The organism is Actinokineospora enzanensis DSM 44649, from assembly GCF_000374445.1.
GTDB lineage: Bacteria > Actinomycetota > Actinomycetes > Mycobacteriales > Pseudonocardiaceae > Actinokineospora > Actinokineospora enzanensis.
The window spans coordinates 1-115,343 of record NZ_KB894417.1; the positions used below are offsets into that span (position 1 = coordinate 1).

The 115,343-nt window shown below is 70.9% G+C and carries 103 protein-coding genes and 1 pseudogene (1 of these 104 running past the window's edge); 51 read left to right on the plus strand and 53 right to left on the minus strand.

The window, feature by feature from the left end; translation table 11 throughout:
- Positions 1-679 precede the first annotated feature (679 nt).
- From C503_RS0118370 to C503_RS0118380, 3 genes are all read right to left on the minus strand, one after another.
- Complete coding sequence (locus C503_RS0118370; RefSeq protein WP_018683686.1) at positions 680-1,708, minus strand: hypothetical protein; 1,029 nt, start codon at positions 1,706-1,708, stop codon at positions 680-682.
- 82 nt (positions 1,709-1,790) lie between these two features.
- Positions 1,791-3,707: an RNA polymerase sigma factor gene (locus C503_RS0118375; RefSeq protein WP_018683687.1), complete on the minus strand. Its 1,917-nt coding sequence runs from the start codon at positions 3,705-3,707 to the stop codon at positions 1,791-1,793.
- On the minus strand, positions 3,708-4,037 hold the full coding sequence (locus tag C503_RS0118380) for a YciI family protein (protein WP_018683688.1): 330 nt from the start codon (positions 4,035-4,037) through the stop codon (positions 3,708-3,710). It lies immediately after the preceding gene.
- Between the two features lie 146 nt (positions 4,038-4,183).
- On the opposite strand from C503_RS0118380, the gene C503_RS0118385 reads away from it, so the two are divergent.
- The gene (locus tag C503_RS0118385) at positions 4,184-4,783 is read left to right on the plus strand and encodes a DUF998 domain-containing protein (RefSeq protein ID WP_018683689.1); all 600 of its coding nucleotides are present in this window, start codon (positions 4,184-4,186) and stop codon (positions 4,781-4,783) included.
- 132 nt (positions 4,784-4,915) lie between these two features.
- Here the strand turns inward: C503_RS0118385 and C503_RS0118390 are convergent, their stop codons facing one another.
- Both C503_RS0118390 and C503_RS0118395 read right to left on the minus strand, forming a co-directional pair.
- Complete coding sequence (locus C503_RS0118390) at positions 4,916-5,755, minus strand: helix-turn-helix domain-containing protein (protein ID WP_018683690.1); 840 nt, start codon at positions 5,753-5,755, stop codon at positions 4,916-4,918.
- A gap of 178 nt (positions 5,756-5,933) precedes the next feature.
- Complete coding sequence (locus tag C503_RS0118395; protein ID WP_033400777.1) at positions 5,934-7,154, minus strand: helix-turn-helix domain-containing protein; 1,221 nt, start codon at positions 7,152-7,154, stop codon at positions 5,934-5,936.
- Here C503_RS0118395 and C503_RS39865 point away from each other — a divergent pair.
- Positions 7,093-8,307 (plus strand): NsdA family TPR-like regulatory protein, encoded by a 1,215-nt coding sequence (locus C503_RS39865; RefSeq protein ID WP_483756925.1) that lies wholly within the window; start codon positions 7,093-7,095, stop codon positions 8,305-8,307. The two genes, C503_RS0118395 and C503_RS39865, sit on opposite strands and share 62 nt — an antisense overlap.
- Positions 8,308-8,309: 2 nt before the next feature.
- Here C503_RS39865 and C503_RS0118405 read toward each other — a convergent pair whose 3' ends face one another.
- Positions 8,310-9,044 (minus strand): SDR family NAD(P)-dependent oxidoreductase, encoded by a 735-nt coding sequence (locus C503_RS0118405; RefSeq protein WP_018683693.1) that lies wholly within the window; start codon positions 9,042-9,044, stop codon positions 8,310-8,312.
- An 89-nt stretch (positions 9,045-9,133) separates the two neighbouring features.
- Between C503_RS0118405 and C503_RS0118410 the strand changes: the two genes are divergently transcribed.
- The 7 genes from C503_RS0118410 (at position 9,134) to C503_RS0118440 (ending at position 17,430) form a co-directional block, all read left to right on the plus strand.
- The gene (locus C503_RS0118410) at positions 9,134-9,727 is read left to right on the plus strand and encodes a TetR/AcrR family transcriptional regulator (protein WP_018683694.1); all 594 of its coding nucleotides are present in this window, start codon (positions 9,134-9,136) and stop codon (positions 9,725-9,727) included.
- 256 nt (positions 9,728-9,983) lie between these two features.
- On the plus strand, positions 9,984-11,591 hold the full coding sequence (locus C503_RS0118415) for an ABC transporter substrate-binding protein (protein ID WP_018683695.1): 1,608 nt from the start codon (positions 9,984-9,986) through the stop codon (positions 11,589-11,591).
- Positions 11,588-12,526, plus strand: a complete 939-nt coding sequence (locus tag C503_RS0118420; protein WP_018683696.1) for an ABC transporter permease — start codon at positions 11,588-11,590, stop codon at positions 12,524-12,526. Before C503_RS0118415 ends, C503_RS0118420 begins: the two co-directional genes overlap by 4 nt.
- The gene (locus C503_RS0118425; RefSeq protein ID WP_018683697.1) at positions 12,519-13,355 is read left to right on the plus strand and encodes an ABC transporter permease; all 837 of its coding nucleotides are present in this window, start codon (positions 12,519-12,521) and stop codon (positions 13,353-13,355) included. The genes C503_RS0118420 and C503_RS0118425 overlap by 8 nt, the downstream gene beginning before the upstream one ends.
- Entirely contained in the window at positions 13,352-14,959 is a 1,608-nt protein-coding gene (locus C503_RS39870) for a dipeptide ABC transporter ATP-binding protein (protein WP_018683698.1), read from the plus strand. The genes C503_RS0118425 and C503_RS39870 overlap by 4 nt, the downstream gene beginning before the upstream one ends.
- A gap of 67 nt (positions 14,960-15,026) precedes the next feature.
- A complete protein-coding gene (locus tag C503_RS39875; RefSeq protein ID WP_018683699.1) occupies positions 15,027-15,887 on the plus strand; it encodes a helix-turn-helix domain-containing protein in 861 nt (286 codons plus the stop codon).
- 142 nt (positions 15,888-16,029) lie between these two features.
- Positions 16,030-17,430 carry an MFS transporter gene (locus C503_RS0118440; RefSeq protein WP_018683700.1) on the plus strand — a complete coding sequence of 467 codons (1,401 nt, stop codon included), beginning with the start codon at positions 16,030-16,032 and terminating at the stop codon, positions 17,428-17,430.
- 130 nt (positions 17,431-17,560) lie between these two features.
- Here C503_RS0118440 and C503_RS0118445 read toward each other — a convergent pair whose 3' ends face one another.
- On the minus strand, positions 17,561-17,764 hold the full coding sequence (locus tag C503_RS0118445; RefSeq protein ID WP_018683701.1) for a tautomerase family protein: 204 nt from the start codon (positions 17,762-17,764) through the stop codon (positions 17,561-17,563).
- 110 nt (positions 17,765-17,874) lie between these two features.
- Between C503_RS0118445 and C503_RS43415 the strand changes: the two genes are divergently transcribed.
- The 13 genes from C503_RS43415 to C503_RS39890 all read left to right on the plus strand — a co-directional run bounded on the left by C503_RS43415 (position 17,875) and on the right by C503_RS39890 (position 32,511).
- Positions 17,875-18,744 carry a helix-turn-helix transcriptional regulator gene (locus tag C503_RS43415; protein ID WP_018683702.1) on the plus strand — a complete coding sequence of 290 codons (870 nt, stop codon included), beginning with the start codon at positions 17,875-17,877 and terminating at the stop codon, positions 18,742-18,744.
- A gap of 633 nt (positions 18,745-19,377) precedes the next feature.
- The gene (locus C503_RS0118455; RefSeq protein WP_018683703.1) at positions 19,378-20,298 is read left to right on the plus strand and encodes a pseudouridine-5'-phosphate glycosidase; all 921 of its coding nucleotides are present in this window, start codon (positions 19,378-19,380) and stop codon (positions 20,296-20,298) included.
- Complete coding sequence (locus tag C503_RS0118460; protein ID WP_018683704.1) at positions 20,295-20,987, plus strand: HAD family hydrolase; 693 nt, start codon at positions 20,295-20,297, stop codon at positions 20,985-20,987. The genes C503_RS0118455 and C503_RS0118460 overlap by 4 nt, the downstream gene beginning before the upstream one ends.
- Before the next feature lie 33 nt (positions 20,988-21,020).
- Entirely contained in the window at positions 21,021-22,439 is a 1,419-nt protein-coding gene (locus C503_RS0118465) for an MFS transporter (protein WP_084477198.1), read from the plus strand.
- Between the two features lie 125 nt (positions 22,440-22,564).
- Positions 22,565-23,029, plus strand: a complete 465-nt coding sequence (locus tag C503_RS0118470; protein ID WP_018683706.1) for a VOC family protein — start codon at positions 22,565-22,567, stop codon at positions 23,027-23,029.
- The gene (locus C503_RS0118475; RefSeq protein WP_018683707.1) at positions 23,026-23,499 is read left to right on the plus strand and encodes a cupin domain-containing protein; all 474 of its coding nucleotides are present in this window, start codon (positions 23,026-23,028) and stop codon (positions 23,497-23,499) included. Before C503_RS0118470 ends, C503_RS0118475 begins: the two co-directional genes overlap by 4 nt.
- A gap of 23 nt (positions 23,500-23,522) precedes the next feature.
- Positions 23,523-24,656, plus strand: coding sequence for an acyltransferase family protein (locus C503_RS0118480; protein WP_018683708.1), 1,134 nt, complete (start codon positions 23,523-23,525; stop codon positions 24,654-24,656).
- 12 nt (positions 24,657-24,668) lie between these two features.
- Entirely contained in the window at positions 24,669-25,457 is a 789-nt protein-coding gene (locus tag C503_RS0118485; RefSeq protein WP_018683709.1) for a cupin domain-containing protein, read from the plus strand.
- A gap of 2 nt (positions 25,458-25,459) precedes the next feature.
- Complete coding sequence (gene asnB / locus C503_RS0118490) at positions 25,460-27,262, plus strand: asparagine synthase (glutamine-hydrolyzing) (RefSeq protein WP_018683710.1); 1,803 nt, start codon at positions 25,460-25,462, stop codon at positions 27,260-27,262.
- Positions 27,259-28,260 carry a PrpF domain-containing protein gene (locus C503_RS39885; RefSeq protein ID WP_018683711.1) on the plus strand — a complete coding sequence of 334 codons (1,002 nt, stop codon included), beginning with the start codon at positions 27,259-27,261 and terminating at the stop codon, positions 28,258-28,260. The genes asnB and C503_RS39885 overlap by 4 nt, the downstream gene beginning before the upstream one ends.
- Positions 28,239-29,336, plus strand: a complete 1,098-nt coding sequence (locus C503_RS0118500) for an acyl-CoA dehydrogenase family protein (protein WP_026316450.1) — start codon at positions 28,239-28,241, stop codon at positions 29,334-29,336. The genes C503_RS39885 and C503_RS0118500 overlap by 22 nt, the downstream gene beginning before the upstream one ends.
- On the plus strand, positions 29,327-30,676 hold the full coding sequence (locus C503_RS0118505) for a dihydroorotase (RefSeq protein WP_018683713.1): 1,350 nt from the start codon (positions 29,327-29,329) through the stop codon (positions 30,674-30,676). The genes C503_RS0118500 and C503_RS0118505 overlap by 10 nt, the downstream gene beginning before the upstream one ends.
- A 1,178-nt stretch (positions 30,677-31,854) precedes the next feature.
- Positions 31,855-32,511: a DUF1990 family protein gene (locus tag C503_RS39890; protein ID WP_245572520.1), complete on the plus strand. Its 657-nt coding sequence runs from the start codon at positions 31,855-31,857 to the stop codon at positions 32,509-32,511.
- Between the two features lie 145 nt (positions 32,512-32,656).
- On the opposite strand, the gene C503_RS0118515 is transcribed toward C503_RS39890, so the two are convergent.
- The 3 genes from C503_RS0118515 to C503_RS0118525 form a co-directional block, all read right to left on the minus strand.
- Positions 32,657-33,610 carry an acyl-CoA desaturase gene (locus C503_RS0118515; RefSeq protein ID WP_018683715.1) on the minus strand — a complete coding sequence of 318 codons (954 nt, stop codon included), beginning with the start codon at positions 33,608-33,610 and terminating at the stop codon, positions 32,657-32,659.
- Between the two features lie 80 nt (positions 33,611-33,690).
- On the minus strand, positions 33,691-34,074 hold the full coding sequence (locus tag C503_RS0118520; RefSeq protein ID WP_018683716.1) for a DUF6292 family protein: 384 nt from the start codon (positions 34,072-34,074) through the stop codon (positions 33,691-33,693).
- Positions 34,075-34,223: 149 nt separating this feature from the next.
- Entirely contained in the window at positions 34,224-34,427 is a 204-nt protein-coding gene (locus C503_RS0118525; protein WP_018683717.1) for a cold-shock protein, read from the minus strand.
- A 491-nt stretch (positions 34,428-34,918) separates the two neighbouring features.
- On the opposite strand from C503_RS0118525, the gene C503_RS39895 reads away from it, so the two are divergent.
- Positions 34,919-35,155 (plus strand): hypothetical protein, encoded by a 237-nt coding sequence (locus C503_RS39895; protein WP_018683718.1) that lies wholly within the window; start codon positions 34,919-34,921, stop codon positions 35,153-35,155.
- A 300-nt stretch (positions 35,156-35,455) separates the two neighbouring features.
- On the opposite strand, the gene C503_RS0118535 is transcribed toward C503_RS39895, so the two are convergent.
- Complete coding sequence (locus tag C503_RS0118535; RefSeq protein WP_018683719.1) at positions 35,456-37,795, minus strand: hypothetical protein; 2,340 nt, start codon at positions 37,793-37,795, stop codon at positions 35,456-35,458.
- 94 nt (positions 37,796-37,889) lie between these two features.
- Here C503_RS0118535 and C503_RS0118540 point away from each other — a divergent pair, with 94 nt between their 5' ends.
- Positions 37,890-38,072: a hypothetical protein gene (locus tag C503_RS0118540; protein WP_018683720.1), complete on the plus strand. Its 183-nt coding sequence runs from the start codon at positions 37,890-37,892 to the stop codon at positions 38,070-38,072.
- A gap of 124 nt (positions 38,073-38,196) precedes the next feature.
- Here the strand turns inward: C503_RS0118540 and C503_RS0118545 are convergent, their stop codons facing one another.
- The gene (locus C503_RS0118545; RefSeq protein WP_018683721.1) at positions 38,197-38,382 is read right to left on the minus strand and encodes a hypothetical protein; all 186 of its coding nucleotides are present in this window, start codon (positions 38,380-38,382) and stop codon (positions 38,197-38,199) included.
- 448 nt (positions 38,383-38,830) lie between these two features.
- Between C503_RS0118545 and C503_RS0118550 the strand changes: the two genes are divergently transcribed.
- Positions 38,831-39,991, plus strand: coding sequence for a Fic family protein (locus tag C503_RS0118550; RefSeq protein ID WP_018683722.1), 1,161 nt, complete (start codon positions 38,831-38,833; stop codon positions 39,989-39,991).
- Here C503_RS0118550 and C503_RS0118555 read toward each other — a convergent pair.
- A complete protein-coding gene (locus tag C503_RS0118555) occupies positions 39,937-41,322 on the minus strand; it encodes an MFS transporter (RefSeq protein ID WP_018683723.1) in 1,386 nt (461 codons plus the stop codon). The two genes, C503_RS0118550 and C503_RS0118555, sit on opposite strands and share 55 nt — an antisense overlap.
- A 248-nt stretch (positions 41,323-41,570) precedes the next feature.
- Here C503_RS0118555 and add point away from each other — a divergent pair, with 248 nt between their 5' ends.
- Positions 41,571-42,581 carry an adenosine deaminase gene (gene add / locus C503_RS0118565; protein WP_018683725.1) on the plus strand — a complete coding sequence of 337 codons (1,011 nt, stop codon included), beginning with the start codon at positions 41,571-41,573 and terminating at the stop codon, positions 42,579-42,581.
- Between the two features lie 319 nt (positions 42,582-42,900).
- On the opposite strand, the gene C503_RS0118570 is transcribed toward add, so the two are convergent.
- The 10 genes from C503_RS0118570 to C503_RS0118640 form a co-directional block, all read right to left on the minus strand.
- The gene (locus C503_RS0118570) at positions 42,901-43,881 is read right to left on the minus strand and encodes a tetratricopeptide repeat protein (protein WP_018683726.1); all 981 of its coding nucleotides are present in this window, start codon (positions 43,879-43,881) and stop codon (positions 42,901-42,903) included.
- Between the two features lie 159 nt (positions 43,882-44,040).
- Entirely contained in the window at positions 44,041-44,829 is a 789-nt protein-coding gene (locus C503_RS0118575; RefSeq protein ID WP_026316453.1) for a hypothetical protein, read from the minus strand.
- A gap of 85 nt (positions 44,830-44,914) precedes the next feature.
- On the minus strand, positions 44,915-45,367 hold the full coding sequence (locus C503_RS0118585) for a hypothetical protein (protein ID WP_018683728.1): 453 nt from the start codon (positions 45,365-45,367) through the stop codon (positions 44,915-44,917).
- A gap of 42 nt (positions 45,368-45,409) precedes the next feature.
- The gene (locus tag C503_RS0118590) at positions 45,410-45,892 is read right to left on the minus strand and encodes a hypothetical protein (RefSeq protein WP_018683729.1); all 483 of its coding nucleotides are present in this window, start codon (positions 45,890-45,892) and stop codon (positions 45,410-45,412) included.
- Positions 45,861-50,495 carry a DNA/RNA non-specific endonuclease gene (locus C503_RS46045; protein ID WP_156893318.1) on the minus strand — a complete coding sequence of 1,545 codons (4,635 nt, stop codon included), beginning with the start codon at positions 50,493-50,495 and terminating at the stop codon, positions 45,861-45,863. The genes C503_RS0118590 and C503_RS46045 overlap by 32 nt, the downstream gene beginning before the upstream one ends.
- Entirely contained in the window at positions 50,495-50,800 is a 306-nt protein-coding gene (locus C503_RS0118620; RefSeq protein ID WP_018683735.1) for a type VII secretion target, read from the minus strand. The genes C503_RS46045 and C503_RS0118620 overlap by 1 nt, the downstream gene beginning before the upstream one ends.
- A gap of 11 nt (positions 50,801-50,811) precedes the next feature.
- Positions 50,812-51,321, minus strand: a complete 510-nt coding sequence (locus C503_RS0118625; RefSeq protein ID WP_026316454.1) for a YbaB/EbfC family nucleoid-associated protein — start codon at positions 51,319-51,321, stop codon at positions 50,812-50,814.
- Between the two features lie 748 nt (positions 51,322-52,069).
- Positions 52,070-53,116, minus strand: coding sequence for an SDR family oxidoreductase (locus C503_RS0118630; protein ID WP_018683737.1), 1,047 nt, complete (start codon positions 53,114-53,116; stop codon positions 52,070-52,072).
- A gap of 78 nt (positions 53,117-53,194) precedes the next feature.
- On the minus strand, positions 53,195-53,767 hold the full coding sequence (locus tag C503_RS0118635) for a dihydrofolate reductase family protein (protein WP_018683738.1): 573 nt from the start codon (positions 53,765-53,767) through the stop codon (positions 53,195-53,197).
- A gap of 716 nt (positions 53,768-54,483) precedes the next feature.
- Positions 54,484-56,118 carry a methyl-accepting chemotaxis protein gene (locus C503_RS0118640; RefSeq protein WP_018683739.1) on the minus strand — a complete coding sequence of 545 codons (1,635 nt, stop codon included), beginning with the start codon at positions 56,116-56,118 and terminating at the stop codon, positions 54,484-54,486.
- 271 nt (positions 56,119-56,389) lie between these two features.
- On the opposite strand from C503_RS0118640, the gene C503_RS0118645 reads away from it, so the two are divergent.
- Both C503_RS0118645 and C503_RS0118650 read left to right on the plus strand, forming a co-directional pair.
- Positions 56,390-57,814, plus strand: coding sequence for a M20/M25/M40 family metallo-hydrolase (locus C503_RS0118645; protein ID WP_018683740.1), 1,425 nt, complete (start codon positions 56,390-56,392; stop codon positions 57,812-57,814).
- Between the two features lie 123 nt (positions 57,815-57,937).
- Positions 57,938-58,381: a hypothetical protein gene (locus tag C503_RS0118650; RefSeq protein WP_018683741.1), complete on the plus strand. Its 444-nt coding sequence runs from the start codon at positions 57,938-57,940 to the stop codon at positions 58,379-58,381.
- Positions 58,382-58,721: 340 nt separating this feature from the next.
- Here the strand turns inward: C503_RS0118650 and C503_RS0118655 are convergent, their stop codons facing one another.
- Positions 58,722-59,924: an MFS transporter gene (locus C503_RS0118655; protein ID WP_018683742.1), complete on the minus strand. Its 1,203-nt coding sequence runs from the start codon at positions 59,922-59,924 to the stop codon at positions 58,722-58,724.
- 153 nt (positions 59,925-60,077) lie between these two features.
- On the opposite strand from C503_RS0118655, the gene C503_RS0118660 reads away from it, so the two are divergent.
- Complete coding sequence (locus tag C503_RS0118660; protein ID WP_018683743.1) at positions 60,078-60,749, plus strand: ArsR/SmtB family transcription factor; 672 nt, start codon at positions 60,078-60,080, stop codon at positions 60,747-60,749.
- Here the strand turns inward: C503_RS0118660 and C503_RS0118665 are convergent.
- Together C503_RS0118665 and C503_RS0118670 are read right to left on the minus strand one after the other, a co-directional pair.
- Positions 60,721-61,188 (minus strand): pyridoxamine 5'-phosphate oxidase family protein, encoded by a 468-nt coding sequence (locus tag C503_RS0118665; protein WP_211222419.1) that lies wholly within the window; start codon positions 61,186-61,188, stop codon positions 60,721-60,723. The two genes, C503_RS0118660 and C503_RS0118665, sit on opposite strands and share 29 nt — an antisense overlap.
- A gap of 120 nt (positions 61,189-61,308) precedes the next feature.
- Positions 61,309-63,027: an alkaline phosphatase D family protein gene (locus tag C503_RS0118670; protein WP_018683745.1), complete on the minus strand. Its 1,719-nt coding sequence runs from the start codon at positions 63,025-63,027 to the stop codon at positions 61,309-61,311.
- Between the two features lie 95 nt (positions 63,028-63,122).
- Between C503_RS0118670 and C503_RS0118675 the strand changes: the two genes are divergently transcribed.
- Positions 63,123-63,917: an META domain-containing protein gene (locus tag C503_RS0118675; protein WP_018683746.1), complete on the plus strand. Its 795-nt coding sequence runs from the start codon at positions 63,123-63,125 to the stop codon at positions 63,915-63,917.
- Here C503_RS0118675 and C503_RS0118680 read toward each other — a convergent pair.
- The gene (locus C503_RS0118680) at positions 63,897-64,436 is read right to left on the minus strand and encodes a TetR/AcrR family transcriptional regulator (RefSeq protein WP_018683747.1); all 540 of its coding nucleotides are present in this window, start codon (positions 64,434-64,436) and stop codon (positions 63,897-63,899) included. The genes C503_RS0118675 and C503_RS0118680 overlap by 21 nt on opposite strands.
- 318 nt (positions 64,437-64,754) lie before the next feature.
- Between C503_RS0118680 and C503_RS39905 the strand changes: the two genes are divergently transcribed.
- From C503_RS39905 to C503_RS0118695, 3 genes are all read left to right on the plus strand, one after another.
- On the plus strand, positions 64,755-65,804 hold the full coding sequence (locus tag C503_RS39905; RefSeq protein ID WP_156893320.1) for an ankyrin repeat domain-containing protein: 1,050 nt from the start codon (positions 64,755-64,757) through the stop codon (positions 65,802-65,804).
- Positions 65,805-66,164: 360 nt separating this feature from the next.
- On the plus strand, positions 66,165-66,608 hold the full coding sequence (locus C503_RS0118690) for a nuclear transport factor 2 family protein (protein WP_018683749.1): 444 nt from the start codon (positions 66,165-66,167) through the stop codon (positions 66,606-66,608).
- Positions 66,609-66,665: 57 nt separating this feature from the next.
- A complete protein-coding gene (locus C503_RS0118695) occupies positions 66,666-67,280 on the plus strand; it encodes a DinB family protein (protein WP_018683750.1) in 615 nt (204 codons plus the stop codon).
- On the opposite strand, the gene C503_RS39910 is transcribed toward C503_RS0118695, so the two are convergent.
- Positions 67,277-67,576, minus strand: a complete 300-nt coding sequence (locus tag C503_RS39910) for a BON domain-containing protein (protein ID WP_018683751.1) — start codon at positions 67,574-67,576, stop codon at positions 67,277-67,279. The two genes, C503_RS0118695 and C503_RS39910, sit on opposite strands and share 4 nt — an antisense overlap.
- 213 nt (positions 67,577-67,789) lie before the next feature.
- Between C503_RS39910 and C503_RS0118705 the strand changes: the two genes are divergently transcribed.
- Both C503_RS0118705 and C503_RS0118710 read left to right on the plus strand, forming a co-directional pair.
- On the plus strand, positions 67,790-68,827 hold the full coding sequence (locus tag C503_RS0118705; RefSeq protein ID WP_018683752.1) for an Acg family FMN-binding oxidoreductase: 1,038 nt from the start codon (positions 67,790-67,792) through the stop codon (positions 68,825-68,827).
- 108 nt (positions 68,828-68,935) lie between these two features.
- Positions 68,936-69,574 carry a response regulator gene (locus C503_RS0118710; RefSeq protein ID WP_018683753.1) on the plus strand — a complete coding sequence of 213 codons (639 nt, stop codon included), beginning with the start codon at positions 68,936-68,938 and terminating at the stop codon, positions 69,572-69,574.
- 18 nt (positions 69,575-69,592) lie between these two features.
- Here the strand turns inward: C503_RS0118710 and C503_RS39915 are convergent, their stop codons facing one another.
- The 5 genes and pseudogenes from C503_RS39915 to C503_RS0118735 form a co-directional block, all read right to left on the minus strand.
- Positions 69,593-72,049: a caspase family protein gene (locus C503_RS39915; protein WP_033400773.1), complete on the minus strand. Its 2,457-nt coding sequence runs from the start codon at positions 72,047-72,049 to the stop codon at positions 69,593-69,595.
- Positions 72,046-72,183, minus strand: a complete 138-nt coding sequence (locus C503_RS46820; protein WP_211222420.1) for a hypothetical protein — start codon at positions 72,181-72,183, stop codon at positions 72,046-72,048. The genes C503_RS39915 and C503_RS46820 overlap by 4 nt, the downstream gene beginning before the upstream one ends.
- A gap of 170 nt (positions 72,184-72,353) precedes the next feature.
- The gene (locus C503_RS0118725; protein ID WP_018683755.1) at positions 72,354-74,039 is read right to left on the minus strand and encodes a sensor histidine kinase; all 1,686 of its coding nucleotides are present in this window, start codon (positions 74,037-74,039) and stop codon (positions 72,354-72,356) included.
- A 108-nt stretch (positions 74,040-74,147) separates the two neighbouring features.
- Positions 74,148-74,285, minus strand: a pseudogene (locus tag C503_RS46050) (universal stress protein); the annotation flags it as partial.
- A gap of 92 nt (positions 74,286-74,377) precedes the next feature.
- A complete protein-coding gene (locus tag C503_RS0118735; RefSeq protein ID WP_018683757.1) occupies positions 74,378-74,992 on the minus strand; it encodes a CBS domain-containing protein in 615 nt (204 codons plus the stop codon).
- 231 nt (positions 74,993-75,223) lie between these two features.
- Between C503_RS0118735 and C503_RS0118740 the strand changes: the two genes are divergently transcribed.
- Complete coding sequence (locus C503_RS0118740) at positions 75,224-75,877, plus strand: M15 family metallopeptidase (RefSeq protein WP_018683758.1); 654 nt, start codon at positions 75,224-75,226, stop codon at positions 75,875-75,877.
- 1 nt (position 75,878) lies between these two features.
- On the opposite strand, the gene C503_RS0118745 is transcribed toward C503_RS0118740, so the two are convergent.
- The 4 genes from C503_RS0118745 to C503_RS0118760 form a co-directional block, all read right to left on the minus strand.
- Complete coding sequence (locus C503_RS0118745; RefSeq protein ID WP_018683759.1) at positions 75,879-76,166, minus strand: DUF6191 domain-containing protein; 288 nt, start codon at positions 76,164-76,166, stop codon at positions 75,879-75,881.
- A gap of 214 nt (positions 76,167-76,380) precedes the next feature.
- Positions 76,381-78,138 carry an MFS transporter gene (locus tag C503_RS0118750; protein ID WP_018683760.1) on the minus strand — a complete coding sequence of 586 codons (1,758 nt, stop codon included), beginning with the start codon at positions 78,136-78,138 and terminating at the stop codon, positions 76,381-76,383.
- Between the two features lie 265 nt (positions 78,139-78,403).
- On the minus strand, positions 78,404-78,529 hold the full coding sequence (locus tag C503_RS48540) for a hypothetical protein (protein ID WP_281170517.1): 126 nt from the start codon (positions 78,527-78,529) through the stop codon (positions 78,404-78,406).
- Between the two features lie 208 nt (positions 78,530-78,737).
- Positions 78,738-79,622, minus strand: coding sequence for a LysR family transcriptional regulator (locus tag C503_RS0118760; protein ID WP_018683762.1), 885 nt, complete (start codon positions 79,620-79,622; stop codon positions 78,738-78,740).
- Between the two features lie 186 nt (positions 79,623-79,808).
- Here C503_RS0118760 and C503_RS39920 point away from each other — a divergent pair, with 186 nt between their 5' ends.
- The gene (locus tag C503_RS39920; protein ID WP_018683763.1) at positions 79,809-81,884 is read left to right on the plus strand and encodes a tetratricopeptide repeat protein; all 2,076 of its coding nucleotides are present in this window, start codon (positions 79,809-79,811) and stop codon (positions 81,882-81,884) included.
- Here the strand turns inward: C503_RS39920 and C503_RS0118770 are convergent.
- Both C503_RS0118770 and C503_RS0118775 read right to left on the minus strand, forming a co-directional pair.
- The gene (locus tag C503_RS0118770; protein ID WP_018683764.1) at positions 81,827-82,063 is read right to left on the minus strand and encodes a hypothetical protein; all 237 of its coding nucleotides are present in this window, start codon (positions 82,061-82,063) and stop codon (positions 81,827-81,829) included. The two genes, C503_RS39920 and C503_RS0118770, sit on opposite strands and share 58 nt — an antisense overlap.
- Entirely contained in the window at positions 82,057-83,265 is a 1,209-nt protein-coding gene (locus C503_RS0118775; RefSeq protein WP_018683765.1) for a hypothetical protein, read from the minus strand. Before C503_RS0118775 ends, C503_RS0118770 begins: the two co-directional genes overlap by 7 nt.
- A 283-nt stretch (positions 83,266-83,548) precedes the next feature.
- Between C503_RS0118775 and C503_RS0118780 the strand changes: the two genes are divergently transcribed.
- The gene (locus C503_RS0118780; RefSeq protein ID WP_026316458.1) at positions 83,549-86,473 is read left to right on the plus strand and encodes an AfsR/SARP family transcriptional regulator; all 2,925 of its coding nucleotides are present in this window, start codon (positions 83,549-83,551) and stop codon (positions 86,471-86,473) included.
- Between the two features lie 493 nt (positions 86,474-86,966).
- On the opposite strand, the gene C503_RS44705 is transcribed toward C503_RS0118780, so the two are convergent.
- The gene (locus C503_RS44705) at positions 86,967-87,512 is read right to left on the minus strand and encodes a helix-turn-helix domain-containing protein (RefSeq protein WP_342663393.1); all 546 of its coding nucleotides are present in this window, start codon (positions 87,510-87,512) and stop codon (positions 86,967-86,969) included.
- A gap of 283 nt (positions 87,513-87,795) precedes the next feature.
- Here C503_RS44705 and C503_RS0118785 point away from each other — a divergent pair, with 283 nt between their 5' ends.
- Genes C503_RS0118785 through C503_RS0118795 form a run of 3 tightly spaced genes read left to right on the plus strand, consistent with a single transcriptional unit; the run spans position 87,796 to position 91,341 of the window.
- Positions 87,796-89,481 carry an NAD(P)/FAD-dependent oxidoreductase gene (locus C503_RS0118785; RefSeq protein WP_018683767.1) on the plus strand — a complete coding sequence of 562 codons (1,686 nt, stop codon included), beginning with the start codon at positions 87,796-87,798 and terminating at the stop codon, positions 89,479-89,481.
- Positions 89,478-90,881: an ATP-binding protein gene (locus C503_RS0118790; protein ID WP_018683768.1), complete on the plus strand. Its 1,404-nt coding sequence runs from the start codon at positions 89,478-89,480 to the stop codon at positions 90,879-90,881. Before C503_RS0118785 ends, C503_RS0118790 begins: the two co-directional genes overlap by 4 nt.
- Positions 90,882-90,912: 31 nt before the next feature.
- Complete coding sequence (locus C503_RS0118795; protein ID WP_018683769.1) at positions 90,913-91,341, plus strand: MarR family winged helix-turn-helix transcriptional regulator; 429 nt, start codon at positions 90,913-90,915, stop codon at positions 91,339-91,341.
- Between the two features lie 81 nt (positions 91,342-91,422).
- On the opposite strand, the gene C503_RS0118800 is transcribed toward C503_RS0118795, so the two are convergent.
- The 4 genes from C503_RS0118800 to C503_RS0118815 form a co-directional block, all read right to left on the minus strand.
- Positions 91,423-92,424, minus strand: coding sequence for an acetamidase/formamidase family protein (locus tag C503_RS0118800; RefSeq protein WP_018683770.1), 1,002 nt, complete (start codon positions 92,422-92,424; stop codon positions 91,423-91,425).
- On the minus strand, positions 92,421-93,818 hold the full coding sequence (locus C503_RS0118805) for an APC family permease (protein ID WP_018683771.1): 1,398 nt from the start codon (positions 93,816-93,818) through the stop codon (positions 92,421-92,423). Before C503_RS0118805 ends, C503_RS0118800 begins: the two co-directional genes overlap by 4 nt.
- Positions 93,819-93,907: 89 nt before the next feature.
- Complete coding sequence (locus C503_RS0118810; RefSeq protein ID WP_018683772.1) at positions 93,908-94,396, minus strand: MarR family winged helix-turn-helix transcriptional regulator; 489 nt, start codon at positions 94,394-94,396, stop codon at positions 93,908-93,910.
- A 36-nt stretch (positions 94,397-94,432) separates the two neighbouring features.
- On the minus strand, positions 94,433-95,563 hold the full coding sequence (locus C503_RS0118815) for an ABC transporter substrate-binding protein (protein ID WP_018683773.1): 1,131 nt from the start codon (positions 95,561-95,563) through the stop codon (positions 94,433-94,435).
- A gap of 47 nt (positions 95,564-95,610) precedes the next feature.
- Here C503_RS0118815 and C503_RS0118820 point away from each other — a divergent pair, with 47 nt between their 5' ends.
- The 4 genes from C503_RS0118820 to C503_RS39925 all read left to right on the plus strand — a co-directional run bounded on the left by C503_RS0118820 (position 95,611) and on the right by C503_RS39925 (position 99,179).
- On the plus strand, positions 95,611-96,033 hold the full coding sequence (locus C503_RS0118820) for a MarR family winged helix-turn-helix transcriptional regulator (protein WP_018683774.1): 423 nt from the start codon (positions 95,611-95,613) through the stop codon (positions 96,031-96,033).
- Between the two features lie 100 nt (positions 96,034-96,133).
- Complete coding sequence (locus C503_RS0118825; RefSeq protein ID WP_018683775.1) at positions 96,134-96,916, plus strand: TetR/AcrR family transcriptional regulator; 783 nt, start codon at positions 96,134-96,136, stop codon at positions 96,914-96,916.
- Complete coding sequence (locus tag C503_RS0118830; protein ID WP_018683776.1) at positions 96,913-98,061, plus strand: FAD-dependent oxidoreductase; 1,149 nt, start codon at positions 96,913-96,915, stop codon at positions 98,059-98,061. Before C503_RS0118825 ends, C503_RS0118830 begins: the two co-directional genes overlap by 4 nt.
- 20 nt (positions 98,062-98,081) lie before the next feature.
- A complete protein-coding gene (locus tag C503_RS39925; protein WP_018683777.1) occupies positions 98,082-99,179 on the plus strand; it encodes an SDR family NAD(P)-dependent oxidoreductase in 1,098 nt (365 codons plus the stop codon).
- Between the two features lie 187 nt (positions 99,180-99,366).
- Here C503_RS39925 and C503_RS48545 read toward each other — a convergent pair whose 3' ends face one another.
- The gene (locus C503_RS48545; protein WP_018683778.1) at positions 99,367-99,495 is read right to left on the minus strand and encodes a hypothetical protein; all 129 of its coding nucleotides are present in this window, start codon (positions 99,493-99,495) and stop codon (positions 99,367-99,369) included.
- Positions 99,496-100,156: 661 nt separating this feature from the next.
- On the opposite strand from C503_RS48545, the gene C503_RS0118845 reads away from it, so the two are divergent.
- Positions 100,157-100,777, plus strand: coding sequence for a DUF11 domain-containing protein (locus tag C503_RS0118845; protein ID WP_018683779.1), 621 nt, complete (start codon positions 100,157-100,159; stop codon positions 100,775-100,777).
- Between the two features lie 349 nt (positions 100,778-101,126).
- Complete coding sequence (locus tag C503_RS39930; RefSeq protein WP_018683780.1) at positions 101,127-101,930, plus strand: glycosyltransferase family A protein; 804 nt, start codon at positions 101,127-101,129, stop codon at positions 101,928-101,930.
- A 161-nt stretch (positions 101,931-102,091) separates the two neighbouring features.
- Here C503_RS39930 and C503_RS0118855 read toward each other — a convergent pair whose 3' ends face one another.
- Entirely contained in the window at positions 102,092-102,532 is a 441-nt protein-coding gene (locus C503_RS0118855) for a PLP-dependent aminotransferase family protein (RefSeq protein WP_156893321.1), read from the minus strand.
- 307 nt (positions 102,533-102,839) lie between these two features.
- Here C503_RS0118855 and C503_RS0118865 point away from each other — a divergent pair, with 307 nt between their 5' ends.
- From C503_RS0118865 to C503_RS0118880, 4 genes are all read left to right on the plus strand, one after another.
- The gene (locus C503_RS0118865) at positions 102,840-103,628 is read left to right on the plus strand and encodes an ArsR/SmtB family transcription factor (protein ID WP_018683783.1); all 789 of its coding nucleotides are present in this window, start codon (positions 102,840-102,842) and stop codon (positions 103,626-103,628) included.
- 490 nt (positions 103,629-104,118) lie between these two features.
- A complete protein-coding gene (locus tag C503_RS48550; protein ID WP_018683784.1) occupies positions 104,119-104,748 on the plus strand; it encodes a hypothetical protein in 630 nt (209 codons plus the stop codon).
- Complete coding sequence (locus C503_RS39935) at positions 104,730-105,611, plus strand: S24/S26 family peptidase (protein WP_018683785.1); 882 nt, start codon at positions 104,730-104,732, stop codon at positions 105,609-105,611. Before C503_RS48550 ends, C503_RS39935 begins: the two co-directional genes overlap by 19 nt.
- Positions 105,608-106,444, plus strand: a complete 837-nt coding sequence (locus C503_RS0118880; RefSeq protein WP_018683786.1) for a LamG-like jellyroll fold domain-containing protein — start codon at positions 105,608-105,610, stop codon at positions 106,442-106,444. Before C503_RS39935 ends, C503_RS0118880 begins: the two co-directional genes overlap by 4 nt.
- A gap of 61 nt (positions 106,445-106,505) precedes the next feature.
- Here C503_RS0118880 and C503_RS0118885 read toward each other — a convergent pair whose 3' ends face one another.
- The 7 genes from C503_RS0118885 to C503_RS0118915 all read right to left on the minus strand — a co-directional run.
- Positions 106,506-108,101: a dipeptide ABC transporter ATP-binding protein gene (locus C503_RS0118885; protein ID WP_018683787.1), complete on the minus strand. Its 1,596-nt coding sequence runs from the start codon at positions 108,099-108,101 to the stop codon at positions 106,506-106,508.
- A gap of 219 nt (positions 108,102-108,320) precedes the next feature.
- Positions 108,321-108,599: a hypothetical protein gene (locus C503_RS0118890; RefSeq protein ID WP_156893322.1), complete on the minus strand. Its 279-nt coding sequence runs from the start codon at positions 108,597-108,599 to the stop codon at positions 108,321-108,323.
- A complete protein-coding gene (locus tag C503_RS0118895; protein ID WP_018683789.1) occupies positions 108,586-110,880 on the minus strand; it encodes an arylsulfatase in 2,295 nt (764 codons plus the stop codon). Before C503_RS0118895 ends, C503_RS0118890 begins: the two co-directional genes overlap by 14 nt.
- 17 nt (positions 110,881-110,897) lie before the next feature.
- Entirely contained in the window at positions 110,898-111,770 is an 873-nt protein-coding gene (locus C503_RS0118900) for an ABC transporter permease (protein ID WP_018683790.1), read from the minus strand.
- Positions 111,767-112,726: an ABC transporter permease gene (locus tag C503_RS0118905; protein ID WP_018683791.1), complete on the minus strand. Its 960-nt coding sequence runs from the start codon at positions 112,724-112,726 to the stop codon at positions 111,767-111,769. The genes C503_RS0118900 and C503_RS0118905 overlap by 4 nt, the downstream gene beginning before the upstream one ends.
- The gene (locus tag C503_RS0118910; RefSeq protein WP_026316460.1) at positions 112,723-114,291 is read right to left on the minus strand and encodes an ABC transporter substrate-binding protein; all 1,569 of its coding nucleotides are present in this window, start codon (positions 114,289-114,291) and stop codon (positions 112,723-112,725) included. Before C503_RS0118910 ends, C503_RS0118905 begins: the two co-directional genes overlap by 4 nt.
- Positions 114,288-115,343 carry the 3' portion of an ROK family transcriptional regulator gene (locus tag C503_RS0118915; RefSeq protein ID WP_018683793.1) on the minus strand. It continues 168 nt past the right edge of the window, so 1,056 of the gene's 1,224 nt are visible here — the last part of the coding sequence; its start codon lies off the right edge, out of view — the gene reads right to left on this strand; its stop codon occupies positions 114,288-114,290. Before C503_RS0118915 ends, C503_RS0118910 begins: the two co-directional genes overlap by 4 nt.

A 115,343-nucleotide genomic window follows, 5' to 3' on the forward strand; every position in this document is an offset into this window, starting at 1 on the left:
CGCCGCCGCGGCCAACGCCAGCAACGACCCCACCGGATACCGCACACCCCGCCGATCCCGCGGATCAGGCACCCGAGCCAGATAATCCCGCAGGTCAGCCACCCACTCCACACCCCGCCCCGGCACCACACCCAGGGCCAGACGATCGAACGCAGCAGGCATCAGGCAGGATTCCACCACGGGCACGGCTCTCCAACGATCATGCGACATCAGCAATCACATGATCAACGAGACCGTGCCCGACCCATACACCGGGCAACCGACTTTGCCGACCCCCTGCCGGGAGGGAGGGGGCGTGCCCTGGGGCGGCTCGCGCGGGGGAGAGATCGAATTCGCCGGGGCAGGGCGGGCCGCTGGTCGCGGAGGCTTGGCGTGGGTTGTCCACAAGGGGGCGAACTCGTCCACAGGGGCGACCGAGGGGTATTGACAGGGCGGCGTGATCGTTAATCTTCCTATGGGCCCGCCCCCGGGTGGGTGGGGGCGTGTTTTGCGGTGCGGGGATGGGCGGGAAAAGAGACCGGGGTCATTCGATTGTGTGAGTGGGATCGAGTTGTGCACAGGGCTGCGGAGTTGTCCACAGGCATGGACGGAAGGCGTCGACCGGGCGGCGGAATCGGTAGCGTCGGCGGGGTGGGGTGTTCGCGGCGAAAAACAGGGGGCGGGCGTGGACTGGTCGGGGTCAGCGGAGTGCGGCGATGAGGAGTACCGGGTTGACACCCGCAGCTTCGGCGAGGTCGCGGACTATCTGGGGCATGGGGACCAGTGGGTGGGTCTCGCGGGTCGGGGGCATGGCCTCGTCGCCGCCGAAGAGGGTCAACGGGGTGCTGGCGGGGCCCAAGTGATAGACGCGCCAGCGGGGGACGGTGGACTCGGCAATCGCGATCCGGGAGTCGGCCACCAGGATCACGGTGGACTTCTTGGCGTTGCGGGCGATGACGACGCACGGGGCGCCCGCGATCGTGGCGGCGCGGGCGGCGAAGCGGCGGGGGTTGCGGAACTCGCCGTCGACGACCCAGGCGCCGTCGTGACGTTCGGCGGGGATCTCGGCGTCGGTGAACTTCTCGCGCAGGAGCGCGTCGGGGTCGTCCTCCGCGGTCAGTGCCAGGTCGATCAGGGCGCGCAGCTCGCCGTCGCCGACGGTGCTGGCCTGGGGGTGGTGGGCGGTGTGGAAGCGGTCGACGAGAGCCGGGTCGGCGAGGGCGATCCGGTCGCGGGTGTCGCGCCAGACGTCGGCGGCGACGTGGTCGCGTTCCGCGACACCGTCGGGTTTGGTGTCCTGGCGCAGCAGGGCGACGCACAGGGCGCCCAGCGCGACCGCGAACTCGGTCACCGGACCGGGCAGGGCGGCGTACTCGTCGTCGGTCGGCAGCAGCACGGTCACCAGGGCCGCGAGCTCGGCGCGCCAGCTCTCGTCGCGTTCCCAGACGCCGTGCGCGAGGAGTTCGACGTAGAGGACGGTGACGAGGGTGCGCAGCTCCATCGGCTGCGGGTCGGCGACGACCGCGCGGCCCAGCTTGCCGGTGCGGCGCCGCCACGCGGCCGCGTCGGTCGGAGTCGGGATGGTCGTGCCGCGGTACACGAGGTCGGTCAGGCCGGGGCCGAGGGACGAGTCGGGTTCGGCCAGCGCGCGCAGCAGGTCGGTCTCGAACTGCCTGCCCAGGGTGTCGTCGGTGAACAGGAGCGCGGGATCAAGATCGGGCAGACGCATTCCCGCATCGTGTCCTCCCCGGGGCCCCGCTGTGCGGCATCAGTGAGGAACTCCACTCGAAGATGGGGCGTAGCTCGTACGCTCACGTCTCCCGCGGCCTCAGCTGTCGGAGCGTGTACCCGTTGGGGTGTAAGGCTTTGGTGGATTGTTTGAACAGATACTCAGCACGCTCGTAGGACAGACGGGTGTGACCTGTGTCGGGGCAGCGGTCGCGCGCGTTCGTGGAGCGGCGTTCGGTGACGAACACCGGACCGCGGGTGCGAGCGCCGAGGAGTGCGGGGAGCAAGCGGGCAGTCCCGGCACGCCAGGCAATCCACCCCGACCCGGTACGCGCGCGCCGGTCGTCCAGATCGAGGTCCTCGATATCCAGCGACAGCACTGCCCGGACAGGAGCGGCGGACTCACGCAACAGCAACCACAACACACGCTCGCGCACCGGCAGGTCGCGGTCGAACAGCGCGGCCAGCCGGTCGTCGGGGATGGACTCGGTGGGCGCGCCGGTCTCGGCAAGCCGGGGCAGGTCGTCGGCCAGGTGTGCGGCGTCCGCCCACAGCGCGAACATCCGCAACGCCGAGCGGTGCCGGTTCCAGGTCTTCGGCGAGGCGGTCCCCCACGCGGACCGGAACGCCCGGTGCACCTCCGCGGCCGTCATCGCCGACAGCGGGACCCGCTCCCCCACCGTGAGCCGCAACCGCCGCAGGGTCTGGCCGTACGAGCGGAGCGTGTCGGGCCCGAGGTCGTCGCGGGCGAGAAAGGCGTCCGCGGTCGCGCCGAGAGTCGGACCCGCGGTCTCGTCGGCGGCGAGGTCGTCCGCGCGGCGCAGCAGGAACGCGCGCTCAGCGGCGTTCACGGTCAGACCCGCGGCGCGTTCGAACTCACGGCGGGCATCGACCGTGCGTCCCAGCCGCACCAGAAGATCGCCGCGCACGCCCGGGAGCAGGTGGTACTCACGCAGCGCCGGATCGTCGGCCAGCGTGTCGACCAACGCCAGCCCCGCCGCGGGCCCGTGCGCCATGCCGACCGCGACGGCCTGGTTGAGCCGCACGACCGGCGTGGGCACCTGCCGCGCCAACGCCTCGTAGAGCGCGGCGATCTGCGCCCAGTCGGTGTCCTCGGCCCGGCTCGCCCGCGCATGGCACACCGCGATGGCGGCCTGCAGCACATACGGGCCGGGCGGGCCGCCGATCTCACGCGCCCGCAGCAACGCGGTGAAACCCCGCCGGATCAGCAGCGGATCCCACCGGCCCCGGTTCTGCTCGTGCAGCTGGACCGGCTCCCCCGACGGCCCGGTGCGCGCCGCCGAGCGGGAGGCCTGGATCTCCATCAACGCGACCAGCCCGTGCGCCTCGGCGGCGTCCGGCACGAGATCGGCGAGCAACCGCCCGAGCCGCAACGCCTCCAGGCACAGGCCGGGGCGCAGCAGGTCGTCGCCGGAGGTCGCCGAGTAGCCCTCGTTGAACACGAGGTAGACGACCTCCAGCACCGATGACAACCGCTCGGCCGGGTCCGCGGGCAGGTCGAACCCGACCCCGGCCAGCGCCCGCTTGGCGGCGGCGACCCGGCGCGCGATCACCGGCGGGTCGACCAGGAAGGCGCGGGCGATCTCCTCCACGGTGAGCCCACCCACGAGCCGCAGCGTCAACGCGACGCGCTCGCGGGTGGGCAGCACCGGGTGGCAGGACAGGAACATCAGCCGCAGCACGTCGTCCGGCGCCTCGGCGGGCGCGGACTCCGGTTCGCGGGCCAACTCCTCCTGCTTGCGGGCCAGCCGCTCGGCCCGCCGGAGGTGGTCGACGGCGCGCCGCTTGGCAACGGCGGTCAACCAGGCCCCGGGGTTGTCCGAGATCCCGGACTCCGGCCACTGTTCGAGGGCCGCGACCAGGGTGTCGTGGGCCAGCTCCTCGGCCAGGCCGACATCGCGCACCAGCCGGGTCAGCGCGCCGACCACCTTGGCGGCCTCCAGCCTCCAGACGGCCTCCACCGCCCGGCGGACGTCCATCTACGGGCCGAAGACCTGCTGGACGACGCTCACCCCGTCACCGACGATCCGGCGGAAGCGGCGGGCCAGCTCCAGGGCCTCCTCCTCGGAGCGCACCTCGATCAGGGCGAACCCGGCGACGACCTCCTTGGCCTCGGTGAACGGGCCGTCGGTGACGGTGATCTCGTCGCCCGTGGAGGTGAGCCGCAGGCCGGTCGGGGCGAGCCCGCCGGTGGCGAGCAGGACACCGGTCGCGGTCATCTCCTCGATGAACTTGCCCATCTCGGTGAACAGGCGCTCGTCGGGCGGGGTCTCGGCGCCGGTGGCCAGGGACGTCATCAGGTAACGCATGGGTCGCTCCGCTCTCTCGGGTGTCCGGCGTGGCTGCCGCACACCCCGACGTCGAACGAGTGTATGTGACAGGGAATGGCCGCATTCCCTGTCACATGAGCCAGGGCGACGTGTGGGCAGATCCCCACCTGGAAGGAACCGACCCCATGACCGCCATCGCCACCCCCACCCCCGTTCGCGTCGCCCCACTGGCGGGCGTGCTCGCCGCGCCGCTCTGGTCGATCGTGTCGCTGACCCAGGCGGCGACGCGGGAGGGTTTCGACCTGACCCGCCACCCGCTCAGCGCGTTGAGCAACGGCTCGCCGGGCTGGCTCCAGATCGCCAACTTCGTCGTCGCGGGCGTGCTGATGTTCGTCGGCGCGAGCGCGCTACCCGGCACCTGGGCACCGCGCCTGGTGCGGCTGGCGGGCGTCGGCATGGTCGCCGCGGGCGTGTTCACCATGGACGCGGGCGGCGGCTTCCCCGTCGGCACCCCCACCCCGACCACACTGAGCTGGCACGGCTACGGCCACATGGCCGCGGGCACGCTCACGTTCGCCACCCTGATCGCCGCCTGCTACGTCCTCGCCCGCCACCTGCCCGGCCGCGCGGCGTGGCTCGCCCGCGCCGCGGGTACGGCCCTGCTGATCGGCGACCTGTGGGCGATGTCGGGTGCCCCGGCGGGTTCTCTGACCCTCGCCATCGGAGCAATCGCCGCGATGGCCTGCGTGTCAGTCGTGACCGCCCGCTACCGCACCGGTTCCTGACCCCGCTACGGCCTGCTCGCCCGAGCAGGCCGTACACGATCTCGATGACGACCGAGAAACCCGGTCCCACGAACAACACCACCCGCCACACGGGCAGTCGCCTGGACCCCGCAGCGGGCGACACCCTCATGATCACCCGATCAGCCCGGTCACCCCGCACACTTCGCCGATCAACGCGAGCGAGTCGAGCGGCGGCAACGCCCGGTGCCGGACCGACCGGGCGTCCCGCTCGTGGCCGCGCACGTCGTCCGGCCGATGCACCCACATCCCGACGAACCGGTTGTCGACCAATGCCGTTCGCAGCCCCAGGGAATCGAGAATCGCGGTATCCCCGCCCAGACCGGGATGCCAGCCCGCTTCCAGCGGAAGAACCCGGAGGTCGACGTCGGGCAGGCGCGCGACCTCGGCCAGGTATTCCAGCTGTGCGGTCGCGATAGCGTCGCCACCGATGCGCTGCCGGAGCGCGGCCTCACCGAGCACCACGGTCAACGCGACTGCTTGATGCCTGGTGAGAACCTTCTGCCGTTCGGTCTGCGCGGCCGCACCCACGCTGATCTCCTGATCCGATTTCCCCTCGGCCCGGAGAACCACGGCGGTGGTCGCGGGAGTCCGCAACAGGTCGGGAATCATCTCGCAACAGACATACGTGATCCGCGTGGCAACACGCTCGAACTCACGACGCGCCGCACGCTGGACCTCCCGCTCCCCCGCCGACGCGGCGATCCAACAACCCCCGTCGGACTCCCGCGCCAACGCCATGGCCTGGGCGAACACCGACCGCCGCGCCCCGAGCGCCCCCAACACATACCCGGCGTGCTCCGGCGCGGGCACCCGTTCCCCACTTTCCCACCGCGACAACGTCGGCGCGTCCCGCCCCACCATCAACCCGAGCTTGTGCAGCGAAAGCCCACTCTCCTTCCGCGCCTGCCGCAACAACAATCCCAACGCGATCGCTTGAGGTGTCCTCGCCACGCATCCTCACCAAGGCTCTCATTCCTGAAGACCCGTTCGCGGGCCCGATTCCGGGGCCGACCGCCCGGGAATCAGAGTGGCGCGTGGCCGCCAACAGGTGAAGCGACACGGCTTCATAGCCGCCACGAACGCGCAAGCGGCCTAGGACACATTGTCCTAGGCCGCTTGTTCCTGTCCGTCAGACCTCGATTTCGAGGCGGTCCGCCAGTTGCTGGACCGGCGCCCGGCGCCTTTTGGCTCGTTCGGCGAGTTCACGAACGGTCTGACGCCCGAGCGTGTGGTACCGGAGCCATTCCGGGGTGACGCGTTCGGCTTCGAGCAACCGGTCCACGGCCGCCTCGTCCTGATCGAGTTCGCTGTGCGCGATGGCCAGGTCCAGCAGGTAGCGGGACCGCCAGGTGGGCGGCACCCAGCCATCGGCGGGCACGTCGTCCGCCAACACCAGTGCCCGGTCGAACCGCTCGGTCTCCACCGCGGCGTTAACCGCGGCGATGCCCGCGTTGGTGGGGCCGAACGGGGTGGCGTAGAGGTTGTGATCACGGCCGACCCGGGCGGCCGCCATCCGGGCCAGTCCCAGGTGCTCCTCGCCGCGATCGGCGTGCTTGTCCCGCACGGCCGCGCTCGCCGCCCGCAGCATCAGGATTCCCCATACCGCCACGCGGCGCGGCGCGTCCCGGATGAAGTCGGGGTCCAACGCCGCGGCCTGCCGCAACGCCGCCGCCTCCGCGTCGGCCAGGCGTCCCTGTTTGAGGAAGACCCACGACAACGCCGAGACGTTCATGGCGTGCAGCAGCTCATCGTCCGACCGCTCGGCGGCTTCCTGGGCCCGAACCAGGCCGAGGTAGCCCAGGTCGGGCTTCCCGAGCCCGGTCATCATGGTCGACGCGATCTGCAGGACCTCCGACAACAGACCGAAGGCGGCGACCTGGTCGGCTCCGGACAGGGCGTGCGTGGCCGCGCGCGCTTCGGCCAGCAGTCCGGGCAACATCGCCCCGAGCTGGGCGAAGCTGCCGTGCTGCCGGATCCGCTCCGCCTCGACCAGCGCCACCCTCAGCTGCCCGATGTCCGGCGGCTGGTCGTCGAAGACGTTGTCATCGCCCAATCCCGGGAAATAGTCCAGCGCGCTCAGCTCGTCGCGGATGGCCAGGATGCCGACCGCTTCCTCGTCCACGCCCGCCTGGATGGCGCCCACCTGGCCGAGCAACTGGGAGAGCTCGATGTCGAGCGCCCGCGCCATCCGGGTCAGCGAGCTCATACTCGCGGTGTGCCGGACCTCCTGCTCCAGCTTTCGCACCAGATCGGCGCTGACCTCGGCCCGTTCGGCCAGCTGCTCCTGGGTGAGCTGGCGCCGTTTGCGCGCCCGTTTGATCCGCACGCCCAGACTCGCATCGTCACTCACGGCGTTGTTCACCTCCGAAGGAGACACGGCCGTCACCTCACGGTACGGGTTCACCGGGCTCCGGCAAGCCTGCCGACGCGGATCAGACTTCTCCGGCACGCGGGCTCGTGCCGCTACCGTGGGCTCATCCCACCCGTTCGAAGGGGGTGACGACGTGGAACGGCAGATGTTTCTGCGGCTGCTCGCGGGATCCGTCGCCGGGGCGGCATTCATCGATGCGCCTGACCTGAGCGCAGCACGACCGTCTCGGCTCGGGCAGACCGACGTGGATCAGGTGCGCGGGATGGCGCGCGTGTTCGCCGGGCTCGACCACCAGGTAGGCAGCGGGCTGTCCGCGCAGGCGGTCGTGGCGCAGCTCGACAGCTCGGCACAGTTGTTGCACGGCCGGTTCGGCGCCGAGACGACCCGGCTTCGGTTGTTCTCCGCCGTCGCCGATCTCGCCGATGTCGCGGGTGGAATGTGTTTCGACGCGGGCAGACACACCGAGGCCGAGCGTTGTTTCCGGTTCGCCGTCGGTGCCGCCGTCGAGGCCGGCGACTGGGACATGCGAGCCAAGGCGCTGTCCGGGTTGGCGAATCTCGCCGTGCATCAGGAACGGCCAGACGACGCGTTGAGCTACGCCGAGGCCGCGCTGGTGCGGGCCGACCGGCTCGACCCGGTGGTGCGGGCAGTCACGCACTCGCGACATGCCCGAGCCCTCGGATCGGCCGGTCGGCACCGGGAGAACGACTGTCTGGCCGCCGTGGACCGGGCGAGGGGGGCGTTCACCCGCACCGGCGACGAGCCGGAGTGGGTCTCCTACTACAGCCCCGCTCACCTCGACCGCGATCTCGGTCGGGCCTTCCTGAACCTGGCCCTGGAAGGCGGCGACCACACCGCCGCCCAGGCACATCTCACCGCCGCGGTCGCGGGCTTCCCGGACACGGCCTCCCGGGGCAGGACCCTGGCCATCGCCAACCTCGCGCACCTCACCATGGTGCGCGACGACCCGCGCCACGCCGCCGCGCTCGGTCATAGCGCGCTCGACGGGCTCGGTTCAATCCGGTCGGACCGCGTCGCCGAGGCGCTGCGTCGGATGCGGCGAGCGGGCGCCAGGCACAACGACATCCCCGCGGTGCGGGAACTGAACCACCGTGTCCTGAGCGCGGTATAGCGTCAGGCGGTCTGGCCGCCGTCGACGGTGATCGTGGTGCCGGTGATGTGGCCGCCCGCCGGGCCTGCCAGGTGGACGACCGTGTCGGCGATGTCGGTGGCCGTTCCGTAATGCCCCAGGGCACTCGTCACCAGCTGTCCCGGCGCCTGGGGTCCGGCGGCCGGGTTCATGTCGGTGTCCGTCGATCCCGGCTGGACCAGGTTCACGGTGATCCCCCTCGGCCCGAGATCCCGGGCCAACCCCCTGGTCAGCCCGGACAACGCCGCCTTCGTCATGGTGTAGAGGGTCTTGCCCGGCACCGCCCGGTCGGCCAGGTTGCTGCCGATGTTGACGATCCGGCCGCCCGACCCCAGCAGCGGGATGGCCGCGCGGATGGCCGTGAACACCGCTCGGACGTTCACGTCCAGCACCCGGTCGTACTCCTCGTCGGTCACCTCTTCGAGTGGTCCCGCGACGAAGACGCCCGCGTTGTTGACCACCACGTCCAGGCGGCCCAGGTCCGCGGCGACGGACCGGACCGCGTCCGCCACCGCGCCATGATCGTCGGCGGGGGTCTTGCAGACCAGGGCCCGCCTGCCCAGTGCGGTGATGTCGTCGGCGACCGCGTTCGCCCGGTCGGCCGCCGCGTGGTAGGTCAGCGCCACGTCGGCGCCCGCCGCCGCGAGGCCGCGGGCGATGGCGGCGCCGATTCCCCGGCTCCCGCCGGTGACCAGCGCGACCCGTCCGTCCAGTGTCATGGCCTACCCCCTGATGAATTGTGCATCGAACGCTGCTTAATACCCTCGCACGGGTACGCTCGGCGTGTCAACGCGCGGGAGGAGGCGGCATGCCGGGCCGGGGACGTCCGCGCGGCTTCGACCGGGACGCCGCGTTGCGGACCGCGATGCGCCTGTTCTGGGCGCGCGGGTACGAGGGCGTGGCGATCAGCGACCTCACCGCCGAGATGGGCATCGGCACGCGCAGCCTCTACACCGCGTTCGGCAGCAAGGAACGCCTCTTCCGCGAGGCCGTCGACCTCTACGCCGCCCTCGACGACACCGCGGGCTACTGCGACCTGCCCACCGCCCGCGACACCGTCGAGCGCCTGCTGCGCGCCCGCGCCGCCGCCTACGTCGACCCGGCCACCCCGCCCGGCTGCATGATCGTCCTCGCGGCCACCAACACCAGCCAGGACAACGACGCGGTGCGCGACTTCCTCGCCGGGATCCGCGCCCGCGACCGGGACCTGCTCACCACCCGCCTGGCCAAGGCCAGGGCCGACGGCGAGGTGCCGACGGCCACGGACCCGGACACCGTCGTCGCCTTCTATCTCTCCGTCCTGTATGGATTGTCGATGCACGCCAAGGACGGCCGGTCCGCCGCCGAGCTCGACGCCGTGGTCGACACCGCCATGGCCGTCTGGGACATGGTCGTCGGCTGATCGGCCGCCACCCGCTGTCGATCGAGTTTGACACCTCCATCGGACCGATCGAGGTCGTGCCAGGGTTCCGGTGCGGCCCACCAGCAAGATTCCACCATCCGGGACGCCGCTCCCCCACCGTGGAACCGACGAATCCCTTGTCGATTAAGGACATCCGCGTCAAGGACGACCACAGTGTGGACGGCGGGTACCAGCACGGTTGATCGCGGTTAGCGTGGCCGTGCTGGTCCGCTGTTCCACCGCTGGAGGGTCTCCCGTGTTCACTCGCGCGCGCCGGGTCGTCGGTCTCGGTTCGGTGCTCCTGTTCGCCGCCGCCTGCGGCACGACCGGTGCGGCGACGACCGCCGTCGACGCGGGGCCGCCGCGGTCGGGCGGCACGCTGCGGCTGGGCATCTCGTCCAATCCGGACTGCCTGGACCCGCAGCAGGTCGGCACCAACGCCGCGCTCAACGTCGGGCGGCAGCTGGTGGACTCGCTCACCGACCAGGACCCGGCCGACGGCGCGATCAAGCCGTGGCTGGCCGAGAAGTGGGAGGTCAACGCCGACTCGACCGCATTCACCTTCCACCTCCGAGCAGGCGCCACGTTCTCCGACGGCGCACCGGTCGACGCGAACGCGGTGAAATCCAGTCTCGACGGTGCCAAAGCGCTCGGTGCGAAGGGGCCACTCGCGTCGAGTTACCTCGCGGCCTACAAGGGTTCGGAGATCGTCGACCCGCTCACCGTGCGGGTGGACTTCTCCGCGCCGAGCGCCCAGTTCCTCCAGGCATCGTCCACGATGTCGCTCGGCCTGCTCTCCCCCGCCGCGTACAAGAAGACACCGGAGCAGCGTTGCCAGGGTGACGGGCTCATCGGGTCCGGGCCGTTCGTGTTCGAGAGCTTCAAGCAGAACCAGCAGGTCGTCATCACCAAACGCAAGGGCTACGCCTGGGGCTCGCCGCTGTGGCAGCACCCCGGTGATGCCTATCTCGACCGCGTCGAGTACCGCATCGTGCCCGAGCCGGGGGTGCGCAGCGGCAGTCTCGCCTCGGGGCAGCTGGACGCGATCACCGACGTGCAACCGGTGGACGAGCCTCAGTTCACTGGCAACGGTTTCACCGAGCCGGTCCGCGCCAACCCGGGCATCGTGTTCAACCTGACCGCGAACACCACGCGCGGCGTGCTGACCGACGCGAGGGTGCGCCAGGCCGTGTCCAAGGGCATCAACCGGCAGGAGGTCACCGACACCGTCCTGACCAAGAACTACAAGCCCGCCACCAGCGTCCTGGGCGCCGCCACCCCGCTGCACCTCGACCTCGCCAAGGAGCTGGCCCACGACCCGGCGGGCGCGGCCGCGCTGCTGGACTCGGCGGGCTGGCGGCCGGGCCCGGACGGCATCCGGGTCAGGGACGGGCAGCGACTGTCCGCGGCCGTGATCTTCTCCGCGGTGTTCAACCAGAACCAGAGCGCGCTGGAGCTGATCCAGCAGCAGCTCCGCAAGATCGGGTTCGACCTGCGGATCGAGCTGCACACCAACGCCGAGACCACCCAGCTGCAGATCGCGGGCGACTACGACTTCCTCTGGTACAACGTGACCCGCGCCGACCCGGACATCCTGCGGCAGACGTTCTCCACCAAGGCTTCCAACCGCAGCAAGCTCGCCCAGGGCGGTCCGCTGGACGCGGCGCTGGACAAGCAGTCCGCCACCGTCGACCCGGCCGAGCGCAAACCGGCGGCCGAGGAGGCGCAGCGGATCATCGTCGAGCAGGCCTACTCGATCCCGGTGTTCGAGCTGACGCAGGTGTGGGGCATCGGGCCGAAGGCGCACGGGGTGGCGTTCGAGGCGTCGTCGCGGCTGCGGCTGTTCGACGCCTGGGTGTCATGACCGGGGTGCCGCGCCGGTTGGCGCAGGCGGTGGTCGTGCTGTGGGCGGCGTTCACGCTGTCGTTCGTGATCCTCTACCTGCTGCCCGGCGACGCCGCGCTGGCCAGGCTGGGCGGCGGCGAGGGCGTGACGGCGACGCCCGCGGAGATCGCCGCCGTCCGGGCCGAGTACGGGCTGGACGACTCGCTGGTGGTGCAGTACGGCAAGCGTTTGCTGGCCGCACTGCACGGTGACTTCGGCACGTCGGTGATCACCGGGGACACCGCGACGCACATGGTGTTCGGCGCGCTGCCGTCGACGTTGGCGCTCACCGGTCTGGCGTTGGTGCTCGCGGTCGTCTTCGGCGCGGGCGTGGCCGTCCTCGGCACCTACACGCGGGTGCGGTGGCTGGGCAACCTGTTGCTGTCGCTGCCGCCGCTGGGCACGTCGCTGCCGTCCTTCTGGGTGGGACTGGTGCTCATCCAGGTGTTCTCCTTCCAGCTGCGGTGGGTGCCCGCGATCGGGTCGGACGGGTTCGTGTCGGTGGTGCTGCCCGCGATCACGCTGGCCCTGCCGACCGGCGCGGTGATCGGGCAGGTGTTGGCCAAGAGCCTGCGCACCCAGCTCGGCGAGTCCTATGTGGAGATCGTACTGGCGAAGGGCGCGAGCCGCCGTCGAGTCCATTTCGGACACGCGCTGCGGAACGCCGCGCTGCCCGCGGTGACGCTGGTCGGCGTGGTGTTGGGGAACCTGTTGGCGGGCACGGTGGTGACCGAGGCGGTGTTCTCCCGGGACGGTGTCGGGCGGGTCACGGCCGCGGCGGTCGGGACCCAGGACATCCCGGTGGTACAGGCGGTGATCGTGCTGTCGGCGTTCTTCTTCGTACTGATCAACCTCGCGGTCGACCTGCTCTACCCGCTGCTGGACCCGCGACTTCGGGCGGTGACCCGTGGCTGACGTGCTCACCCGGGCGAACACCCGGTTCGTGTTGCGCCGTCCCGGTCTCGTGCTGGCGGTGGTGGTGTTGGCGGGCGCGTTGCTCGCGGCGATCGCGCCGACGTTGTTCACCGGACAGGACCCGATCTCCGGCGTACCCGCCGAACGGTTACAGGGTCCGTCGGCGGCTCACCTGTTCGGAACAGACGAAACAGGCCGGGACGTGTTCACGCGGGTGGTGCACGGCGCGGCACTGTCGTTGTGGGCCACTGTTCTCGCGGTGGTGGTGTCACTGGTCGTCGGCGCGGCGTTCGGGCTCCTCGCGGGCTTCCGGGGCGGGGTACCGGACGCGGTCGTGATGCGGATCGTCGATGTGGTGCAGGCGATCCCGGCGGTGCTGCTGTCGCTCGCGCTCGTCACCGCGCTGGGGTTCGGCACCACGAACGTGGCCATCGCGGTCGGGCTGGCGAACCTGGCCACGTTCGCCCGGTTGATGCGCGCCGAGGTGCTGCGGGTGCGGTCGGGCGTGTTCGTGGAGGCCGCCCGCGCGGGTGGCGTGCGGTGGTCGGGTGTGCTGGCGCGGCACGTGCTGCCGAACGCGCTGGGGCCGGTGCTGGTGCTGGCCACGATCAACTTCGGCACGGCGGTGCTGGAGGTGTCCGCGCTGAGCTTCCTCGGCTACGGCGCGCCGCCGCCGACGCCCGAGTGGGGGTCGCTGGTGGCGGGCGGCCGGAGCTTCCTGGCCACCGCGTGGTGGATGACGACGTTCCCGGGCCTGGTCGTGGCGGCGGTCGTGCTGTCGGCGAACCGGGTGGCGCGGGCGCTGGACGGCGAACGGAGGCAGGCGTGAGCCCGCTGCTGGAGATCCGCGGCCTGGCCGTGTCCTACCGCGCCCGGCGCGGTGTGCTGCCCGCGGTGCGCGGGGTCGACCTGACCGTCCACACCGGAGAGATCGTCGCGGTGGTCGGCGAGTCCGGGTCGGGCAAGAGCACGACCGCGCACGCCGCCATCGGATTGTTGCCGCGCGGCGGGACGATCGAGGCGGGCACCATCACCTTCGACGGCCAAGACCTGACGCGGCTGTCGGAACGCGGCTGGCAGGCGGTTCGTGGGACCGGCATCGCGTTGGTCCCGCAGGATCCGACGGTGTCGTTGAACCCGGTGCGACGCATCGGCGACCAGGTCGCGGAAGTGTTGCTCGTGCACCGGTTGGCCGCCGGCCGGGACGCGGCGACCCGGGCCGTCGAATTGTTGCGACGCGCCGGGATCGGTGAGCCGGAGCGGCGGGCGCGGCAGTACCCGCACGAGCTGTCCGGTGGTCTGCGGCAGCGGGTGCTGATCGCGATCGCGCTGGCGGGCGACCCGCGCCTGATCATCGCGGACGAGCCGACGAGCGCGCTGGACGTGACCGTGCAGCGGGAGATCCTCGACCACTTGGAGCACTTGGCCGCCGAGTCGGGTACGGCCGTCTTACTGATCACGCACGACCTGGGCGTTGCGGCGGACCGGGCCCGGCGGATCGCGGTCATGTCCGAGGGGCGGGTGGTCGAGGAGGGGCCGACGCGGGAAATCCTGGGCGCGCCGCGACAGCCGTACACGCGGGCGTTGTTGTCGGCGGCTCCCAGTCTGTCCCGGGAGCCGTTGCGGCCCCGGCGACCGGCCGGTTCCGACGTGTTGCTGTCGGTGTCGGGACTGGGCAAGTCGTTCCGGGATACGCGGGCGGTGGACGACGTCTCGTTCACGGTCGCCCGCGGCCGGACGCTGGCGCTGGTCGGCGAGTCGGGTTCGGGGAAGACGACGACCGCGCGCATGGTGGTCGGCCTGGAGACCCCGTCGGCCGGGACGGTGACCTTCGACGGGCGAGAGATCACCGCGTTGGCGGGCGAGGAGTTGCGTTTGTTGCGGAAACGGTTCCAGATCGTCTACCAGAACCCGTACGCCTCGCTGAACCCCCGGTTCAGCATCGCGGACGTCATCACCGAGCCGTTGCGCGCCTTCGGCATCGGCTCGCGGGCCGAACGTCGTGCCCGCGCGGCCGAGCTGCTCGACCAGGTGGCGCTGCCCGCGTCGACGCTGGACCGCAGACCGGCGGAGCTGTCCGGCGGTCAACGGCAGCGAACCGCGATCGCCCGCGCCCTCGCGTTGCGCCCGGACCTGGTCGTGTACGACGAGCCGGTCTCGGCGCTGGACGTCTCGGTGCAGGCGCAGATCCTGGCGCTGCTGGTGTCGTTGCAGGAGGAACTGGGACTGACCTACCTGTTCATCACGCACGACCTGGCCGTGGTCCGCGAGATCGCCGACCACGTGGGCGTGATGCACGCGGGACGGCTGGTGGAACTGGGACCGGCCGACGAGGTGCTGACCCGGCCGCGCGAGCCGTACACGCGGGCACTGCTGGACGCCATCCCGGGACAGGAGTGGGACAGCGTCCCGGAACGTCCCGTGTCCGCATAGCGACGCGTTTTCAACCTGGCACTCGCCGGGTGTGTCACAGGGCCCGCGCGGCGGGGACACTGGGGCCATGGACACCGAGCTGGGCGCCTTCCTCCGCACCCGCCGGGCCCGCCTGCGGCCCGCCGACGTGGGTCTGACCTCGTACGGCGCGCGCCGCGTGCCCGGACTGCGCCGGGAGGAGCTGGCCCAGCTGGCCGGGGTCAGCGCCACCTACTACACCCGGTTGGAGCAGGGGCAGAGCCAGAACGCCTCCGACGACGTCCTCGACGCCATCGCCCGCGCGCTGCGGCTGGACGCCGACGAGACCGCCCACCTGCGCGACCTGGCCCGCCCGACCCGCAAGCGCCGCAGGCAGGCCCCGCGCCCGGAGGCGGCCCGGCCGGGCCTGGCCCACCTGGTCGAGTCGATGGCCGGGGTGGCGGCGCTGGTGCTCGACCGGCGCAACGACGTGCTCGCCTGGAACCGCCTGGGGCACCGCCTGCTGGCGGGCCACCACGACGTGCGCGCCCCCTCACGCGCGGCGGCCCGGCCCAACCTGATCCGGATGCTGTTCCTGGACCCGCACACGCGCGACCTGTACGCGCGGTGGAACGAGGAGGCCCGGCGCGCGGTGGCGTCCCTGCGGCTGATCGCCGGGCGGCATCCGGAGGACCGGCACCTCGCGGAGCTGGTCGGAGAACTGTGCGTGAAGAGCCCGGAGTTCAGTGCGTTGTGGACTCGCCATCCGGTGCTGAACTGCGTGCACGGAGTGAAGCATCTCGCCCATCCGGTGGTCGGGGCGATGGAGTTGCACTACGAGGTCGTGCACACGCACGACGAGACCGGTCACCGGTTGATGCTGTTCAGCGCCGAGCCGTGCACCCCGTCGGAGGCGGCTCTGCGATTACTGGAGCACGAGCCGGTGTTCGAGGAACTCCCGCAATCCTGACACCATCGTCCACTGGACGGCACGCGCGAGCCTGTCCCTGCCAGTGCCAGTCACGCCGGGAGTAGGCAGCACGGGATTCTGGTTGGCCACGCGGACAACGGCGAGTCTGGGAGCAGAAACCCGGACCCGCAAAGGAATCCCGATGACCACCGTCGAAGCCCCGACCACCCGGCAGCGGCTCACCCTCGCGCTCCTGCTCACCGCGAGTTTCACCCTCGCCGTCGATTTCTCCATCCTCACCGTCGCGCTTCCCGAGATCGGCGCGGACGTCGGGTTCGCCCTCGACGACCTGCAATGGATCGCCACCGCGTTCGCCCTCTGCGCGGCGGGCTGCACGCTGTTGTTCGGCCGGGTCGCCGACCTGTTCGGCAGGCGGCGCCTGTTCCTTTCCGGCATGGCCCTGCTCGGCGCGGGATCACTCGCGGGCGGCCTGGCCACCGACCCCGTGCTGCTGCTCGCCGCCCGCGTCGCGCAGGGTCTGGCGACGGCGGCGGTCACCCCGGCCGCGCTGTCGCTGCTCACCACCGCGTTCCCCGAGGGCCGCCTGCGCGACCGCGCCCTCGGCCTCAACGGCGCGCTCATGGCCGCCGGGTTCACCACCGGCGCGGTGCTCGGCGGCCTGCTCACCGACCTGCTGAGCTGGCGGTGGGCGTTCCTGGTCAACGTCCCGGTCGCCGTCGCGGTCCTCGTCCTCGGCCCCTCGGTGCTCAAGGAGAGCCGTCCCGCCACGCGCCCGCGCCTGGACGTGCCCGGCGCCGTCACCGTCACGCTCGGCCTGCTGGCGCTGGTGTTCGGCCTGACCAGGGCGGGTGCCCACGGCTGGACGGACACGCTCGCGCTCGTCTCGGTGGCCGCGGGCCTCGTCCTGGTGACCCTCTTCCAGGCGATCGAACGGCGGGTCCAGGCACCGCTGCTGCCGGTCCGCGTGCTGCGCCTTGGCTCGGTCCGCACCGCCAACCTGGCCGGGCTGCTGGCGTTCGCGACCGAGACGTCCCTGGTGTTCCTGCTGACCCTCTACCTGCAGAAGGTCCTCGGCTTCCCGCCGCTCGCCGCCGGTCTGGCGTTCGCGGTCCTGGGCATCGGCACGGTTCTCGGCGGCGTCCGCGCGCCCAAGGTGATCGCCCGGGTGGGCGCGCGGCGCGCCGTCGTGCTCGGCATGACCGCCCAGGCGGTGGCCACGGTGCCGCTGGTCCTGCTGGGCGAGTCGCGGACGTGGCTGGTCCTGCTGCTGGTGGCCACGTTCGTGGGCGGCGTGGCCAACCTGGTCGCCATCGTGGGCTTCATGGTGCTGGCCACCGCGGGCGTGCCGGACGCCGACCAGGGCCTGGCCACCGGGCTGGCGACGCTGAGCCAGCAGATCGGCATCACGCTCGGCATCCCGGTGCTCAGCGCGGTCGCCACCGCCGCCATGCCCGCCGCGACCGGCGCCGGGATCCTGTCCGGCGTGACGACCGCGATCTGGGTGAACGCCGCCCTGTGCGCGGCTACGGCGGTGTTGATGGCCTCGGATCGTAGTGCGCGTCCGGACAGTGCGGGCGCGTGATCCAGATAGTGGATTCCCGCCAACCGGCACCCCGGATATCCGACACTGATACGGCGGCCGCGTCCCCGGGACACGGCCGCCGTCGTGTGCCGGATAACGGGAGGTGGGAATGCGAACGCGCGCGTACCGATTATCGGGGTCGGTCTGTCCGGGAATCCGACGCCAGTGTCCCGCCGCTGCCCCAGTAGCCGGGATCGGTGTCGCGGATGATGACGGTCACCGCCTCCCGCGGGCAGCCTGCCGCCGCCACGAGCGCGTCGGTTATCCCGCGCACGGCCTCGGCGCGCGCGGTTTCCGAGTTCCCCGTCCACCAGTCGACGGTCACCACCGGCATCGTCGTTCTCCCTCTATTCCGCGAATATGTTGTGATCCGAACCACATCAGGGAAGGATTCGCCGCCGCTCGTCGTCCTGAACCGACGAGCCGCCACCCGGAGGGACGACCATGACCAGTGGGGCCATCGCACCAGAGGGCCGCGACCAGGGCACCCGGCGGGTGCTGCGCGACCTCGCCGACGCCCGCCGCGGCGACCCGACCGGCCCCGGCCTGGCGCTGGCCAGCCAGCTGGACGCGGTCGAGGCGGCGATCCAGTACGCCGAGCGGTTGCAGCAGGGGCAGTTGAGCCTGCGCCAGCAGCTGAGCCGGGCACGCACCGCGATCCGGTCCGCGCTGGCGGAGAGCACGGTCCCGGACTCCGGCCCGCCACGCCCGCGCCGGTCCGGCGACGACGTGTTCACCCACGCGCGCACCGAGGTCTGCTTCACGCTCACCCTGCCCGCCACGGCCGAATGCCTGCGCACCGCCGCGGAGCAATACCGATCGCTGGCGGCACAGGGCATCGCGTTGCGCGCCATCTACCCGCTGCCGGTCATCGCCGCGCCCGGGGTCGCCGAACACCTGGAACTGGCCGACGAGCTGGGCGTCCGCTACCGCTTCGCCCCCGCCGCCCCGGTGTTCATGGCGGTGATCGACCGCGCGGTGGCCTTCGTGGCCGCGGGCCAGACCCCGACCGAACGCACCGAACTCGTCTTCCGCGACCGGGACGAGGTGGGACTGCTGGCCGCCGCGTTCGAACAGTCCTGGTCGGCGGCGGGTCGTTCTTCCGCGGCCACGCCCGGGGTACGGCTCACCGCCGAACAGCTGACCGTGCTGCGCACCATGAGCTCCGGCGCCAAGGACGAGGCGATCGCCCGCGAGCTGGGCATCTCGCCACGCACCCTGACCCGCGTCATCTCGTCGATCATGGACGCCCTGGACGCCCGCAGCCGCTTCGAGGCAGGCGCCCGCGCCTCCCGCCTCGGCCTGCTCGACTGAGTCTTTTCGTCCCGCCACCCGTCCCCTCATTCCCGCCCGACACGGTTCCCGACCTGGCAACCGCACCGTTACCAGGGCACCGCGACCGTCGCGGGACAGACCGTGACAGGCAGGCGAGACACCGCCCGTCAACTCGTTCCGGGACCAGGAGAACGCAACAACCCGGTCGGACCCGGTAGTTCCACGGAAAAAACGGAACACGACCGGTGCCCAGGAACGGGCCGCAGGCTTCCCGACACACGCCGCCCGGGTGGGGATCCGCCACCCGGGCGGCGGCGGGTGTCCGGACCGGGCACCGCGACCGCCGGGCCGACGGCACCGGAAAGCGCCCGTTCCCATGCCGTCCCTCCTCATGTCGCGGTGTCCCGACCGACCTGGCGGCACGACCCACCAGCGGGTCGAACCACCGATTCCGAGGCAACCACACCCGCGCGCGCCCGCGGACCATCGTGGCGACTTCTGGTCAGGCGAGTTGTGGCCACCGTTTCACCTGGACTCGCGGCGCGCCGGTCGATCACGATGGGTGTCGACCCGCGACGACCCGGTGTCCCACGGGACTCCCGGAAATCCCGGCCCGAGTCCCGGAAATCCCACACCGGGCGAGAATCCCAGCGAGGAAGCCGAGGAACCACCGTGTCCGAGTTGCTCGACATCAGCGAGGAAGTGCGCGACGCCCTGGCGGACGGCCTGCCCGTGGTGGCCCTGGAGTCCACCGTGATCGCGCACGGCATGGCCTACCCGGGGAACGTGGAGACCGCGCTGGCGATCGAGAAGGCGGTGCGGGACGCCGGTGCCGTGCCCGCCACCGTCGCCATCGCCGACGGCCGGTTCGCGGTCGGCCTGGACGAGTCCGCCATCGAGCGGTTCGCCACCACCGCGGGCATTCCCAAGGTCAGCAGCCGCGACATCGGGCCGCGCCTGGCGGGCGGCGGCCTCGGCGCGACGACCGTGGCGTCCACTGTGGTCGCCGCGGACCTGGCGGGCATCCCGGTGTTCTCGACCGCGGGCATCGGCGGCGTACACCGGGGCGTGACCGAGACGCTGGACATCTCCGCCGATCTCGTGCAGTTCACCCGCAGCCGGGTCGCTGTCGTCTGCGCGGGTGCCAAGAGCATCCTCGACCTCGGGCTCACCCTGGAGTACCTGGAGACCCTGGGCGTCCCGGTCGTCGGCTACCGCTACGACGACTTCCCCGCGTTCTACGTCCGTTCGTCGGGATTCAAGGTGCCGCAACGGATCGACGACCTCGCCGACATCGCCCGCGCCATCCGGCTGCACTGGGCGGCTGGCCTACCGGGCGGCCTGCTGGTCACCGCGCCGATCGACGAGGCCGACGCGCTCGACGGCGGCGAGATCGAGCAGGTCATCCAGCACGCGCTGACCAGCGCCGACGAGGCGGGCGTCACCGGCCCGGCGATCACCCCGTTCCTGATGAAGGCCGTGTCGAAGGCGACCCAGGGCCGCAGCGCGACCGCGAACCGGGCCGTGCTGATCAGCACCGCGCGGCTCGCCGGGCAGCTCGCCGTCGCCTACGCCGAGGGCGGTGCCGCGTGAGCGAACACGTCTTCGGCGCCGTCTTCGACCTCGACGGCACGCTCGCCGACACCCCCGCCGCCATCTCCGGCCTGTTGCGACGCGTCTCGGACGAGTTCGGCCGCCCACGCACCGAGGACGAGGTCCGCCCGACCATCGGGAAACCGCTGGAACCGGCGGTGGCCGGGCTGATCGACCGCCCGGTCGACCACGCGGACACCACCTCCGCCGTCGCCCGCTACCGCGAGCTGTTCGAACGCGAGGTGCTCGGCCGAGGCCCGGACCTGCTGTTCCCCGGTGTCACCGACGGCCTGCACGAGCTGCGCGCGCGAGGCATCGGCCTGGCCGTCGGCACGTCGAAGATCACCCGCTCGGCCGAGCAGCTGCTGACCGCGACCAACATCCGCCACCTGTTCCACCCGGTGATCGGCAACGACCAGGTGGAACATCCGAAACCCCATCCGGACATGGGACTGCGCGCCGCGGCGGAACTGGGACTGCGGCCGGAGTCCTGTGCCTACATCGGCGACACCGAGACCGACATGCGCATGGCGTCCGCCGCCGGGTTGCGCCCGGTCGCGGTCACCTACGGCGTCGCCCCGGCCGCCGCGCTGGCCGCCGAGCCGGAGGTGGTGCTGTGCCACACCTTCACCGACGTGGTGAGCACCCTGCTCGACCTCGTCTACACCCCGGTCGCCACCCGCGGCTGACCGGCCTCCACCCACCGCGAGAAGAAGAAAGCCATGACCAGCGAATCCATCGCGAGTACACATGAGACAGCCGTGCCGGAGGAATCCGGTGCCATCCGGGGCAAGAAGGCCTGGGCGTTGGCCCTGCTCGGCACCGGGCTGTTCCTGGCCACATTGGACTTCTCCATCGTCTACGTCGCCCTGCCCAGCATCGGCGACGGTCTGGCGTTGTCGGAGGCGAACCTGCAATGGGTCGTGAGCGGGTATGCCATCTTCTTCGCCGGGTTCCTGCTGATCGGCGGCCGCGCGGGTGACCGGTTCGGCGCCCGGCGGGTGTTCATCCTGGCCACCGCCCTGTTCGGGATCAGCTCGCTGGCGGCGGGACTCTCGGACAACTTCACCCTCCTGGTGATCGCCCGCGCGGTCCAGGGAATCGGGGCGGGACTGCTCGACCCGTCCACCCTCGGTCTCATCCAGCGGATCTTCCCGGCCGGGCCGCAACGCAACCGGGCCATGTCGGTATGGGGCGCGGTCGGCGCGATCGGCCTGGTCGGCGGCGTGGTCCTGGGCGGGCTGCTGGCGTCGATCTCCTGGCAGTGGGTGTTCTTCGCGACCGTTCCGGTGGCGGCGATCGCCGTGGTCAGCGCGTTCTTCCTACTGCCAAGCGACAAGGACTCCCCGCAGGGGACAGGTTCGCTCAACGTGCTGTCCGGGGTACTCGGGACCGGCGCGATCCTGTTGCTGGTACTGGGACTGACCCGGCTGGCCGACGTCGGGCTCACCAGCACGACCGCGGCCTCGTTCGGCGGGTTCGTGGTGCTGGCCGTCGCCTGGGTCATCCGGGAACGCACCAGTTCCAACCCGTTGATCGCCCGCGCGCTGTTGCGGACCCGTTCCCTGGTGGTCGCCTGCGCGGTCGACGCCTGCTACGCGCTGAGCGTGGGCGTGCAGTTCTTCGTGGTCACACTGTTCCTGCAGGAGCAGGCGGGCTACAGCGCGCTGGCGGCGGGGCTCGGGTTCCTGCCGCTGACCGTCAGCGTCATCGTCGGCAACATCATCGGCGACCGGTTCATCGGCAACCGCGGCCCGCGCGCAATGATCATCGTCGGGCTGTCCACCGCCGCGGTGGGCATGATCCTGCTGGCGCTCAGCACCCATCTCGACGGCTACCTCGCCGGTCAGCTGCCCGGCCTGCTGCTGTCCGGTCTGGGCAACGGCATCGCGTTCCCGGCCATGTTCCTCTACGCGACATCCCAGGTGGAACCGGAGAACCAGGGCGTCGGCGCGGCACTGATCACCACGACCCAGTACGTGTTCAGCGCACTCGGCCTGGCCTTGCTGGTGATCGTCCTCGGGGTCCACCCGGACCTGGGCGACTACACCACCGCGTTCGCGGGCATCGGCGCGCTGGCATTGCTCGGCGCGGTCATCGGCGCGGTGGCCATCCGCCGCCCGGCCGCGCAACCCGTCTGACCCTAAACCACTGCTCCACCCCCACGGCGCCTGCCGTCGGGCCATCCGGCCCGGCGGCAGGTTCCGCATGCCCGGACCTTTTCGCACACGCCGAAAAGAAATCCCGCGAAAGAAACGGAACTCCGATGGAAATCCTGGCCAGCAGGCTCGTCATCCGCCCCACCGACCCGGAGGCGAGCCGGGTCTTCTACCGCGACCGCCTCGGTTTACCGGTGTTCCAGGAGTTCGGGACCGGCCCGGAACGCGGCACCGTGTTCCACCTCGGCGGCGGGTTCCTGGAACTGGTGGGACGCTCGCCGGTCCCGGTGGCGGACCGGCCCGCGCTCTGGCTGCAGGTGCGGAACCTGGCAGCCACCAGGGCGGACCTGCTGGCCAACGGCGTGACACCGGTCCGCGACGCCCGCGTGGAGCCCTGGGGGTTGTGGGAGCTGCACATCGCGGACCCGGACGGGGTGCTGATCTACGTCGTGGAGGTCCCGCGCGACCATCGGTTCCGGCACGGCGTCCCGGTACCCGAGTTCGAGGCGCCGGTGCCGTTGGCGGAACAGATCCGGAACACCGGGAAAGAATATGCGGAGAGCCGGTCATGACCCTCTATGTCGAGGGCGCCGACTCCTATCTCGGTATCCGGGAGACCGCGGAATCGGTGCGCATCGGGGCGAACGAATGCCGCATGCTCATCCCTACCGACGCGACCGGCGACCGCCTGGGACTGTTCTCGCTCTCCCTGGCGCCGAACGGGCCGCACGCCCGGCCGCACTACCACCGGGTGATGACCGAGCTGTTCATCGTCCACTCCGGAGAGGTCCGGCTGACCAGGGGCGACGAGGAGGTCACCGGGACCGCGGGCACCGCGCTCTACGTCCCGCCCGGCGCCCCGCACGGGTTCGCCAACACCTCCGGCGAGCAGGCCGAGCTGTTGATCGCGTTCGTCCCCGGCCTGCACCGGGAGCGGTTCTTCCGCGGCCTGGCCGATCTGATCGACCTCGACACCGCGCCGACCCCGGCCGAGCTGGCGGAGTTCGCCACCCGGTTCGACCAATACACCGTACGAGAGTAGCACCACCCGACCCCTGGGGAGCCATGTTATCCAGCGACCGGACCAGTACAGTCCACACCAGACAGCCGACCGGCAGCCTGGACACCCTCACCGGCCTGCGTTTCGCGGCCGCGATCCTGGTTTTCGCCACGCACATCTCGGCCAACCGCATGTTCGGCAGCCAGGCCGTCGACGACGCGCTCTTCCTCGTGTTCGGCCGCATCGGCTGGTTCAGCGTCACGTTCTTCTTCGTGCTCAGCGGGTTCATCATGGCCTGGTCGCCGCGCGCCGGTGACACCGCCCGTTCGTTCTGGCGCAGGCGGGCGGCCAAGGTCTTCCCCAACCACCTGGTGACGATGTTCGCCGCGGTGATCCTGATGCTGGCCACCGCGCGGATGGTGAACCCGTCGGCGCTGTGCGCCAACACCTTCCTGCTCAGCACCTGGTTCCCCAGCCTGCCGATCTACGACTCGCCCAACGGGCTGAGCTGGTCGCTGTGCTGCGAGGCGTTCTTCTACCTCGCGTTCCCGCTGCTGCACAAGGTGATCCGGCGCATTCCCAGCCGGTGGCTGTGGACCTGCGCGGGCCTGGTCGTGGCTGCCATCATGGTCATACCGGCCGTGGCGATGACCCTGCCGACCACGCCGGTGACGCCGTGGGCGAGCACGATCCCGTTCTGGCACTACTGGTTGGTCTACAGCCTGCCGCCGGTGCGCGCGCTGGACTTCGTGCTCGGCATCCTACTGGCCCGGATCGTCCACACCGGACGCTGGATCCCGCTCGGGCTGGGCCCGGCCGCGCTGCTGATGGTGCCCGCGTACGTGGTGATGCTGGTGGTCCCGCCGCAGTTCGCGATGAACGCGGTCTGCGTGGTGCCGATGGGCCTGCTGGTCGCGGCGGGCGCGGTCGGCGACACCCGGGGCGCGCGCTCGCCGTTCCGCGCGCGGACCTGGGTACAGCTCGGTGAGCTGTCGTTCGCCTTCTACATGGTGCACGAACTGGTCATCCGCTATGGGCTGCGGGTGCTCAACGAGAACAAGTACGTGCTGGGCGGGGTGGTGCTGACGGTGTTCTTCTTCGTCACCTCGCTGCTGCTGGCCCGCTTGCTGTACCGGCACGTCGAGGTGCCCGCGCAGCGCTTCTTCGGCCGACCGCGCGCCGCGCGGACCCTGACCTGAGGAGATCCCCCGATGATCAAGACCAGAACGCTGGGCGCGGTGCTCCCGGCCGCCGAGTTCCGGTTCCGTACCGGCCCGGACGGCGTGGCCGTGGCGACCCCGGTGGGCCCGGAGGTGGACGCCCGGATCGTCCGGCTGGACGTGGTGCGCGTGCCCGCGGGTCGCGTGTGGACCGCGGCGGACGCGCCCGGCGAGGAGAACGTCGCGGTCGTGTTCGCCGGGCACGGCCTGGCCACGTCCGGTCCCGACACGTCGGCCGTCACCCGCGCCGACACCGTCTACTCCCCCACCGGCGACGGTCTGGCGCTGGCGGCGGGCGGCGAGGGCCTGACCGCGTACGTGTGGCGGACGGTGCTGCTCGACGGGAGCCGTCCCGGAACCGCTCCCGCCCGGTTCTCCCGGTTGTGGAACGGGACGACCCGGCTGACCGGGTTCGCCGGGACCGGGCAGGCCGAGGCGTCCGCGCGGACGGCGACGATGAACTTCCTGTTCTGGCCGGGCACCGGCAGCCCGCAGCTGTGCCTGCACTGCGGATACATGCGGCCGGGCGAGTACTTCAACGTCCACGTGCACCCGGACAGCGAGGAGGCGTTCTTCGTCTTCGAGGGCACCGGACAGCTGCACCTGGACGGCGAGTGGATCGACGCCGGGCCCGGGGACGTGCTGTTCGCCGCGCCGGGCGTGCCGCACGGCACCCGGCACCCCGGCGCGCACGACGGCCGGTTCGCCACCTGCGGCGGTCCGACGCCGTTCGATCCCGTCCTGTACCGGCGCGCGGGCGTGTCCCCGGAGGTGATCTGACCATGTGCCGGATCTTCGGCCAGTTCGACGCGGAGACCACGCCGCACGAGTTGCGTACCGTCTCGGCCCTGTTGCGGCACGGCGGCCCGGACGCGCAGACGCGGCTGGACGGGCCGGGCTGGGGGCTGGGCGCCACCCGGCTGGCGATCATGGACCTGGACGGCGGCAGCCAGCCGTACGTGCTGGGCGACATCGTGGCGGTGTTCAACGGCGAGATCTACAACCACCGGGCGCTGCGCCGCACGCTGCTCGAACGCGGCTACCCGATCCCGGACGAGTGCGACGGGTCGATCATTCCCGCGCTCTACGCCGAGTACGGGCCGGACCTGACCGCGCACCTGGACGGCATGTACGCGCTGGCGATCGTGGACCTGCGCGGGGAGCCGCGGCTACTGCTGGCGACCGACGACGTCGGGATGAAACCGCTGTACTACCGGTGGGACGCGGTGGGACGACGGTTGCATTTCGCGTCGGAACTGCCCGCGTTGCTGTCGTTCCGGGACGTGGACGCGGTCCCGTCCGAGACGGGACTGGACGACTACCTGGCGACCAAGACCCCGTTCGGGGAGAACACCCAGTTCCGGGGGATCCACGTGCTACCGCCCGCCGCGACCGCGACGGTGACCCGCGCGGACGGCCTGCGGGTGGGCAGGCGGACTGCCCGGGTCGGGGCCGCCGAAACGCACACTGTGCATACGACGGATGCGGTGGCAGCGGCGAAGCAGTTGCAGGAGCTGCTGCGGGAGGAGGTCCGGCGGCTGACGCTGGCGGACGTGCCGATCAGCGTGGTCACCAGCGGCGGCCTGGACTCCAGCCTGGTCACCGCGCTCGCCTCGGAGCATGTCCCGGAGTTGCACTCGTTCAACATCGCCTACCGGGGCACCTGGCCGCACGACGAACGCGGGTTCGCCACCGAGGTGGCGCGGCGGCACGGCACGCGGCACCACCAGGTGGAGATCGATCCGCGCACATTCCCCGAGTTGCTCTCCGACGTGGTGTGGCACCTGGGTCAGCCCAATGCCGACCCGATCACCCTGAGCACCTACGCCTTGTTCCGAGCGGTGCGGGACGCGGGGTTCAAGGTCGCCCTGACCGGGGACGCGGCCGACGAGCTGTTCGGCGGCTACGACCGCGTCCGCGCAGCCCTGCGCGCGGACGACTGGATCCCCGACTACGTGCGCTCCCTGTCCGCGATCCCCCGCGTGCGGCGACTCGCCCTCTACACACCGGACTATCGGGCGTTCGTCACCGAGCAGGGCACTGCCGAGGACCGCATTACCCAACACCTGCGCTCGTCGACACTGTCTCGTCTGGACACGATCACCGAGTTCGAGATCGGTGCCCGACTCCCCGCCTACCACCTGCGCCGGGTGGACCACCTCAGCATGGCTTCCTCGGTGGAGGTCAGGCTGCCGTTCTGCCAGCCCTCCGTCGTCTCCTACGCGCGGTCCCTCCCCGCCACACTGAAGGTGACGCCCGAGCGCGGCAAACAGGTCCTCTACGACGCGGCGGCGGGTCTGCTGCCGGACTCGGTCCTGAACCGGCCCAAGCAGCCGTTCACCCTGCCGATCACCGCGATGCTCACCCCCGGCGAGCCGCTGTGGGACCTCGCCGTCGACCTGCTGACACCGCACCGGATACGGGCAGGCGGGCAGCTCGACCCGGACGCGGTCGCGGGACTGTTCCGGGACCAGGTGGAACGTCCGGCGGACGACTCGGCGCTGGCGATCTGGTCGCTGCTGATCCACGAGCTGTGGCTGGACCAGTTCACCGGTTCCGCCCGTCTGTCCGGGGTGACGGCGTGATCGCGCACATCGCCGAGGCGGTCGGGGCGCCGACACCGACCGTGGTGCTGGACGCGGAGACGCTGCCGGAGTCGGAGGAGCGGCTACGGCCGGTGCTGACGGAGATCCGGCGGGAACTGATCGCGCGCGGGCAGGGGCAGGTGCTGAAGTTCGCATTGGTCCGACCGTCGGAGCATCCATTGTTCGACTTGGATTACCGGTTCGTCCAGGCATTGCCCGGCGGCCCGGATCGGTTCGATTTCCTGGGCAGCTGCGGGCATTCGATCCTGTCATCAGTGCTGGTGGCCGCGGAAATCAACTGGTTGCCCCGATTGGCGCCGGGCAGCCGCGTGCGGGTGCGGGTACTCAACAACGGCGACCACGTGGTGTGCGAGGTCGACGAGGCCCGGCACGGCGGCGGGTCGTTCACGGTGCACTTCCTCCAGGGCCCGAACGCCGCACTGTCCCGGCTGCTGGTCACCGGCGCGGCTGCGGACTCGCTGCCGACCCCGGCCGGGGTGACCGAGGTGTCGATCGTGGACGTCGGCAACCCGTACGTGTTCGTGGCTGCGACCGAACTGGGGCTGCGCAGCCGGGAGGAGCTGTTCGACGCGGGCGAGGACGTGTTCGCCCGGCTGGCGGGCATCCGCGCGGCCGCCGCGACCCACCTGGGCAGGCCCGCGGGCAGTGTGTTCCCCAAGATCGCGGCCGTCGGCGGCTACCAGCCGGGACGGCTCGCGGCGCGGGCGATCTCCGTCCCGCACTGGCACCCGACCCTGGCGCTCACCGGCGCCACCTGCCTGGCGGCCGCCGCCGCGATTCCCGGGACGGTCCCGTTCCGGTTGTTGCGCCGGGGTGGGGACTTCGCGATCGACACGCCGGGCGGAACGACGTCGGTGTCCGCGTCGGTGGACCGCTCGACCTTGCAATGGGTCAGCGTGCGCGGCAAACGCGCGCACCTGCACGGCCCGATCCGCATCGACCGGGAGGTAGCCGCATGGCAACCGTTGAGCGTGTAGCGCTGTTGCACGACGAACTCGCCCGCGCCGCAGCCGAGGCCGACCGCACGGGCGCGCTACCGGAGCCGGTTCTGACCGCGTTGCGTTCCTCGGGTGTGCTCGGTCTCGCGATCCCGGTCGAGTACGGCGGTTCCGGCGGCGATGCGCTTGCCACGAACACAGTGGTGGCGGAGGTGGCGTCGCTGGATCCGTCGGTGGCGATCATCCTGTTCCAGCATTACGCGGTGAGTGCCCGTATCGCCGAGTGGGGCACGCCGTCCCAGAAATCCCACTACCTGTCCCGTCTGGCGAGCGGCGACTGGCTGGCGGCGTCGGCGTGGAGCGAGAGCGGCGGCGGGGCGGACAAACGCAACATCGCAACACGCGCGCAACGAGTCCCGGACGGCTGGGTGCTCGACGGCGCCAAGTCGTTCACGACCGGCGCCGGGCTGGCCCAGGTGTACCTGGTGCTGGCGCAGTCGTCGGCCCCCACCGGGGACTCGCTGACCTACGGTGCGAGCGGCCAGACGTTCTTCCTGGTCGACGCCACCGCCCCGGGACTGGTGGCGGACACCGGCATGGACCTGGTCGGTATGCGCGCCTCCGCCACCGGTTTCGTCGAGCTGCACGACTGCCGCGTCCCGGCCGGGGCCGTCCTGGGCCCGGAGGGCTCGGCCCCCCGGATCATCGCGGGCGTCCGCGAGTCCGGCGCGACGCTGGGCGCGGTGTCCGTGGGCATCGCCAGGGCCGCGTACCAGTTGGCGTTGCACCACGCCCGCAAACGGGACCTGGGCCCGGCCCAGGCATTGCGCCACCGCCTGGTCGACCTCGCGGGCCAGGTCGAGGCCGCGAACGCCGTGGTCGAACGCGCGGGCCGCCGCGACAGCCCCGACCCCGGCATCGCGACCCTGCTGAGCAAGATCGTCGCGTCCGGCATCGGCGAGTCCGTGTGCGCGGAAGTGCAGCGCCTGTTGGGAAGCAGCGCGTACCTGCACGACCACCCGATCAACCGGCTGGCCCGGGACGCGCGCGCGGTCGGCCTGATGGGCCCGACCAACGACCTCTGCCGAGAGCTGGTGAGCACTCCGTGGACCTGATCATCACCAACGCCCGCCTGGTGACCCCGGACGGCGTGCGTCCGGGCGGCATCGCCGTCCAGGACGGCAGGATCGCCCGCCTGTTACCCCCGGACGTGACCGTTCCCGCGACACAGACCATCGACGCGGAAGGGAAGTACGCCCTCCCCGGCCTGATCGACTCCCACGTCCACTTCCGCACCCCCGGCCTAACCCACAAGGAGGACTGGGCGCACGCCGGCCGCGCCGCCGCCGCGGGCGGTGTCACCACGGTGATCGACATGCCCAACACCCGTCCCGCCCTGCACAGGGTGGAACAGGCCTACGAGAAAGCGGAACTGATCGAGGGCAACTCCCTGGTCGACTACCGGTTCCACTTCGGCGTGGTCGCCGAGACCGTCTCGGAACTGGAGTCCCTCCCGCCGCGAGTCGCGACCTCCGTCAAGGTCTTCATGACCGGCCACCACACGGCCCCCGACGTGGTGCGCGACCCCGCGGTCCTGGAACGGATCTTCATCACCGCCGCCGCCCGCGACCTCCGAGTGATCCTGCACGCCGAGGACGACGCCATCTTCAGCCTGCTGGACCTGGGCACCACCGCCCCCACCACGTACACGGACTACGAACCCCGGCGCCCCCGCAGCGCGGCCATCGTCGCCGTCGCCAAGGTCATCGAACTGGCCCGCCGCCACAACACGTCGACCCACGTACTGCACGTCTCCTCCGCCGAGGAAGCCCACCTCCTGACGGCGGCCCGCGCGGCAGGCATCCCCATCACGTTCGAGACCACCCCGCACCACCTGTCCTTCGTCGCCGAGGACGCCGCCCGCCTCGGCGCCCGCATCCGCCTCAGCCCCGCCATCCGCCAACCCCACGACCGAGGCACCCTCTGGTCCGCCCTCGTCGCGGGCCACATCGCCACCATCGGCAGCGACCACGCCCCACACACCCTGGAAGAGAAGTCCCGCCCCGTCCCGGACGCCCCACCCGGCCTCCCCGGCGTCCAGGAACTCCTCCCGGCCGTCTTCACCGGCCTCCGCCGCCGCTACCCCGACACCCCGATCGACGACCACCTCTCCCTCCTGTCCCGCGTCGCCGCCGCCGAACCCGCCCGCCTGTTCCACATCGACCACCGCAAGGGCTCCCTGGCGGAAGGCAAGGACGCCGACATAGTCCTGTTCGACCCCCACGACACCTGGCCCCTCACCACCCCCCACACCAAGTCCGCCTGGTCCGCCTACGAAGGCTGGACCTTCACCGGCCGCCCCCATCTCACTCTCCGTCGCGGCACCCCCATCCACACCCTCGCCACCAACACCTTCGGCCCACCCACCGGCGAATGGCTCCCCGCCCGCCCCTGAGTTATCCACACCCCCGACTCGCCATCCATTCGACTGTCACCCTTCCCCGGTAAAATGGACTTCGGGGGCCCTCACGGTTATCCACATCCCCGAAATCCATCCCCACCCCCACAATCCCACTTGACAGGGCCACGCCCTCCGCCGCCACCCATCCACAGCCCAGCGACATCCCCCTGGCCCAACACCCCTCACCTCCTAGCCTCGGACTCGGGGGATCCCGGCGAGTTATCCACATTCCCCCAAATCATCCACATTCCTCTCCCCACATTTGACACCCTGATCCATCCACACCTTGACCTCGACCGGTCATCGCGCCACCGTGTTTGACCAGGGGTTCGTTGAGGTTCTCGACGGGTCTGTACCAGCCGAGGGTCTGGCGAGGGCGGCCGTCGAGTTCGCGGGCGACTTCACGAGCCACCACCGAATGACGCCAACGATCCTCCGATGGAACGAACCGACCGTCCCGCCCGCAATTCCCGCGAGATCGTCTCCCACCCCTCAAACCCAACACCACAGACACGATCCGGCGCATCGACCAGTCGAGGCCAAGCCCCCCACAACAACCTCCTTGCCCACCCCGCCCCTCAAGCCGTAACGTTGAAATCGGGGGTCCCCGCAGGTTGTCCACATCCCCCTAAACCATCCACAGCCACCACGAGAACCTTGACAACACCGCAGCCCGGGTTATCCACAAGCATGATCACTCGCGTATCCACGCACGACCCAACCCCGGTAGAATTGAACTCGGGGGATCCCAGGCGAGTTGTCCACAACGCCCGGATTCATCCACAGGCACCCGACAGCGCTTGACAACCCCGACACCGACCCGTTGTCCACAGCGCATCCCAGGCCGTGCTTGCTCCCACCTCACCCAGGCCCTGGCCTCGAACTCGGGGGTCCCTGGGCCAGTTATCCACAAACCCCGAAACCATCCACAGGGCACCGGCACAGCCTTGACACCACACAGCCCCGTGATGTCGAAGTTGTCCACAGCCCGACGCCAGCCACGTTTGCCTGCCACACTCCCCCAGCCCTAACCTCGGACTCGGGGGATCCTCCGGCCAGTTGTGCACAACCGCCGAAACCATCCACAAGCCCGACCGGCCACTTGACGGCGCACGCCCGGCGAGTGAGCGCAGGCACGTTGACGTGCGCGGATGATGAGGCAGGCTGGGATCGTGCGGATAGCGACAGCGCGGACGGTCGACCTCTCACGGGTGCTGGCCGAGTTGGCCGACCGACCGGTCAACTACGTGATGGCCGAGGTCGGACCGGACTGGCACCGCGAGGACCACACGCACCCGCTGGGCCGCGAGTCACCAGGCGAGCCCGTGGTCGGCGGCCTGTTCGAACAGGCCTGTGACCTGGTCCGCGACTACCGGTTCGCCCCACCCGAGCTGATCCACGCCCACTACCGGCACGACGCGCCGCTACTCGGCCGGGACATGCTGCTCGAAGGCCACTTCGGCCCGCTGCATTTCCTCATGGGCGTCCGCGTCACCGCCGTTCTCGACGAACAGACCCCCACCCACACCCGCTGGGGCTGGAGCTACGAGACCCTCACCGGCCATCTCGAACGCGGCCGCCTGGACTACGAGGTCCGCAAGAACCACCGCACCGGCACGATCGACTTCCTCGCCGCCTCGTACTCCCGACCCACCCGCCGCACCAACCCGCTGTTCCGCCTCGGCTGGCACATGTTCGGCCGCCGGATCCAACGCCGCTTCTACCGCCGCGTAGGCGAACAACTCCGCGCCGCCCTCACCACCGGCACACCCACATCCGCCCCGGGCCGACGCCGTGGACTGTCGATTGTGGACCCCGCAACCGGATGACCATCCCCTGTGGATGGATCGCACAACCCACCATGGCTCTTCTACGCGGCCCACCGGGCACGAGAGTTCATGACAGCGCAAGGGATCTCGGCCGTCCGATACGGACGATGGACCGCGCCACAACGGATCTCCGGCGCGGACGAACTCACCGCTTGCCGGACACGGCAAGGCGGGCGAGGCGTTGCGGTGTCGGCCAGCGCACGTCCCACACCCAGCCGAGTCTCTCGAACACCCAGATGAACCGGGCGGAGATGTCCACCTGGCCGCGCCGGACGCCATGCCGGGCCGACGAGGGGTCGGCGTGGTGGGAGTTGTGCCAGGACTCCCCCATGGACAGGATCGCCAGCGGCCAGAAGTTGGCCGAGCGGTCCCGGCTGCGGAAGGGCCGGTCGCCGATCATGTGGCAGATCGAGTTGACCGACCAGGTGACGTGGTGTTGGAAGGCCACCCGGGCGAGGCCCGCCCACAGGAACCCGGTGAGCGCGCCCCACCACGACAGCGTCAGCACGCCGCCGAGCACCGCGGGCAGCAACACCGACAGCGACACCCAGAGCGGGAAGAGCCGGTCCACCATCCTGATGTCCGCGTCGGCCGCCAGGTCCGGCGCGAACCGGTCGATGTTGGTGCGGTCGCGGCCGAACAGCCAGCCCATGTGCGCGTGCCAGAAACCCTTGGCCAGCGCGAGCGGGGACGTGCCGAACAGCCAGGGCGAGTGCGGGTCGCCCTCGCGGTCGGAGAAGGCGTGGTGGCGGCGGTGGTCGGCGACCCAGCCGATGACCGAGCCCTGCGCCGCCATCGCGCCCATGATCGCCAACGCGATGTGGACCGCGCGGTTCGCCTTGAACGCGCCATGGGTGAAGTAGCGGTGGTACCCGACCGTGATACCGAGGGTCGAGACGGTGTAGAAGACCGCGGCGATGGCGAGATCCACCCAGCTCACGCCCCAACCCCAGGTCAGCGGCACCGCGCTGACGAGGGCGAGGAACGGGATCAGCAGGAACGCGCGGATCGTCACCATCTCCAGCCGCCCGGCCCGCGCGGCGAGCAGGGGTTTCGGCCGGGGGCGGTCGTCGGGAGGCAGGAGCGTGGCACTGGACATGCGTTACCTCGCGGTGATGAGGGCGGCGTTGTTCGGGCGCGACGGCGCCGAGGTGAACACGCGCGTTCGAACGGACTCGGTCACGCGGGACGCGCGGCCATGCACGCCGCCATCGCCGGGCGGTCGAGCAGGGGCGGGAAGACGCGGAGCCGGTCCGGGGGGAGTCCGGCGACGACATCGGTGACGAACCGGGCCACCTCGGCCGGGGTGGGTACGACGTGGCCGCCCAGGTATCCGACCACCGACGGCCGGTCGTCCCCGCGGGGCTCGGTCCCGACATACCACCCGAGCCGCTCGTCCCAGACGAGCATCAGGTCCCGGCCGGGCAGGCGCGGGAGGCGCTCGCTCAGGCCGAGGTAGGCCGTGGCCGTGTCGGTGACCTCGTACGCCACCGCCTCGGCGGGTACCCCGATCCGGGCCGCGACCTGGTGAACGTAGACCCCTAACGCGATGTCGAGCCCCACCGGCTCGCCCGTCCGCCCGGCTGTTCGCGCGCCCTCGCCAAGGGAGTCGCTCCCGCGGCAAGCGGGGGATCCCAGGGTCGCGACGGTCGTGCGTCCGAGGCCGCGGATGTCCGCGGCGAGGTGGGTGCTCGTGAGCCGCTCCGCGGGGATCAGAGGGCCGACACCGCCGTGGCCTGCGGGCCCCGGTTGCCCTGTCCGACCTCGAACCGGACCCGGGCATTCTCCTCCAGGCCGCGGAAACCGCCACCGGAGATCTCGGAGTAGTGGACGAACAGGTCGGCGCCTCCGCCGTCCGGGCTGATGAACCCGAACCCCTTCTCGGAGTTGAACCACTTCACAGTGCCCTCGGCCATGCGGGATCTCCTTGTCGCGTGGGATGTCTCGGCACGACCTCGGACGAGGCGGCCGGGCCGCGAGCGTGAACCGAGGAGTCGGAGAGGTGACACCGGGGAACGGCTCGCCAAAAACTTCTGCGAGCGTCCAGGGAACAACGAACACAAAAATCTTCAACCACAACCAGTAGAGCACGCGCCGCGCCGAGCGTCAACCAAGCCCGGCCGACCGCACCCGGACAGCGGTGCGCGCCCCGCCGTGCCAGGAAAGTCCTTAATGGACATTTTGGGTCCGGACAGCCCGTGTCCCGCCTCGTTGCGGTAGTGTCGGCGGAGTTGGTGACCTCAGCGCAGGCAACAGGCCGTCGCGGGGTCGCCCGACCCATTCCGGTCCGATGGTGATCGACCGGGGACAGGAGCACCGGCTTGCCGCCGGATCGCCAGCACGCACAGCCCGGCACCGACCACCCCGGCCACGTTCGGCTCACCGTCCACTGTCGACCGGACCGCCGATGAGAGCGGCCGGGCGGCCGAGCCGGGCACGCGACGCCGAGAACTCCTTCACCGAGAACCGGATCGCCTTCGAGCTGGGGCAGGCCACCCAGCAGGCCCAGGCCGCGCGCACCGTGGCAGGCCATTCGCTCGACGCCACCGACTGCCGCGAGCTGCTGTCCATGCTGGGCCTGTCGGCGCGGACGCCCGACAAGCACACCGATGAGGCGGGGAACGGTCACATGGTCCAGCGGTAGCAAGGAGTTCCAGGCCGGGCAGGGCCATCGAGGACCACGGTCCTGCGCCGTCAGAGGATTCTTTGATCACATCGCCTGACCGGGCTCCCGTGCCCCGTCAGGCGATGTGATGACGCTGTCGCGGCCGGTCGAGAGCGATCGGCGTCGCGCTATGTCGTCAAAGTCACCGCATGACCAGACAACCCCCGCACGCCCGGCCTCGCCCGAGGTGAGCCCGAAAGGACCCAGGCGGGCCGGAATCGGCGCGCGCCCACCGCGTCTCGGTGCGGCGGTATGCGCGCCGCCCTGGGCCGCCGACGCTCAGGCGAGAGCCGCACGCAGACGAGCGCGCACGTCCTCGCCGTCGGCGCGAACCGCCAGGTCGTGCCGGGTCGGCGCCGGGATCAGGTCGATCAGCTCCAGTGACCGTTCGATCGCCAGCAGGGCCTCCGGCAACCGCTCGCCCAGGTCGAGGAGGAGGCCGCCGTGGGTGTTGAGGACGTGGGCGGCCAGGCCGCGACGGGCAGGCGGCACGGCGGTGGCCGACGTGGACGGGGTCAGCTGCAGGATGGTCATCGCGGTGGCGATGTCGGCGAGAGCTGCCGGGATGCGGTCGAGACCCGCGAGGCACAGGGCGCGGTTGATCAGGACGAGGACGCGTTCACCGGGTGAGTCCGCCGACGCGAGGGCGGCCAGCGCGCGATCGGCGGCGGCCAGGCCCGCGGCGTGGTCGCCGGTCTCCCAGCACAGTTCCGCGACCTGGTTCGCCGTCCGCGCAGCGGCAGCGCCGCCGGTCGTTGCATGGAGTTGTTCGGCTTCCCGGGCGAGTCCCAGGGCTGTGACGGGGTCGCCGGAGACCGAGTGGGCGACGGCGAGGTTGACCAGGGCGGCGGCGAGTGCGGACGGGTCGGTCGTGGGCACCGCTCGGTAGCGGGTCACGGATTCGGCGGCGGTGACGGCCATCGTCGCCACGTCCCCGACACGCCAGGCGACGGAGGCGGCGTTGGCGAGCGCGGCGGCCAACGCGGCCGGGTCGTCGAGTTCGCGATGTCGTTCTACGGCTTCCAGACTCGCGGCGGTCGCACGGTCGAGCAGTCCGGCACCCGCGAGAATCCACCCCTGATTGGTCAGTGCAAACGCGAGTTCCGCACTGGACAGTTCCCGATAGAGCCGGACGGACTCATCCGCCGCCACTACCGCCTCATCCCACCGTTCAGCGTGCGCGAGCCGATAAGCCAACAGGTTCAACACACGTGCACGCGTACCCCCACTCGGGTAATGCGAAGCGAGCTTGCGCGCAACCGCAGCAGCAGCGATATCCAGATCGGCCCCACCACCGAACGGCAGATGAGCCTCCAGAGCCGTCAGCAACCCCACGTCAAGATCCACCGCGTCGACCAACCGCGCCACCGCGCGTCCACCGCGTGCGGCAAGACCCGGATCTGCACGCAACGCGGGTTCCACCAGTTCCGTCAAGACCGCCGACGACCGCGTCGCCGTCTCCACCAGAACCGTCAACACATGGGCGTTCCACGGTGCACGATCCAATAGCGCGCGCACCGCGCCTGGTAACCACGGATCAGTGCTCAGCGCGACCAGGTCCTCCCCCAACCGGTCAGGCCGCAACGGCGTCAGCACCACACCATCACCGTTCGGATAGCACTTCGCGTGGTCGGCGAGCAGCGCGTCAGCCGAGTGGGACTCCGTCAAGTCAGTGGCCCGCAGCGCGGCCCGCGCGTCCGCATAGGCCAACGGACCGGTCAGGGTCGCGAGCGTGACGAGCCGGTTCATCAACCACGGCGGCGTCGCCATCGGCTCGGCCACGCGGGTGTGCAGACCGTGCCAGTAGGCGCGTTCACGCTCGATGAGGTGCGCGGCGAAATCACGCGGCAGCTCGCCGCCGGTGTCCACCCCGACCAAGGCCGCCATGAGCACGGACAGCACCGAGTCGAACCGGGACGACGATAGGTCCACCGGCAACGGTATGTCCGCCGGACGGTCGAGCACGGCCCCGAACCGCGCGCAGGCCAACCGGAACAGTTCGGAACGATCGACCGCGACCTCGCCCAGCGCGGTCTCCGTCGCCGGGATCCCGTCCACGGAGGACAACCTCCGGGACAACGCGGACCACCAGAAGTCCGCCGAACGGGCCAACGCGAGCACCCGTACGCGCGGCCCACGCCGTTCGCGCGCCAGCTCCACCAGCCGCGCCGACGGCCACCGATCGGCGTAGTCCACGACGTACAGGACACCCGCGACCTCGCCCGACCTCGGCGCGGGCGCCCGGCCGGGATCCAGGTCGGCCGCCAGCACCAGCCAACCCCGGTCGGTCAACCGACGCGCGAACTCGGCCGCCAGCCGGGTCTTGCCCGCGCCGCCCGCCGCGTGCACGAGCCGGACCGAGACCTCGTCGGGACCGTCGGCCCAGGCGCCCAGCCCGGCCAGCACGTCGTCCCGGCCGGTGAGCGGGACGACCGCGAACCGCTCCTCCAGCAGCAGGCCGGGCCGTTCCCGCACGAGCCCAGGGGCCACATCCACCCGCCGCGGCCACGGTGCCAGGTGGAACCGGGACGGGATGGGAATCCCGTTCCCGCCGATCTGGAACACGTCGCCGAACACGGTCCCCGCGTGCAGCGAGTTGACCACGCGCGGGTCGCCCATCCGCCACCTCCCACCGGTAACGGTCCCGATTCTCCCTGCCCGTCCCGGTCGCGGGCACGTACATTGGTGATCAGGTTCCGGGAGGGAGACCGTCATGGGCTCGAACGGGCACGACAACGACTGGATCGACGACTCCGCCTCCGTCATCGGCGCGCAACGGACCCAGGACGTGCCCGCGGTCATCCCCGAGATCGTGCGCGCCACCCTGCGCGCGGTCTCGACGGCCGCAGGCGTGCCACCGCTGCCGCCCCCGCCCACCGACCAACAGCCCCGCTGAGCACCAGCGGTCCGGCCGCGTCGGGTTCCACGAAACACCGGTGACATCACCGCGGTTGTCCCGGCCAAGTCCCGGGACAACCGCGGTGCCGGTCCACATCACGCGGGAAATGTCCCGCCCTGGGTCACCGCTGGTCGTCGTCCGGGACCGGGACGAACCGGTGCTGGTCGACCACGTCCGCCGGGTCCGCCTCGGCCGTGGCCTGCTCCGCCTCGAACCCGCCGTCCAGATCGTCCTCCGGCTCGTCCGGGTCGAGACCGGGACTGAGCTGGTCGGCGACGTCGTTCCACGGCTTGTCCCACTCGGTCATCCCCGCTCCCTCGCGTCGACGTGACGGTCTCGTCGTCAGGAGGTTCCCACGCGGTGCGCGGCTACACCTGTCGGCGAACGGCGATGTGCCGGGCCATTCGATTCCCGCGGGCCGCGTGATTGTCCGAACAATGCGGCCGCGGCGGGCAGGCCGAATGGCCGAATCGCGCACGGGGTGGCCGGAATAGTCAGTCACTCTTTCGAGTGAACCCAAGCCTGCCGAACATCTCACTCCGGCACTTCGACGCTCAAAGAGGTACCAGGCCAGGACCACCGAACCGGCGACCGAACCGGAACCGGTCCGCGCCCTCCCCGGCTGAGCTGCGCCTATAGCCGCGACAACGGAAACAGGCGAACCCAGGACACGCCGGACATTGTTCGGACATGGATCATGAAAGTCGAGATTTTACCGTTTGTGGAAATCATGTCGTGTCCCGGAGGCTTTGCGCATGACGATGACGAAGCCCTCCGCGAGCGGGAGATGGGTCCCGGTTCCGGAGGGCGAGGGGGACGCCATTCCCGGGTGGCTGCGCGCGGAGGGCGCGTTCGCGCCCCGCCCGCTGCCCTCGGAGCTCGCGCTCTCGCAGCGCACCAACCGCCTGCTCGCCGACGGCCAGGAGAAGCTGGGCAGGCTCGACGAGGCGGCGGCCCGGATGCTCGACCTGTCCCCGCTGGTGCGGTCCACCCAGGTGCGCGAGGTGCAGCGCTCGGCGCAGCTGGACGGGGTGAGCGCGGCGCTGCTGGAGGTGCTGGTCTCGCAGTTGCCCGGGGTCAAGCCAGGAACCTACGTCGAGCCCGCGGTCACCCGGTACCTCCGGGCGAGCGACACCGGTTTCGCCGCGTTGCGGGACGGCGCGGCCATCGACGGCGAGCTGATGTCGCGGGTGGCGGCCGCGTTCGACGACACCGCCACCGACCAGGTGTGGCGCACCGACCACACCTGGCTGGGCGGGCCTGCGCCTGCGGACGCGTTTCTGGTGGCCAGCCCGCCCGGCGCCGAGACGCGGGCGGCGTTCGAGCAGTTCGTGACCTGGTCGGCGGCCGACACCGAGCTGACCGTGCTGGCCAAGGTCGCGCTCGGCACGTTCCTGCTGGAGGTGTTGCGCCCGTTCCGTTTCGGCAACGGCCACATCGCCCGGCTCTATGTCGGTCTGGAACTGGCCCGGTCGCGGGTGTTGCGCGGGCAGGTGCTGCCGATCTCGACCTGGATCAACCGCAATCTCACCGCCTACCGCGAGCACCTGCGCGCGGTGGCGGTCACCGGCGACTACGAGAGCTGGGTGGCGTTCTTCGCGGCCGGGGTGATCGAGGTGTGCGCGGACGAGCTGGCGCTGATCCGCAAGCTGGAGGGCGCGCACCGGCGGTTGCAGGACCGGCTGGGACGGCGGACCGGGAACGTGCGGAAGGTGTTCAACAGCCTGCTCGCCACCCCGGTCACCAACCACCGGCAGATCGCCGAGCTGCACCGCATATCGAACAAGAACGCCAACGACGTGTGCGGTCGGCTGGTCGACGCGGGCATCCTGGAGAGCCTCGGCGACTACGGCAAGGTCTACTACAGCCCGGAACTGGTGCGGCTGCTCAGCCTCACCGACCCGCGCGCCACCTGAGCCCGCGTCCCGAGCGCGACGAGGATCAGCAGTGCGGCGAGGGCGAAGGTGACGCGCATGCCGGTGGTGACGGCGCCCGGCCCCGCGGTGGTGATGTCCGTCGTGGACGAGGCGAGGGCGAACACCGCGCCCATCACGGCGGTCCCGGTGACGAGACCGAGGTTCCGGGACAGGGTGAGCATGCCCGAGACGACCCCGCGCCGGTCGGCGGCCACGTCGGCCATGACGGCGGTGTTGTTGGCGGTCTGGAACGTGGCGTAGCCCATGGTGGTGACGACGATCGGGACGAGGTAGCCCGCGACGGTCCCGGGAAGTGCCGCCAGCAGGGCGGTTCCCACCGCGATACCGACCAGGCCGATCACCGTCATCCGCTGCGCACCGAGCCGGTCCACGATCCGGCCTGCCGGGATCCCGCTCAGCGCGGTGACGAGCGGGCCTGCGGACATGACGAGCCCGACGAGCGCGGGACCGAGTCCGAGACCGCGGGACAGGTAGAAGGGACCGACGACCAGGGTCGCCATCATCACCGTGGAGACCAGCGCGCTCATCACCAGACTCGCGTTGCGCATCGGGTCCCGGAACATCTCGGGACGGAGCAACGGCTCCCGCGTCCGCCCCTCCACCCGGACGAACACCACGACCCCGGCGGCGGCCACCACCAGCAAGGCGATGCTGAGTGGCCCGAACCGGCCGAGCGTCATCGCGAGCGCGTAGGCCATGAGGGTCCCGGCGAGCAACAACGTGCCGACGTTGTCGAACCGGACCCGCTCGGCACCGGGCCGGTCGGCGGACAGGTACCGGTATCCGAGCAGCAGGGCCACCAGCCCCAGCGGCAGGTTGACCAGGAAGATCGCCTGCCAGCCGAGCCACGAGACCAGCACGCCGCCCAGGGACGGGCCGAGCGCGGTGCCGACGGCGGACATCGTGCCGAGCAGGCCCATCGCGCTGCCGGTCCGCTCCCTCGGCACGGTCTCGCCGACGAACGCCATGGTCAGCGCCATCATGACGGCCGCGCCGAGCCCCTGCCCGGCGCGCGCCGCGATCAACACCCACAGCGCGGGCGCGACCCCGCACAGCACCGAGGAGACCGTGAACAGGGCGGTCCCGCCCAACAACAATCGGCGACGCCCGACGAGGTCGCCCAGCCGTCCCACGCTGACGACCAGGGTGGTGCTGGCCAGCAGGTAGGCCAGGACGACCCACTGCACCTGGCCGAACGAGGCGGTGAACGCCTCCGCCAGCGTCGGCAGCGCGACGTTGGCGATGCTGGTCCCGAGCGAGGACAACAACATCGACAACGACAACGCCGTCAGAACCCATCTGATCCGCATCCGCGCCCCCGTTCCACTGTGGACATCCCGCTGTCTGCACCCAGCATGGGACAGGCGGGACGGCGGAGGGAAACGATGTTGCCGACTCGGCAAACCCACCTGGGTGATCGACAACCCGCTATCCTGGACCACGTGACGACGTTCAAGCTGCCGCTCTACGGCTGCGACACCGAACGCGGCGACCTCGCTCCCTGAGCCCGCCGATCGACCCGCGTTCCGTTCCGTCACGTCCTGTCCCGGGAGCACCCATGTCAGATCCGCGCGCGTTCATCCATGCCCTGCCCAAGGTCGAACTGCACGTCCACCTGGTCGGCTCGGCAGGCGTCGACACCGTGCTGGCCCTCGCCCGACGCCACCCGGGGTCCGGTGTACCGACCGACCGGGCGGAGCTGGCCCGATTCTTCGAGTTCCGGGACTTCCCACATTTCCTGAAGGTCTACTGGGCGGTCCAGTCCATGCTCGTCGACCGGCACGACATCCGAACCCTCGTCACCGGCCTCGCACGCGAGCTGGCGCGGCAGAACGTCCGCTACGCCGAGGTCACGGTCACCCCGTACAACCACCTCCTCGACGGCATGCCCGCCGACGAACTGCTCACCGGCCTCGCCGAGGGCCGCGCCACCGCCACCGACCTGGGCGTCTCCCTCGCCTGGTGCTTCGACATCCCGGGCGAGAAGGGCCCCGAGGCAGGCCGGGAGACACTCGCGTTCGCCCTGCGCGAGCGCCCCGAGGGCCTGGTCTCGTTCGGTCTCGGAGGCCCTGAGGTCGGCGTCCCACGCGCCCAGTTCACCCCCTACTTCGACCAGGCCCGGGAGGCGGGCCTGCACAGCGTCCCGCACGCGGGCGAGACCACCGGCCCGGAGACGATCTGGTCGGCCGTGCGCGACCTGGGCGCCGAACGGGTCGGACACGGGACGAGCGCGACCGAGGACCCGGCATTGCTGACGCACCTGGTGGAACACGGAATCCCGCTGGAAGTCTGTCCCACATCGAACCTGCGCACCCGACAGGTCGAGTCGATCGAGAAGCACCCGGTGGGCCTGCTGCTCGCGGCGGGCGCGGTGGTCACACTCAACACGGACGACCCGCCGATGTTCGGGACCACGCTGGAAGCCGAGTACCTGGCCGTGGCCACGACATTCGGCCTGGACCCGGCCGGACTGGCGCGACTGGCGTCGAACGCGGTACGCGCGTCATTCCTGGACGCTGCCGCCCAAGCGACACTACTCGCGGAAATCGCCACCCTCACAACCGAGTAGCGCCCCCTCGCGTCAACCCGACGCGACTCTCTGTGGACCGCCCACCCCGCTGTGGACAACTCGCAGGGGACCCCCGAAATCCACTCTACCAGCGCAAACGGCCCACAAGCCCGATGTCGATCATGCCTGTGGACAACCGACGACGCCAAGAGCCACGGGACGCCACGTCAAGGCGACCAACGGAAGCTGTGGATGGTCCGACACATTGGGGACAACCCCGGAGGGACCCCCGAAATCCATTCTACCTGCGTAAACGCTGCGGCACGCGGCTGTCGATCCTGGCTGTGGACAACCGGAGGACGGGCCCGCCAAAGGGGGCTCAGATCGAGGGCAGGGCCACGCCGTCGGCTGTCTGGAGCAGGGCGCGGACCTCGGTGGCACGGGCGTCATCGGCGACCACCAGCACAGCCAGCGCCTTGTGGAACACGCGGCGGGCGGCCGGGAAAGCACCCGTCGTCCAGTAGTGCCGCCCCAGGGAGAGCAGCACGTCGACATGAACCGCGTCAGGTGCGGCATCGAACGCGGCGTCCGCCTGTTCCAGGTAGTGCACCCCGGAATCGGCCCGCCCGGCGGCGATCATCAGGTCACCGAGCAGCCCCAGCGTAGCCGCGGCGGCGACGTCCGAGCCGCGCCTGCGATGTTCGGCGAGCAGTTCGAAGGCCGCGTCCAGTGCCCGGTGCCACCGACGGCCCTGCCGGAACAGGCTCACCAGGGCAGTCAGTGTCGCGATCACATGCGGCTCGTCCGCGAGGTCGTGCCACAGTTCCAGCGCGCGCACGAACTGCGACTCCGCCACCAGGTCGTCTCCCACCGCGGCCGCGACCCGGCCCGACCGGTCCAGCAACACGGCCAGCGCCACCCGGTTGCCCCAGGTCCGCGCGGCCCGCTCCCCTGCGACCATCAGCGTCGACCGCCACTCGGCGTCCACGGCCAGCGGCGACCCGGCGGTGACCCGCCACAGCGACCGCGCCAGCGCGCACACCGCCTGACCGTCCGTGGCGTCGAGGGCGGCGGCCACCACGTCCCGATGTGCCGTCACCCAGTCCGGGGTCAGGTCGAGGGTGAGCAGATGGTCGACCAGGCGTGCGCGGGCGTCACCGCGGACCGGTGGCCGGGTCGGCGCCGCCCGCACCCAGCCGGGACGGGGCGACTCGACGTCCAGGGACGCGACCAGGTCGGCCGTGGTCTGCGGCGGCAGTCGCACCAGCGCGGCCAGCAGCGGTACCGGCAGGCCGACCCGGAGGTCGTCCAGGCACCGCAGGACCTCGTCCGCGGGCGCGGATACCCCATCCGACGGCACGTTGTCTCCTCGGTCGACCCGACGTGGCGCGCGCTCCTCTTCGCCGATCCGGCCCACCATGATGAGCGATCACGTTGGCGCCACGGCAACATGGGGACGCCAACACCGCCCATTCGGACGCATCACGCCGGGAGTTCCACAATGGAACAACCGGTGTTTCTACTGCACAGTGGACGGTGCGGTCACCACGGCGAGCGCGCGGTCCCTGGCCGTCTCGTCGACCTCCGCCAGCACGAACCCGCGGGCGCGAATGTGCGCCAGCAGCTCGGGATCCGGGGCCAGGTCGTGCTCGCGCAGGTAGTAGGGCACCGCGCCGGGCCACACCCACAGCCCATCGGTCCGGAACACGAGCGGGACAGCCGGTTCCCGTTCCGGGTCGTACACGTCCTTGTCGTGGCTGCGCGCGGCGAGCACGGCGGGCGCGTCCTCCAGGTAGGCCAGCACCAACGATCGCTCGGCCGCGGGCACCGGCGGCCGCGGCACCGGTTTCCCATCCGTCCCGAGCCCGTCCCACACCCGCGGCGATCGCACCGCGGGCTCGACCCGCTTCCGCCACCACGGCGGGACGTTGTGGTCCGCCCGGGGGAACAACCGCAACTCGTCCTGGAACCCCACCGGCGGCGGCACCACCCGCCACCGCGGCTCCTCGTCCAGCACGAACCGGGTGCGCACACCCCCGGCCGGGTCGACCTCCACCTCCCCGGCCAACCAGGTCCCCCGCCCCGGCTGGTACATGGCCGCCCGCACCTGCCCGAGCAACCGCACGACCTCCGGATGCGGCCGCACCGGGTGCGTGAACCCATCCGGCCCGGTGACCACCACATCGACCTCGACGTGCTGCCCCGCCGCCCGCAGCTCGGCCCGCACATGCCGCCACCCCGGCGCCACCGAACCGGCAAGCACCTGGGCGATCCGGTGCACATGGTCACCGGCCGGTGGTTGGCTCACACACTCCCCCTACGAAACCTGTTCCACAACAAGCGGGACGACGAACCACGACGCGAAGTCGACAAGCGCCTCGTCGCGGCGGCGGTCACGCACCGCCCTGCGCGGCACCATCCAGACCCCGGCGGAACCACTCCGGCGTGTTCTCCGGCGAGCGCGGGAACCACTTGAACTCCGTCTCGTAGTCCTTGGGAGCAGGTGGCGTGGCGAAATCCGGCTCGTGGTCGCGGTTGTAGTTGATCTGGAACTTCGCAGGCGCGTCCACAATGTACTTGCATTCGACCCAGGTGCCGATGTCATCGGCATACATACCGGTGCGCAGCTTCAGGAACTTCTTCCACACGCTCTCCGGGAGGTCGAACCCGCCGGAAGAGCCGTCCTCCATGCGCAAGCCCACGCGCAGTCGGTTGCTGTTGCCCAGCTTGGCGATCTCCACCTGCAGGCGCAGCCATCCCGAGGGCAGCACGGCGACGAGTTCCTCGGTGATCTCGAACAGCAGACCCTGCTGTTCGACCGGGTTCAGCTGCGGCCAGTTCGCCATGGTGTCCGGTTCCTTCCTCTTCGGTTCGCCTCGCCGCGAAGCCTACAGTCGCCCATCCGTGCCCGGATCGGACTCGTGCGCGCGCTCCAGTTCCATTCCTTCTTCGAGGATGCGACGCAACCATTCCGGGATGTGCTTGTCGTCACGAGGGTAGGTTTCGAGGTCTCGCACGAACGTCGTGGGGTGCAACTCGGGCAGCCATCTCGGGTCGTCGTCGTAGTCGAACGACGGCTGCGGGGCCGATCCCTGTTCCAGCACCAACTTCGCCGAGAACCAGGTGCCCCGACCAGGCTCGTATCCCAAGTCCCGCAACTCCTGGTATCCCTCGGACACGGCGGCCGGAATGGGCCCCACGTCACCGAAACCACCGAATCGGTCACGCACCTCGACGGCGAAGTCCCAGGCCAGCACCGTCGCGGAGACGGTGAGCGTGATCCGGGCCCAACCCGGCGTGACCTCCCCGGCCAGCGCCTCGGCTGCCGCGGCGACCAGCTCATCGGCCCTTGTACGGTGTGTTCGGTCCATAGTTCACTCCAGGTCGGTTCGGGAACACGCGTTGCTTGGTCACCGTCGACTCGACGATGGGGTTGCCCGCGTTGTCGAGCAGCGGTTTTCCGTCCGGCCCCGCCTTGTACTCGACCTCTCGCCACCGCGCGGTGACCTCGGATGGTACGCCGTCCTCGCCGCGAGTCATCCGCACCTGGTAGTCGCGGACGTCATGCAAGGGATCCCTGGACAGGTCGGACAGGCCCATCTCCATTCTGCGCCAACTGGCCTCGTGCACCCAGCCGTCGCGGAAGTTGCCCGAGTTGGACGCCGCCATCTGCGGATGCATGTTGAGATACTCGCCCAAACCGCCGAGCTCATTGGCCACCAGGTGCCCACCGGCCCATTTCGCGCGGGCGTCGGCGGCCTCCTGCGGCGTCAGGGCGCGGTTGGGCGGATCAGCGGGATAGGCCGCCTCGCCTTCCATCTGAGCCCGCCGCTGTGCTCCCTTGTCCTTGTGGTCGTCGCGGTGGGCGGCATCCTGACCGCCGTGGTGGAGATCGCCGCTGACCGCGTCCGGCTGACCGTGGTGGTCGGTGTGGAAGTTCAGCGCCAGATCCCCATTGTGGAAATTGGGCACGCGGTACTTGACGTCCGGCAGCAAGGGTTTGCCGAGGTCCGGGTTGAAACCGTTCCACTCGCCCTCGCTGGCACTCCGACCGGGCAGTGCGTTCGACTTGGCTCCCGGCTCGGCCTCGACCCACTTGACCGTACCGTTCTCGTCGGTATGGAAAGTGGTTCGGGTGCCGTTCTCGTTGATCACCGGGTACGCGGTGTTCGGGTGCAACGGGGTGTGGCCGGGCAGATCCCGGAGGGGTGCCGGAACCGGGTTCGGCTCGGTCGGGCGGAAATAGTCGGGATCCCTGTTCCCGTCGGGGATTCGGTCCCGGTCACGATGCGGAGCCTGGATCGGCGGATCGTAGACGTGCTGGGGCGCCGGACGATCCCAGTCCACGAAACGCTCGCCGTGTCGAGGATCGTCCGCCTCGATGGTCTCCGTGTCCGGGCTGGGGTCGTGCTCGGGGTGGTCGGGATGCCGGGGATCGGACGGATCGATGGAACCGCTGTCATCGTCGTGGGTGTCGGGCTGGTCGTCGTCACCGCGGGCGCGGGCGTCGTCGCCTGTGACGTCGTGTTTGTCGGCGTCGTGGGTGCCTGGGGTGAACGCGTCGTCGCCCGCGCTGTGGTGGGTTCCGTCGGGGTAGTGGGTGTCCCACTCGCCGTTCGGGGGGATGCGGGGGCGGACCTTGCCGTCCGGGCCGATCTCGTAGTCGGAGGAGAAGACTCGGCCGTGCTGGTCGGTCCAGGCGGGCTTGTTCGGTGCCAGGACGGGGGTGTCGAGCTCGTTGGCCAGGCGGGGGGCGAAGTCGTTCGCGCCCGCGTCGCAGCCGATCAGGCGGATCGGCCTGCCGTCGTAGTTCGGGTCCCGGCGCAGGATGTCGGCGAACTCCTCCGGGGTGTAGAGGTGCCCGCCGACGCGCGCGTGCCCGTCCGGGGTGACGTGCACGTCGACCGTGTACCGACCGTCCGGATCGGGACGCACGCGCTGCGGCAGGTCGCCCATCTCCGGGTCGCCACGGTGGAAGGACGCGCCCGCCGGGGTGCTCTCGGCATGTCGGTTGTGCACCTCGTCCGGGCCCGGCCGGTCGTGCGGTTCACCGTGGTCGACCGAACCGTCGTTCGGGGCACCGTGGTCCCGGGGGTGCTCTCCCGGCGCGCTGTGCTCGTGGTACGGATCTGCTCCACTGTGGACATCGCCGTGCGCGTGCGGCGGCGCGTCCGCAGGTGCGGCACCCCGACTGACCGGACCGGGTGTCGAATGCGGCTGTCCGGGACGCGAGTCGCCAGGGCGCGTCGAACCATGCGAATCACCTGAACCGGGACGAGAACCGGGACCGTCGGAACGTCCGGGACCGGAACCACGCGGATCACCACCCGGACGAGCCGTGCCGTGCGACCCGTCCGCCGAATGCGGCGCCCCACCGGGACGTGCCGGATCGGAACCATGCGGACCGCCTGCCGAGGGGTGCGCAGGCCCAGGTCGGGACGGAACGGGACCGTTGGGACCACCTGCCGGTGATTGCGAACCTGGCCGACCGGCTTCATTCGAACCGTGTGTCGCAGGCCGTGCGGGCCCCTCACCGCCGGGACGGGACGGACCGGAACCACCAGGCGACGGGTGACCGCCAGGATCCGGACGAACGGGACCGGCCGGTGGCCGGGACGAACCGGGACCGCCGCCGTCGGCACCAGTACGCGACGGGCCGGAACCACCGGCCTGCGGATGAGCACCAGAGTCTGGGCGGGCGGGACCGGTCTGCGGTCGGGATGAGCCAGGGCCGCCGGTGTCGGAACCGGGACGAGACGGGCCGGAACCGTGCGGGCCGGACGATGGGGGCCTGCCGCCGGGAGGCGTGGATGTCGGGCCTGCCGAGCCTGGGCGGGAGGTGCTGAGGCCGCTGGTGGAAGGGCCCGAACCGGGACGGGTGGGAGTCGGGGAGTTCGGAGCTCCCGGGCCGGGGCGGGACGGGGTGCCGCCGGATGGGGAGCCTGCATTGGGGCGGGACGGGGAGCCTGAGGCGTGGGCGGGTGACGGGCCGGACATCGGCATGCCACCCGAGGCGGGCGGACGAGATCCCGTGGACGGGCTGTTCGGTGCGCCGGTGCCCTGGGGACCGAAGCCCCCCACGGGGCGCGGGTCGGCGCCGGTGCGGGCTGGGGGTGACGCTGTCGAGGCGGCTGGGGCCGAGCCGCGCGGGTCGGGTGTGCGACTCGGGGCGCTTCCGGGGGCGCTGCCTGCGGGTCCAGAACCACCCGAACCGCCAGGGGTTCCGGTCCAGCCTGCGGAACGCGGGGCGGCGGAACCGGGAGTCCCACCGGTCGGACCACCGCCGGAACCGCCCTGCATCCCGCCCGGCGAGCCGCCGAAGGGCTGCTGGGCCGACGGGCTTGCGTCGCTGCGTGGTTGCGGTACCTGGCTGTTGCTCGGTGGTGCGTCGACGCGCGGTGGTGCCGCGGCGGACGCGCTCGACGACGAGTCCGGTGGTGCGTAGTGGGACGGGGTGGACGCGTCCGACCTCGGTGGGCTGTATGAGCCGCCACCGGAATGCGAGGCGGAACCGCCGTAGTTCGCGGCCGGGATGTCCGCGGGTTCGGCGCGGAAGCTCGATGGGGTGCCAGAGCCGCCACCGGAGTGTGTCGGCGCGGACGAACCCCCGGTGCCGGATGGCGAGCCGTTCCCACCGGCGGAACCGGAACCACCGGAGTGGGATCCGGAACCGCCCGTCAAGCCGCCGGAACCGGAGTCACCGCCAGCGCCGGAACCCGAACCGCTGTCCGAGCCGTTCCCGCCACCCGACCCGTTCCCACGACCGGAGCCGGAACCATTCCCGCTGCCGGATCCATTCCCTCCTCCGGATCCGTTCCCCGTGCCGGACCCGTTGCCGGTCCCGGAACCGTCACCCGTCCCGCTGCCGGTTCCGGAACCACCGCCTGAGCCACTGCCGGTCCCGGAACCGCCACCCGAGCCGTTGCCAGTTCCGGAACCATCACCGGATCCGTCGCCTGTCCCGGATCCGTCGCCGGAACCACGACCGGAACCGTCCCTCGATCCCGAACCGTCCCCGGTTCCGGAACCGTCACCGGAACCCGAGCCGTCACCCGAACCGCCGTGACCGGAACCGCCATGTCCGCCCGCGCGCACGGCATGCGGGTCGTGCATGAAGCCGCCGGGCTTGATGTGCTTGGGGTTGATCACGTCCAGGCCGGTGGCCTTGCCCGCCAGCTTGCCCAGCACCTTGATGATCTTGACGAAGACGTCCGCGATCTTGCCGAGGGCGGGCGCCACGCGGTGGATGGTGCGCAGCAGCCTGCGCAGCAAGTCGGTGATCTTGGTAGCCCACTTGCCGATCGCGGTGACCGCCTGGGCGACCACCAGCGGGGTGCCGAAGCCGAGTGTGAAGACCTCCTCCAGCACCCAGGAGATCAGCTTGCCGACCAGGTCGGCGATCAGGTCGCGGACCGTCTCGCGGACAAACGAGACCACCTGCCCCATGATCATCACAACGGTGCCGATGGCGCCCGCCACCGTGGACGCGCCGCCGATGGCCTCGCACTGCTCGGCCGAGGACTGCCGGTACGCGTCGGCCGCCGCGCCCTCCCAGCCCGCGGTGCCGTTCTTGACCGCGTTGTCGTAGTTGGACTTGGTGTCCTCCAACAACTTCGCGATGTTGTCCCAGGTGTTGGCGTAGGACTGGATCGCGGGCGGGTTGCCCGCCAGCGAGTCGAGCATGTCCTTGAGCGGCTGCACGTGCTCCATCAGGAACGACGCGGCCGACGACAGCAGCCAGCCGAACGGGTCGATCGCGGCGGCCGCTGCCTCGGCGGCGAAGCTGACCACGCCGAGGCCGCCCTCGACCCAGTTGCCGTCCTTGATGCCGTTGTAGGCGTCCATCGCGGACTCGGCGATGCCGATGCCGCCCATCCAGCCGTAGTCGCCGTTGCCCTCGGTGAGGATTCCCGGGCCGTCCGGGTCCTCCTTGGGCTTGTCGACGAGATCCGGCGGCGCGCTGCCCTCGGGCATCAGTCACCCGCCGTCAGGTTCGAGGTGTTGGTGTCCTCGGTCTCCCGGTAGGCCCTCGCGGTCTCGCGCACGCGGCCGGAGACGGCCTCCATCGCCTCGACGGTCTTGGTGAGCGTGTCGATGCCGTACTGCTCCACCGGGTCGAGCATCATCCGGAACGGCTGGCAGAGGATGCCGTACGCGTCGGTCGGCATGCTCACCTGGTTGGCCGCGTCGACCGTGCGGTGCAGGTCCGAGGTGAACTGGTCGAGTTGCCCGGCGTGCGCGGTCAGGTCCGCGCCGATGTCGAAGCCACCCTGGGTCATGGTCTCGCCTCTCAGGACAGGATGGAGCCGCCGAAGTCGTCGTCCTCGCCGTGGTCACGCGCCCGACGCCGAGGCGGAGGCGATGACGGCTGCTCGTCCTCCTCGTTCGCGCCGATCCGCAGGTGCCGCGGCCGCTCTGCCTGCTCCTCCTCGACGAACTGCGGGAACTGGTCGCGGGCGTCGGCGAGGATCTTGTTGGCGGTCTGGTCGGTGGTGCCGATGGTCTCGGCCATGACCTCTTCGAGCAGCTCGGGGATTCGCGCCTGCGCCCGCTGCATGGTCGCCATGACCAGCGCGGCCACCTCGCCCATCCGCCGCCCGTTGACGTTCTCGGCGATGTCCAGCCCGGTGAGCACTCCCCGCGCGGACACGGTCACCTCGACGACCCGATCCGCGGACCGCTCGGTGACCGACAGCTCCTCGACCCGGTCGGCCATGGCCTGGTAGCGCACCACGCGCTGCTGAATGGTCCGGTTCCAGTCCTCGACCATCCGCTCACTGGCCGCGAGATCCTCAGGCACGCCCAGCCCCCGATCCGTTCTCCACGTCCGCCCCCGACGGGCGACCACGCGCCATCCGACGCAAGTGTGGTCCACCCGGTTCCCGAACGGGTGAATGGTCTGGACAAATTTGTCACGGATCGGAGTCCGCGCAGATCAGGCCGCTAAAGATCCACACGACGTCTGGGGCGTGCAGTCATGGGACGTCCGCACCGCCGCACCGACCACACACGCCCGAAGAACCGGCCACCCCACCCCAGGACTCGACCCACCCAGCCCAGTAAACCGCCCACGCCTCACCCGAGGAGCCGCTCCCCCACGAACCCGATCACGTTCACCGGAGAAGTCGATCATCCCGCGGACATGGCCCCTCCCACCCGGGGGCTGGCCCGCGCGTGAGTCTATCTGCCCAGGTCAGGAGCCCGGAAGGGGTGGCCTTGGGGCGGTGGATGGTTTTCGGGGGATGTGGACAACCCACCGCCCCGACCCCGACCCCGACCCCGACCCCGACCCCGAAGATCATTCCCGTCGCAGCGCCCCCACAACAAAACCCACCGCTCCCAGGGGGATCCCCCTCGGCCATCTTACCAGGTGGGAGGCACAGTCGGGACGTCTTCGATCTTGGTGGGTGGGGGTCTGTGGATAACTTCTGTCGCTGGGATGGGTGAAGTTTCGAGGCAGACGGGAGCGTGGTGCCAGGTCGGGGCGGGATCGGTCGCGTTGGTGATCGACAGTCGGGAAGTCGGGCGGTGGGGAGTGGTGGCCGGGGTCAGCGGGTCGGTGGGGGCGAGAGGAGGCCCAGGCGGATGAGGCTTTCGGCGGTGGCGACGATGGTGTCCTCGTTGGAGCGGGGGCTCCAGCCCAGGACTCGGCGGGCCTTGGCGTTGGAGACGCGGCGGGTGCGGCCGAGTTGGGGGGTGATCTCGCGCAGGGAGCGGTCGGTGAGCGCGGCGACGCGGATGACCCAGTTGGGGACGATCCGTTTCGGGACGCGGGCGGCGGCGTCGCCGAGGCGGGCGCGGAGGGCTCGGGCCATGTCGGGCATGGTGAAGTACTCGCCCGCGGCCGCCAGGAAGCGCTCGCCTGCGGCGGCCGGGTCGATCATCGCACGCAGGTGCAGGTCGGCGACGTCTCGGACGTCGACCACCGAGGTCGACAGGTGCGGGACACCGGTCAGCTCGCCCGCCAGCAGTCGGCGGACCAGGTCGATGGACGAGGCGAAGTTCGGGCCCAGGACCGGGCCGAACACGCCGACCGGGTTCACGACCGCGAGTTCCATCCCGTCCCCCTCGTGTTCCGCGAAGTCCCATGCGGCGCGCTCGGCCAGCGTCGTGGACCGCACGTGCGGGGTGACGGCCGGGCCGTCCAGGTCGGACCAGTCCTCCTCCTCGAACGGCCGGTCCGTGCGCGGGTGCCCATAGCCCACCGCCGCGAAGGACGACGTCAGCACGACCCGCCGGACGCCTGCGGCACGGGCGGCACGCAGGACCCGGAGCGCGCCGTCGCGGGCGGGCGTGACCAGGTCGTCCTCGGTCGTCGGTTGCCGGGGTGGGAGCGGCGCGGCGACGTGCAACACGTAGTCGCAGCCTTCGACCGCTTCAGCCCACCCATCGTCGGCAGTCAGATCGGCGACGGCGAAGGTCAGGCGGTCGTCGGGGCCGGTGCCGCCGACGCGGACCATGCCGCGGGCGTCGTCCACCCGGTCGGGCGAGCGCACGGACGCGCGCACCTGGTAGCCGGCGTCCAGGAGTCGGACCAGACAGTGCGCGCCGACGAACCCGGATCCGCCGGTGACCAGCACCGTCTCGCCGCCCACTTGGCCTCCCTGCCGGTCACGATCCGTGTCGCTGTCGACGCAGATCGTGCTCACCGGGGCGGGACCCGGCAACTCGACTCACCCGCGCGCGTAGCGCAGCACCACCACCCCGTTGCCGAACGTCCTGGTCTCCAGCAACCGCATCGGGACGTGCGCGCCGTCCAGCGGGAACAGCGGCTTGCCGCCGCCGATCAGGATCGGGTGGACGTAGATGTCGAACTCGTCCACCAGCCCCAGCCGCAGGAACGACGCGGCCAGGTCCGGACCGCCCAGAGAGAGGTCGCCGTCGACCCGTGCGCGCAGGTTCTCGATCTCGGACGCGGTCACGTCGCGGATCAGCTCGCTGTTCCATCGCAGGCTCGGGTGGTCCGGGGGCAGCGTGCGGGAGAAGACGAACTTGGGCATGTCCAGCCAGATCCGGGCGAACTCGCGCATGGCTTCGGGGGCGGCCGGATCGTCATCGATGTCCGGCCAGGCCCCGGCCATCAGCTCGTGCGTGACCCGGCCGGTGAGGAACCCGGCCAGCGCGCCGAGCCGCCGGTTGAAGTGACGGTGCAGTTCGTCGTCGACCAGGTGCCAGTCGATCTCGCGGTTCGGACCCTCGATGAAACCGTCCAGCGAGATGGATATCGAGAGCAGGATCTTTCCCATCCCCGGATTATGCGCCCCGACACCGGCAGCCACGACGCCCGGACTGGCCGCGAGCCGACCTCTTTCGTCCATAGTAGATAGTCGGCCTGCTTTGGCACCCAACCTGTCAAGCCCGGTCCGCACCTGTGGATGATCCGCAGCCATGTGGACAGCCGCCCGGGGAACCCCCGAAATCCACACTACCCGGCCAGGGCACACCGCCGCGCCGAGTTGTCCACAGGCCGCGACGAACCGGCCCCACGCATGGCTTTGCCGGAGCAGCAGGGACAACACGGCACCGGCACCGGAAGCCGACCTTCGACATGTCAAGCGCCGGTTCGTGCCTGTGGATGATTCACGGCCCTGTGGACAACCGGCAGGGGACCCCCGAGATCAACGCTACCCCAGCAGGCTGTCGGAGCTGGGCAAGTTGTCCACAGGCGACTGTGCAATGACCTGCGACAAGGCTTTGGGAGCCGAGTGAGCAGACGACGTGCGACTGAGGTCGGACTCGGCCTGTCAAGCGGTGAACCACGCCTATGGATGATCTGCAGCCTTGTGGACAACCGGCAGGGGGACCCCGAAATCAACGCTACCCGGGCAGGTCGTCGGGGCGGGAGAAGTTGTCCACAGGCACGGAAGAACAGCGAGTGCAGGAGAACAGGGACGAAAACGCCCATCGCGGCCGGACCGTGAGGGTCCGGCCGCGACGGGGGTCGGGCGGCGCGTTGGGCAGATCAGAGGTTGAAGCGGTTGACCTGCAACTGCAGTTCGGTCGACAGGCGGGTCAGGCCTTCCAGGACCTCGGCCGTCTTGGTGACCGTGCCGGTGGTGTTGCCCGCGCTCTCGGCGACGCCGCCGATGTTGGCCGCGATCTCGGAGACGCCCGCGGAGGCCTCGCCGACGTTGCGGTTCATCTCGGTGGTGGTCGCGGTCTGCTCCTCGACGGCGGAGGCGATGGTGAGCTGGAAGTCGTTGATCCGGCCGATGATCTCGGAGATCTCGTCGATCGCGTTCACCGCGTTGGCGGTGTCGGCCTGGATCATCTCGACGCGGCGGGAGATGTCCTCGGTGGCCTTCGCGGTCTCCTGGGCCAGGTCCTTGACCTCGTTCGCGACGACCGCGAAGCCCTTGCCCGCGTCACCGGCACGGGCGGCCTCGATGGTGGCGTTCAACGCCAGCAGGTTGGTCTGCTCGGCGATCGAGGTGATGACCTTGACCACGTTGCCGATCTCCATCGACGACTCGCCCAGCTTGGCGACGGTGCCGTTGGTGGCGGCGGCCACGGACACGGCCTGACCGGCGACACCGGCGGCCTCGTTGGCCGACTGCGCGATCTCCTTGATCGAGGCGGACATCTCGTCGGCGCCGGTGGCGACCGTCTGCACGTTCTTGGCGACCTGCTCGGCGGCGGCGGTGACGACACCGGCCTGGGCGCTGGTCTCCTCGGCGCTGGAGGTGACCTGGGTGGACATGTCCGACATCTGCTGGGTGGAGTTCTTCAGCGAGCCGACACCGCGGGAGATGGTGCCGACGATCTCGCGCATGGAGTCCACGGCCTTGTTCAGCGCGGTGGCCATGCGGCCGACCTCGTCGCGCGAGCTGACCTCGACGTTCTGGGTGAGGTCGCCGTCGGCCACGCCCTCCAGGGCGGCGGACAGGCCGCGCATCGGCTTGGTGATGGAGCGGGTGATCAGCAGGCCCACCGCGACGGAGGCGACCAGGCCGACGGACAGCAGGATGATCGCGACGACGACGCTGCGGTCGCGCTCGGTGGTGACCTTCTCGATCTCGGTCAGCGTGCGCTGGCGCTCGGCCTCCAGCATCCGGGCGGAGACCTCGTTGAACTTGACCAGCTGCGGCAGGCCGTCCTTGTAGAAGGCCTGCACGCCGAGGGTGTTGCCCGCGGTAGCGTTCGGGATGACCTCGGTGCCCAGGACCTGGCCGAACGCCGCGCTCGCCGCGTTCCACTCGTCGATCAGCTTCTGGTCGAAGGTGCCCCGGGACTGGTAGGCCTTGTAGGCGGCGAAGGACGCGTCGATCTTCTTGTTGGCCTCGGCCAGGATCGTGCCCGCGTCGGCCGGGTTGCCGATCGCGCTGGCCAGCAGCATGTACAGGGTGCCGCCGGAGCCGTCGGCGTTCAGCGCGTTCAGGTCGTTGAGCGCGGCGACGTTGTTGTCGATGCGCTTGGTGGACTCCGCGGCGGAGTTCAGTGCGATGATCCCGACGATGCCGACCGCGATCGTGATCAGGCTGGAGAACACGACAACGGACAGGATCTTGCTGGTGAGCGAGCGGCCGATGAACAGCCCTCGCGCCCCCTTGCGCCGGCCCGAAGCCGATACGGGATCAGCGGTGGTGGACTCGGTCATAGCCTTCGCGCCCTTCGTCGTGTGTCAGCCGCGCGCCCGGCCCGGGTGGCGGTTTCCTGCTTCAACGGCCAGCACATCGGCTCGGCAAGTCCACACCTGAACGTTTTGCGCCACTCGTTCGGATGACCCTGCGACGCTCCGGAGACATCCCCTGATCAGGGCAGACGGATGGCAGGCCGGACCGTGTTCTGCTGGGCTGGCGGGAGGCGACCGGTCGGGGCCCGGCCGTCCGCGACAGGCGAGGAGACCGGACGAGCGATTGGAGCGGGCGATGTTCCCGGACGCACCGATGATGGTCCTGCCCGAGGAGCGGCTGCGGGCACGGGTCCACGACCTGATGCCGCGGCTGTGGGAGAGCCTCGCCGAGCTGGTCACGCACCAGTCGGTGTACGGGGACCCGGAGCCGCCGCTGGAGGTGACCGCGCAGACGATCGCCGAGATGTTCCACGACGTCGGCATCACCACCGCGCAGGTGGATCACGTCACGCACAACGGCCGCACGTCCGCGCCGCTGGTGCTGGCCGACCAGGTGGCGCACGAGGGCCTGACGACCGTGTTGTTGTACGCGCACTACGACGTGCAGCCCGCCGACGAGTCGGGGTGGCGGACCAAGCCGTTCAAGCCGGAGACGATCGACGACGAGAACCACGACCCGCGCATGTACGGGCGGGGCGCGGCCGACGACAAGTCCGGCGTGATGATGCACCTGGGCGCGATCCAGGCGCTGCGCGGCAACCTGGGGCAGCTGCCGTTGAACATCAAGGTGGTGCTGGAGGGCGAGGAGGAGACCGGCGGCAGCGTGCTGGAGCAGTTCCTGGCGGCGAACGAGGACGACAAGCGGTTCCACGCCGACCTGATCATCATCGCGGACACCGGGAACGTGCGGGTGGGCGCGCCGACGCTGACCGAGACGCTGCGCGGGATCGTGGTGGCCGACGTGGAGGTCGAGACGCTGGCGCACAAGGTGCACAGCGGCATGTACGGCGGCCCGATCCCGGACGCGTTCATGGCGCTGGTGCAGATGCTGGCGTCGTTGCAGGATCCGAGCACCGGTGACGTGTCGGTGGCGGGCCTGAAGGACTACGACCACCCGGGCTGGCCGACGGTGTCCGAGGCGGAGCTGCGCGCCGCGGCCGGCGTGCTGCCGCGTACGAACCTCATCGGCAGCGGCACCCTGCAGAAGCTGCTGTACGGCAAGTCGTCGGTGAACGTCATCGGCCTGAGCGGATTGCCGCTGGTCAGCGGCGCGTCGAGCGCGTTGTGCCCGAAGGCGAAGGCGCGGGTGAGCCTGCGGTTGGCGCCGAACCAGGACCCGGGCGAGGCGTTCGCGCACCTGCGTGACCACCTCGTGGCGGCCGCGCCGTGGGGCCTGGAGGCGGACGTGCGGCAGGTCGGCGAGGGCGCCGGGTTCATCACCGGGGAGGGCGAGCACCAGCGCGAGATCGAGGAGGCGCTGTGCGAGGCCTACCAGGTGGACGCGGTGGTGCGGTCCGGTCAGGGCGGGTCGATCCCGCTGGTCAACGCGTTCCGCGGGGCCAACCCGACCTCGGACGTCGTGCTGTGGGGCTGTGAGGAGCCGCGCGCGAACATCCACGGCAAGAACGAGAGCGTCAGCTGGTCGGAGCTGGAGCATATGACGTTGGCGGAGGCGCTGCTGCTGCAGTCGGTGATGAGCCCGATCCCGCTGCAGCAGTGACGCCGCCCTATCCTGCTTCCGGGTGAATCGAGGGCGTCGATAGAGTGAACGCCCTCGATTCACGAGCCGCTGGGGGCAGGGGATGCGGGACACGATCGATGCACGCGGGCCGGGCTGATCCCGGTGTGGAGGACGAACGTCGCGGCGGTGCTGGTCGGCCTGCTCGCCGCGGCCGCGATGACCGGTCTGCGCCTGCTCCTCGGCGACGGCGCCATCCCGGTCGGGCACGCGACCGTAGCGCCCACGATCGACCTGACCGACCGGCCGGACCACGGGCGGACGGTGCTCCCACCGTCCCAGGTGGATGATGACCGGGACTGGACGCCGCGCCCGCGCGTGGACGACGGCGGTCGCACGCTGTTCGTGCCGGTGATCCAGTCGTCGTGCGTGGCCGACGAGGTCCGGCTGCTCGACGAACACGAGGACGAGGTGGACGTCAAGGTCCGCCGGGTCTCCACGGATTTCGGCACACTCGCCTGCCTCGGCTCCATGACCGGCTCCCTCGTCGCGGTGGTACACCTCGACGACCCGCTGGACGACCGCACCGTCGTCATCCGCCACGAATGACGCCGCGACACAACATTTCCGGCAACCGCCCGCCCACACCACCGATCCCGCTCCCGACCTGCAGACCGAATCGCGCGCCTTCCCGCGTTTCACCCGTCTCAGCGACAGAAGTTGTCCACAGGCAAGATCGACAACCCGCCAACCAAGATCCACTGTCGGCACCGACCGGTAGAATGGCCCTCGGGGGATCCCCCTGGGAGCGGCGGGTTTTTGTTGTGGGGGCGCCGGGGCGGAGTGGTCTTCAGGGCCGGCGGCCGGTGGGCGGTTTCCGGCAGCCTGACCATGGCGAGCGGGCCGACCCTTGCCAGTAGTCCATAGTGGGATAAACGTCGCGGCGTGGTCAGTGCAGCAGGGACGCGATCATCGGGCCGAAGGCGCCGCCGAGTTGGAAGCACAGGGTGAACAGGCCGACGGCGACCGGGCGATGTTCCGGGGTCAGCCGGGACGTCCCGATGACCATCAGCGTCGCCTGACCGCCCACCGATGCCAGCACCGCGACCCCGAGTGCGGCGGCAGGCACCACTCCCCCGAGCAATGCCAACACCTGCGCGCCGAGCGCCAGTGTCGCCAGCGCGATAGTGACGCGTCCCCGGCCAAGCCGGTCAAGGTTGGTCGTGACCAGCAAAGCCAGCAGTGAACCGCTGAGCAGCACGATCAGTTGCGTGACACCGATCCGCGCGTCCGCCCAACCGGCGCCGCGCAGCAGTGTCGGGACGTGGTAGAGCAGGTAGAAGTACCCGGTCGCGAGAACCAGGATCGTCACGCACGACGCCAGGTACTCGCGGTTGCGGACCAGGGCCAGTGGCACGAACCCCTCCGGCCGCGACCGTACCCACGGCACCAACGCCACCGCCGTGACGCCCACGACCAGCAGCGCGATCGTCCAGTGTGTACTCAAGACCAGCGCCGACACCAGGCCCACGAACAGCACGGCGCCGATGGCGTCGAACCGGGTGGGTTCCACCATCCGGTCGACGCGCGGCAGCCTGCGGGCCAGCACGGGTACCGCGACCAGGTTCACCGCCGACAGCGCCATGGCCACGTGCCAGCTCGACACACTGGTCACCGCCAGACCCACCACCGGACCCAGTGCGCCCCCGACTCCCGCGCCCACGGACACGAGGCCCGCGCGTCCCGGGGTTCCGGCGGCGTTGATGGCCAGGACCATCAGGCCGACACCACCCAGCGCCAGCACGACCCGGCCTGCGACCACCAGGCCCAGTGTCGGTGCAAGCAGGACGCCGAGTGCTCCGATCACACTGAGCACCGCACTGACGAGCAATGTCATCCGCGGTCCACGCCTGCGGATCAGGTGCCCGGCCAACGGCGTGCTCACCGCGAGTCCCAGCCCGAACGCGGTGACCACCCAGGTCACCGCGGGAATCCCGGCGCCGAGTTCGGAGGACAATGTGCCGAGCACCAAGCCGGGCGCGTTCGACCCCATCGCCACCGGCGCGGCGAGCAACGGCAGCCACACCGACGGGATGGCGTCCGAGTCGACCCGGCGCCGTCCGACGGCCGCGGGCTGGTCCACGACTGCCACGGTTGCCCCCTTTTCCGCAGATCTTTAGAATAATCGGCAGACGGTGGACAGGGACAACGGCGAACGGGCCCCGATTCCCAGTGAAGACGCCGACCGACGCGTTACAGCACGTCAAAGCCGGTTGTGACATCGACCACGAGGAGGAGAACAGCGGTGACGGAGTTCGCGGGGGCGCGGATCTACGACCAGCTCGCCCGCATCGGCAAGGCGCTGGCCAACCCGGTGCGCCTCCGGCTGCTCGACCTGCTGGACGCGGGCGAGCGCTCGGTGGAGGAGCTGTCGGAATGCTCCGAGGTGCCGGTGAAGAACACCTCGGCCCAGTTGCGACACCTGCTCGCCGCGAACCTGGTCACGTGCCGCCGCGAGGGCACCAGGTCCTACTACCGGATCGCCGACCCCGAGGTGTCCCGCTTCCTCGGCCGGTTCGCCGACCTCGCCGAGCACCGGCTGGCCGACCTGCGCGTGGAGGTCACCGCCTACCTGGACGACGCCGACCTGGAACCCGTCTCGGTCACCGAGCTGCGCGACCGCCTGCACGCCGGGGGCACAATGCTGGTGGACGTCCGCCCGGAGGCGGAGTACCGCGCGGGCCACCTCCCCGAGGCCCGCTCGATCCCGCTGGCGCGCCTGCGCGACCACCTCGACGAGCTGCCCACCGATACCGAGATCGTCGCCTACTGCGCGGGCCCCTACTGCGCCACGTCCACCCGCGCCGTCCGCCTCCTGCGCGACGCCGGTCGTCCCGCACGCGTCCTCGCGGGCGGTCTCACCAGGTGGCGGCGGGCGGGCAACCACGTCACCCGGCAGGCAGGAACGCCCGCGTGAGCCACCGGTCCGGCCGCACCTCGACGAACTCCGGCGACCCCGCCGGATTGCCCCCGCCCGCCTCCCACGCCACCCACTCGTCCAGGGCCTCGGCGGGCACGTACCGCCCCAGCACCCTCGCCAGCTCCCCCGGTGTCGCCGCCCCTTGCCGCACCACGGTCCCCTCGACGGTCACATACCGGTAGGGCTGCTCGGCAACCTGAACCGACAGCGTCAACTGCCCCGCCGCCCGGATCAACCGCGACTTCTTCTTCCCCGACCGAGTAATCAGTCCCACCGTTCCGCCGGGTTCATAGGCGTACCAGGTAGGCACCGCGAGCGGCGGCCGTTCCTCCCCACTCTCCACGACCACGACGGCGACATGCGGCAACGCCAGGAACTCCTCGCGCTCCGCCACCGTCAACTTCCGCACTCCCGGCACCTTCGGTGTCCCGCTCACGACCACTCCCGAGTAGACAGTCGACCTCCCTCCACCCTGCCCGCCCGACGCGCGTGGTCCACCCACTGGGAACCCCCAAACACCACCGATCGATACGGCCGGTCAGCCGCTCCCGGGCCGCTATCGCGGCTCGTCCGCCCGAGCCCCGACCGGAACATCCACCGGCACCACGCTCCGGCTTCCCGCCTGCGTCTGGAAACTGGCCGTCACCGCCGGACGCACGCTCGGATCCGTCCGCGGATCAGGCCGTTCCGCGGACGGCCGTGGCGTGTGGTGAAAATCCGCCTGAACCCGCTCCGGCGTCACATCCACCACCACGAACCCGTGCCCGATCCCGTCCAGGTACCGCACTCCCGGATTCGCCCCCACCACCGCAGCCGACAACCGCTCGGTCGCCGCCAACACCGCGTCCGTGGGCGTCCCCGCGGGCAATGCCCCTCGGACCAGCTCGTAGAACCCGTCGCTGGTGATCGACGGGCAGACGAACTCCACCCCGGCCGACCCGGGCAGGTCCGACGCCCACGACGAGTGGATGTCACCGGTCAGGACCACGGCGTCCCCCGACCTGATCGCACCGAGATGTCCGAGCAGCGCGGACTGGTCGGCCCGATACCCGTCCCATTGATCCGAGTTGACCATCAACTCCTGATCCGGGAATCCCACCGCCGCACCCGGGAACCGCACCGGCGCCAACACGGTCTGGTTCGCCACCAGGTGCCACGGTCCCGGTCGTTCCACCCTGTCCCGCAACCATGCCAGCTGTTCCGGTTCCATGATGTGCCGTCCCGGATCCGACAGCCGCGCCGCCACCGCCGGGTCCCCGAGCGGCACGAACCCGCCCCCGCGCCCGCTGAACGGCGGCACCTCGACCTGGACGTCCCGGTTCTGCCGGGTCTCCAGCACCGACAGGTCGCCCAACGGACCGAACCCGAAACCCCGGAAGAACCGCGTCCCGCGATGCGGCACCCGTTGCTGCTCGGGCAACCGGAACGGCATCCATTCCAGATACGCCTGGTACGCGTCCCGCCGCCGTTGCGCGAAGTCCCCATCCGTCCCGGGAGTGTGGTTTCCCGCCCCGGTGGACCAGGCGTTGTCGGCCACCTCGTGGTCGTCGAAGATCGTGACCCAGGGGTGGCGCAGGTGCGCGAGCCGCAGGTGCGGGTCGGCCTTGTGCAGGGCGTGCCGCAGCCGGTAGCCGGTCAGGTCGCGCGCCTCGATCGGCTCCCCGGGCGGGGCGGCGTCGCTTGACTCGTAGATGTAGTCGCCGACGTGCAGGACGAAGTCGAGGTCGGCGCGCTCGGCGATGGCCTGGTAGGCGGTGAACAGGCCCGCCGGGTAGTTGCTGCACGACACCAACGCGAACCGCAACGCGTGCAGGCGGTCGCCGTCGTCGGGCGCGGTGCGGGTCATGCCGACATCGCTGGTCTGTCCCGCCGCGTGGAAGCGGTAGTGATAGCGCGTGTACGGGCGCAGGCCGCGCACGTCCACCTTCACCGTGTGGTCGGAGTCCGGGCTGGTCCACACCGTTCCCGCGCGCACCACGTGCCGGAACGACGGGTCGCGTGCCAGTTCCCAGCGCACCGGCAGCGGATGTCCCAGACCGCTCCCGGGCGTCGCCAGGGGCGCGCCCCGGCGGATCGGCGGCGGCGTGGCGCGGGTCCAGATCACCACGGCGTCACCGGTCGGGTCGCCGCTGGCGACCCCGTAGCCGAACACGCCGTCGGCCGCCGGTGCCGCCGCGGCCGTCCCGTTCACCAGTCTCGTTCCCATTCCCAGTACCGCCGCGGTGAGCGCGGCCCCCTTCAACACCAGGCGTCGGCCCGGCAGCCCCAGTTCCATCCCGCCAGCATGGCCCAGCCTCCGAGCATGATCAACGAGCCGGATTCCGGGCGTTCCGGGACAACCCGGGACCCCCCGGGTTCCGTCCTGGATACATGCGCACCCGACACCTGACCCCGGCCGTCCTGGCGGCACTCGTGCTTGCGGGCTGCGGTCAGTCCGGCGGGAGTACCACTCCCGCAGGTCAGCCGCCCGCCGCGCTGGACGGTCCCATCCCGCAGGGCCGGTTCACCGCCGAGACGGCCACCGACAACGGCGCCCCGCACGCCCTCGTGCCCGGCTCCTCGGTCACCCTCGACTTCCAGGACGGCGGCAGGCTCTCCGCCGCAGCGGGCTGCAACACGATCGGCGGCTCGGTGAGCCTCGCGGGCGGCACCCTGCAGACCGCCGAGCTCAGCTCCACCGAGATGGCCTGCGACGAGGCCCGGCACCGACAGGACGAGTGGCTGTCCGCGCTGCTGACCGCCAAACCGGTGTGGAAGCTCGCCGACGACCGGCTCACGCTCACCTCGGCGACCACCGAACTGGTGCTCGGCAAGGCCAAGCCAGCCAACCTGGTCGGACCGAAGTGGGCGCTGGAGTCCTTGCTGGACGGCCAATCCGCTTCGTCCACACCGGACACCGGCAAGGCGTCGCTGACGTTCGAGAAGGACCAGGTCATGATCCGGACGGGCTGCAACTCCGGGTCCGCCCCCTACACCGTCGAGGGCACCACACTGCGCTTCGAGCCGCCGATGCTGACCAAGATGGCCTGCGCGGACGGATCCGCCGCGGTCGAGTCGGCGGTCGTGGCCGTGCTCGGCGAGAAGGTCGAGTACGCCATCGACGGCCAGTCGCTCACCCTCACCAACGGCGCCAAGGCCCTCCAGCTACGCGCCACCACTCCCTAGCGCCGCGGCGGCCCGTCTCGCGTGGCGGGCCGCCGCAGGATCGCCACTCACCGCGGCGGTCACGATCGCCCCCTCCACCAGGAGGTTCAGCGCCTCCCCCGCTTGCCGGTCCGACACCAGTCCGAGCAGGTAGCGCCGCACCGCCGCCTTGTGCTCACGCGCCACGGCCAGTACTTCCGGTGACGTCGCGCCCAGCTCGCCGACGGAGTTGATGAACGCGCAACCGCGGAAACCCGGCTGCCGGAACCAGTCGTCCAGCCAGTCGAACACCGCCGTCACCCGTTCGTGGGACTCCCGCGCGGCGACGAAGTCAGCCAACGACTCCAGCCACCGGCGGTCACGGCGTCGCAGGTAGGCGACGACCAGGTCTTCCTTGCCCGGGAAGCACTGGTAGAGACGCTTCAACGAGACCCCGGAGACCGCGCGGACCTCGTCCATGCCGACCGCCTGCACACCACGCTCGTAGAACAGCACCTCGGCCGCGTCGAGCAGACGCGTGACGGCCTCGTCCCGGTCCATCCGGCCACCCCAATCAGAGAACGTTCGTTCTCCACGATACGCGACGAACACGAGCCACCGGTCGGCGATACCGTCGGTCGCCGCGACGGCGCCTCCCGCCCGGCTTGACCTGGTCACCGCCCAGGAGGCTGTGCCGCAGGCGTGGGCGCTCGTGCTCCTGCGAAGGCGGCGTGAGCGACGGGACCGACAGGTTGCCGAGTTCGTCGGATTCGGCGGGGCACGGCGTGCGATGCCGCGTCACGATCTCGATGTCCGATCAGAGCCGACGAAACCGAGGCGGAGACGTGGTCACCGGCAATTCGGCAGTAGACTTCGTCGGTGCCGACGTGGGGTTTGCCGACTCCGAGGGTGGCGGAGTCCGAGGTCACGGTCCAGCAGTGGATCGTGTGGCAGGTCGGGCTGTTGCAGGACGCCGTGGCTCGCGGCGACCAGGTGACGAGCGAGGTTCTCCGCTTCGTCGGGATGGGGCCCGTCACGCAGGATGGCCGTCTCGATGACGACACGGCGCGGCAGATCGTCGCCAACGATCACGGGTATGCCGACTGGGCCGACGCGCTCGCGCACGGACACGACGTGGTGGACACCCGGTTCGAGCAGGCCGCAGACGCTGTCTACGCGGGAGACCTCGACACTCTGCGTCTGCTGTTGGACGCGCGGCCCGCGCTCGTCGCGGCGCGCTCGCCGTTCCCGCACCGGCAGACGTTGTTGCATCACGTGGCAGCGAACGGGATCGAGGCCGAACGACAGCTCCGCTCGCCCGCCAACGCGGTCGACGTGCTGCGGCTGCTGATCGAGCGCGGTGCCGACCCGGACGCCACCTGCGACAGCTACGGGGGTGGCAACGGCGCGACGACGCTGTGCCTGCTCGTGTCGTCCGTTCACCCGGCGGACGCGGGTGTGCAGGGCGCACTCGTCGAGCAGCTGTGCGCAGGCGGTGCCTGCGTCGACGGGATCGACGATGACGGCCTGCCGATGTGGACCGCCATTACGTTCGGGTATACCGAGGCGATGGAAGCGCTCGCCCGCTGCGGTGCCCGGGTCGACAACCTCTGCTTCGCGGCCGCGCTCGGCGATCTGGACGCGGTCCAGGACCATTTCGCCCCGGACGGCGGCCTCCGGACCGACCTCGCGCCCCTGCCCCGGATCGGGGCCCACGGTCGGACGCAGGCACCGGAGTCGGTCGTCGAGTACGCGCTGATCTGGGCGGCCGCGCACGATCGCCGTGCCGTGGTCCGGTTCCTGCTCACCAAGGATCCGGACCTGCGGGTGACCGAGCCGTGGTTCCAGGCCACCGCCGTGGGCGCCGCCCGGTATCACGGGCATGACGAGCTGGTCGCCCTGCTCGAACCACTCACACCACCCGCCTGACCACAGGCTTGTGCGGTTCTGACAGTCGATCCGACGTCTTCACGCCCGCGATCATCTCAAGTGGACAGAAGCGGATCTCTTTTCGGCACCCCAGAACATGTGCCCACCGGTCGTTCCGAGCGCTTCGCGGATCCCTTTCGGGCGGGGAATCATCCTCGCGGCATGGGCACGGTCGACCGGACCGCCATGCGCGACTACCGGATCAAGATCCTCACACGCGCCCGCCGGTCGCCGTCCGGCAGACCCGACCAAGCGAGCCGACCCTGCCCGCCCGAGGTCCGCCCGCCGATCACCCTTGCCGTGGAGAACGTTCGTTCTCTACGATGCGAGGAGAACGATCGTTCTCGCCAAGGGGGCATCATGACATCGCTGTTCACCGAGGAGACCGCGCGCCGGAAGGTGCAGGCCGCCGAGGATCTGTGGAACACGCGGGATCCGGAACGGGTCGCGCTCGCCTACACGCCGGACGCGGTGTGGCGGAATCGGGATCGGTTCCTGTCCGGGCGTGCGGAGATTGTCCGGTTCCTGCGGGAAAAGTGGGGCAAGGAACGGGACTACGCGTTGCGTAAGGAGATGTGGGGGTTCCGGAACAACCGGATCGGGGTGCGGTTCCAGTACGAGTGCCGGGACGAGACGGGACAGTGGTGGCGTTCCTACGGCAACGAGCTGTGGGAGTTCGCGCCGGACGGGCTCATGCGCAGGCGGGAGGCCAGCATCAACGACCTGCGGATCAGCGAGTCGGAGCGGCGGATCCTGGGACCGCGGCCGGAATCGGAACACGGGGTGTTGCTCCCGATCGAGTAGCGCAGGGCTGTGGATAACCACGCGCGTCCCGGGGCCGCGCGTGGTTGGCTGCGAGGCATGATCACTGCGGAGGATGTGGACGAGGCGGTCCGGTTCACGATCGAAGCGTTCGAGGGGACGTCCGCGGCGGCGTGGGAGCAGCGGGCGGGCGACCTGGAGTGGACGTGTCGGGAGACGGTCGAGCACATCGCCGACTGCTTCTTCTACTACAGCGCCCAGCTGGCCCAGCGCACGCCGCCGACCTCGGTGCCCGCGTTCCGTCGGGAGGCCCGGCGGGAGGGCGGCCCGGAAAGCATGATCGGCGCGGCCCCGGGCGGCGGGACCGCAGCGTTGCTGCAGTTGGTGGAGGTGTGCGGGACGGTGTTGTCCTCGGTCGTGCGCACGGCGCGGCCGAGCGGGCTCGCGTTCCACCTCTACGGCGCGTCGGATCCCGAGGGGTTCGCGGCGATGGGGGTGTTGGAGAGCCTCGTGCACGGCAAGGACGTCGCCGACGGGCTGGGGATCGAGTGGCGGCCGTCGGACGCGTTGTGTGAGCGGGTCGCGCGGCGGCTGTTCCCGGAGATGCCCGCGGCCACCCCCGGGTGGCAGGCGTTGCAGTGGTGCACGGGTCGGATCGCGTTGCCGGGTCTGCCTCGGCGCGTGGAGTGGCGGTGGGACGGGACGCCGCGCTAGTGGTTCCACTTGGGACGGTGCGGGAGCCGGGGGTGCCAGGGGAAGCGGGTCACGTCGTCCCAGGTGCAGCGCAGGCGGTTGCGCACCTCGCGCACCCCGGTGACCGCCGCGATCAGGCGGCCGACCACCGGCGCCTGGCTGTCCCAGTCGACCCGGCCGACGATGAGGACGACGCCGTCGTCCACGGCCACCCGCACCAGCCGCGTGTCCACGTGCGGGACGGCGGGCAGCACCCGGTCCTGGATCTCGACCCGGATGTCCTCATCGGACCGGTTCGCCCGTTCGGCGGTGGTCATGGCGTCTCCCTTCGTAGCGCTGTATCTCTCGTAGTGCTGTGTCTCTCGTAGCGCTGTGTCCACCATGCGCCGCACATCCGACTACGCCCAGAGACGGAAGCGGCGGTTGTGCGAGTGCCTAGGTCCCTGCCGCGCGGGGACCTCCCGCACTGGGGCCCGCCCATCCCGGCCACCACCCTGGACCGAAGAGTTCCCGAGGTGAGGAGGTGCGCCATGGCCGTGTTGCCGACCGGCGCGGTCTCGGCCCCCGAGGCGGGCTTCCCGGACCGGGACACCCTGCGCACCGCGCTGCGGTTGGCCTGCTGCGCGCCCTCGGTGCACAACACCCAGCCGTGGCGCTGGCTGGTGGCCCCCGACGCCGTGCACCTGTATGCGGACCCGGCGCGGCGGCTGCCCGCGACCGATCCGGAGGGTCGTGACCTGGTCCTCAGCTGCGGGGCGGCGCTGCACCACCTGGTCGTGGCGCTGGCCGCGTTCGGCTGGACCGCGCGGGTGCGCAGGCTGCCGGACCCGGAGGTGCCCGACCACCTGGCCACCGTCACGCTCGCCCCGGCCGCGGCCGACCGGGCCGACGTGGTGCGCGCCGCCGCCATCACGCGCAGGCGGAGCGACCGCCGCGCCTACGCCACCTGGCCGATGCGCGACGACCAGCAGGCGGACCTGGTGTCGGCCGCCGCGCACCACGGCGTGGTCGCCCGGGTGATCGAGGGCGAGGCGCGCGCGGACCTGGTCCGGCTGGTCGCCGAGGCCGACGCGCGCCAGGCCGCCGACAGCGACTACCGCACCGAGTTGGCGTTGTGGACCGGCAGGCACGCGGGCTCGGCCGACGGCGTCCCGGCCGCGAACACACCCCGTGAGACCCGTTACGGCGACCTGGTCACCCGCCGTTTCTCCGCGCCCACGCTGGGCGGGCCCGACCGGGCCATCGGCACCGGCGCGGGCACCCTGGTGGTACTCGGCACCGCCTCCGACGACCGGATGTCCCGGCTGCGCGCGGGCGAGGCGACCAGCGCGGTCACCCTCGCGGCCACCGCGGCGCGGATGGTGTCGTGCCCGCTGAGCCAGCCCGTCGAGGTCCGCGCGGCCCGTGACCTGCTGCGCGAGTCGGTGCTGCGCGACGAGCTGTTCCCGCAGCTGGTGCTGCGCGTCGGCTGGCCCGCCCCGGGCGCGTCGACGCTGCCCGCCACGCCGCGCAGGCCGCTGTCCGAGGTGGTCGGGCTGTCGGGAACCCCCTCACCGCGACGGGCGTGAGGGACCAAAGTCCCGGCCTCCCCCGCACCTTCGACGCGGGCAGAGGTCCCGACCGGGCGCCTAGAGTTGACGGGTACGCGGCACACGGGCGCTGGAGGCGGGGACATCATGGCCACACGGGTCTTCCTGGTCGACGACCACGAGATCGTCCGTCGGGGTGTCGCCGACCTGCTGGACGAGCCCGACATCGAGATCGTCGGGGAGGCGGCCTCGGTGTCCGAGGCGCTGGTCCGGGTGCCGAACGCGAACCCGGACGTGGCCGTGCTCGACGTGCGCCTGCCGGATGGCACCGGGGTCGAACTGTGCCGTGAGCTCCGGTCGGGGATGCCGGGGCTGCGCTGCCTGATGCTGACCTCGTTCGCCGACGACGAGGCCCTGTTCGAGGCGATCCTCGCGGGCGCGTCCGGGTTCGTCCTCAAGCAGGTCCTGGGCACGGACCTGCTCGCCGCCGTCCGCACCGTCGGCGCGGGCGGTTCGCTGCTCGACCCCAAGACCACCTCGGCCCTGCTCGACCGCATCCGCCGCGAACACACCCAGACCGACCCGCTGGCCACGCTCACCGACCAGGAGCGCACGGTGTTCGACCTGATCGGCGAGGGGCTGACCAACCGGGAGATCGGCGAGCGCATGTTCCTGGCCGAGAAGACGGTGAAGAACTACGTGTCGCATCTGCTGGCGAAGCTGAAGATGCAGCGCCGCACGCAGGCCGCCGTTCTCGCCGCCGAACTCCGCCGCGGCCAGTCCTGACCGCCGCCCCCTGGGTTCTCACCCGCCGACGTACTCGCGGAGTCCGAGTCGCAGCAGTGCGTACGTGATGCGGGACTCGCCCGAGGTGGTGTCCCGGACCCACGTGACGACCGCGTCGAGGGCGCGGGGGTGGTTGAGCTCGCGGATGGCGGCGATGAGCCTCTTGGCCGCTTTGAGGTCCCGGCCGTCCATCGCCCGGGTCAGCAGGTCGGTGACGACCGGCGGTGGCGCGACATCGCTCAGGGACGCCACGGTGGTGGCGATGACGCGGTCCGGCTGCGCCGACATCGCCGCCGCGGCGAGCACGGTGTCCAGGTAGACGCGCAGGTCGCCCTCGCGCAACGTCCCGACCGCGCGCCAACCGTCCGTTGTGGACGATATCCGGGTGAGGATCTCGCGGCGCCGCCTCGGGTCGGCGCGTTCGATCAGGATCGGGATGAACTCGGCCCGCTCGGTCATCATGTCCGCCATCAGGGTGCCGAGCCGGGCCGCGACGGCGGGATTGCTCGTGCGCAGCGTGTCCAGCAGCTCGGCCACCTCGCGTGGCGGTCGCCGCACGGCGCTGTCCAGGACGTGGTCCGCGTGTTCGGCGACCAGGTCGGCCACGGCACGGACGGGGAGTCGCAGGACGGCGGCCCTGAGCAGGGTGTCCGCGTCGACGGGGCGTCCGGCCTCGCGCAGCGCGGTGACGATCTCCATGGTCGAGTGCGGCCGGTCGAGCACGGTGTGCAGGCACAGGTCGTAGGCCGTCTGGTCGTGGCGAGAGGAACGCAACTCCGCGGCGAGAGCCAGCGTGCGGGAGATGGGCAGCCGCGTAGGTGAAGAGTCCAACGCCCGCTGGGCGTCGTCAGGGCGTGTGACGTTCCAGAACTCCCGCGCCACCTCGACCGCCCGGTCCATCCCGTCGACCGTCGCGATCAGGGCGGCGGCGACCCGATCGGCGCCGCGCGCGTGACCTCCCTCGGACATGACGGCGCACAGTCGCGTGACGGCAGCCACCGGTCGCGTCGCCACCAGCGTGTCGGCCGCCGCCGCGTAGAGCGTGCAGGCCGACTTGTCGCGGCCCGCGACGCGCAACTCGTCCGCGAACTCGATGACCGCCGGGCCGGGCAGCGTGTTCATCGCCCGGAGCACCAGCTGGTCGCCCTCCTCGCGCAGGCCGGCGTCGAACAACGTGTTGACCAGGCCGAGGAGTGCCGATCGCTTCCGTGCGGTGTCCATGGCCGCGTCCAGCAGAGCGGCAAGGTCGGCATGCCGCTGCTGGTCCCGTAGCCGCCGGGCGAGGCGGGCGATGTTCGCCGCGTCCGTGGCACCGGCGGCACGGAGCAGCGCGGACGCCTCGTCCGCCTGGTTCGTCTCGCGCAGCACGTCCACGATGCGCAGGATCTCAACGCGCGGGCGTGTCGCGGCGGCCGCGTGGACCGCGCGCAGCTCGGTGTGTCGCGCCGTCCTGCGCAGCAGGTCGACGATGGCCGCGACCTCCTGGTCGGGCCGCCGCCTGGCTGCCATCCTCAACAGCCGGTCGGCCACGGCACCGGCTCCGGCCGACCGTTGCTCGTCCACCCGCGCGACCAGTTCGCTCGGCGACCACCGGTACAGATCGGGGAACTCCGACGGCGGCCGGGCGCGTTCGGGCGGCCGCACGACCGGCTTCGCTGCCGCCTGGGCGGTGGCGGCGTCCCGACCTCCATCTCGCCGCCGCACCACGCCCGCCCCCGATCGGTCCTTCACCGCGACACGCGGTACGGATCGGTTGCGCACCAACGCGATCAGGCTGCCGTCGTTGCGGATCCGCTGTTGCGGTACCGGCCGGTGTTTGGCCCGCAGGTCGGCGCGCACGTGGCGGAACAGCGTCTCCATGTCCAGGGTCTTGGGGCCGTTCGGGATCCCGTGTCGCATCCGGTGCAACAGCGCGCCGGTGAAGGCCGTGAACTTCTCCCCCGGTGGCGCCAGTGCCAGCTTCGTCTCCCCGCACGCGGTCATGACGTAGCTGCCCTCGACCGAGGCGCGGTCGGCGAGATCGTCCGAGCCGCTCATGCCGCCCTGCATGGCCCGCCCGCTGAAACAGCAGTCGAGGATGACGACCTTGCCGAGCACCCGCGGGGCCCCGACGATCTCGCGTCGCACGTCGTCGAAGCGGACCGCCCGGTACAGGCGGTCCTTGTCCGCGTCGGGCAACGCGAGGTAGAGGTCGCCGCGGTCGTCGAGCAGGCCGTGCCCGGCGAAGTAGAACACCAGCAGGTCGGACGCGGCTTCCGCGGCGGCGTGGACCGCGTCCAGCACCTGTGCGGTGGACTCCGGGTCCACGAGGGCCACGCAATGCTCGTCCGGTAGACCCCACAGGTCGGCATTGGAGAATACGCGACGCAGCTCGCGGACATTGTTGACAACAGAGGGCAGTCGCGCTTGGTTCACATACTCGGACACGCCGACGAGGACGGCGCGGGACCGTGCCGGATCGGGAACCCCGGTCACCGCGGGTCGGTCTCGTCCTCGGGCCGGGTGCGGCTCTCCAGCGCATTTGCCTCGCGGGCGATGTCCACGTCGTCGTGGAGCCTGCGGTGGAAGCTCCCCGGTCCGAGCCCGTCGCTGTCGACGCCGATCGTCATCTCCACCCAAACCTCCGCGAGCGACGGACCATCCGGCGTCGGATACTACCGCCGGACTACTGGCGTCGTGGATACTTTGTCGGAAAGCGGGAACTCGCGTCCGGAAAGTATCGAGGCGCCCGTGTCGGCTTTCGGAATGGAATTTCCGCGAGCCGCCGGGATATGATCGCTCAGCCCAACGGAACCGACCACCGCACCGTCGTCCCCACACCCGGTGCGCTGTTCACCTCGCACCGCCCATGACACGCCGCCGCGCGGCGGGAGAGGTTCTCCAGGCCGCTGCGGTGGTCGGGGACGGTGAAGCCGACGCCGTTGTCGCGGACCTCGACCAGCAACGCGTCGGACGCGGCGACGGTCACCATGATCTCGGAGGCGGCGGCGTGGCGGACCGCGTTGCTCAACGCCTCGCGCAGGACGGCCAGGGCGTGTTCACCGGTCTCCATCGGGACGAGCGTGTCGATGGCACCGGACATGGCGACCGCCGGGGAGACGGTCGAGCCCGCGCCGACCTCGGCGACGACGTCGAGCATGCGGCGGCGGAGGCTGCTCGCGTCGTCCACCGACTGCAGGTCGAAGATCGAGGTGCGGATCTCGCGCACCGTCTGGTCCAGCTGCTCCACGGACCGGTGCACCCGTTCGCGCGCGGCCGGGTCCTCGATGCGCCGCAGTGTCCCCTGCAGACTCATGCCCGTCGCGTACAGGCGCTGGATGACGTGGTCGTGCAGGTCCTGGGCGATGCGGTCGCGGTCGGCCAGCACGTCCAGCATGCGCTGGGCGCGTTGTTTCTCGGCCAGTTCCAGTGCCACCGCCGCCTGGCTGGCGAAGGAGGCGAGCATCGGGGCGGTGTCGGCGGTGAACGGTCGCGCGCCCTTCTCGCGCGCGGCCAGCAGCACGCCGCCCGCGGTGCGCAGCGGGACCACGACCGCCGGGCCGAGCGCGCCGTTGGTGCCGAGTTCCTGCGCGAGGTCGCCGACCTGACGGGGTTCCTCGGCGACGAGGACGGCGTCGATGAGCGGGCTGAACGCGGAGACCTCGTCGTCGGTGAGCGCCTCGCCGACGGTGCCGGTGGCGGCGCCGACCCGGAGCAGGTCGCGGGTCGCGTCGTCGACCAGCAGGATCAGCGCGCAGTCGGCGGCGGTCAGTTCGACCACGCGACGCGCGATGAGGTCCAGCGTCTCGCCTTGGGACGCGCCCGCCAGCAGCTGCGTGTTCACCTCGGCGCCCGCGGTGAGCCAGCGTTCACGGTCGCGGGAGCGTTCGAACAGTCGCGCGTTCTCGATCGCCACGCCCGCGGCGGCGGCCAGCGCGCGCACCACTGCCTCGTCGTCGGCGGTGAACGGGCCGCCGCGTTTCTCCGTCAGGTAGAGATTGCCGAACACCTCGCCGCGCACGCGGACCGGAACACCCAGGAAGCTGCCCATCGGCGGGTGGTTCTCGGGGAAGCCGACCGAGGCCGGGTGCTGGGTGAGGTCGACGAGCCGGATCGGTTCGGGGTGCTCGATCAGCAGGCCGAGCAGGCCGCGGCCCTCGGGCAGGTGGCCCATGCCCGCGCGGGTCTCGGCGTCGATGCCCTCGTGCAGGAAGCGGGACAGGCCGCGGTCGCCGAGCACGCCGAGCGCGCCGTAGCGGGCGTCGACCAGCCCGACAGCGGCCTGCACGATGCGTTGCAGGGTCGAGTCCAGCTCCAGTCCCGCCCCGACGGCGAGGACCGCGTCGAGCAGTCCTTGCAGACTGTCGCGGGTGTGCATGAGCTCACCGAGGCGCTCGTGCAGTTCCCGCAACAGCTCGTCCAACCGCAGTCCGGACAGCAGCGTCGCCGTGCTGCCGGTGTCCCGCTCGGCCTCGTGCCGCTCCATGTGACTCCTGCTCGCTCCCGGTCGTCGCAGCAGCGTGGCACGGGCGCGCCCGTGCGGCAAACAGCCGAGCGGGCGGTCTCCCGCGCGCACCGGACCCGAACAGTCCACTTAGGAGCACGCGGTGTCCGTCCCGACCACCGCGACCGGGCAGGGCGCGTGCCTGATCAGGGCCTGGCCGGTGGAGCCGAGCAGCAGACCGGCGAAGCCGCCGCGGCCGCGCGAGCCGACCACGACGAGCGCGGCGTCGACGGCCTGGCGGCGACCCGCCTCGCCGACCGCCCACCGCACGGCGTCCGATGCCGACGCGGACCCGTCGACCGCGACGGCGACCGGCTCGCTCATGCCCGGCTCCCCTCCTCCAGCCGCCGCACCTGGGCACGCACCACACCGGGCACCGACTCGGCCAGCACGCGCGCGATGTGCCGGTCGCCGGGGTCGTCGAACCGGTCGGTGATCCGCACGGCCCCGTCGTCGACCCGCACCGACCAGCGGCCGGGCCCGCCGAACACGGCCAGCCGCCTGCGCACGTCGGTCTCCAGGTCGGCGTCCGAGCGGGCCAGCACCCGCACCAGGTCACCCCGGGTCACGATGCCGATCACCCGCCCACCGGCGGCGACGGGCAGGCTCCGGTGCCGGTGGGCGACCATGACCCGGGCCACCGCCGCGACATCCGCGCCCGCGTCGACCGACACGGCGGGCACGGTCATGACCTCTCCGACGGTCCGCGGCGGCGGTGCCTCGTCCTCGGCCGCGGCCGTCCGGAACCGCGGGTCGACCGGGATCCGCCCGCGCACCACATCGGCCTCGCCCACCATCCCGACCAGCCGACCCGCACCGTCCACCACGGGCAGCGCGGTGAACCCCTTGGCGGCCAGCAACTCCGCCACCCGCTTGACCGGGGTCTCCGGCGTCACCGTCAACACCGGCACCGACATGATCTCTCTGGCGCGCATCGAAACCTCCTGACCTGGGAACTCCTCCACGCTAATCCGGCGGCCGCGCCCGCACCGCTATCCGAGGTCCCGCCCGGACAGGGACCTTTCGCGCGCCGGATGGCGAATACCGGGATATCGATTCGCCTTTTCGGCCTGCCTTAACCCGATGGCTCGACGATAGGGGCGCGGGAAACCGACGGGTACCGTCTTGATCGCGGGGTAAAATCACCGACGTCGTGAGGAGGGGTGATGACGGGATTGGGGAAGACGGTCGCCGTGTTGGCCTCGGCGGTCGTGTTGGTGGGTGGCCTGAGCTCGCCCGCGGCGGCGCAGCGGTGGCTGCCGCCGTTCGTGGCGGTGATCGTGCCGGTGGACGCGGCGCGGCTGGGGGCCAGTTGGCGGCCTGGTTGTCCGGTGGGACCGGAGGCGTTGCGGCTGGTGAACATGAGTGTGGTCGGGCTCGACGGGCGGGCGCACCGCGGCGAGCTGGTGGTGGCGGACGCGGTGTCGGGTGAGGTCGTCGACGTGTTCCGGGATCTGTACTACAAGCGGTATCCGATCGAGCGGATGGAGACCGTGGAGAAGTACGGGGCGGACGACGACAAATCCATGGCGGCGAACAACACCTCCGCCTTCAACTGCCGTCCCATCACCGGCGGCACCGAGTGGTCGAATCACTCCTACGGTCGCGCGATCGATATCAACCCGGTGCTCAACCCGTACATCTCGTCCGGTGGCACGGTGCTGCCGCCCAACGGCGCGCCTTATGCCGACCGGACGCGGACCGATCCCGGGGTGATCCACGCGGGCGACGACACGGTGCGGGCGTTCGCGCGGCGCGGCTGGGAGTGGGGTGGGTCGTGGACCTCACCGATCGACTACCAGCACTTCGAGAAGCCGTGAGTCAGTCGGCCCGCCTGCGCACGATGCGGACGCCGTAGCCGTCGAGGTCGGCGGAGTCCCTGGGTGGGGCTCCGTCCTCCTCGTCGTCGCGGTGCATCAGGGAGGACTGGCGGTACTCGATCTCCTCGCGCTTGGAGCCGTAGAACATGGCCCCCAGCTCGTCGAACCCGGCCGCCGACATGGGCGTCCCCGCACGTGAGCGCCGTCGCGGGCCGAACCGCTCGATCGCGGCGAACACGATCAGGCCCACGACCAGCCCCGGCAGGCTCATCGCCCACAGCACACCCATGCGTGCTCAACGCGCGACCGACGTTCGGCGTTCCCCGGACGCAAAGTGACCGAGTTTTGTCACCTGGAATGCCGTCGCGCGAACGGACACGACGACGCACACTGGAACCGGGGGGTGTCGCGGCGTTCTGGGGGTACGCCGCGATGCACGTCCCAGTCTCCCCACATGGCGGTTGCGAGCACCGGACGTCGCGAAGTTCGAGACCTGACGCGTCCTAGTCGACCGGTTCCCCCGCCGCCGAGGCGAGTTCCGCGCCGACCGTCTCGTGTTCGCCCCCGCTCCGCGTCGGCCCGCACAGCCACGACGCGACCGCGCCGATCACGCACAGGGCGATGGCGAAGCCGAACGCGATGGCGAGGCCGTCCGCGAACGGGCCGGAGATCAGGCTCGGGAAGAACCCGCGCCCGGTCAGGAACGACGCCTGGTCCGGCGGCAGCGCGGACAGGTGGTCGCCGAGCAGCTGCTGGATCGGGTTGTACCCGAGGAACGCCGCGAACAGCACCGCCACCGCGGGCAGGGCCGCGATCTGCTCCGCCGACACCGCGGGCACCCCGTGCGACTCCAGACCCGTGCGCATCGCGCCCGGCAGCGTGCTGGAGAAGCCCGCGATGATCAGGCTGAAGAAGAAGCCGATGGACAGCACCATGGCCGTGTTCTGGAACGTGGTCATCATCCCGGAGCCGGAGCCGCGGGCGTCCGCGGGCAGGCTGTTCATCACCTCGGCGCGGTTGGGCGAGGAGAACATGCCCATGCCGATGCCGTTGAGGACCAGGACCCCGGCGAACGCCCAGTACGGGAAGTTCACCGGCAGGGCGATGAGCAGCCCGAAGGTGAGCGCGGTGATGAGCAGGCCGATCGAGGCGAGCAGTCTGCTGCCGACCCGGTCGGACACGATGCCCGCGGCGGGGGCGGAGAGCAGGAAGCCGACGGTCATCGGCAGCATGTAGATGCCCGCCCACAGCGGGGTCTGCTCGTAGCTGTAGCCGTGTTGCGGCAGCCAGATGCCCTGCAACCAGACAATAAGGATGAACTGTAGGCCGCCGCGGCCGAGCGAGGCGGCAAAGTTGGCCAGGTTGCCCCAGGTGAACGAGCGCAGCCGGAACAGCGACAGGTCGAACAGCGGGTTGGGCACACGGCTCTCGATGACGCCGAACGCGAGCAGGACCAGCACGCCGCCGATGAGGCAGGTCAGCACGAACGGGCTGCCCCAGCCGGTGGGCGAGTCGCCGTAGGGCTGGATGCCGTAGGTGATGCCGACCAGGACCGCGACCAGGCCGATGGCGAAGGTGACGTTGCCCCACCAGTCCATGCGGGCGTGCTTGCGGACGCCGGTGTCGTGCAGCTTGAGGTAGGCCCAGATGGTGCCGATGACGCCGAACGGCACCGACACGAGGAAGACCAGGTTCCAGTCGACCGGCGCGAGCACGCCGCCCACGACCAGGCCGAGGAAGGACCCGGCGATGGCGGCGACGCCGTTGACGCCCAGCGCCATGCCGCGCTGGTTGGCGGGGAAGGCGTCGGTGAGGATGGCCGAGGAGTTGGCCATCAGGAACGCGCCGCCCACGCCCTGCACGACGCGCCAGCCGATGAGCCAGAGCGCGGCGGCGTCGCCGGTGAACCAGGTGACCGCCAGCATGATCGACGACACGGTGAACACCGCGAAGCCCAGGTTGTACATGCGGGCCCGGCCGTACATGTCGCCGAGGCGGCCGAAGCTGACCACCAGCACGGCGGTGACGACCAGGAAGCCCATGATCATCCACAGCAGGTAGCCGGTGTTCGCGGGCTCCAGCGGGTTGATCCCGATCCCCTTGAAGATGTCCGGCAGCGCGATCAGCACGATCGAGGAGTTGATCGTGGCGATGAGCATGCCGAGTGTCGTGTTCGACAGCGCGATCCACTTGTAGCGCGGGCCCAGCTCCTCGGCCGAGCGGCGCCTGCGGTCCACCCTGGTGTCCAACCCTGCGGTCACGGCGACCTCCCATCGGTTAGCAATGCTAAGCAACTGGTTGCCCCGGGGCAAGAGTGGCCCGGGACACAGGCGCAACGACCCGGCTCGGGTGGACGTCCACTTCGGAGGGATTACTCGATGAATGTTCGGCGGGCGTCCGGAATGGCCGCGGGTTCGATGATCGAACCCGGGAAATGGGCCGGATACCGGCGGAAAACACGACATCGCCCGACGGAGGAATCCGCCGGGCGATGTCGAAGGAAAGGGTGGAACCCGCGAGCAGCGATCAGCTCGGAAGGACGTGGACGATCACGTACCAGGGCAGAGCCCACACGACCGGACCACGACCAAGCCGGAACCGCCGCGCCCGCGGCGACCCCTCGATCTCGTCGTGGCACAGCATGTACGTCATCTCCCTGAGCCTGAGAACCGACATCACTGCCACCTCTCCGGGTTCCAGATACCGTGTGCCGCCCGCCCCCACGGAAGTCGAGCGTGCCAGGCCAGCATATCCACGGACGGCCGAGCTGTCACGCGAATGGCGCAGCCGAACGGCGAATTTCCCGGACAGATAGTAGACACCGCTCGCCCATTTCCTGCATCTATTCCGAAATGGAGGGTCACACCAATTCGGCCACCGCCGAGCGCACCTGATCGCGCAGCCACCGGTGCGCGCGGTCGCCCTCGTCGCGCGGGTGCCAGGCCATGGCGATGGTCGCGGGCGGCAGATCCAACGGGATCTCGAAGGTGCGCAGGCCCATCAGATCGAGCACCGACAGCCCCGCGGGCGCCGGGCACACCAGGTCCGACTCGCGGGCCAACAGCAGCGCCGCCGGGTAGCTGGGCACCACCACCGCGATCCGCCTGCGCAGACCGAGCGCGCGCAACCGGTCGTCGATGGGGCCGTGCACGCGCCCGCGGCGGGAGATGCCGATGTGGTCGACGGCGGCGAACGCACCCGGGGTGACCCGGCCGAGCCGGGCCAGCGGGTGCGCGGGGCGCACGGCGGCGACGTAGCGGGTCTCCAGCAGCGGCTCCACCCGCGTGGAGGCGTCGTGGTCGGCGTTGTCCAGGGTCCCCACCTCCAGATCGACCAAGCCGTCGCGCAGCGCGGGCGCGCCCTCCAGGCTGTCGGAGACAAACCGCAGATCCACGCCCGGCTCGCTGGCGCGCACCGCGGACAGCAACGGCGCGGCGAGCACGGCCAGCAGCGCGTCGCCGACCCGCAGGGTGAACCGCCGGGTCAGCGGGGAACCGGGCACCGGGGACAGCAGACCGCGGGCGCGCGCGACGATCGCGGACACCTCTTCCCGCAGCTCCAGCGCCCGCGGCGTGGGGACGAGGGTGCGGCCGGCGCGGACCAGGATCGGGTCGCCGCAGACCCGGCGGATCCGGGCCAGGGTGCGGCTCATCGCGGGCGCGGACGTGCCCAGCCGAGCCGCCGCGCGCGAGACGCTCTCCTCGGCCAACAACGCGTCCAGCGCGACCAGCAAGTTGAGATCCATACCCGTCCTCCCTGCCACCGACCCGCACGAGTGTCCCGTACGTCGGCTCCACTGAGGACAGCCCCGGGACCGCCGCGGGCGTACAACCCGCACCCTGCGACGAACGGGTGGATTGTCGCCTGTCCTAACGCCCGCGTATCGGTCTGCGACTAGAAAGAAAGAAGCCACACAGCGGGGGTGGACCGCGTGGAGGACGGATCCGAGTTCACGGTGGAGAACGCGGTACCGGGCCAGGTCTCGGGCAGGCTGGTCCAGGCGGGCAGTATCGGAGCGGTCCATTTCCATGGTGACGAGGCCATTCCCGGCCTGCCCGCGCAACTCCCGCCCGCGCCCGCGGTGTTCGCTGGCCGCGAGACGGAGCTGGCGGACCTGGACGCGGCGCGCGCGGCGGGCGCGGGTCTGGTGGTACTGACCGGGATCGGCGGCGTCGGCAAGTCCGCGCTGGCAGCACAGTGGGCCAACGCGGTGGCCGGGGAGTTCACCGAAGGTCACCTGTTCGCCGATCTCACCGACACGGCGGGCGATCCGGTCACGCCCGCCGACGCACAGGAGTGGTTCCTGCTGTCGCTGGGCGTCAAGGCCGACCGGATCCCGGTGGAACCGGCCCGCCGCGCTGCCCTGTACCGCTCGACGACCGCGACACGGCGGCTGTTGGTGCTGCTCGACAACGCTGTCAGCGCGGCGCAGGTACGGGCGTTGCTGCCCACTGGCGCGGGAAGTCTGGTGGTGGTGACCAGCCGTTCGCGCCTATCCGGCCTGGTCTTGGACGGCGCGCGGTGGCTGACCGTGGACCCGTTGGCCTCGGCCGGTTCACTGCGGTTACTGCGTTCGGTGGTAGGCGCGGACCGCGTCGCGTCGGAACCGGACGCTGCGGCGGAACTGGTGGGCCTGTGCGGCGGTCTGCCGTTGGCACTGGCCGTCGTGGGCGCGCGTCTGGCCACCCGCGCACGCCGCACGTTGTCGCGCGAGGTGCGGGAACTGCGCGACGAACGGATGCGGTTGCGCGGACTGCGGTTGGACGCGGAGACGTCGGTGTCGGTGGTCCTGGACCACGCGCGCGCGTATCTGGACGGTGACGCGGAACTGGCATATCGGGCGTGCGCGTGGCATCCGGGCAGGGAGTTCGGCGCGGGCGCCATCGCCGCCGGTCTGGAATGGCCGATGGACCGTGTCATCGAGCCACTCGACGAACTGGTGGAGGCCAACATGGTCACCGAGTCCCCGGACGACCGCTTCGTCCTGCACGACCTGATCCGCCTGCACGCCCGGGAATCCCGCCCGGACGACCCGGCGGAACGTTTGATGGTCGAGTGGTACCTGGATCGAGCGGTCGCCGCCGACACGCAGATCCACCCATTGCGCCCACACCTGGGCCCCCGCTACGCCGCACCGCGCGAGTCCTTCGACGATCGAACCGACGCGATGGCGTGGATGACCGCCGAACGCCACAACCTCCGCGCCGCCCTGACGGTCGCGGCGGCCCGCGAGTGGGACGACCTGGTGTGGCAACTGTGCGAGGCCCAGTGGGGCTACTTCCTGCACACCCGCCGCTACGGCGACTGGATCGACATGCAGCTCACCGGCATCACCTCGACCCAACGGCTCGGGGACGTGCGCGCGGAGGGAAAGCTGCACGCACAGGTCGCATACGCGTACGCGAAGTCGGGCTCGTATCCGCAGGCGTCGGACCACGGGACGGCCGCGTTGCGGCTGGCGCGCGAGTGCGGGGACCTGAAGGCGGAGGCGACCGCGCTGTCGCAACTGGGCCATGTCGCGCGCAGTACCGGGGATCTGGCGGGCGCGGTCGCCTACTACGAGCAGACGCGCGACCTGCACGAGTGGATCGGTCGGCCACGCAGCGTGGCGATGTGCCGCAGGCGTCTCGGTGATCTCTACGCCCGTCTCGGGCGCGCCGCGGAGGCGGTGATCGAGCTGACCGCGGCGGCGGCGGAGCTGGAGCGGCTGGGCGACACCCCGCAGTACGCGAAGACGGTGCTGGTGCTGAGCGCGACCCACCTCGACGCGGGTCGTTCAGCCGAGGCCCTGCGGGTGCTGCGCGCCACGCTGCGGTCCATCCGGGAGCTGGACTCGCCGTACTACGAGGCGGAGGTCCTCACCGGACTCGGCGACGCGGCCGACCACGCGGGCGACCGCGCCACCGCGGTCGACTCGTGGACCCGCGCCGCCGAGCTGTACGACGAGGCTCAGGATCCCAAGGCCGAGGAGGTCCGCGCCCGCTTCTCCGCCACATCGGACAGATAGGCCAAGGCGATCCCGATGATCCCGGCGGACCCGGTGTCGTTGACCAGGATGTCGGCCACCGCACGCCACGGACTGTCGACGTCGACCCGCACGATCACCACATCCGCCGTGTTGTCCGAAGTGGACACCCGCACGAGGTACACCCCGGCCGCGGGCGAGTCCACACGCACGGTCAGCATGACGCCTCCCCACGGTGAAGCCGAGGCACCAGCGGCGCCTGCGCCCGTGCGGGCCAATCGGGTTCGGGGAGTCCGAGGAGGTCGTACATCGCGGTTCTGAACCGCGCGTGGGAGTGTCCCGGGACAGAGGACACCGCCTCCACCACCCGCGTGTCCGTCACCGGTTCCACCCGCGCCAACTGCTCGGCCAACGGCCGCGCGTGATCCAGCATCGGTACCGCCTGCCGCAACACCGCCGCCGGACTGCCGGCCCGGATGTCCTGCTCCGGCCATGCCGCCACACACACGCGCCGCCCCAACGCCGCCGCGTAGAGCGTGGTCGACCCGTGGTCGCCCACCACAACATCGGCGGCCACCATCGCCGCCTGCCACCCCCGTTCCGGCGGCACCACCACCAAGCCGTCGGCGCGTGCCCGCGCCAGCCAGGAACGGACCTGCCATTCCCCGTGCACGGCCCAGATATGGGGGTGCAGCACCGCCGCCACGGTCGCGTTCGGAAGCTCCCGCGTGATTCGCTCATAGAACTCCGGCCGTCGACCGAAAAGCGAATGCGGCGACCATGTCGAACTGACCACGACCAGTTCCCCGACACCCACTCCGAACGCGTCCCGATACCGCTCCCGGTAGGGCAGCCCCGCCCGCAGGCTGTCGAGACAGATATCGCCCGCCAGGAACGCCGCGGGCGCCGCCTCGGGACACGTCCGCCCCAACAACCGCATCTCCCGCGACGTCGGTATCCCCACCGCCGAGGGCAACACCCGCCCCCGATAGGTCAACGTCTCCCGATCCAACCCGGTCGTCGGCACCCGAGCCCCACCCGATTTCCGACTGTAGAGCCGCGATTTCGCCGCGCCCGCCCCGTGCGGAAGCAGGAGCAGGCGCCCGTGCACCCGCTCGATCAACCGATGACTGGCACTGAGGACGAGGTCCCACTCGTGCCGCAACGCCTGATCCCAAGGCACGACCAACCCGCCCAACCCGGTCGCATACCGGTCCAGACCATGCCAGACGAGATCCGCCTGTGGCACGGTGAACACCACCTGCACTCGGTGGTCGCCGTCGAACAGTGGGACGAGATCCATCAGCCGCGTCCCCGCCGTCATGGTCGGCACCATCACCAGCACGGCCCTGGTGCCCACCATGGTGGTCCGCACGTGCGCGTCGAGCCCGACCGGGCCGCCCACCCAACTCTGCGTCGCCATTCGCCTCTCCGTTTGCCTCCGGACATGACAACGACAGGATGTGGACGCTTTCTCACATTCCCCGGCCAGCGAACTCGCATCCGGCGAACGACGCAGAACCAAGGGCGTACGCCGAATGTTGGAATGCGGGCGACCGTGGGAAGAATTCGTTCGGCCACCCGGCTGACTTGCGCACGGCTTTCAGTGCCCCCGGCGATCCACCGTCGGTACACTCGTCACACAAGCGCCGAACCCGCATTCCGCTGCTGCTGTGCCGACCGGGTCCATAGACCCAGTTCGAGGGGTGAATCTGGTGGAGGTGGCGTTCGGGATCCTCGGTACCACCGCGCTCCGGCTGGACGGCGCGTTCGAGGAAGAGTGGGCAAATCCAAAACCGAAGGCCATGTTGGCGGCGCTGCTGCTGCGGCCTGGACACGCTTTGAGCGGCGAGACATTGCTGCGCTGGGTCTGGGCGGAAGGGCAACGTTTACCGAAACGTACCGTCGCCACGCTTGACACCTACGCGACGCGCATCCGCAGGCTGTTGGACCGGCTTCCCATTCCCGCAGAATTGCGGGGGTCCAGCGGTACCTATCGCCTGGAAACGGATCGCTCATACATCGACTACGTCCGGTTCCGCGAGCTGACCCTGGCGGCACGCGCCCACGCCCGCGACGGCGACCCGGCCATGGCCGCCCGGCTCACCGCGGACGCCCTGCGGCTGTGCCGAGGTCGACCGCTGGCGGATCTGCGCTCCGACCGCGCCACCGAGTGGCGCGACAGGTTCGAACGCGACGAGCTGATCCCCGCGCACGCCGAGCACCTGAGCGCGCTGCTGGAGCTCGGCCGGGCCCAGGACGTGCTGGTGCGCCTGGACGACCTGCAGTCCGACCACCCGACTAACCTGCGGCTGTACAAACTGCGGATGCTGACCCTGCGCACCCTCGAACGCGATCACGACCTGACCGAGTATTACCTGGCCGTTCGCAAGCAACTCGTGCACGAGGGCGACGACCCGGCCGCGGGCCACCTCACCAGGTACTACCAGGAGCTGGTGACCGACAAGTTCGGCGCGACGACACCTCCCGCGGTGCGGCTTGAGTACCGACCCCGCCAACTTCCGCACGACGTCCCGGATTTCATCGGCCGCGCGGACGTACTCGCCGCGCTGGACGCGGCATCGGTGACCGCGGACGACCACCCACGCCGCGGTGTCGTCGTACTGGAGGGCATGCCCGGGGTCGGCAAGACCGCGCTGTCCGTCCACTGGGGACACCGGGTGCGGTCGCGCTTCCCGGACGGGGACCTGTTCGTCGACCTCAACGGCTTCTCCCGGGACCCGGCCGCCACGCACGCGGCCGTGGTGGACGACCTGCTGGTGGCGCTGGGCGAGGAGCCGACGGCCACGGCGTCGTTCCGCTCGCGCGAGGTGACCCTGCGGCGCGTGCTGGCCGACCGGTACACGCTCGTCATCCTGGACAACGCGCGGAACTCGGCCCAGGTGCGCGCTTTGCTGCCGCTGCTGGCCGACTGCCTGGTGGTGATCACCAGCAGGCAGTCGCTCGATCACCTGAGCGCCTCCTACGGGGTGCGCCGCATCCGGGTCGGTCCGATGTCGACCGAGGAGTCGACCCGGCTGCTGACCGCGCACCTGGGCGACGACGGGGATCCCCGGCCGCGGCAGGAGCTGGCCAGGCTGTGCGGCGGGCTGCCCCTGGTGATCACGGTGGTGGGTCAGCACATCGCCGACTTCCGCGTACTGGACTCGACCGGCTCGGCCGAGCGGCCCGACCCGCGCGGCCTACTGCTGCAGCTCGGTCACACCGGCGACGGCGACACTTCCCCGCAGGCCATCTTCACGTTCTCCTATCAGGCCCTGCCGCCCGCGGCGCAACGGCTGTTCCGGCTGATGGGCCTGCATCCGGGTCGGGACTTCAGTGTCGCGGTGGCTCGCGCGTGCGGCGGCCAAGGCGACGCGGTCACCCGCGACAGTCTGGCCGTGCTCACCGGGGCGCACCTGCTGGAGCGGTCCGATACCCATGATCGCTACCGCTTCCACGACCTCATACGCGAGTGCGCGTTGCGGCTGGCCCACATCGACGAGACACCAGCCGCCCGACGTGCCGCGGAGCGCAGGTTGCTCAGCTACTACCTGTGCTCCGCCTCGGCGGCGGACCGCGTGCTGTACCCGAACAACGCGCAACCACCACCGCTTGAGGTCGAGCCCGCCGTAGCCCCGCGCGCGTTCCACAACCAGGACGAGACCCGCGCGTGGATGTCGATCGAACGCGGAAACCTGGGCGCCGCGGTACTGTTCGCCGCGCGGTCGGGCCACAATGAGTTCGCCTGGCGCCTACCGCACGCGATCTGCACGTTCTACGAGCGTCACGGCCACCACGACGAATGCCGGGTGGCCCGGGAGACAGCGGTGACCGCCGCCCGCACCTGCGCGGACGAGGAAGCCGAGGCGTCCTCGATGGCGGACCTGGGCAAGACCTACATAGCGCTGGGCAGACTCGACGACGCCCGCCGGTGCCTCGACCACGCGCTGCGCTACTGCACGCGGGTGGAGTTCGACTTCGGCGCCGCCGTCACCCTCTACCACCTGGGCAGGCTGGAGGTCCTGCGTGGCGCGACCAGGGCCGGGATCGCGCTGTTCGAGCGGTGCCTGGCACTCGTGCACGGGACCAGGCACGAGGTGGTCGGCTGGGCTCTGCTCTCCCTCGGCGAGGCCCTGCGCGTCGAAGGGGAACCGACCGAGGCCCTGCTGCACCTGCGTCAGGCAGAACAGCTCGCCATCGACAATGCGGACCGGTCCGCGCACGCGACCTGCCTGGCGGGTATCGCGGCCGTCCGCCGCGAACTCGGCGAGTTCGGCGAGGCCGCGGCCTACTGCGAGAAGGCCCTGGCCACGGCGGAGGAGGCCCGCGACCTGAACGCGGTGGCGACGGTGTGCGCGGCGTTGGCCGACATCGAACGAGCCTGCGGCCACGACGGCCGCGCCGAGGCGTTCGCCCTGCGCGCGGTCACGTTGGCCGAGCAGTTCCGGAACGTGCCCTTGCACGCCCAGGCACTCACGGTGCTCGGCTCGGTGTTCCGATTGCAAGGCCGGGCCGCTCACGCACAGCGCGCGTGGACCGAGGCATGCCACCTGTTCGAGCAACTCGGCGACCGCCCACAGGTGACCGCGATCCAGACCATGCTTCGGCACCTGCCGCTGGACGGGTAAGTATCGGTCGCGACCCCAGGCATCTACCCTGCGTAGGCTCATCGCTCGATCGAGGTGTTTCCATCGCCCCAACAGGACTAAGGATGGAACGTTGTTCCTGTTGGGATCGGTCGTCCGGCTCGGCCGGTCGGTGCTACGGAACGGCACAACTATCGTCGCGTTGACTAACCGGTCCAGCTATGGGATCTTGGCCATGCAGCACTAGATCCATCTGGCGATTCCCCGTTTCGGCAGGCCAAAGTGGAGCCACGATGGACAAATCATTGACACACGACTAGTCAGGACGACAGCACTTTGAAGCAGAACGCAGCTCGTATTCTTGTGGCGCTGGCGCTGTGTGCCACGCTTGCCACCATCACGGCACAGAGTGCGAGCGCATCTCCCTTGCTGCCCACGGCTCCGAAACAGTGCGCCGGACAGCAGAACACCCTGAACCCCGACTGGTGGTCGGTATACTCCAGCCGCCCGTAAGGTTCAGCCTCCCCGCCGAGTCCTACAAGGACCGAACTGGAGCGTAGGTCGCCAATCGACGGAACAGTCCGACGTGCGTAAGACCGCAGAAAACGGCCAGTTCCGCAACCGACTCCGGTTCCAAGTGTACTATCCCACCATCGTCCGATCCGGATTCCAGTCGATTGCGCGCCCAACGTCGTAGCGGCTCCAGAACCGGGTCGTCGCTGGCGGCAACCAACCGGCGGAGGTCGACCGTACACACGAGAAAGTGCGCGTCGACCTCCGCCCGGCGAATGGCCTCCGCCAATAATTCCGGCGCCGGTACGCCCAACGCCTCGCAGAGAGCGACATAACGCGCGATCGTCAGCTGCCGGTGGCCGGATTCATAGGTACCTATAGTCTGCACATGCATTTCCACACCCAGTTTGGCCACCAGTTGCGCCCTTGACCACCCCAGCTCCTCGCGCACAGCGCGTAACCGTTGCCCAACCGATCGGTTGAGATTGGTGTTGGTCAAAGCCCGGTCTTGGTGGTCCGACACGGCATCCCCTCCGTAGCCTTTGCTTCGCATCGACCGCGCTGCCATGGGTGTTTCAAATGATCCAGACCTCTAGCGCCACTGCAGGCGTGGCTCCGCACGCGACTGGGATACGCCGCGTGCGCACATCGAGAGAACACCCACCACATCGTCGGGATGGGTAGGCGTTACATGTCCGAGGGACGCGAGCCAGCCGCCTCTCGCCAGATCCACCCACCAGGGTTTCATCTGGCCGCGATCATTGCCTAGCCGCCGATCGGGTGCGTGGGTCACAGGACGGCTGCCGCTTCCGGGGCAGACGTGAGCCACATTCACCTGATTGACTGGCGGCATGACGACTACCGAGGGCTCGCGGGGTGCGCGGCCGTCGATCCTGACCGTGGATGACGATCCCGGGGTCAGCCGTTCGATCGCTCGTGACCTGCGCAGGAAGTACGGGGAGCGGTACCGGATCGTGCGGGCCGAGTCGGGGGACGCGGCGTTGGAGGCGTTGCGGGAGATCAAGCTCCGCGGGGAGCAGGTGGCCGCGTTGTTGGCGGACTACCGGATGCCAGGGATGAGCGGGATCGAGTTCCTGGAGCGGGCAATGGACCTGTTCCCGCTGGCCAGGCGGGTGTTGTTGACCGCGTACGCGGACACCGACGCGGCCATCCAGGCGATCAATGTCGTCGATCTCGATCACTATCTGCTCAAGCCGTGGGACCCGCCGGAGGAGAAGCTCTACCCGGTCCTGGACGACCAGCTCACCGCATGGGCAGAAGTGGACCACCAGCCCACACGGCAGGTGCGGGTGGTCGGGCACCGATGGTCCAGTCGGTCGTACGCTGTACGGGACTTTCTCGCACGAAATTCCGTCCCTTACCGGTGGTACACGCTGGGTGACGACGAGGAGAGTGAGCGGTTGCTCTCCGCTGCCGGGCTCGATGGGACGCGGTTGCCGGTCGTCATCACCGAGGGTGGTGAGGCGTTGGTGGAGCCGACCGATGGCGAGTTGGCGGCGCGCGTCGGATTGTCCACGATGCCGTCGACCGACTTCTACGACCTGATCGTGGTCGGCGGCGGCCCGGCCGGGCTCGGTGCTGCGGTGTACGGCGGGTCGGAGGGGCTCAAGACCGTGCTCATCGAGCGGATGGCGACCGGCGGGCAGGCGGGCACGAGCAGTCGGATCGAAAACTACCTCGGGTTTCCCGACGGTGTGTCGGGTGAGCAGCTCACGGAGCGGGCGCGTAGGCAGGCGGCGAAGTTCAACGTGGAGATGCTGACCACGCGCAAGGTGGTCGGTCTCGAACCACGGGGGCCCGCGCGCGTGGTGCGGTTCGACGACGGCACGGAGCTCTCCGCGCACACCGTCATTCTCGCGACCGGGGTGTCCTATCGGATGCTGGAGGCGCCCGGTCTGGCCGATCTGTCCGGCCGTGGGGTGTTCTATGGCGCTGCCACCACCGAAGGCCCCAGCTGTAGCGGACAGGACGTCTACATCGTGGGTGGTGCGAACTCTGCGGGGCAGGCCGCGATGTACTTCGCGCGGCACGCTCGGCGCGTGGTGCTGGTGGTGCGTGGCGACTCACTGGACCGGTCTATGTCACGGTATCTGATCGACCAGATTGCCGCGGTGGACGCGATCGAAGTACAGACGTGTACGGAGGTGGTGGGGGGTACCGGTACCGACCATCTGGAGACGCTGACGCTGCGGGACAACCGCGCGGGAACAACCGAGACCGTTCCAGCGTCGTGGTTGTTCGTGTTCATCGGCGCCGCACCGCGCACGGACTGGTTGGACGGCACGCTCTCGCGGGACGGTCGCGGGTTCGTGTTGGCCGGGCCGGATCTGCTCACGAGTGGGCGTAAACCGCAGGGGTGGGATCTGGATCGCGATCCGTTCCACCTGGAGACGAGCGTGCCGGGTGTGTTCGTGGCCGGGGACGTGCGCGCGGAGTCGGTGAAGCGGGTCGCGTCCGCGGTCGGTGAGGGCGCGATGGCCGTGTCGTTGGTCCACCGGTACCTGGAGAAGCCATGACCCCCGACGAGTTGCGCGGGTTCTTCCTGTTCGAGCAGTTGGACGACGAGAAACTGGCCTGGTTGTCCTCGCATGTGACGACGACGGAGTTTCCCGCGGGCGCGGAGATCGTGGCCGAGGGTGACCCGGCTACCTGCTTCTACCTGCTGTTGGACGGCACGGTGTCGCTGCATAGGGCTATCGGCGGCGACCGGCCCGAGATCTCGCGCAGTGAGCACCGCGGTGCGTACTTCGGTGCCACCCAGGCCTACCTGGATCTGGAAGAGCGGCACACCTATCAGATGACGGTGCTGGCGTTGACCGACGTGCGGCTCGCGCAGCTGCCTGCCACGGAGTTCGGCACGGTCGTACGCGAGTGGTTCCCCATGGCGATGCACCTGTTGGAGGGCATGACCTGGGGTATGCGCAACAGTCAGGCGATCCTCGGGCAGCGTGAGCGCTTGCTGGCGTTGGGGTCGTTGTCGGCCGGGTTGACCCACGAGCTGAACAATCCCGCGGCGGCTGCGGTGCGCGCGACCGCCGCGTTGCGGGAGCGGGTGGCCGGGATGCGGCACAAGCTGGCGATGCTGGCCGAGGGCGCGATCGATCCGGCGACGCTGCCTGCGATGGTGCGGTTGCAGGAGGCGGCGGTGGAGCGGGTCGCAAAGGCGCCGAAGCTCGGGCCGATGGAGGCCAGTGACGCCGAGGACGAGCTGGCGGACTGGCTGGACGAGCGGGGCGTGACGCGCGGCTGGGACCTTGCGCCGGTGCTGGTCGCGGGCGGGTTGGACGTGGACTGGCTGTCGCGGGCGATCGACCAGTGCCCGACCGGGATCACCGATCCGGCGGTGCGCTGGCTGGCGTACACGGTGGAGACCGAGACGCTGATGAACGAGATCGACGACGCGACCACCCGGGTGTCCACGCTGGTCGGGGCGGCCAAGCAGTACTCGCAGATGGACCGGGCGCCGTTCCAGGTGGTCGACGTGCACGAGCTGCTGGACTCCACGCTGGTGATGCTGGGCGGCAAGATCGGCGACGGGGTGCGGGTGGTCAAGGACTACGACCGGGGCCTGCCGCCGCTGCCCGCGTACGCCGCCGAGCTGAACCAGGTGTGGACGAACCTGATCGACAACGCGGTGGCCGCGATGGACCGGGCGGGCACGCTGACGGTCCGGACGTTCCGCAGCGGCCCGGACGCGGTGGTGGAGATCGGCGACACCGGGGCGGGCATCCCGCCCGCGGTGAAGGACCGGATCTTCGAGCCGTTCTTCACCACCAAGGCCGTCGGCGAGGGCACCGGGCTGGGCCTGGACATCTCGTGGCGGATCGTGGTGAACAAGCACCACGGCGACATCCGGGTGGAGTCCGCGCCGGGTGACACGCGCTTCCAGGTGCGGCTGCCGATCGCGGGGACGTGACCGGCGCGGATCGTGGTCTACGCTCGCCGACGTGCACTTTCTCGCCAACCCGCCGCTCGGCCTGCTGCTGTCCCAGAGCGCGAAAGCGGTCGGGCGCGCCATGGACGACGCGATGTCGGCGGCGGGCGGGAGCGTGCCGGTGTGGCAGGTGCTGCTCACGCTCAAGACCCAGCCGGTCGCCAACCAGCGCGAGCTGGCCGCGGCGGTGGGCATCCAGGGCGCGACCCTGACCCACCACCTCAACGCCATGGAGGCCGACGGGCTGCTGACCCGGCGTCGGGACCCGGCCAACCGCCGGGTGCACCTGGTGGCGTTGACCGACGCGGGTGAGGCGTTGTTCCACCGGCTGCGCGAGGTGGCGCGCGCGTTCGACCGGCGGCTGCGGACGGGGCTCACCGAGTCCGAGGAGGCCACACTGGCCGAGTTGCTGTCCCGCCTGCGCGCCAACGTGTCCGACTGACCGACGCGGCTCAGCGTGGCTTGCCTGGCCGGGGCGGTGCGGCGGGTTCACCCTGCGCGGAAACCCGCCGCACCGGCCCGGTCAGCGCTCGGCGAGGTACCGAGCGGCGGTGGCGCGGAGTCGGTCATGCACGCCGTCGTAGGCGGTCGCCGCGCCGAGGAGGGTCTTGGGGAGCTTGGCGAGCATCGTGTAGTTGGTGTCCACGACATTGCCCGCGGGCGCCAGTCCGGCCTGGCTGACCAGCTGGTAGGCGTCCAGCGGCGCGAGGCCGAGCAGCTGCCCGGTCCAGCCGACGAGGTCGTGCTGGCTGATCCGGAACGCGTCCTCCAGCGGGCGGGCGGTGCCGGTGGACATCACGTGCGTGTCGTTCTCCAGCCGTGGCCACGGGCAGGCCGCGCCCTTGATCAGGTCGACCACGACCACGGTGGACATGGCGGCCTCGACGGCCGTGCCGCAGACCTCGCCCTCGCCCTGTCTGCAGTGCCCGTCGCCGAGGGAGATGAGCGCGCCGGGGACGTTGACGCCGAAGTAGGCGGTGGTGCCCGCGCGCATCTCGGGGGTGTCCATGTTGCCGCCGTGCGCGCCGGGGGTGATGCTCATGATCACCTCGTGCGCGGCGGGGGCGACGCCGACGGTGCCGTGCATGGGATCCAGCGGGAGCTCGATCGAGAACTCGCTCTCGCGCGCGTGGAACACGCATACACCGCGAGCGACGTCCACGTCGTAACGCCATACCCGCTCGGGCAGGGCGTCGTGCAGCATGGCGGTCGTGTGTGTGGTGGTCAACGCACCGAAGTGGGGGAAGGTCGTGGAGATGGCCCAGTCGCGCATGGGACGGATGTCCACGAAGTGCACCGCGACGGTGTCTCCCGGTTCCGCGCCTTCTACCGCGATGGGTCCGGTTACCGGGTTGAGGTAGGGGAATGTGCAGACCTGGCTCGGCAGATCGTCCACCCCGCGCACCGCCCCACCGAAGCAGTCCTCAGTGGACAGCTCGACCACGGTGCCCGGCGGCACGGTCAACGCCGCCGCCCGGCCCCCGAACGCGTAGGCGGGTTCCGATTCCAGCCGTTGGACCCTCACTTGCCCTCCTCCCCCGTCATGCCCGCCAGCGCCGGGCGGCGCCCGGCGACGAGCAGACCGATCAGCACGACCAGCCCGATCCCGAGCCAGACGAAGCCCAGCAGCTGCGCGGCCACCTTGGCGTTGATCACCACGTAGCCCAGGATGGCGAACCCGATCACCGGCGCGACGAGGTGCTTCCACCAGTTCCGGCTCCGGTTGCGGATCACGTAGTGGATGACCACGGACACGTGCAGCACCAGGAAGGCGGTCATCGCGCCGAAGTTGACCAGCGAGCTGAGCAGGGTGACCCCGTCGTCGCGGGATTGCATGTACAGGCCCAGGGCCAGCGACACGCCCGCCACGAGCAGGGTGGCGTTGACCGGCACGCGGCGCGTGGGGTGCACCTTGCCCAGGAACGCGGGCAGTTGCCGGTCGCGTGCCATCGCGTAGAGCAGGCGGGAGGTGGCGGCCTGGGCGACGAGGGAGTTCGCGAAGCCCCAGGACACGGCGGTCGCCGCCGCGGTGAGCACGGCCAGCCAGCCGCCGCCCGCGACGCGGGCCGCGTCATAGAAGGCGGTACCGGCGGCGTCGCCGTCCTTGATGAGAGAGGCCGGGTCCGGCACCAGCAACGCCGCCACCCAGGTCTGCACGATGAACAGCACACCGGTGACCAACAGCGCGGCCACCATGGAGCGGCCGATCGCCTTCGCCGAGTCGCGGTTCTCCTCGGCGAGGGTGGAGATCCCGTCGAAGCCGAGGAAGCTGAGCACCGCCACCGAGACCGCGCCGAAGATCAGCGGCCAGGAGAACGTGCCGCTGTCGAACAGCGGCGAGAAGCTGAACCCGTGGCCCTTGCCCTGCGCCAGGGCCACGATGCCGATCACCAGGAAGATCGCCAGGATGACCAGCTGCGCGGCCAGCATGACGCGGTTGACGCGCGCGGTCATCTCGATGCCCAGGTAGTTGACCGCGGTGTTGAGCAGGACGAACGCCACCAGCCACAGCCACACCGGGATCGCGGGCAGCAGCGAGTTCATCGCGATGCCCGCGATCAGGTAGAGCAGGCTGGGCACGAGCACGTAGTCCAGCAGGATCATCCAGCCGGAGGCGAAGCCGACCATGGAGTTGATGCCGCGCCCGGCGTAGGTGTAGACCGAGCCCGCCATCGGGAACGCCTTGGCCATCTGGGCGTAGGAGTTGGCGGTGAACAACATGGCCAGCATGCCGATCGCGTAGGCCAGGGCGATCATGCCGCCGGAGCCGGAGAACACGCTGCCGAAGATGCCGAACGGGGCGATCGGCACCATGAACACCAGGCCGTAGATCAACAGGTCGCGGAAGCCCAGCGACCGTCGCAACTCCTGGGTGTACCCGAACCGTTCGAGCTCCTGCCCGGCTTCCGACCCGCTCATGGGACCTCCCGCGCTCCGCGTGTGCGGCGAAGCGTAGACAGGTTCCTTCCATTTGGAAACAGTTAACCCGGAATCGGTGTCGGCGCAGGTCAGCCCGGGGGGCGCTCGGCCAGTAAGGCGTACATCGTGGCGCGCAGGTCGTCGAGGAACTTCTCGAACAGCTCCACGTGCTCCGGCGGGTAGTGCGCCACCAGCGCCTCGACGTGCTTGGTGAACGGGTCCAGGAACTCCTTGGCCCGCTGGGCGACCTTGGGGCTGCTGTGCAGCGTCACCACTCGGCGGTCCGCGTGCTCGCGAGTGCGCACCACGTGGCCGAGCTTCTCCAGCCGGTTGAGCAGGTTCGCGGTCGCGCCGGTGGTCAGCGACAGCCGGGTGCTGAGCTTGGTCGGGGTGAGCGCGATGCCGCGTTCCTCGGCGACCAGGATCTCGATCAACGCGAAGGCGTCGGTCGTGTGCAGGTCCAGCCAGGCCGCGAAGCGGTTGGTGAACTCGGTGTAGTTGGCGCCGAAGCCGCGGAAACCGTCGAGCAGGCGGGTGGTGCGCTCGGTGACATCGTCGGGTTGCTGGTCGTCGTTCACCGGACCTCGTTTCGTCGCGCGGTCGGGTGGACCAACCTACCCGGGTCCGGCGGACAACGGGGTAATCACCGTCAGGTCCAGCCCATCGGCCCTGGCCAGGAATCCCCCGGGACGCGGCGGTCCCAGCGGAGCGGCCGACCAGGCGCGGTGTTCGCCGGTGGCGAGCAGCGCGGTGGCGGCCGGACGGACCCGATCGGCGGACAGGCTACCGGTGCTCGCCAACGCGGCCGCGAGGTGGACGCCGTAGTAGCAACCCTCCGCGTAGGCGTCGAGCACGGGAGCCTGTCCGCCGAAGAGCGCGCGGTGGCGCTCGGTCAGCGCTATCCGCCGCTCATCGCCCTGACCGGCGAAGGACCGCATGGCCGCGTAGAGCTCGCCCGTCTCGTCGCCGCCCGCGGCCAGCAGCCCGTTCTCCTCCAACGAACCGGACAGCCGGACCACGCGACCCGCCAACGGCGAGGCGACGAATGCCCGGTTGAACGACACGAGGTCCCGGCCCACCAGACTGAGCAGGACGGCGTCGGCCCGCACCCGGCCGAGACCGGCGACGATCTCCTCGGCGTCGATGCCGGGACCGGGGAACGGCACGAGCCGCTCGGCCACCACGTCGGCGCCGAGGCCGCGCACGATCGCGCAGGCGGCCCGGTGGACCGCGCGAGGCCAGATGTAGTCGCTGCCGACCAGTGCCCACCGGCGCAGACCCCGGTGGGCCACCAGCCAGCGCACGGCGGGACCCAGCTGCGTCGTCGGGCTGTCGCCGAGGAGCACGACACCGGCGCGCCGCGTGCCGCCCTCATGCGGCGGGGTGAAGATGTAGGGCACGCGGCCGCCGAGGGTGAGCTCCAGCGCCCGGTGCACGTCGCTGGTGTGGAAGCCGACGTAGCCGTCGAGCAGGTCGGCGAGGTCCCCGGCCTCCCGCGCCACCTCGCCGGGCGTCCGGCCCGCGTCGACCAGCACCAGCTGCACCACCCGCCCGGCGACCCCGCCCGCGGCGTTGACCTCGGTCGCGGCCAGGGTGGCGGCCGCCAGCCCGGACGGTCCGGTGAGCCCGAGCGCGCCGGACAACGGCAGCAGCAGGCCCAGGCGGAGCACCGCCGGGTCCGGCCCGGTCAAGGCGACCTCGACCCGGTCCCGCACGACCGCGCGCACGACCGAGGTGGAGTCCATGACCGGACAGTATGCTCGCCGGTGAGGCCCCCGACGGAAGGCGTGTCATGGCTGTTCAGCGCGGCACCCGGGGCCCCGACCTGGTCGATCTGCTGACCCGCGCGCAGCGGGCGCTCGCCCGCGACCTGGGCACCGCGCTGGAGGAGGAACGCGCCTCCGTCGAGCAGTGGCGGGTGCTGCGCGCGCTGGCGGTCGAGGGCCGGTCGATGGGCGAGCTGGCGGTGGCGGTGGAGATCCCGCACCCGACGCTGACCCGGCTGGTCGACGCGCTGGTGGACTCGGCGCTGCTGTACCGGTCGCAGTCGCCGGAGGACCGGCGGCGGGTGTCGGTGCACATCTCCGAGCTGGGGCGCGACAAGCTCGACCGGCTGGAGGCGCTGGCGGCGGCGCACGAGCACGCGCTGGCCGACCGGCTCGGCCCGGAGGCCGTGGCAGGCCTGTCCGATCTCTTACGCGCGTTCGACCTCTGAGTTCGTCCCGTTGACCACCAAGGGGTGACGTCGACCTCGTTTGGGCGAACATGTTCGTTACGACCTTGTTCGCGACGAACATGTTCGGCATGATGGTGGCATGACGAAGAGAGACGGGGACGAGACAGGCTTCGAGGCCGCGCTCAAGGCCCACCTGGAGGAGCGCGCGCCGCGCAGCCGTCGGGAACGCCCGGCGAAAGCGGCCTTGAGCAAGGACGCGATCCTCGACAAGACCGTGGAGATCATGTTCCGGGAGGGACTGGGCAAGGTCACCATGCGCAGGCTGGCCCAGGAGCTCGACACCGGCCCGGCCTCGCTCTACGTCTACGTCCGCAATGTCGCCGACCTGCACGCGGCGCTGCTCGACGAGCTGCTGGGCAGAATCGACGACGAGCCCGCGGCGGGCGACTGGCGGGCGCGGCTGGAGGCCCTGCTCGTGCGGTGCACGACGATCCTCTTCGAGCATCCCGAGCTGGCCCGGTCCGCGATCAGCACCCGGCCGTCCGGGGAGCACTACCTGACCCTGATCGAGCGGCTGCTCACCCTGCTGGACGAGGGCGGCGTGCCACCGGGCCAGGCGGCCTGGGGCGTGGACATGCTGCTGCAGTTCGTCACCGCCACGGCCGCCGAACAGTCCACCCGCGACGAGTCCGGCCGCGCCGAGCGGGACTGGGACGAACTGACCCTCGCCCTGCACGGCGTCTCGCCGGACCGCCACCCGCGCGTCGCCGCGCTCGCCCCCGACCTGATCTCTGGCACGCCGCAGGAGCGGCTGACCTGGGGCCTGCGCGCCGTGCTGAACGGAATCCTGCACACCCCGGTCCCGGTGACGGTCACCCCGTCCGCCGGTCGGGACCGGACCACCGAGAGGAACCAGTCATGACCACGCCCGTGCCGCACCACCCCGTCGCGATCGTCGGCGCCGGACTCGGCGGCCTCACACTGGCCCGGGTCCTGGCGGTGCACGGCGTCCACGCCGCCGTGTTCGACCTGGACCCGCACCCCGACGCGCGCGCCCAGGGCGGCATGCTCGACATCCACGAGGAGTCCGGCCAGACCGCGTTGCGCGCGGCGGGTCTGTACGACGGGTTCCGCGCGATCGTGCACCCGGGCGGTCAGGCCACCCGGGTCCTCGACCGGCACGGCGTCGTCCGCCTCGACGAGGAGGACGACGAGAGCGGCGGGCGGCCCGAGGTCGACCGCGGGCACCTGCGCTCGCTGCTGCTGGGCGCGCTGCCGCCGGGCACGATCCGCTGGGGCACCAAGGTGACGGAGGCGCGCCCGCTGGGCGACGGCCGTCATGAGGTCCACCTCGCCGAGGGCGGCGTGTTCACCACCGACCTGCTGGTCGGGGCCGACGGCGCCTGGTCGCGGATCCGGCCGCTGGTCTCCCCCGCCACACCGACCTACGCCGGGGTGTCGTTCGTGGAGATCGACCTGCCCGAGGCCGACCTGCGGCATCCGGGCGGCGCGGCCGTGGTCGGCAAGGGCATGCTCCTCGCGCTCGGCCCCGACCGGGGCTTCCTCGCGCACCGGGAGACCGACGGCAGCCTGCACGTCTACGTGGCGCTGCGGACCGGGCCGGGCTGGCTGGGCGGGGTCGACTTCGCCGACACCGCCGCGGCCAAGGACGCGGTGCTGGCCGAGTTCCCCGACTGGGCGCCGGAGTTGCGCGCCTTGGTCACCGAGGCGGAGGGCGCGCTGGTGCCGCGCACGATCAACGTGCTGCCGGTCGGGCACCGTTGGGACCGCGTGCCGGGTGTGACGCTGCTCGGTGACGCCGCGCACCTGATGTCGCCGTTCGCGGGCGAGGGCGCCAACCTCGCCATGCTCGACGGCGCGGAACTGGGACAGGCCATCGCGGCCGCGCCCGGCGACGTCGAGGGTGCCCTGACCCGGTACGAGGCGGCCATGTTCCCGCGGGCCGAGGCGGCCGCGGCGGAGTCGGCGACCAGCCTCGAACTGTGCTTCGGCGCAGACGCGCCGGAGGGCATGCTCGCGCTGTTCACCGCGGGACAGCCGGGCTGACAAGGACGTCGGGGGCGGCGATGAACACCGAGAGCGTCCCGGGCGAGCGCACCGGGGAGATCAGCGGGCGAACCGATCCCGCCCGCGTGGCGGTCGGGAATCAGGAGAACCGGCGCGGACGCGTCGGTCGGTCGACACAGGGGGACGAGATGACGTGGAACGTGCACCGGCCGCCGCGCGCGGACGGGAAGCGGGTACTGGTCACCGGCGGCAACGCGGGGATCGGGTACTTCGTGGCCGAGCAGCTGGCGGGCGCCGGGGTCGAGGTCGTGCTGGGCTGCCGGGACACGGCCAGGGCCGAGGCGGCGGCGGGGTCGATCCGGGCACGGGTGCCCGACGCGCGGGTCGCCCATGTACGGCTGGACCTCGCCGACCCCGCGTCCCTGGAGTCCTCTGTGGACTCATTGGGGCCGGGCAGGCTGGACGCCGTCGTGCAGAACGCGGGCGTGCTGGTCGACGGTCCGCGCCGGGAGACCGCGGCGGGGCACGAGATGATGTTCGGCACCAATCACCTGGGGCATTTCGCGTTGACGCGCCTGCTGGCCCCGCTGCTGTCGGCCACTCCCGGCAGCCGCGTGGTCGTCGTCGGCAGCATCACCGCCGACTCGGTCCGGCTCGACCTGGACGACCTGGACGACGGACGTGACTTCCGCGCGAAGCGGGCGTACGCGCGGTCGAAACTCGCGCAGATGACGTTCGGCTTCGAACTGGACCGCCGGTTGCGCACGGCGGGGAGCACGGTGTCCGCTGTGGTGGCCCACCCCGGCGGGGCGCTCGACGGGCTGACCCCGGCGCGACCGCCAGTCCACGCACCTGGGCTCGGCGCACGGGCACGGTCGTTGCCAGCGCGAGTTCTGCTGCAGGGCAAGGACTCGGCCGCCTGGCCGGCGGTGCGGGCGGCGCTCGACCCCGAGGTGACGGGTGGACAGCTGTGGGGTCCGCGGGTCTTCGGCCTGCGCGGATTACCCGTGGTCCACCGGGTACGCGCGCACCTGGTGGACCCGATGATCGGCGAACGGCTGTGGGCGGCCAGCGCCGACCTCGTGGGCGGTGAACCGGTCTTCGCCCCGGGCAGGCAGGGCCTCGACGAGCGACAGGAGGTGAGGGACGTTGGCTGATCCGGCCCCAGTATCGACATTCGCCCATGCGGCGCTGGTCTTTGACAAATTCAGAGAGTGTCCGAATATCGGGAGCCGCCACCGTCCGGGTGGGCGGAGAGACGACCCGCCGGTCGACCCGGTTCGCACCTCCGCCCTCCCGGACGACGCGTGATCCACTGGAGCATGCTCCGCCCCGGAGCGCCGGTCAGACCCGGATATCGCTCTGCTGCAGCGGATCGTCGCTGGTGACCGGGACGAGACTGGTCGGCTCCAGCCGCTGCATCCCGACGGCGCCGAGCATCAGCACGAACGGGACTGCGATCGCGATCCACATGGGACGGTCCCCTCTTCCGTAGTCGGTCTGATCCCACCGACCAGATACCCCAGCCCCACGAGACCTACACCGAACGGGTGTCGATGTGGCCTGAGTCACTCATTCGTGGCGGCGTGTCGCGCGAAACACGGCCAGGCCGCCGAGTCTCGATGGTGTTTCCCGCGCTTATCCGCGCCTACCAGGGAATTTCACATCGCACGGCCAGATCCCTTGTCGCGATGGCGATTCGCCACCACGTCCGCGAACGCCGAACCTGTCTCGCCGTCGAACCCGCCCCTGAGCGCGCGGGCAGGCGCGAGATCGGCGACAAAGGGCGGCGGGAGCCGACGTCCACGACCACCGAGCGCGGCCGTGAACCCGGTCGCCACGTCAAGTCGCCGACCCGTCCTCTATATACATCACGGCTATAACCCTACATATAACCCCTCGATGGGTTATAGGCCGAAAACTTTCGCTGAAGCGACGGTGTTGCGCGTTCAGGGTCAGCGGGCAACACGATCGGGTGGCATGACCGTGGGTTTCCCGCGGTGATCCGTATGGTGAGGCCGCACCGCTCGCCGGAAACTCCCGCCCACCAACGAAGTCGGTTCTCGGGGCCGGGGAATTCCCGCCGACCGCAAGCAGGGCGAGCGCAGGAGTTCGATGTGGTCGAGGAGATGACGTGATAGCCACCGCAGTCCTGTCCGCCGTCCTGCTCGCGGCCGCGCCCATCGAGGGCGACAGCGGCGCCGCGATCGACATCGCTTCCGAGACAGGGGCGGACGCCGACGCGGGCGTGCCCCGGTTGAGCATCGCGGTGGACAACGCGCACCTCTCGGCCGTGCCGGGTGACCGGCTCGCCTACACCGTGACCTTGCGCAACCTGGGCACCACGGACGTGACCGGGCTGGAGATCACCCAGAGCGTGCCGAGCGGCCTGCGGTTCGACGCCGCCGAACCGGCGGGCACCACCGCGGCCTCGGCGGTCACCTGGAACGTCGACCTCGCGCCCGCCGGGCAGGCGGTCTTCCACTCGACCATGACCGTGGTCGACTCGGACGTCGACCGGGACCGGCTGGCCACGGTGGCCTGCGCGCACGCGGGTGACGACGGGCCGCCGCTGGTGTGCGCGGCGCACTCGGCGCGGATACCTGTCGAGGTGGCATCCGCCAAGGACTCCTGGGTCACCCGCAACCGCTGGTACTTCGCGGGCGGCGTGATCGCGGCCGCGGGTGCCGCGCTGTTCATCCGCCGCCGGATGTCGAGCCGGGACCCGGAGGACGTCGAGGAACCGACCATCTGATCCGATCGTGGTGATTTCCCCACGATGCGCGCGCCATTTTCGCCGACCCTGCACAATAGGGGTGTGAATTCACCGCCTCCACACGGTGCGTGACGACCGGCGCGGGTGACCGAACCCACTTGTCGCAATCTCGCCGAGGCGACCAGGCACGATGCGTACCGGGTCGGTAAATGATTCATCCCGCACCGCCCGGAATGTCCCACGACAGCCCCTCCAATGGCCCAGTCCGGCCCCCGGCGACGGCCGACGGTGACCCGCGGAACCTTTTCCCGGAGTCGGTAACAATGGGATGAGCACGACGATCCTCACGATGTCGCGCGCCAGGTCGGGCTAACCTGAGGGGGACCAGATGGACGTCGTTGTGCCCGCGCACAACGAGGAGCACGGCATCACCGCGTGTCTCGACCGACTCGCGGCGGCCACCGAGGTGACACGGATCGTCGTGGTCGTGAACGGGAGCACGGACCGCACCGAGGAATTGGCGAGAAAGCACTCCAGCAGGCCGGACGTCATTGTCGTGGAGCAGCCCGGCAAAGTCGGCGCACTGAACGCGGGAGACGCCAGGTGCAGCGGTTTCCCGCGCGCCTACCTGGACGCGGACGTCGAGCTCGACGGCGCGGCACTGGACGCGCTGGCGCGAGCCGCCCGGGGCGGGGACGCCGAGGCCGCCGTGCCGACCGCGCGGATCGACCTGACCGGGGCGTCGTGGCCCGTACGCCGCTACTACGCGGTCTGGCAACGGCTTCCGGCCGTGCACCGCTCCTCCGCGGGGCGCGGGGTCTACGTGCTCGAACGCGCCGCGCATGATCGGCTGTTCCCGCTGCCCGCGGACCTGATCAACGACGACGGCCATGTCAGCGGGCAGGTGCCGCGGCGCGTGGTGGTGGCCGACGCGGTGGTCGTGGTGCGGGCGCCGCGCGACGTGCGGAGCCTCGTGCGGCGTCGGCGGCGGGTGCACCACGGCAACACGCGGCTCTCCCGGCCGGGCGCCCCGGCCACCGGGTTGTCCACCGTGTTCGGGTTGCTGCGCACTCGGCAGGCTTATGTCGCGGACGTCGCGGTGTTCCTGCTGGTGACATTGTTCTCGCGGCTGGCGGTGGCCGCGCGGCGCGGGCCGGTCGACTGGGGAACGGACAAATCGACACGCGACTGATATTCGACCCGCGGCTTCGCCGCGCCAGCTCCCCACGGTCGTCGAGGTTTCTCATAAAGGAAGCGAACCTCGCGGGGTGACATTTCCCGGTTGCTTTCCCGTACCCGAGTCGCCACTTCCGTGGCCCAGCGATCCGGGCTGGGCCACGGGGCGCGGGGCGATCAGGCGAAACCGCAGTCGGCGAACGGGGTCTCGGCCAGCGCGACCGCCGCGCGGAACAGGTCCGCCTGCGGTTCGCCCGCGTCGAAGGCGTCATAGGCGTACAGGTCGGCGACGAACGCGCCGATCCGTTCCTGGGTGGTCGAGGCCATCAGGAACACGTGGGCCAGATGCCGGATGCTGCCGTCGTCGCCCGGCCGCATGCGCATGCTCACCGTGGACACTGACCACTTGGCCACCAGCCGCGCGCTTGGCCTGCGGAACCGCACGGTGATCGCCAGTGGGGTGCGGTCGACGAACAGGCTGTCCTCGTTGAACTCGGCCTTGCGGTAGGCCTCGACCTTCGCCAGCTGTCCGACCAGATAGGCGACCATCCGCTGGGAGTGCGTGGCCATCGAGATCCGCCGGTCGTCGGGGTGCTGGGCGATGTTGTCCCACAGCACGATCAGCGAGAACCCGTTGCGGGACCCGGCGAAGGTGGTGTCCAGCGAGCCGATGTAGGGACTTCACCCCGGATGCTGGACGGGCGGCTCTCGACCTGGGTCATGTCGGTCTTCCTTCCGTCGATGGGGGCAGGCCCCCGGACAGGCGCGCCCACACTCGGCCTACCGAAGGCGGGCGGCGGGCTGAATCCCCGGGCCGGGGACTCCACCCGCCCTGGTGCCGCAACGACTCGGGTGGGTTTACATGCAGCCGCCCGGGTGCCTATGCTGAACATGCAGCCGATTGGCTGCATGTCGGAGGAGCGGGATGGACGAGGTGTTCCGGGCGCTGGCCGACCCGAGCAGGCGCAGGCTGCTGGACTCGCTCAACGCACACGACGGGCAGACCCTGCGGGAGCTGTGCACCGGGTTGGCCATGGCACGGCAGTCGGTGAGCAAGCACCTGGCCGTGCTGGAGGCAGCGAACCTGGTCACCACGGTGTGGCGCGGCCGGGAGAAACTGCACCACCTCAACGCCGAGCCCGTGAACGCGATAGCCGACCGCTGGATCAGGCAGTACGACCGCGGGCGCGTGCGCGCGCTGGCGGATCTGAAACGAGCACTGGAGCTACCCATGGCGGACGAGTTCGTCTACACCACCTACATCGCCACCACGCCCGAGCGGCTGTGGCAGGCGCTGACCGAGCCCGCGTTCACCCGCCAGTACTGGGGGGTGGAGTTCACCTCAGATTGGACCCCCGGCGCGCCGATGACGTGGCTGGAGAACGGCGTCACGATCACCGACCCGGCACAGGTGGTGCTGGAGGCGGACCCGCCACGGCGGCTGTCCTACACCTGGCACACCATCACCGACGAGTGGCGCGACTCGCACGGGTTCGACCACGCCGAGGCGGCCGCGCTGGCCGCCGAGCCCCGGTCGCGGGTCTCGTTCGAGATCGAGCAACTGGGCGAGCGGGTACGGCTCACCGTGACGCACGGCGACCTCGAACCGGGCGGACAGCTGCTCGCGGGCGTCAGCCACGGCTGGCCGGAGATCGTGGCGAGCCTGAAGTCGCTGCTGGAGACCGGGCGGGCGCTGCCGGTCCGACAGGGATAGGGCGCCCGGACGCGTTGCCCCCGGAGTGAACCCGGGTGACAACCGAGTCGCTCTCGTCCGGACCGCATAGTGGTACCTGTGACTCCGGAGATATGGTTAACTCTTATGGCACGCACTCATAGCGCGATCGGGTGGTGACACCCCGTCGACACATTCGTTGCGTGATTAACCAATCGGCCAACTTCACCCATACCGGTGACGCGAGGCTGTTTTAGGGGACAAAGACATACAGAGAGTGTGATTCGCACTCGCCGAGGGCGCTCAGGCCGCGCAGGGGACGCGCACAGGGCCGCAGAGTGCCACGGAGCGTCCTATCGGGACGCCGCACACCCACTCGATCCGGCGGCGCTGTCCGTCATGCGGGGCAAACTCGATCGTGTCTGCGCATAAGAAGTCGCTCACAGTCCGCGATGGACAGTCAGGGGCTTCCGCGCACACCTCGCGTCCCCGCAACCGGCAGTCCCCGCCGGGTCGAGAAAGGGTTGGACCCATGGCCACGGTTTCACGGCGTCGCTCGCGTAGCGACCGCAAGGCGGCCCTCATCGTGCTCGCGGGCGGCCTCGTCGGCACCACCCTGCTCGCGCTGGCCCTCACCGGCTCCCTGTCCGCGTTCACCGCGGCCATCACCAACACCACCGACACGGTCGCCACCGGCTCGTTGGTGCTGCGGGAGACCGACGGCACCAACACCTGCACCAGCACCAGCTCGTCGACCAACGCCGCCAACTGCGCCACCATCAACAAGTACAGCGGTTCCACCCTGCTGCCCGGCGGCTCGGCCACCAAGACCGTGACCCTGGCCAACGACGGCACCATCACCCCGGCGACCTTCACCCTCACCCCGGGCTCGTGCAGCCAGTCCGGCTCGGTCAGCGGCATCACGCCCGCCTCGGACTTCTGCGCCCAGGTGACCCTCAAGATCTACGCCGCGGCCACCGCCACCGGCTCCCCCATCTACAACGGCACGCTGTCCGCGTTCAGCAGCCCGGTCACCCTGAGCGCGCTGGCCCCGTCGTCGACCCAGCCCTACACGTTCGTGGTGAGCCTGCCCTCCTCGCTGGGCAACAGCTACATGGGCCTCACCGCCTCGCAGCCGCTCACATGGACGTTCAGCTCCTGATCCGGGTTCGGGCGCTGGTCGCGAGCCAGCACCCGGAGCGGCGCGGTCGACACCGCGCCGCTCTGGTCCGCGCGCACGGGCACACGCTGACCGTGCTGGCCACGCTGCTGCTGGTCGGGGTGATCGTGGCACTGTCGTGGCGGGTCACCGGCGGACGGTGGCTGTCGGTGGACACCCCCTCGATGGGGGAGGCGGCGCCGGTCGGCACGTTGGTGCTGACCCGCCCCACGCACATCGCCGACCTGCGGGTCGGCGATGTCATCTCGTTCACCCCGGCGGGCGGCGGGCAGATCCACACCCACCGGGTCATCCGGCTCTCCAGCGACGCCGCGTACACCAAGGGCGACATCAACGGGGCGCTGGACCCGTCGCCGGTGCGGGACGCGGACCTGGTCGGCAAGGTGGTGGCACGCTGGTGGGGGCTGGCCTGGCTGATCAAGGCCCTGCCGTTCCTCATCCCGGGCTGCGCGCTGGTGTGGCTGCTCACCCGCTGGGCGGGCGCGCGGTGGCGAACGGCGCTGCGGCTGGTGGGCTACCCGATCGTGCTGGCCGTGGCGATCGTGGCGCTGCGGCCGCTGGTGAGCGCCACGCTGCTGACGACCATGGGCGGCGAGGACGGGACCCGCGCGACCGTGGTGGCCACCGGGATCCTGCCGGTGCGCGTGCAGACACCGGACGGCGTGTTCGCCGACCTGCACGCGGGCCAGGTCGCCGACCTGCTCAGCAAGGCCGCCGACGACCACGGCCGGGTGCCGATCGCCATCGACGCGCACATGCCGTGGCAATGGTGGACAGTGTGTCTGGCGCTGTGCGCGGTGCCGCTGCTGGTGGCGGTGTACCGATTGCGGAGGCTGCGGTCGTGAAGTCCGGGCGGAGGCTGGCGGTCCTGGCGGTCGTGCTGGTGGCGGTCGCCTACCTGGGCACGAGCTCGACCATCAGCGGCTACCTGGCCAGGCTGGTGAACACCACCGACACGGTCAGCTCGGCCCCGCCGGACTGCCACACCATGCCGAAGGCCGACGGTGCCACCCGCCTGTACCCGCTGAACGAGACCAGCGGTACCACGGCCGTCGACGAGTCCCCCAGTGCCGCCAACGGCGTCTACCAGGGCGGCCGCCAGTCCACGATGGCCTCCGGATACCCGTGCACGCGCAACGCGGAGAACAACGCCCGCGTGGACCAGACACACTGGATCTCCACCTCCGGCACCATCAGCATCAGCCCGACCACCAGCAGCAGCCAGGAGGCGTGGTTCCGCACGGTCAACAGCCAGGGCGTGATCTGCGGCTTCGGCAACACCCAGACCGGCTCCTCCACCACCAAGTCCCTGCTGCTCAGCGTCACCAGCACCGGACGTCTCGCCTACCTGGTCGCGGGCACCACGAGCTACGAGCTGGTCAGCAACTTCTCCGTCAACGACGGTGCCTGGCACCACGTCGTCGGTGTGCACGACTCCACCTTCGGCGTGCGCGTCTACTTCGACGGGACCCTGCTGATGTCGCAGAGCGGCGCCCACCCGTCCGCGTTCACCGCGTACTACCGGATCGGCTACGAGAACACGAGCGGGTTCACCAACGGGTTCGGCACCGACCAGTCCCTGGCCCATTTCTGGGACAACCTGGCCTTCGTCGCCTACTACCCCTTCGCTCTGAGCGCGGCCGAGGTGACCGGCCACTACCAGGCAGGCGGCCACTGACGCCGCCGACGGCACGGGGCCGGTGGGCTGCTGGAGACGGTCAGGGCGCCGGGGCGTGGGGTCAGGTGACCGGGACGGCCTCCCGGGGGTGGGTGTGCCGGGTGCGCTGGGCGGTCGGATCCGGGATGGGGACGGAGTCGACCAGGCGGCGGGTGTAGGGCTGGGTCGGGGTGCGGAGGACCTCGTGGTGCGGGCCCTCCTCGACCACCGTGCCTCGGTGCAGGACGGCCACGCGGTGGGCGAGGGTGTCGACCACGGCAAGGTCGTGGCTGATGAACAGGCAGGCGAAGCCGAGGTCGCGCTGCAGGTCGGTGAGCAGCGCGAGCACGGTGGCCTGCACCGAGACGTCGAGGGCGCTGGTGGGCTCGTCGGCGATGATCAGGCGCGGGTCGAGGGCCAGGGCGCGGGCGATGCCGACGCGCTGGCGTTGGCCGCCGGAGAGTTCGCGGGGGCGGCGGCGGGCGTAGCCGGTGGGGAGGCGGACGGCGTCGAGCAGGTCGGCGACGCGTCGGCGGTAGGCGGTGCCGGTGGCCGTCCTGTGGACGCGCAGGGGCTCGCCGACACAGTCCTCGATGGACAGTCGGGGGTCGAGGGAGCCGCCCGGGTCCTGGAAGACGAAGCCGATCGCGCGGCGGATGGCGCGGTCGCGGGGGTCGCCGTCGAGGACGGTGACCGTGCCCGCGTCCGGGCGCAGCAGGCCCGCGGCGACCTTGCCGATGGTGGACTTGCCGGAGCCGGACTCGCCGACCAGACCGACGACCTCGCCCTGGCGGACGCGCAGGTCGACCCGGTCGACGGCGACGAAGTCCCGGTAGCGCACCACGACGCCGTCCAGGCGCAGCGCGTCGGTGGGGGTGTCGTGGGCGGGGGCCGGGGGTCGATGGCCCAGGCGGGGGACGGCGGCGAGGAGCTCCCGGGTGTAGGCGCGGGTGGGGGCGGCGAACAGGTCGTGCACGGGGGCCTGCTCGACCAGTCTGCCGCGGTGCAGGACGGCGACGCGGTCGGCGAGGTCGGCGACGACGCCCATGTTGTGGGTGATCAGCAGGATGGCGGCGCCCAGGCGGTCGCGCAGGTCGCGCAGCAGGGCGAGGATCTCGGCCTGGACGGTCACGTCGAGGGCGGTGGTGGGCTCGTCGGCGATGATCAGGCGCGGGTCGTTGGCCAGCGCGAGGGCGATCACGACCCGCTGCTTCTGGCCGCCGGACAGTTGATGTGGGTAGAAGCGGACGCGGGTGGCCGGGTCGGGGATGCCGACCAGGTCGAGCAGTCGGACCGCCTCCTGCCTGGCCTGCTCACGGGTCAGGTCGCGGTGGGCGCGCAGGACGGCGGCGAGCTGCCTGCCGACCGTGTGCACGGGGTTGAGCGCGGTCGACGGCTCCTGGAACACCATCGCGATCTCCCGGCCGCGTACTCGTCGCAGCGACTCCTCGTCGGCACCGAGGAGCTCCCGCCCGTCGAGCCGGACGCTGCCGCCGGTGGACGCGGTGGCGGGCAGGAGGCCGAGGATCGCGCGGGCGGTCACCGACTTGCCGGAGCCGGATTCCCCCACCACGGCGACGATCTCGCCCGCGCCCACCGTGAAGTCGATCCCCCGCACGGCGGGCGCGCCGCCGAAGGACACCTCCAGCCCGCTGACCCGCAACACCTCAACGCTCATCGTGACGCTCCTCCCCCGGCTTCGCGGTCGAGTCCCGTGGCCTTGCCCTGCCGGGGATGGTCGCCGCGTCACTGCCGGATTTCCCTGTCAGAGCAGGGATCTCTCGTTCTCTCACTGCGAAACGGTGTACTCGTACGGCGGATGCCCTGGCCGAGGGCACCGGCGGTCCTGCCCGCCGCGCTTCATGACTCGTCACGTGGGCAGGGGCGCTGGTCGTGATCATCGTCCCGATACCCCGGGGTCGGGGTGTCGCGGCTCGGGGGTATCCCTGCGTCGGGCGTGGTGGTGCGCGAGCGTGGTGTCCGCGAGGCCGGGGTAGTGCGGGGTCGGCGTGGTGGACAGCATCCTCGGTGTCGCGTCGAACAGGCCCGGGGCGGGGGTCACGACGCCTGCCGATGGCCAGAGCTCCTCGACCGGGAGCAGGTCGATCATCCCCACGTGCAGGCCCCACGGGCGTGGACCGACCACAGTGGACGGGAGTCGGTCAGTCGTAGACACGTTCGGCCTCCGCCCACAGGCGGGCCAGCAGGGCCGGGTCGTAGTCGGCCTGCTTGCCGGGTTCGTAGCGGACGTGGTGCAGGGTGCCGGTGAACGGGAAGGCGCGTTCGCGGGTGTGCAGGTCCCAGTCGACCGGGCCGCCGCGGTCGGCCGCGACGCTGATGCCGGTGAACGGGGCCAGGCCGATCATCTGCGGGACCGGGCCGAGCTCGGCGGTGGCCGTGCCGGTGTCCAGGACGAGGTTCCAGCGGAACTCCGCCAGTGCCTCGGCGGTGAGGCGGATCTCGGCCGGGCCGGGCCCCAGCGGCACCGGGCCGGGGCGGTGGACCTCGCCGTAGGCGTTGTAGGTGAGGTGGGCGGCGCCGTCCTCGATGTAGACGACGTAGCCGCCGCCTTGGTCGCCGTGGGCGAACAGGACGCCGCGATCACCGGCCGCGAGGTCCACGGAGGCCACTACGGTGAAGTCGCGGAACTGGATGAGCTGGGCGGAACGATAGCGCTCCAGCAGGGGCGTGCCCGGGTAGAGCGTGACGGGGCGTTCCAGGCGTTCGTCCGCGGGCCTGCGCAGGTGGGCGGCGGGGGTGTGGTCGTTGAGCGGGAACACCGTGTTGTGCCAGGCGGCGTGTTCCCAGGCGGCCGCGAGCTCGGCCAGCTTCCCCGGGTGCGCGGCCGCCACGTTCGTGGTCTCCGTGGGGTCCTCGGCGACGTGGTAGAGCTCCCATTCGCTGTCGCTGTAAGGGGTTCCGGGGCGGTGGCGGGTGACGATCTTCCAGCCGTCGGCGTAGTAGCCGCGGTTGCCACCGGTCTCGGTGTACTGGGTGGTGTGCGCGCTGTCGGCCGACGGGTCGCGCAGTAGCGGCACCGCGCTCACGCCGTCCTGTTCGGCGGCGGTCACACCGTGCCGGGTGTCCAGGCGCGGTACCCCTGCCAGTTCCAGCAGGGTGGGGGCGACGTCGGTGACGTACACGTACTGGTCGCGTAGACCGGATTCCAGACCGGCGGGCCAGTGCACGATGAACGGGGTGCGCACGCCACCCGCGTAGGTGTCGAACTTGTACAGGCGGAACGGGGTGTTCGAGGCCTGTGCCCAGCCGCGCGGGTAGTGGATGGTGGTCTGCGGGCCGCCCAGCAGGTCCAGTTCGCGTTCGACGTCGCGGTTCCAGTCGGCGGGGACGCCGGGCACGTGCACGAACTGGCTGAAGTAGCTGCGGGTGCCCGCCGGGCCGCCCTCGGCCGTGGCGCCGTTGTCCGAGGTGAACACAATGATCGTGTCGTCCAGTTCGCCGTGTCTGCGCAGGGTTTCCACGATCCTGCCGACGCTCTGGTCCACGTTGTCCAGGGCCGCCGCGTAGACCTCCATGTAGCGGGCGAACAGCTCCTGCCGCTCGGGCGTCAGGTCCGACCACGGCGGGACGTCGCTGCCGGGTTCGCTGTTGCGCGGCGGCAGCGCCGTGCCGGGCGGGAACAGGCCCTCGGCGAGCTGCTTGGCGAAGCGGCGTTCGCGGATCACGTCCCAGCCCTCGGCGTAGCGGCCGCGGTAGCGGGCCAGGTCGCTGGCCTTGGCGCCGAGCGGGCCGTGCATGGCGTGGTGGGCGAAGTAGAGCAGGAACGGCTTGTCCGGGTCGCTCGCGCGCAGGGTGTCGATCATGCGGGTGGCGCGGTCGGTCAGGTCGTCGGTGAGGTAGTAGCCGTCCGGGAAGTCGCCGTCGTAGGGGCTGTTGTCCCAGACCAGGCGGTGTGGGTGGTGCAGGTTCGTAAGGCCTTCGAGACTGCCGAAGTACCGGTCGAAGCCGCGTTGCAGCGGCCAGGAGGCGCGGTCGGCGGCGTCGTGGCTGGCGGCGTCGCGGGTGAGGTGCCATTTGCCGACGGCGAAGGTCGCGTACCCGGCGGCACGCAGCGACTCGGCGAGCGAGGGGGCGTCGTCGGGCAGCTGGAATGAGTAGGCGGGGTAGCCGGGGTCGGAGTTGGCCGGGACGGCGAAGCCCGCGCGGTGCGGGTTGAGGCCGGTGAGCAGGGCCGCGCGGGACGGCGAGCAGAGCGGCGTGGTGTGGTAGTTGGTGAGTCGTAAGCCGCCCGCGGCGAGCGCGTCCAGGGCGGGGGTGGCGATCTCGCCGCCGAACGGACCGATGTCGGCGTAGCCGAGGTCGTCGACAAGGATCACGACGATGTTGGGGCCGCTCGCGCGCCGCTCCGCGGGCCAGCCGGGGCGGGACCCGGCGAAGGTGCGGCCGACGGTTCCGGTGAAGCCCGCGTAGCCCCGGGCGTGGTCGGGGAGTGTCATGGCGTCGTCCTTCGTGGTCAGGTGCCGCGGGCGGCGTTGGCGGCCTGGGCGATCGACTGGAAGCCCAGCACGAGCACGGCGGTCACCGCCAGGGGGCCGAGGGCGAAGAGCGGGTTGAGGTCGAGGTAGTGCAGGGACGTTGTCAGCACCGCGCCGAGCGACGGTTCGGGTGGGCTGACGCCGATGCCGAGCACGCTCATGGCGCCCTCGATGAACACCGCGACCGACATGGACAGTGCGAGTTGGACCAGTACCGGCTCCAGCGAGTTGGGCAGCACGTGCACGCGTAGCACATGTCCCTTGCCCGCGCCGACGACCTGGGCGGCGGTGACGAACGGGGACTCCCGGACCCGCAGCACGGCGGTGCGCAGCAGCCTGCCGAAGATCGGGATCTCCACGCTGACGACCACGATCATCACCGACAGCGTCCCCGGGCCGAGCACGGCGGCGAGGCCGATGGCCAGGATCAGCTGTGGGAAGGCGAGCAGCACGTCGAACAGCCGCTGCACGGCGATGTCGAGCGTGTTGTTGACCGTGGCCATGGCGCCGACCGCACAGCCGATCAGCGCGCCGACGGGGACCGCGACGAAGCTGATCAGCAGGTCCACGCGGATGCCGGAGAGCAGCCGGGCGAGGATGTCGCGGTTGAGGTCGTCGGTGCCCAGCGGGTGCGCGGCCGACGGGCCGAGCAGGTTGGCGCCGGGGATCTGCTGGTAGGGGTCCCAGGACACGAACAGCGGGCCGAGCAGCCCGGCGGCCACGACGAGGCCGACCAGGACCAGTCCGACGAGGCCCTTGCCGCGCCGGAAGGTCCCGGGCCGTCGCGGGACGGCGACCTCGGGAGCGTCGGGGGTCTCGGGGATCTCGGCGGAGTCGAGGGTGGCGGTCATGACGTGGCTCCCAACCGGATGCGTGGGTCCAGCCAGGCGTGCACGACGTCGGTGAACAGCTGGACGAGGACGAACACCGCGACCGACAGCATCAGCAGCACCTGCACCAGCGGGTAGTCGCGCCGGGTGATGCCCTGCTCCACCAGCAGTCCCAGTCCTGGCCAGGCGAAGATGGACTCGACCAGTACCGCGCCGCCGAGCAGGGCGCCCGCCTGCAGGCCGAGCGTGGTCACCGCGACCGGCAGGGCGCCGCGCAGCGCGTGGCCAAGGACGATGTCGCGGCGGCGTACGCCCGCGGCGCGGACGGTGGTCACGTAGTCCTGGCGGAGCTCGCCGCGCAGGGTCTCGGCCAGGAAGCCGGTGAGCACGCCCGCCACCGGCAGCCCCAGGCACACCGCGGGCAGCACGAGGTACTGGGCGGTGATGTCGAGGCGGTCGAACATGCCGTCGGGTGGCACTCCCCCGGTCGGCAGGACGCGGAACACCACGCCGAACACGATGATCAGCACGACACCGGTGACGAACGTGGGCAGCGCGACGGCGGCGGTGTGGAAGGCGGTCAGGGCCCGGTCGACCCACCGGCTGCGGGTGGCCGCCCACAGCGGGCCGAGCAGCAGCGCGACCAGCACCGCGATGACCAGCGCGGCCAGGGTCAGCACCACGGTGTTGCCCAGGCCGTCGCCGACCAGCTCGGCGATGTCGCCGCCGATCAGGTAGGAGCGGCCAAGTTCGCCGGTGAGCAGGCCGCCCAGCCAGTGCAGGTACTGCCCCACCAGCGACCGGTCCAGCCCCAGGTCGTGCCGGATCGCGGCGACGACCTCGGGCGGCGCGTCCGGGCCCGCCAGCACCGCCGCCGCGTCCCCGGGGATCGCGCGGATCACCAGGAAGATCAGCACAGAGGCGAGGAACAGCACGAGCAGCGCCGACGGGGCGCGGCGGAGCAGGTAACGGCTCATGCCAGGAACGCCTTGCTCAGGTCGAGCTCACGGCGGCGGGACCAGTCGACGCCGTGCAGGGTGTCGCGGACCACGATCTGCTCGAACACCACGGCGATCTCGGCGAGGAACGTGCCGTCGAGGAGCTGCTGGGACAGTTCCCGGTAGGCGGCGGTCGCCTCGGCGCCGGTGCCACTCGGCAGCTGCCAGGCGTTCTCGGCGGCCGCGGTGTAGGCCGGGGAGCTGAAGTGCGAGGAGTTGCGGCGGGCGTTGAACGGGTAGGCGCTGACGGTCAGCGTGGACGGGGTGAACTGCGCCCAGGAGTGGTTGGTCGCCCACAGGCCGGGGAACTGGGCACCGATCAACTGCTTGACGAACTGGGTGGAGTCCACCGGGGTGAGCTGCACCGTGATGCCCGCCTCGGCCAGGTTGTTCTGCACGATCTGCGCGGTCGTGGCGGCCACCTGGTCGTTGCCGACGTAGGCGAGCGGGATCTCCGGCACCGGCCTGCCGTACTCGGCGAGCAGCGCCTTGGCCTTGGCCACGTCGTGCCGGTAGCGGCCGTCGAGCTGCGGGTCGTAGGCGGGGCTGGTGCGCGGCCAGGGCAGCGACACCGGGTAGCCCTTGTCCCGGTAGACCTCCTTGACGATCCGCTCCTTGTCCAGCGCGTAGGCCACGGCCTGCCGGACGCGCGGGTCGTCGAGGCCGGGCGAGGTGACGTTGACGCCCACGTAGGCCTGCAGCTCGGCGCCCTCCAGCGGGATCGCGGCGACGCCACCGCCCGCGGTGGCGGACTCGGCGTCCCGGTAGCCCACCCCGCGGGCGAGCTGGACCTGGCCGGACTTCACGGCGGCGACCAGCGACTGGCTGTCCGGGATGACCCGCACGTGCACGCCGTCGAGGTAGGGCGCGCCGCCCCAGTAGTCCAGGTTGCGGGTGAACCTGAGATCGGTGTTGGGGCGCCAGGCGTCGAACACGAACGGGCCGGTGCCGACGAACCTCTTGCCGGTGCCGATGTCGGCCGCGGTCGCCGAGTCGATGATCGGCACCGTGTCCAGCAGGTCGAACAGGTTGCCGACCGGGTGTTCCAGGTGCAGCACGACCTGGTCGGGGGCGGGCGTGTCCACGGCGGTGATCACCTTGGCGGTGCTCGCCAGCTGGCCGTTCCACTTGGGGTCGGTGTAGGAGGCGAGGGAGAACTTCACGTCGGCCGAGGTGAAGGCCCGTCCGGTGTGGAACTTGACGCCCTGGCGGAGCGTGAGGGTGAGGGTGCGGCCGCCGTCGGTCGCGGCCCACTCGGTGGCCAGCCGCGGCGCGGGGGTCAGGCTCTTGCGGTCGTAGCGGACCAGCGTGTCGTAGACCAGGCCGACGACGGTGGTGATCGAGACGTTGCTGTTGGTGAACAGGTTGGCGGGCACCAGGTCGAGGTTGACGCCGAGCTCGGCCACCCCGCCCGCCCGCGGTGCCGCCGAGGCCCCGCCGGACCGGGTCTGGGCGTCCACCGCGGACTCGCAGGCGGTCGCGGTGAGCAGCAGCGCGGCCGCCGCGAGGGCGCGGAGCACGGGACGTCTGGGGACTGCGTTCATCGGGCGGAGGCCTTTCGTGCGGTGTGGTCCGGTCGGGCGTTCGGCGGCCGGACGGTGTCGAGCAGGTCGAGCGGGTGGTCGAAGAGCCGGTTGAGCAGGCCGGTGCAGGCGGCGGTGGCCTGCAGGGTGGGGCCGAAGCGGGTGACCGAGACGATGTCGGTGCCGGGCAGGGTCGTGGTGGTGGCGAAGGCGTGCAGCAGGTCGGGCAGCCGTTCGGCCGGGTCGGTGATGGCCTGCCCGCCGAGCACGACCCGGTCGGGGTTGAGCGCGTCGCGCAGCAGGCCGACGGCGCGGCCGAGCGCGGTGGCCCGGTCGGTGAGCAGCCGGGTCGCGCGCGGGTCGCCCGCGCGGGCGGCGTCCCGGACCAGCCGGATGTCCGGTTCGGCGACCACGCCGTCGCGGGCGGCCGTCTCGGCGATCGTGCGGTCGGCGACCGTGACCTCCAGGCAGCCGGTGTCACCGCACGGACATCGGGCGTCGCCGCCGATCGGCAGGTGCGCGATGCTGCCCCCGCCGCCGGGGCCGCGGTGCAGCACGCCGTCCACGGACAGGGCGATGCCGACGACCTCGCGGGCGTAGAAGTACAGCAGGCTGGACACCCGCGGGCCCCAGCCGAACAGCAGCTCGGCATTGGCCATGGCGGCGACGTGCCCGTCCAGGTGCACGGGGTAGCCGGTGGCGCGGCGCAGCAGGTCGGCGGCGGGCACCCGGTGCCAGCCGAGCCGGTCGTGGTCGAGCAGGCCGCGCTCGGCGTCGACCAGGCCGCCGCTGGCCAGGCCGATGCCGACCACGGCACGGCGCGGCCAGCGGCGCAGGAACGCGCGGACCTTGCCCGCGATGTGCGCGAGCACGTCCTCGGCGCTGCCGCCGGGGGTCGGGATCTCCTCGGAGTCCAGCAGCGTGCCGCGCAGGTCGGCCAGGCCGTAGGTGACGGTGCTGACGCCGATGTGCACGCCGCAGGCGGCGTACAGGGTGTCGTCGAGGTGGATGGGCACCCGGGGCCGCCCGATGGCGCCCGCGGGCACCAGCTCGGGGAACTCGCGCAGCAGGCC

What these genes read in the sequence shown, in the direction of transcription:
- C503_RS0118640 (WP_018683739.1), bottom strand. Translation starts at nt 56,118, where the DNA reads ATGACCGAGTCCACCACCGCTGATCCCGTATCGGCTTCGGGCCGGCGC.
- C503_RS39925 (WP_018683777.1), top strand. Translation starts at nt 98,082, where the DNA reads ATGAACACCGAGAGCGTCCCGGGCGAGCGCACCGGGGAGATCAGCGGG.
- C503_RS0118545 (WP_018683721.1), bottom strand. Translation starts at nt 38,382, where the DNA reads ATGACCGAGTGGGACAAGCCGTGGAACGACGTCGCCGACCAGCTCAGT.
- C503_RS0118465 (WP_084477198.1), top strand. Translation starts at nt 21,021, where the DNA reads ATGACCAGCGAATCCATCGCGAGTACACATGAGACAGCCGTGCCGGAG.
- C503_RS0118585 (WP_018683728.1), bottom strand. Translation starts at nt 45,367, where the DNA reads ATGGCGAACTGGCCGCAGCTGAACCCGGTCGAACAGCAGGGTCTGCTG.
- C503_RS0118470 (WP_018683706.1), top strand. Translation starts at nt 22,565, where the DNA reads ATGGAAATCCTGGCCAGCAGGCTCGTCATCCGCCCCACCGACCCGGAG.
- asnB (WP_018683710.1), top strand. Translation starts at nt 25,460, where the DNA reads ATGTGCCGGATCTTCGGCCAGTTCGACGCGGAGACCACGCCGCACGAG.
- C503_RS0118905 (WP_018683791.1), bottom strand. Translation starts at nt 112,726, where the DNA reads ATGAGCCGTTACCTGCTCCGCCGCGCCCCGTCGGCGCTGCTCGTGCTG.
- C503_RS0118910 (WP_026316460.1), bottom strand. Translation starts at nt 114,291, where the DNA reads ATGAACGCAGTCCCCAGACGTCCCGTGCTCCGCGCCCTCGCGGCGGCC.
- C503_RS0118405 (WP_018683693.1), bottom strand. Translation starts at nt 9,044, where the DNA reads ATGACACTGGACGGACGGGTCGCGCTGGTCACCGGCGGGAGCCGGGGA.
- C503_RS0118375 (WP_018683687.1), bottom strand. Translation starts at nt 3,707, where the DNA reads ATGGACGTCCGCCGGGCGGTGGAGGCCGTCTGGAGGCTGGAGGCCGCC.
- C503_RS0118705 (WP_018683752.1), top strand. Translation starts at nt 67,790, where the DNA reads ATGGCCGTGTTGCCGACCGGCGCGGTCTCGGCCCCCGAGGCGGGCTTC.
- C503_RS0118895 (WP_018683789.1), bottom strand. Translation starts at nt 110,880, where the DNA reads ATGACACTCCCCGACCACGCCCGGGGCTACGCGGGCTTCACCGGAACC.
- C503_RS0118550 (WP_018683722.1), top strand. Translation starts at nt 38,831, where the DNA reads ATGACGATGACGAAGCCCTCCGCGAGCGGGAGATGGGTCCCGGTTCCG.
- C503_RS46820 (WP_211222420.1), bottom strand. Translation starts at nt 72,183, where the DNA reads ATGACGATCGGCGTCGACAGCGACGGGCTCGGACCGGGGAGCTTCCAC.
- C503_RS0118885 (WP_018683787.1), bottom strand. Translation starts at nt 108,101, where the DNA reads ATGAGCGTTGAGGTGTTGCGGGTCAGCGGGCTGGAGGTGTCCTTCGGC.
- add (WP_018683725.1), top strand. Translation starts at nt 41,571, where the DNA reads ATGTCAGATCCGCGCGCGTTCATCCATGCCCTGCCCAAGGTCGAACTG.
- C503_RS0118725 (WP_018683755.1), bottom strand. Translation starts at nt 74,039, where the DNA reads ATGGAGCGGCACGAGGCCGAGCGGGACACCGGCAGCACGGCGACGCTG.
- C503_RS43415 (WP_018683702.1), top strand. Translation starts at nt 17,875, where the DNA reads ATGACCAGTGGGGCCATCGCACCAGAGGGCCGCGACCAGGGCACCCGG.
- C503_RS0118695 (WP_018683750.1), top strand. Translation starts at nt 66,666, where the DNA reads ATGATCACTGCGGAGGATGTGGACGAGGCGGTCCGGTTCACGATCGAA.
- C503_RS0118440 (WP_018683700.1), top strand. Translation starts at nt 16,030, where the DNA reads ATGACCACCGTCGAAGCCCCGACCACCCGGCAGCGGCTCACCCTCGCG.
- C503_RS0118830 (WP_018683776.1), top strand. Translation starts at nt 96,913, where the DNA reads ATGACCACGCCCGTGCCGCACCACCCCGTCGCGATCGTCGGCGCCGGA.
- C503_RS39930 (WP_018683780.1), top strand. Translation starts at nt 101,127, where the DNA reads ATGGACGTCGTTGTGCCCGCGCACAACGAGGAGCACGGCATCACCGCG.
- C503_RS0118740 (WP_018683758.1), top strand. Translation starts at nt 75,224, where the DNA reads ATGACGGGATTGGGGAAGACGGTCGCCGTGTTGGCCTCGGCGGTCGTG.
- C503_RS0118760 (WP_018683762.1), bottom strand. Translation starts at nt 79,622, where the DNA reads ATGGATCTCAACTTGCTGGTCGCGCTGGACGCGTTGTTGGCCGAGGAG.
- C503_RS0118555 (WP_018683723.1), bottom strand. Translation starts at nt 41,322, where the DNA reads ATGCGGATCAGATGGGTTCTGACGGCGTTGTCGTTGTCGATGTTGTTG.
- C503_RS0118525 (WP_018683717.1), bottom strand. Translation starts at nt 34,427, where the DNA reads ATGGCCGAGGGCACTGTGAAGTGGTTCAACTCCGAGAAGGGGTTCGGG.
- C503_RS0118745 (WP_018683759.1), bottom strand. Translation starts at nt 76,166, where the DNA reads ATGGGTGTGCTGTGGGCGATGAGCCTGCCGGGGCTGGTCGTGGGCCTG.
- C503_RS46045 (WP_156893318.1), bottom strand. Translation starts at nt 50,495, where the DNA reads ATGCCCGAGGGCAGCGCGCCGCCGGATCTCGTCGACAAGCCCAAGGAG.
- C503_RS0118485 (WP_018683709.1), top strand. Translation starts at nt 24,669, where the DNA reads ATGATCAAGACCAGAACGCTGGGCGCGGTGCTCCCGGCCGCCGAGTTC.
- C503_RS0118385 (WP_018683689.1), top strand. Translation starts at nt 4,184, where the DNA reads ATGACCGCCATCGCCACCCCCACCCCCGTTCGCGTCGCCCCACTGGCG.
- C503_RS0118445 (WP_018683701.1), bottom strand. Translation starts at nt 17,764, where the DNA reads ATGCCGGTGGTGACCGTCGACTGGTGGACGGGGAACTCGGAAACCGCG.
- C503_RS0118775 (WP_018683765.1), bottom strand. Translation starts at nt 83,265, where the DNA reads ATGGCGACGCAGAGTTGGGTGGGCGGCCCGGTCGGGCTCGACGCGCAC.
- C503_RS0118620 (WP_018683735.1), bottom strand. Translation starts at nt 50,800, where the DNA reads ATGACCCAGGGTGGCTTCGACATCGGCGCGGACCTGACCGCGCACGCC.
- C503_RS0118500 (WP_026316450.1), top strand. Translation starts at nt 28,239, where the DNA reads ATGGCAACCGTTGAGCGTGTAGCGCTGTTGCACGACGAACTCGCCCGC.
- C503_RS0118590 (WP_018683729.1), bottom strand. Translation starts at nt 45,892, where the DNA reads ATGGACCGAACACACCGTACAAGGGCCGATGAGCTGGTCGCCGCGGCA.
- C503_RS39895 (WP_018683718.1), top strand. Translation starts at nt 34,919, where the DNA reads ATGAGAGCGGCCGGGCGGCCGAGCCGGGCACGCGACGCCGAGAACTCC.
- C503_RS0118680 (WP_018683747.1), bottom strand. Translation starts at nt 64,436, where the DNA reads ATGGACCGGGACGAGGCCGTCACGCGTCTGCTCGACGCGGCCGAGGTG.
- C503_RS48550 (WP_018683784.1), top strand. Translation starts at nt 104,119, where the DNA reads ATGGCCACGGTTTCACGGCGTCGCTCGCGTAGCGACCGCAAGGCGGCC.
- C503_RS0118540 (WP_018683720.1), top strand. Translation starts at nt 37,890, where the DNA reads ATGGGCTCGAACGGGCACGACAACGACTGGATCGACGACTCCGCCTCC.
- C503_RS0118380 (WP_018683688.1), bottom strand. Translation starts at nt 4,037, where the DNA reads ATGCGTTACCTGATGACGTCCCTGGCCACCGGCGCCGAGACCCCGCCC.
- C503_RS0118670 (WP_018683745.1), bottom strand. Translation starts at nt 63,027, where the DNA reads ATGGAACTGGGGCTGCCGGGCCGACGCCTGGTGTTGAAGGGGGCCGCG.
- C503_RS0118770 (WP_018683764.1), bottom strand. Translation starts at nt 82,063, where the DNA reads ATGCTGACCGTGCGTGTGGACTCGCCCGCGGCCGGGGTGTACCTCGTG.
- C503_RS0118735 (WP_018683757.1), bottom strand. Translation starts at nt 74,992, where the DNA reads ATGCGCGCCAGAGAGATCATGTCGGTGCCGGTGTTGACGGTGACGCCG.
- C503_RS39910 (WP_018683751.1), bottom strand. Translation starts at nt 67,576, where the DNA reads ATGACCACCGCCGAACGGGCGAACCGGTCCGATGAGGACATCCGGGTC.
- C503_RS0118710 (WP_018683753.1), top strand. Translation starts at nt 68,936, where the DNA reads ATGGCCACACGGGTCTTCCTGGTCGACGACCACGAGATCGTCCGTCGG.
- C503_RS0118865 (WP_018683783.1), top strand. Translation starts at nt 102,840, where the DNA reads ATGGACGAGGTGTTCCGGGCGCTGGCCGACCCGAGCAGGCGCAGGCTG.
- C503_RS39875 (WP_018683699.1), top strand. Translation starts at nt 15,027, where the DNA reads ATGGACACCGAGCTGGGCGCCTTCCTCCGCACCCGCCGGGCCCGCCTG.
- C503_RS0118420 (WP_018683696.1), top strand. Translation starts at nt 11,588, where the DNA reads ATGACCGGGGTGCCGCGCCGGTTGGCGCAGGCGGTGGTCGTGCTGTGG.
- C503_RS0118785 (WP_018683767.1), top strand. Translation starts at nt 87,796, where the DNA reads ATGACGACTACCGAGGGCTCGCGGGGTGCGCGGCCGTCGATCCTGACC.
- C503_RS0118480 (WP_018683708.1), top strand. Translation starts at nt 23,523, where the DNA reads ATGTTATCCAGCGACCGGACCAGTACAGTCCACACCAGACAGCCGACC.
- C503_RS0118635 (WP_018683738.1), bottom strand. Translation starts at nt 53,767, where the DNA reads ATGGGAAAGATCCTGCTCTCGATATCCATCTCGCTGGACGGTTTCATC.
- C503_RS0118790 (WP_018683768.1), top strand. Translation starts at nt 89,478, where the DNA reads ATGACCCCCGACGAGTTGCGCGGGTTCTTCCTGTTCGAGCAGTTGGAC.
- C503_RS0118410 (WP_018683694.1), top strand. Translation starts at nt 9,134, where the DNA reads ATGCCGGGCCGGGGACGTCCGCGCGGCTTCGACCGGGACGCCGCGTTG.
- C503_RS44705 (WP_342663393.1), bottom strand. Translation starts at nt 87,512, where the DNA reads ATGGCAGCGCGGTCGATGCGAAGCAAAGGCTACGGAGGGGATGCCGTG.
- C503_RS0118820 (WP_018683774.1), top strand. Translation starts at nt 95,611, where the DNA reads ATGGCTGTTCAGCGCGGCACCCGGGGCCCCGACCTGGTCGATCTGCTG.
- C503_RS0118690 (WP_018683749.1), top strand. Translation starts at nt 66,165, where the DNA reads ATGACATCGCTGTTCACCGAGGAGACCGCGCGCCGGAAGGTGCAGGCC.
- C503_RS48545 (WP_018683778.1), bottom strand. Translation starts at nt 99,495, where the DNA reads ATGTGGATCGCGATCGCAGTCCCGTTCGTGCTGATGCTCGGCGCCGTC.
- C503_RS0118675 (WP_018683746.1), top strand. Translation starts at nt 63,123, where the DNA reads ATGCGCACCCGACACCTGACCCCGGCCGTCCTGGCGGCACTCGTGCTT.
- C503_RS0118645 (WP_018683740.1), top strand. Translation starts at nt 56,390, where the DNA reads ATGTTCCCGGACGCACCGATGATGGTCCTGCCCGAGGAGCGGCTGCGG.
- C503_RS39935 (WP_018683785.1), top strand. Translation starts at nt 104,730, where the DNA reads ATGGACGTTCAGCTCCTGATCCGGGTTCGGGCGCTGGTCGCGAGCCAG.
- C503_RS0118815 (WP_018683773.1), bottom strand. Translation starts at nt 95,563, where the DNA reads ATGGACTCCACCTCGGTCGTGCGCGCGGTCGTGCGGGACCGGGTCGAG.
- C503_RS0118805 (WP_018683771.1), bottom strand. Translation starts at nt 93,818, where the DNA reads ATGAGCGGGTCGGAAGCCGGGCAGGAGCTCGAACGGTTCGGGTACACC.
- C503_RS0118515 (WP_018683715.1), bottom strand. Translation starts at nt 33,610, where the DNA reads ATGTCCAGTGCCACGCTCCTGCCTCCCGACGACCGCCCCCGGCCGAAA.
- C503_RS0118535 (WP_018683719.1), bottom strand. Translation starts at nt 37,795, where the DNA reads ATGGGCGACCCGCGCGTGGTCAACTCGCTGCACGCGGGGACCGTGTTC.
- C503_RS0118900 (WP_018683790.1), bottom strand. Translation starts at nt 111,770, where the DNA reads ATGACCGCCACCCTCGACTCCGCCGAGATCCCCGAGACCCCCGACGCT.
- C503_RS0118825 (WP_018683775.1), top strand. Translation starts at nt 96,134, where the DNA reads ATGACGAAGAGAGACGGGGACGAGACAGGCTTCGAGGCCGCGCTCAAG.
- C503_RS0118475 (WP_018683707.1), top strand. Translation starts at nt 23,026, where the DNA reads ATGACCCTCTATGTCGAGGGCGCCGACTCCTATCTCGGTATCCGGGAG.
- C503_RS48540 (WP_281170517.1), bottom strand. Translation starts at nt 78,529, where the DNA reads ATGACGTACATGCTGTGCCACGACGAGATCGAGGGGTCGCCGCGGGCG.
- C503_RS0118370 (WP_018683686.1), bottom strand. Translation starts at nt 1,708, where the DNA reads ATGCGTCTGCCCGATCTTGATCCCGCGCTCCTGTTCACCGACGACACC.